The 115,343-nt window shown below is 63.7% G+C and carries 101 protein-coding genes and 2 tRNA genes (1 of these 103 running past the window's edge); 42 read left to right on the top strand and 61 right to left on the bottom strand.

Going from position 1 to position 115,343, the window contains the following annotated elements:
• Window positions 1-1,523 carry the 5' portion of a membrane-bound PQQ-dependent dehydrogenase, glucose/quinate/shikimate family gene (locus VFG17_RS11645; protein ID WP_325029637.1) on the bottom strand. The gene continues 835 nt to the left of window position 1, outside the view, so only the first 1,523 of its 2,358 coding nucleotides appear in the window; the start codon lies at window positions 1,521-1,523; its stop codon lies off the left edge, out of view.
• A 154-nt stretch (window positions 1,524-1,677) separates the two neighbouring features.
• Here VFG17_RS11645 and VFG17_RS11640 point away from each other — a divergent pair, with 154 nt between their 5' ends.
• The 5 genes from VFG17_RS11640 to VFG17_RS11620 all read left to right on the top strand — a co-directional run bounded on the left by VFG17_RS11640 (window position 1,678) and on the right by VFG17_RS11620 (window position 10,724).
• Window positions 1,678-2,373: a TetR/AcrR family transcriptional regulator gene (locus tag VFG17_RS11640; protein WP_325029636.1), complete on the top strand. Its 696-nt coding sequence runs from the start codon at window positions 1,678-1,680 to the stop codon at window positions 2,371-2,373.
• Window positions 2,374-2,629: 256 nt separating this feature from the next.
• Entirely contained in the window at window positions 2,630-4,960 is a 2,331-nt protein-coding gene (locus VFG17_RS11635; RefSeq protein ID WP_325029635.1) for an arylsulfatase, read from the top strand.
• 147 nt (window positions 4,961-5,107) lie between these two features.
• Entirely contained in the window at window positions 5,108-7,372 is a 2,265-nt protein-coding gene (locus VFG17_RS11630; protein WP_325029634.1) for a TonB-dependent receptor, read from the top strand.
• A 56-nt stretch (window positions 7,373-7,428) separates the two neighbouring features.
• A complete protein-coding gene (locus VFG17_RS11625) occupies window positions 7,429-9,720 on the top strand; it encodes an arylsulfatase (RefSeq protein WP_325029884.1) in 2,292 nt (763 codons plus the stop codon).
• A gap of 77 nt (window positions 9,721-9,797) precedes the next feature.
• A complete protein-coding gene (locus tag VFG17_RS11620; RefSeq protein ID WP_325029883.1) occupies window positions 9,798-10,724 on the top strand; it encodes a formylglycine-generating enzyme family protein in 927 nt (308 codons plus the stop codon).
• Window positions 10,725-11,124: 400 nt separating this feature from the next.
• On the opposite strand, the gene VFG17_RS11615 is transcribed toward VFG17_RS11620, so the two are convergent.
• Together VFG17_RS11615 and VFG17_RS11610 are read right to left on the bottom strand one after the other, a co-directional pair.
• Window positions 11,125-13,584 (bottom strand): AAA family ATPase, encoded by a 2,460-nt coding sequence (locus VFG17_RS11615; protein WP_325029633.1) that lies wholly within the window; start codon window positions 13,582-13,584, stop codon window positions 11,125-11,127.
• The gene (locus VFG17_RS11610) at window positions 13,581-13,817 is read right to left on the bottom strand and encodes a hypothetical protein (RefSeq protein WP_325029632.1); all 237 of its coding nucleotides are present in this window, start codon (window positions 13,815-13,817) and stop codon (window positions 13,581-13,583) included. The genes VFG17_RS11615 and VFG17_RS11610 overlap by 4 nt, the downstream gene beginning before the upstream one ends.
• Before the next feature lie 162 nt (window positions 13,818-13,979).
• Here VFG17_RS11610 and VFG17_RS11605 point away from each other — a divergent pair, with 162 nt between their 5' ends.
• The 3 genes from VFG17_RS11605 (at window position 13,980) to VFG17_RS11595 (ending at window position 15,617) form a co-directional block, all read left to right on the top strand.
• Window positions 13,980-14,168 carry a hypothetical protein gene (locus VFG17_RS11605; RefSeq protein WP_325029631.1) on the top strand — a complete coding sequence of 63 codons (189 nt, stop codon included), beginning with the start codon at window positions 13,980-13,982 and terminating at the stop codon, window positions 14,166-14,168.
• 73 nt (window positions 14,169-14,241) lie between these two features.
• A complete protein-coding gene (locus VFG17_RS11600) occupies window positions 14,242-14,844 on the top strand; it encodes a hypothetical protein (RefSeq protein ID WP_325029630.1) in 603 nt (200 codons plus the stop codon).
• 191 nt (window positions 14,845-15,035) lie between these two features.
• A complete protein-coding gene (locus VFG17_RS11595) occupies window positions 15,036-15,617 on the top strand; it encodes a hypothetical protein (RefSeq protein WP_325029629.1) in 582 nt (193 codons plus the stop codon).
• Between the two features lie 23 nt (window positions 15,618-15,640).
• On the opposite strand, the gene qatD is transcribed toward VFG17_RS11595, so the two are convergent.
• The 13 genes from qatD to VFG17_RS11530 form a co-directional block, all read right to left on the bottom strand.
• Window positions 15,641-16,378 carry a Qat anti-phage system TatD family nuclease QatD gene (gene qatD / locus VFG17_RS11590; protein WP_325029628.1) on the bottom strand — a complete coding sequence of 246 codons (738 nt, stop codon included), beginning with the start codon at window positions 16,376-16,378 and terminating at the stop codon, window positions 15,641-15,643.
• Window positions 16,375-17,541, bottom strand: coding sequence for a Qat anti-phage system QueC-like protein QatC (gene qatC, locus VFG17_RS11585; RefSeq protein ID WP_325029627.1), 1,167 nt, complete (start codon window positions 17,539-17,541; stop codon window positions 16,375-16,377). Before qatC ends, qatD begins: the two co-directional genes overlap by 4 nt.
• A 110-nt stretch (window positions 17,542-17,651) precedes the next feature.
• Window positions 17,652-18,218, bottom strand: a complete 567-nt coding sequence (qatB, locus tag VFG17_RS11580) for a Qat anti-phage system associated protein QatB (protein WP_325029626.1) — start codon at window positions 18,216-18,218, stop codon at window positions 17,652-17,654.
• 329 nt (window positions 18,219-18,547) lie between these two features.
• Window positions 18,548-20,467 (bottom strand): KAP family P-loop NTPase fold protein, encoded by a 1,920-nt coding sequence (locus tag VFG17_RS11575; protein WP_325029625.1) that lies wholly within the window; start codon window positions 20,465-20,467, stop codon window positions 18,548-18,550.
• Window positions 20,468-21,369: 902 nt separating this feature from the next.
• On the bottom strand, window positions 21,370-22,035 hold the full coding sequence (locus VFG17_RS11570; RefSeq protein ID WP_325029624.1) for a nitroreductase: 666 nt from the start codon (window positions 22,033-22,035) through the stop codon (window positions 21,370-21,372).
• A 92-nt stretch (window positions 22,036-22,127) separates the two neighbouring features.
• On the bottom strand, window positions 22,128-22,901 hold the full coding sequence (locus VFG17_RS11565; RefSeq protein WP_325029623.1) for an enoyl-CoA hydratase/isomerase family protein: 774 nt from the start codon (window positions 22,899-22,901) through the stop codon (window positions 22,128-22,130).
• A gap of 14 nt (window positions 22,902-22,915) precedes the next feature.
• Complete coding sequence (locus VFG17_RS11560) at window positions 22,916-23,545, bottom strand: 2-hydroxychromene-2-carboxylate isomerase (protein WP_325029622.1); 630 nt, start codon at window positions 23,543-23,545, stop codon at window positions 22,916-22,918.
• The gene (locus VFG17_RS11555) at window positions 23,542-24,240 is read right to left on the bottom strand and encodes a glutathione binding-like protein (protein ID WP_325029621.1); all 699 of its coding nucleotides are present in this window, start codon (window positions 24,238-24,240) and stop codon (window positions 23,542-23,544) included. The genes VFG17_RS11560 and VFG17_RS11555 overlap by 4 nt, the downstream gene beginning before the upstream one ends.
• Entirely contained in the window at window positions 24,237-25,832 is a 1,596-nt protein-coding gene (locus tag VFG17_RS11550) for an AMP-binding protein (protein WP_325029620.1), read from the bottom strand. The genes VFG17_RS11555 and VFG17_RS11550 overlap by 4 nt, the downstream gene beginning before the upstream one ends.
• Before the next feature lie 20 nt (window positions 25,833-25,852).
• On the bottom strand, window positions 25,853-27,391 hold the full coding sequence (locus VFG17_RS11545) for an acyl-CoA synthetase (RefSeq protein WP_325029619.1): 1,539 nt from the start codon (window positions 27,389-27,391) through the stop codon (window positions 25,853-25,855).
• Window positions 27,392-27,442: 51 nt separating this feature from the next.
• On the bottom strand, window positions 27,443-28,864 hold the full coding sequence (locus VFG17_RS11540; RefSeq protein WP_325029618.1) for a coniferyl aldehyde dehydrogenase: 1,422 nt from the start codon (window positions 28,862-28,864) through the stop codon (window positions 27,443-27,445).
• Between the two features lie 17 nt (window positions 28,865-28,881).
• Window positions 28,882-30,132, bottom strand: a complete 1,251-nt coding sequence (locus VFG17_RS11535) for a cytochrome P450 (RefSeq protein WP_325029617.1) — start codon at window positions 30,130-30,132, stop codon at window positions 28,882-28,884.
• 57 nt (window positions 30,133-30,189) lie between these two features.
• Window positions 30,190-31,947 carry an amidohydrolase gene (locus tag VFG17_RS11530; protein ID WP_325029616.1) on the bottom strand — a complete coding sequence of 586 codons (1,758 nt, stop codon included), beginning with the start codon at window positions 31,945-31,947 and terminating at the stop codon, window positions 30,190-30,192.
• Window positions 31,948-32,097: 150 nt separating this feature from the next.
• Here VFG17_RS11530 and VFG17_RS11525 point away from each other — a divergent pair, with 150 nt between their 5' ends.
• Window positions 32,098-32,673, top strand: a complete 576-nt coding sequence (locus tag VFG17_RS11525) for a TetR/AcrR family transcriptional regulator (protein ID WP_325029615.1) — start codon at window positions 32,098-32,100, stop codon at window positions 32,671-32,673.
• A gap of 14 nt (window positions 32,674-32,687) precedes the next feature.
• Here VFG17_RS11525 and VFG17_RS11520 read toward each other — a convergent pair whose 3' ends face one another.
• From VFG17_RS11520 to VFG17_RS11500, 5 genes are all read right to left on the bottom strand, one after another.
• The gene (locus VFG17_RS11520) at window positions 32,688-33,875 is read right to left on the bottom strand and encodes a hypothetical protein (protein WP_325029614.1); all 1,188 of its coding nucleotides are present in this window, start codon (window positions 33,873-33,875) and stop codon (window positions 32,688-32,690) included.
• A 20-nt stretch (window positions 33,876-33,895) separates the two neighbouring features.
• A complete protein-coding gene (locus VFG17_RS11515) occupies window positions 33,896-34,636 on the bottom strand; it encodes an SDR family NAD(P)-dependent oxidoreductase (protein WP_325029613.1) in 741 nt (246 codons plus the stop codon).
• Between the two features lie 132 nt (window positions 34,637-34,768).
• Window positions 34,769-36,961 carry a TonB-dependent receptor gene (locus VFG17_RS11510; protein WP_325029612.1) on the bottom strand — a complete coding sequence of 731 codons (2,193 nt, stop codon included), beginning with the start codon at window positions 36,959-36,961 and terminating at the stop codon, window positions 34,769-34,771.
• A gap of 531 nt (window positions 36,962-37,492) precedes the next feature.
• A complete protein-coding gene (locus tag VFG17_RS11505) occupies window positions 37,493-37,810 on the bottom strand; it encodes a multidrug efflux SMR transporter (protein WP_325029611.1) in 318 nt (105 codons plus the stop codon).
• Window positions 37,807-39,102, bottom strand: coding sequence for an NAD(P)/FAD-dependent oxidoreductase (locus VFG17_RS11500; RefSeq protein ID WP_325029610.1), 1,296 nt, complete (start codon window positions 39,100-39,102; stop codon window positions 37,807-37,809). Before VFG17_RS11500 ends, VFG17_RS11505 begins: the two co-directional genes overlap by 4 nt.
• Window positions 39,103-39,186: 84 nt before the next feature.
• Here VFG17_RS11500 and VFG17_RS11495 point away from each other — a divergent pair, with 84 nt between their 5' ends.
• The gene (locus VFG17_RS11495) at window positions 39,187-39,726 is read left to right on the top strand and encodes a hypothetical protein (protein WP_325029609.1); all 540 of its coding nucleotides are present in this window, start codon (window positions 39,187-39,189) and stop codon (window positions 39,724-39,726) included.
• Between the two features lie 202 nt (window positions 39,727-39,928).
• Here the strand turns inward: VFG17_RS11495 and VFG17_RS11490 are convergent, their stop codons facing one another.
• From VFG17_RS11490 to VFG17_RS11475, 4 genes are all read right to left on the bottom strand, one after another.
• On the bottom strand, window positions 39,929-40,147 hold the full coding sequence (locus tag VFG17_RS11490; protein ID WP_325029608.1) for a hypothetical protein: 219 nt from the start codon (window positions 40,145-40,147) through the stop codon (window positions 39,929-39,931).
• A 65-nt stretch (window positions 40,148-40,212) separates the two neighbouring features.
• On the bottom strand, window positions 40,213-43,323 hold the full coding sequence (locus tag VFG17_RS11485) for an efflux RND transporter permease subunit (protein WP_325029607.1): 3,111 nt from the start codon (window positions 43,321-43,323) through the stop codon (window positions 40,213-40,215).
• The gene (locus tag VFG17_RS11480; protein WP_325029606.1) at window positions 43,320-44,306 is read right to left on the bottom strand and encodes an efflux RND transporter periplasmic adaptor subunit; all 987 of its coding nucleotides are present in this window, start codon (window positions 44,304-44,306) and stop codon (window positions 43,320-43,322) included. Before VFG17_RS11480 ends, VFG17_RS11485 begins: the two co-directional genes overlap by 4 nt.
• A 172-nt stretch (window positions 44,307-44,478) precedes the next feature.
• Entirely contained in the window at window positions 44,479-45,096 is a 618-nt protein-coding gene (locus VFG17_RS11475) for a TetR/AcrR family transcriptional regulator (protein ID WP_325029605.1), read from the bottom strand.
• 104 nt (window positions 45,097-45,200) lie between these two features.
• Here VFG17_RS11475 and VFG17_RS11470 point away from each other — a divergent pair, with 104 nt between their 5' ends.
• Both VFG17_RS11470 and VFG17_RS11465 read left to right on the top strand, forming a co-directional pair.
• Entirely contained in the window at window positions 45,201-46,652 is a 1,452-nt protein-coding gene (locus VFG17_RS11470) for an efflux transporter outer membrane subunit (RefSeq protein ID WP_325029604.1), read from the top strand.
• 159 nt (window positions 46,653-46,811) lie between these two features.
• The gene (locus VFG17_RS11465) at window positions 46,812-47,705 is read left to right on the top strand and encodes an NAD(P)/FAD-dependent oxidoreductase (RefSeq protein WP_325029603.1); all 894 of its coding nucleotides are present in this window, start codon (window positions 46,812-46,814) and stop codon (window positions 47,703-47,705) included.
• A 311-nt stretch (window positions 47,706-48,016) separates the two neighbouring features.
• Here the strand turns inward: VFG17_RS11465 and VFG17_RS11460 are convergent, their stop codons facing one another.
• The 6 genes from VFG17_RS11460 to VFG17_RS11435 form a co-directional block, all read right to left on the bottom strand.
• A complete protein-coding gene (locus VFG17_RS11460; RefSeq protein ID WP_325029602.1) occupies window positions 48,017-48,214 on the bottom strand; it encodes a hypothetical protein in 198 nt (65 codons plus the stop codon).
• A 39-nt stretch (window positions 48,215-48,253) separates the two neighbouring features.
• Window positions 48,254-48,466 (bottom strand): hypothetical protein, encoded by a 213-nt coding sequence (locus VFG17_RS11455; protein WP_325029601.1) that lies wholly within the window; start codon window positions 48,464-48,466, stop codon window positions 48,254-48,256.
• A gap of 183 nt (window positions 48,467-48,649) precedes the next feature.
• On the bottom strand, window positions 48,650-48,904 hold the full coding sequence (infA, locus tag VFG17_RS11450) for a translation initiation factor IF-1 (protein ID WP_325029600.1): 255 nt from the start codon (window positions 48,902-48,904) through the stop codon (window positions 48,650-48,652).
• Between the two features lie 8 nt (window positions 48,905-48,912).
• Window positions 48,913-49,119 (bottom strand): cold-shock protein, encoded by a 207-nt coding sequence (locus VFG17_RS11445; protein WP_079640318.1) that lies wholly within the window; start codon window positions 49,117-49,119, stop codon window positions 48,913-48,915.
• Between the two features lie 287 nt (window positions 49,120-49,406).
• Complete coding sequence (locus VFG17_RS11440; protein ID WP_325029599.1) at window positions 49,407-49,631, bottom strand: hypothetical protein; 225 nt, start codon at window positions 49,629-49,631, stop codon at window positions 49,407-49,409.
• 790 nt (window positions 49,632-50,421) lie between these two features.
• The gene (locus VFG17_RS11435) at window positions 50,422-52,005 is read right to left on the bottom strand and encodes an alpha/beta fold hydrolase (RefSeq protein WP_325029598.1); all 1,584 of its coding nucleotides are present in this window, start codon (window positions 52,003-52,005) and stop codon (window positions 50,422-50,424) included.
• A 268-nt stretch (window positions 52,006-52,273) separates the two neighbouring features.
• On the opposite strand from VFG17_RS11435, the gene VFG17_RS11430 reads away from it, so the two are divergent.
• The 3 genes from VFG17_RS11430 (at window position 52,274) to VFG17_RS11420 (ending at window position 55,193) form a co-directional block, all read left to right on the top strand.
• Window positions 52,274-53,182 carry a hypothetical protein gene (locus VFG17_RS11430; RefSeq protein WP_325029597.1) on the top strand — a complete coding sequence of 303 codons (909 nt, stop codon included), beginning with the start codon at window positions 52,274-52,276 and terminating at the stop codon, window positions 53,180-53,182.
• Window positions 53,183-53,222: 40 nt separating this feature from the next.
• Window positions 53,223-53,786, top strand: coding sequence for an OsmC family protein (locus VFG17_RS11425; RefSeq protein ID WP_325029596.1), 564 nt, complete (start codon window positions 53,223-53,225; stop codon window positions 53,784-53,786).
• Between the two features lie 72 nt (window positions 53,787-53,858).
• Window positions 53,859-55,193, top strand: coding sequence for a tetratricopeptide repeat protein (locus VFG17_RS11420; RefSeq protein WP_325029595.1), 1,335 nt, complete (start codon window positions 53,859-53,861; stop codon window positions 55,191-55,193).
• A gap of 155 nt (window positions 55,194-55,348) precedes the next feature.
• Here the strand turns inward: VFG17_RS11420 and VFG17_RS11415 are convergent, their stop codons facing one another.
• A complete protein-coding gene (locus tag VFG17_RS11415; protein WP_325029594.1) occupies window positions 55,349-56,584 on the bottom strand; it encodes a serine hydrolase domain-containing protein in 1,236 nt (411 codons plus the stop codon).
• Window positions 56,581-57,090, bottom strand: a complete 510-nt coding sequence (locus VFG17_RS11410; RefSeq protein ID WP_325029593.1) for a helix-turn-helix domain-containing protein — start codon at window positions 57,088-57,090, stop codon at window positions 56,581-56,583. The genes VFG17_RS11415 and VFG17_RS11410 overlap by 4 nt, the downstream gene beginning before the upstream one ends.
• Window positions 57,091-57,520: 430 nt before the next feature.
• Between VFG17_RS11410 and VFG17_RS11405 the strand changes: the two genes are divergently transcribed.
• Entirely contained in the window at window positions 57,521-58,390 is an 870-nt protein-coding gene (locus tag VFG17_RS11405; protein ID WP_325029592.1) for an IS110 family transposase, read from the top strand.
• A gap of 518 nt (window positions 58,391-58,908) precedes the next feature.
• Here the strand turns inward: VFG17_RS11405 and VFG17_RS11400 are convergent.
• The 9 genes from VFG17_RS11400 to VFG17_RS11360 all read right to left on the bottom strand — a co-directional run bounded on the left by VFG17_RS11400 (window position 58,909) and on the right by VFG17_RS11360 (window position 69,237).
• Complete coding sequence (locus VFG17_RS11400; protein ID WP_325029591.1) at window positions 58,909-59,805, bottom strand: hypothetical protein; 897 nt, start codon at window positions 59,803-59,805, stop codon at window positions 58,909-58,911.
• A gap of 10 nt (window positions 59,806-59,815) precedes the next feature.
• The gene (locus VFG17_RS11395; RefSeq protein WP_325029590.1) at window positions 59,816-60,817 is read right to left on the bottom strand and encodes an SPFH domain-containing protein; all 1,002 of its coding nucleotides are present in this window, start codon (window positions 60,815-60,817) and stop codon (window positions 59,816-59,818) included.
• Window positions 60,814-61,539, bottom strand: a complete 726-nt coding sequence (locus tag VFG17_RS11390; protein ID WP_325029589.1) for an NUDIX hydrolase — start codon at window positions 61,537-61,539, stop codon at window positions 60,814-60,816. Before VFG17_RS11390 ends, VFG17_RS11395 begins: the two co-directional genes overlap by 4 nt.
• A gap of 596 nt (window positions 61,540-62,135) precedes the next feature.
• Window positions 62,136-63,362, bottom strand: a complete 1,227-nt coding sequence (argJ, locus tag VFG17_RS11385) for a bifunctional glutamate N-acetyltransferase/amino-acid acetyltransferase ArgJ (protein WP_325029588.1) — start codon at window positions 63,360-63,362, stop codon at window positions 62,136-62,138.
• Window positions 63,363-63,557: 195 nt separating this feature from the next.
• The gene (locus tag VFG17_RS11380) at window positions 63,558-64,991 is read right to left on the bottom strand and encodes an aldehyde dehydrogenase family protein (protein WP_325029587.1); all 1,434 of its coding nucleotides are present in this window, start codon (window positions 64,989-64,991) and stop codon (window positions 63,558-63,560) included.
• 95 nt (window positions 64,992-65,086) lie between these two features.
• Complete coding sequence (locus VFG17_RS11375; protein ID WP_325029586.1) at window positions 65,087-66,397, bottom strand: M20/M25/M40 family metallo-hydrolase; 1,311 nt, start codon at window positions 66,395-66,397, stop codon at window positions 65,087-65,089.
• 57 nt (window positions 66,398-66,454) lie between these two features.
• Complete coding sequence (locus tag VFG17_RS11370; RefSeq protein ID WP_325029585.1) at window positions 66,455-67,066, bottom strand: flavodoxin family protein; 612 nt, start codon at window positions 67,064-67,066, stop codon at window positions 66,455-66,457.
• Between the two features lie 52 nt (window positions 67,067-67,118).
• Complete coding sequence (locus VFG17_RS11365; protein WP_414712949.1) at window positions 67,119-68,642, bottom strand: PQQ-dependent sugar dehydrogenase; 1,524 nt, start codon at window positions 68,640-68,642, stop codon at window positions 67,119-67,121.
• A gap of 76 nt (window positions 68,643-68,718) precedes the next feature.
• Window positions 68,719-69,237, bottom strand: coding sequence for a hypothetical protein (locus tag VFG17_RS11360; RefSeq protein WP_325029583.1), 519 nt, complete (start codon window positions 69,235-69,237; stop codon window positions 68,719-68,721).
• 143 nt (window positions 69,238-69,380) lie between these two features.
• Here VFG17_RS11360 and VFG17_RS11355 point away from each other — a divergent pair, with 143 nt between their 5' ends.
• Window positions 69,381-69,593 (top strand): helix-turn-helix transcriptional regulator, encoded by a 213-nt coding sequence (locus VFG17_RS11355; RefSeq protein WP_325029582.1) that lies wholly within the window; start codon window positions 69,381-69,383, stop codon window positions 69,591-69,593.
• Complete coding sequence (locus VFG17_RS11350; protein ID WP_325029581.1) at window positions 69,590-70,249, top strand: hypothetical protein; 660 nt, start codon at window positions 69,590-69,592, stop codon at window positions 70,247-70,249. Before VFG17_RS11355 ends, VFG17_RS11350 begins: the two co-directional genes overlap by 4 nt.
• An 8-nt stretch (window positions 70,250-70,257) precedes the next feature.
• Here VFG17_RS11350 and VFG17_RS11345 read toward each other — a convergent pair whose 3' ends face one another.
• The 8 genes from VFG17_RS11345 to VFG17_RS11310 form a co-directional block, all read right to left on the bottom strand.
• Window positions 70,258-70,728 carry a nuclear transport factor 2 family protein gene (locus VFG17_RS11345; protein ID WP_325029580.1) on the bottom strand — a complete coding sequence of 157 codons (471 nt, stop codon included), beginning with the start codon at window positions 70,726-70,728 and terminating at the stop codon, window positions 70,258-70,260.
• 162 nt (window positions 70,729-70,890) lie between these two features.
• Window positions 70,891-72,303, bottom strand: coding sequence for a type I glutamate--ammonia ligase (gene glnA / locus VFG17_RS11340; protein WP_325029579.1), 1,413 nt, complete (start codon window positions 72,301-72,303; stop codon window positions 70,891-70,893).
• 71 nt (window positions 72,304-72,374) lie between these two features.
• Complete coding sequence (locus VFG17_RS11335; RefSeq protein WP_037518110.1) at window positions 72,375-72,713, bottom strand: P-II family nitrogen regulator; 339 nt, start codon at window positions 72,711-72,713, stop codon at window positions 72,375-72,377.
• Between the two features lie 366 nt (window positions 72,714-73,079).
• On the bottom strand, window positions 73,080-75,263 hold the full coding sequence (locus tag VFG17_RS11330; RefSeq protein WP_325029578.1) for a PQQ-dependent dehydrogenase, methanol/ethanol family: 2,184 nt from the start codon (window positions 75,261-75,263) through the stop codon (window positions 73,080-73,082).
• A 192-nt stretch (window positions 75,264-75,455) separates the two neighbouring features.
• On the bottom strand, window positions 75,456-76,295 hold the full coding sequence (gene map, locus VFG17_RS11325; protein WP_325029577.1) for a type I methionyl aminopeptidase: 840 nt from the start codon (window positions 76,293-76,295) through the stop codon (window positions 75,456-75,458).
• 64 nt (window positions 76,296-76,359) lie between these two features.
• A complete protein-coding gene (clpA, locus tag VFG17_RS11320; protein ID WP_325029882.1) occupies window positions 76,360-78,696 on the bottom strand; it encodes an ATP-dependent Clp protease ATP-binding subunit ClpA in 2,337 nt (778 codons plus the stop codon).
• Window positions 78,697-78,881: 185 nt separating this feature from the next.
• Window positions 78,882-79,097 carry a hypothetical protein gene (locus VFG17_RS11315; RefSeq protein ID WP_167919637.1) on the bottom strand — a complete coding sequence of 72 codons (216 nt, stop codon included), beginning with the start codon at window positions 79,095-79,097 and terminating at the stop codon, window positions 78,882-78,884.
• Between the two features lie 12 nt (window positions 79,098-79,109).
• A complete protein-coding gene (locus tag VFG17_RS11310) occupies window positions 79,110-79,382 on the bottom strand; it encodes a hypothetical protein (RefSeq protein WP_325029576.1) in 273 nt (90 codons plus the stop codon).
• 110 nt (window positions 79,383-79,492) lie between these two features.
• On the opposite strand from VFG17_RS11310, the gene VFG17_RS11305 reads away from it, so the two are divergent.
• A complete protein-coding gene (locus VFG17_RS11305; protein ID WP_325029575.1) occupies window positions 79,493-80,965 on the top strand; it encodes an ATP-binding protein in 1,473 nt (490 codons plus the stop codon).
• A 183-nt stretch (window positions 80,966-81,148) separates the two neighbouring features.
• The gene (locus VFG17_RS11300) at window positions 81,149-82,633 is read left to right on the top strand and encodes a heme peroxidase family protein (protein WP_325029574.1); all 1,485 of its coding nucleotides are present in this window, start codon (window positions 81,149-81,151) and stop codon (window positions 82,631-82,633) included.
• Window positions 82,634-82,679: 46 nt separating this feature from the next.
• Here the strand turns inward: VFG17_RS11300 and VFG17_RS11295 are convergent, their stop codons facing one another.
• The gene (locus VFG17_RS11295) at window positions 82,680-82,877 is read right to left on the bottom strand and encodes a DUF1192 domain-containing protein (RefSeq protein WP_325029573.1); all 198 of its coding nucleotides are present in this window, start codon (window positions 82,875-82,877) and stop codon (window positions 82,680-82,682) included.
• 150 nt (window positions 82,878-83,027) lie between these two features.
• Here VFG17_RS11295 and VFG17_RS11290 point away from each other — a divergent pair, with 150 nt between their 5' ends.
• Together VFG17_RS11290 and VFG17_RS11285 are read left to right on the top strand one after the other, a co-directional pair.
• Window positions 83,028-84,008 (top strand): NAD(P)H-quinone oxidoreductase, encoded by a 981-nt coding sequence (locus tag VFG17_RS11290; protein ID WP_325029881.1) that lies wholly within the window; start codon window positions 83,028-83,030, stop codon window positions 84,006-84,008.
• Window positions 84,009-84,192: 184 nt separating this feature from the next.
• A complete protein-coding gene (locus VFG17_RS11285) occupies window positions 84,193-84,648 on the top strand; it encodes a hypothetical protein (protein ID WP_325029572.1) in 456 nt (151 codons plus the stop codon).
• A 35-nt stretch (window positions 84,649-84,683) separates the two neighbouring features.
• Here the strand turns inward: VFG17_RS11285 and VFG17_RS11280 are convergent, their stop codons facing one another.
• Complete coding sequence (locus tag VFG17_RS11280) at window positions 84,684-85,394, bottom strand: FMN-dependent NADH-azoreductase (RefSeq protein WP_325029571.1); 711 nt, start codon at window positions 85,392-85,394, stop codon at window positions 84,684-84,686.
• Between VFG17_RS11280 and VFG17_RS11275 the strand changes: the two genes are divergently transcribed.
• The 3 genes from VFG17_RS11275 to VFG17_RS11265 all read left to right on the top strand — a co-directional run bounded on the left by VFG17_RS11275 (window position 85,311) and on the right by VFG17_RS11265 (window position 88,286).
• Window positions 85,311-86,420 (top strand): LysR substrate-binding domain-containing protein, encoded by a 1,110-nt coding sequence (locus VFG17_RS11275; RefSeq protein ID WP_325029570.1) that lies wholly within the window; start codon window positions 85,311-85,313, stop codon window positions 86,418-86,420. The two genes, VFG17_RS11280 and VFG17_RS11275, sit on opposite strands and share 84 nt — an antisense overlap.
• 104 nt (window positions 86,421-86,524) lie before the next feature.
• On the top strand, window positions 86,525-87,160 hold the full coding sequence (locus VFG17_RS11270; RefSeq protein ID WP_325029880.1) for a DUF1013 domain-containing protein: 636 nt from the start codon (window positions 86,525-86,527) through the stop codon (window positions 87,158-87,160).
• A gap of 1 nt (window position 87,161) precedes the next feature.
• Window positions 87,162-88,286 (top strand): MBL fold metallo-hydrolase, encoded by a 1,125-nt coding sequence (locus tag VFG17_RS11265; RefSeq protein ID WP_325029569.1) that lies wholly within the window; start codon window positions 87,162-87,164, stop codon window positions 88,284-88,286.
• Between the two features lie 177 nt (window positions 88,287-88,463).
• Here VFG17_RS11265 and VFG17_RS11260 read toward each other — a convergent pair whose 3' ends face one another.
• The gene (locus VFG17_RS11260) at window positions 88,464-88,739 is read right to left on the bottom strand and encodes a hypothetical protein (protein ID WP_325029568.1); all 276 of its coding nucleotides are present in this window, start codon (window positions 88,737-88,739) and stop codon (window positions 88,464-88,466) included.
• 132 nt (window positions 88,740-88,871) lie between these two features.
• Here VFG17_RS11260 and VFG17_RS11255 point away from each other — a divergent pair, with 132 nt between their 5' ends.
• Window positions 88,872-90,068, top strand: coding sequence for a DUF481 domain-containing protein (locus VFG17_RS11255; RefSeq protein WP_325029567.1), 1,197 nt, complete (start codon window positions 88,872-88,874; stop codon window positions 90,066-90,068).
• On the opposite strand, the gene VFG17_RS11250 is transcribed toward VFG17_RS11255, so the two are convergent.
• From VFG17_RS11250 to VFG17_RS11220, 7 genes are all read right to left on the bottom strand, one after another.
• Window positions 90,065-90,520 carry a VOC family protein gene (locus VFG17_RS11250; RefSeq protein ID WP_325029566.1) on the bottom strand — a complete coding sequence of 152 codons (456 nt, stop codon included), beginning with the start codon at window positions 90,518-90,520 and terminating at the stop codon, window positions 90,065-90,067. The two genes, VFG17_RS11255 and VFG17_RS11250, sit on opposite strands and share 4 nt — an antisense overlap.
• Window positions 90,517-92,052 (bottom strand): M20/M25/M40 family metallo-hydrolase, encoded by a 1,536-nt coding sequence (locus VFG17_RS11245; RefSeq protein ID WP_325029565.1) that lies wholly within the window; start codon window positions 92,050-92,052, stop codon window positions 90,517-90,519. The genes VFG17_RS11250 and VFG17_RS11245 overlap by 4 nt, the downstream gene beginning before the upstream one ends.
• A 110-nt stretch (window positions 92,053-92,162) precedes the next feature.
• Window positions 92,163-93,686, bottom strand: a complete 1,524-nt coding sequence (locus tag VFG17_RS11240) for a fumarate hydratase (protein ID WP_325029564.1) — start codon at window positions 93,684-93,686, stop codon at window positions 92,163-92,165.
• A gap of 70 nt (window positions 93,687-93,756) precedes the next feature.
• Complete coding sequence (locus VFG17_RS11235; protein ID WP_325029563.1) at window positions 93,757-94,593, bottom strand: hypothetical protein; 837 nt, start codon at window positions 94,591-94,593, stop codon at window positions 93,757-93,759.
• A 35-nt stretch (window positions 94,594-94,628) separates the two neighbouring features.
• Window positions 94,629-95,093 carry a Fur family transcriptional regulator gene (locus VFG17_RS11230; RefSeq protein ID WP_037557254.1) on the bottom strand — a complete coding sequence of 155 codons (465 nt, stop codon included), beginning with the start codon at window positions 95,091-95,093 and terminating at the stop codon, window positions 94,629-94,631.
• A gap of 103 nt (window positions 95,094-95,196) precedes the next feature.
• Window positions 95,197-95,631: a MerC domain-containing protein gene (locus tag VFG17_RS11225; RefSeq protein WP_325029562.1), complete on the bottom strand. Its 435-nt coding sequence runs from the start codon at window positions 95,629-95,631 to the stop codon at window positions 95,197-95,199.
• Window positions 95,632-95,742: 111 nt separating this feature from the next.
• Window positions 95,743-97,410, bottom strand: coding sequence for a long-chain fatty acid--CoA ligase (locus VFG17_RS11220; protein WP_325029561.1), 1,668 nt, complete (start codon window positions 97,408-97,410; stop codon window positions 95,743-95,745).
• 136 nt (window positions 97,411-97,546) lie between these two features.
• Between VFG17_RS11220 and VFG17_RS11215 the strand changes: the two genes are divergently transcribed.
• From VFG17_RS11215 to VFG17_RS11190, 6 genes are all read left to right on the top strand, one after another.
• Complete coding sequence (locus VFG17_RS11215; protein WP_325029560.1) at window positions 97,547-98,083, top strand: hypothetical protein; 537 nt, start codon at window positions 97,547-97,549, stop codon at window positions 98,081-98,083.
• A 37-nt stretch (window positions 98,084-98,120) separates the two neighbouring features.
• Entirely contained in the window at window positions 98,121-99,986 is a 1,866-nt protein-coding gene (gene pabB, locus VFG17_RS11210; protein WP_325029559.1) for an aminodeoxychorismate synthase component I, read from the top strand.
• Between the two features lie 126 nt (window positions 99,987-100,112).
• Window positions 100,113-101,327: a pyridoxal phosphate-dependent aminotransferase gene (locus tag VFG17_RS11205; RefSeq protein WP_325029558.1), complete on the top strand. Its 1,215-nt coding sequence runs from the start codon at window positions 100,113-100,115 to the stop codon at window positions 101,325-101,327.
• 328 nt (window positions 101,328-101,655) lie between these two features.
• Window positions 101,656-102,345 carry a peptide-methionine (S)-S-oxide reductase MsrA gene (msrA, locus tag VFG17_RS11200; protein ID WP_325029557.1) on the top strand — a complete coding sequence of 230 codons (690 nt, stop codon included), beginning with the start codon at window positions 101,656-101,658 and terminating at the stop codon, window positions 102,343-102,345.
• Between the two features lie 163 nt (window positions 102,346-102,508).
• Window positions 102,509-103,657 (top strand): class A beta-lactamase, encoded by a 1,149-nt coding sequence (gene bla, locus VFG17_RS11195; RefSeq protein WP_325029556.1) that lies wholly within the window; start codon window positions 102,509-102,511, stop codon window positions 103,655-103,657.
• A gap of 6 nt (window positions 103,658-103,663) precedes the next feature.
• Window positions 103,664-103,975, top strand: a complete 312-nt coding sequence (locus tag VFG17_RS11190) for a hypothetical protein (protein ID WP_325029555.1) — start codon at window positions 103,664-103,666, stop codon at window positions 103,973-103,975.
• Window positions 103,976-103,978: 3 nt separating this feature from the next.
• On the opposite strand, the gene VFG17_RS11185 is transcribed toward VFG17_RS11190, so the two are convergent.
• Window positions 103,979-105,103: a M23 family metallopeptidase gene (locus tag VFG17_RS11185; protein WP_325029554.1), complete on the bottom strand. Its 1,125-nt coding sequence runs from the start codon at window positions 105,101-105,103 to the stop codon at window positions 103,979-103,981.
• Between the two features lie 203 nt (window positions 105,104-105,306).
• On the opposite strand from VFG17_RS11185, the gene sucC reads away from it, so the two are divergent.
• The 10 genes from sucC (at window position 105,307) to VFG17_RS11135 (ending at window position 115,069) form a co-directional block, all read left to right on the top strand.
• The gene (sucC, locus tag VFG17_RS11180; RefSeq protein WP_325029553.1) at window positions 105,307-106,512 is read left to right on the top strand and encodes an ADP-forming succinate--CoA ligase subunit beta; all 1,206 of its coding nucleotides are present in this window, start codon (window positions 105,307-105,309) and stop codon (window positions 106,510-106,512) included.
• A gap of 228 nt (window positions 106,513-106,740) precedes the next feature.
• Window positions 106,741-107,490 carry an electron transfer flavoprotein subunit beta/FixA family protein gene (locus VFG17_RS11175; protein WP_325029552.1) on the top strand — a complete coding sequence of 250 codons (750 nt, stop codon included), beginning with the start codon at window positions 106,741-106,743 and terminating at the stop codon, window positions 107,488-107,490.
• Window positions 107,487-108,416, top strand: coding sequence for an electron transfer flavoprotein subunit alpha/FixB family protein (locus VFG17_RS11170; protein ID WP_325029551.1), 930 nt, complete (start codon window positions 107,487-107,489; stop codon window positions 108,414-108,416). The genes VFG17_RS11175 and VFG17_RS11170 overlap by 4 nt, the downstream gene beginning before the upstream one ends.
• A 12-nt stretch (window positions 108,417-108,428) precedes the next feature.
• Window positions 108,429-109,787: a DUF389 domain-containing protein gene (locus VFG17_RS11165; RefSeq protein ID WP_325029550.1), complete on the top strand. Its 1,359-nt coding sequence runs from the start codon at window positions 108,429-108,431 to the stop codon at window positions 109,785-109,787.
• 88 nt (window positions 109,788-109,875) lie between these two features.
• Window positions 109,876-111,156 carry a serine hydrolase domain-containing protein gene (locus VFG17_RS11160; protein ID WP_325029549.1) on the top strand — a complete coding sequence of 427 codons (1,281 nt, stop codon included), beginning with the start codon at window positions 109,876-109,878 and terminating at the stop codon, window positions 111,154-111,156.
• A 55-nt stretch (window positions 111,157-111,211) separates the two neighbouring features.
• On the top strand, window positions 111,212-112,204 hold the full coding sequence (locus VFG17_RS11155) for a cupin-like domain-containing protein (RefSeq protein ID WP_325029548.1): 993 nt from the start codon (window positions 111,212-111,214) through the stop codon (window positions 112,202-112,204).
• Between the two features lie 189 nt (window positions 112,205-112,393).
• Window positions 112,394-112,469 (top strand) — tRNA-Glu (locus VFG17_RS11150).
• Window positions 112,468-112,538, top strand: a tRNA-Leu gene (locus tag VFG17_RS11145). Before VFG17_RS11150 ends, VFG17_RS11145 begins: the two co-directional genes overlap by 2 nt.
• Window positions 112,539-112,930: 392 nt before the next feature.
• The gene (locus VFG17_RS11140) at window positions 112,931-114,064 is read left to right on the top strand and encodes a slipin family protein (RefSeq protein WP_325029547.1); all 1,134 of its coding nucleotides are present in this window, start codon (window positions 112,931-112,933) and stop codon (window positions 114,062-114,064) included.
• 120 nt (window positions 114,065-114,184) lie between these two features.
• Entirely contained in the window at window positions 114,185-115,069 is an 885-nt protein-coding gene (locus VFG17_RS11135; RefSeq protein WP_325029546.1) for a TonB family protein, read from the top strand.
• Window positions 115,070-115,343 lie beyond the last annotated feature (274 nt).

Below are 115,343 nucleotides of genomic sequence, written 5' to 3'. Positions count from 1 at the left end.
CCGTGCTGGGGCACGGGACGCTCTTTGACGGGCGCGATGGGCTTGCCGGTTTCACGATCGAGAAGGAATATCTCGCCCCGCTTCGTCGGCTGGAGCAGCGCCTTGCGCGGTCGGCCGGCGATGTCGATGTCGATCAACGTCGGTTGCGCGGGCGTGTCATAGTCCCACAGGTCGTGATGCACGGTCTGGAACACCCAGCGCGATGCACCGGTCTCGAGGTCGATCGCGACCACCGATGTCCCGTATTTCTCGTCGAACGGACGCCGCTGTCGGCCGTAATAGTCGGGGGTCGGATTGCCGAGCGGCGCATAGACCAGGCCCAAGGTCTCGTCGGCGCTCATCGGGCCCCAGCTGTTGGGAGTCGAGAGCGTATAGGTCTGGCCCTCGGCGGGCTCGCCATGATCGTCCGGCCGGCCCACGTCGAAAGCCCATAGGAAGCGGCCGGTGCGGGCGTCGAAGGCGCGGATGACGCCTGACGGCTCGCCCCAATATTGATTGTCGGTAACCCATCCGCCGACGATGATGCGACCACGCGCGATCGTCGGTGCGGAGGTCGGGTAATAGTAGCCGGGAATGCGGACACCCATGCCCTTGAGCAGCGATACCTCGCCGTTTCGGCCGAAGTCGGCGCAGCGGCGTCCGGAACGGCGATCGACCGCGAGCAGCCGGGCGTCGACCGTATTCGTGATGATCCGTTCGCTGCAGTCGCCGGTCATGCCGGGAACCTTGTAATATGCGACGCCGCGACAACCCGCGCTCTTGACCCCGGTAAGGTCGACATTCGCGTCATGGCGCCACAGCTGTCGCCCCGTCTCCGCGTCGAGCGCGACGATATCATTGACGCCGGTGCACAGATACAGCGCGTCGCCGACCCTGATCGGCGTGGCTTGCAACCCGCCCTTGCCGATCTCGTTCACGGTGCCGACCCGCCAGGTCCACGCGATTTTCAGGTCGGCGACGTTAGCGGGCGTGATCGCGTCGGCGGGACTGAAGCGCGTTCCTGCAAGGCTGCCGCCGAAATGGGCCCAGCCTGCGTCTGCCGCCGTCGCCCGGCCGCCCGCGACCGTGGGGCCGCCGGGGGCTCTCGTCTCGGGCCACAGGACGAGGGCGAGGAGGGTGCAACCGATGGCGATCGCCGCCGCTGCTCCTGATCTTATCGGCCGGCGCGACAAAAGCCTTGAAACGCGTTGGGGAAGGAAAAGCAGGCCGAGGAGGAGAGGGACAGGAAGCCTTGGCAGCAGGCCCCATGGGTTGCCGCGGGTCTCCCACGCCGACCATAGCAGGGTCAGGAACAGGAAGGCGGCATAGATCATCCTGCCGCGCGGATCGCGGCGATGGCGCAGCCAGCCGGCGAAAAGCAACAACACGCCCGCCAGCGCGTAATAGAATGTTCCCCCGAGCCGAAGCAGCGCAATGCCGCCGACCAGCATGGCGAGCCCCAAGGCGACGACGAGCAGCGTCCCCGCTAGGGCGCCGATACGAATGGCGAGCGACCGATCGTCGCGGCTTCCGGCCAGCGTCATCACCAACATCCTTCTCCGCCGTTCTCGTCCCCTGCCTCGCTATTGTTCAGGAGCCGTAAGCCTAATTACGATTAGATTGGAATTGCTATTCGAACTTGTCAATGCCGATGGCGCGGGAGCATGGTGTGTCCGACCAAGCTGCAGCCGAGATACAATGTCCGGCCCCGAACAGGATGAATGGAGCCAGAGCGTGACGAGAAGCGAGCGGACCAAAGCGCGGATATTGATCGCGGCGGAACGACTTTTCGCGCAGCGGGGTATCGAAGGAACGTCGCTGCGTGAAATCTCGGCGGCGGCCGGCCTGGCGAACACTTCGAGCGTGCAATATCATTTCGGCGGTAAGGACGAGCTTCTGCAAGGCCTGTTCACCCATCGCATGCTCCAGATGGAGGCGCGGCGCGGGGCGATGCTGGAACGGGCCGAAGATGGCGGGCTCTTGGACGACATGCGGACCTTGATGGATATCATCTGCTTGCCGCATATCGATTTGGCGGATCGCGACGGCCGCTACTGCTACGCCGAGTTTCTGGCTCAATATCTTTTGCGATACCGGCCGCCTGTCGGTCCGATCGCCGATCCGCCCGAACTGCCGGCGCCGGTCAATTTATATCGGGTGCAGCAACTGATTCGCGCGCGTCTCGATCACTTGCCGGAGGATGTGATCGTCCGGCGCCTGATCGTCGCCGTGCTCGGATTTCTTGCCGTCCTGATAAACCATAAGTCGTTCGAGCAGGGCGCCGGTCCGGGGCTGGACGTGGCCTTATCCGACACGCTCGAACAGATCGCGTCGGCCATGTCAGCGCCGTTCTCCGGCAACGCCGTTCGGAGCATGCCGACCTCGCAGGCCTGAGCAGCCACTAAACTCTCTGCAGTAGCGACGGTGAGGGCCGGACACGCTGCCGACGCGCAAGTTTCATAATGTATCACTTGCGTTAAAACCTAATTTCAATTAGGCAATGTTCAGCGGTCGAAGGCGCCACGAGTCGCGCTGCCCACTGCCCAAGAAAAGCCGGCCAGAAAACGGCTCGGCGACAGGAGAGTGAACAATGCGCTTGCGACTTCGTGACCGACTATCTGCGATGCTGTCTCGCCCTTTGGGTCGGTCGTTGGGTTCGAAGGCGGCACTAAGGCTGCAGGCCGGGGTCGCAGCGCTGATGCCGGCCGCGCTGATGGCCCAGACTGTGCTGCCGGAGCCACAGATTCCGACCTCCGAATTTGCAGGACGGGTCGCCGCCGATACGCAAGCGCGTTGGCCGAAGTCGCCGCAGGCACCGAAGGGCGCGCCGAACGTGATCCTGATCCTGACCGACGACGTCGGATATGGAGCGACGACGGCCTATGGCGGCCCCATTCCGACGCCGAACTTCGACGCGCTCGGCCAGCGGGGCTTGCGCTACACGGGCTACAACAATTCGGCGATCTGTTCGGCAACGCGCGCAGCATTATTGACCGGCCGCAATGAGCATAGGGTCGGAATGGGCACGGTGACGAACGCGCCGACCGGTTATGAGGGCTATACGAGCGTGATGCCCAAATCGGCAGGAACGATCGCCGAAATTCTGAAGCAGAACGGCTATATGACCGCGGCCATCGGCAAGTGGCATCTGGTCCCCGAATGGGAGGAAAGCCAGGTCGGACCGTTCGATCGCTGGCCGACGCAGCAGGGTTTCGACTATTATTACGGCTTCATCGGTGCCGACACCGATCAGTTCGCGCCGTCATTGATGAACGGGACGACGCCGGTCGAACCGCCGCATGACGATCCGACCTACATCCTCGACAAGGATCTGGCCGACCGCGCCGTAACGTGGATCGACCAACGGCGGCAACTGGCGCCCGACAAGCCGTTCTTCATGTATTATGCGACCGGCAGCAATCATGCGCCGCACCAGGCGCCGCCCGAATGGCTGGCGAAGTTTCGCGGCAAGTTCGATCAGGGCTGGGACGCGATGCGCGAGGAAAGTTTCGCGCGGCAGAAAAAGATGGGGATCGTCCCGTCAGACGCCAAGCTGACGCCCAGGCCGCCCTTCATTCCCGCCTGGTCGTCGCTTTCGCCTGATCAGAAGAGAGTCTTTTCGCGGCAGATGGAGGCCTATGCGGCCCAGCTTTCCTATGCCGATGCACAGATCGGACGGGTCTTCGATCACCTCAAGGCCGAGGGGCAGCTCGACAACACGATGATCATCTTCGTGCAGGGCGACAATGGCGCGAGCGGCGAAGGCGCACAGCAGGGTTCGCTCTACGAGCAGGCCTTTATCAACCAATATGCCGAGCCGTTCGAGGATCTGCTGCAAAATATCGACAAGATCGGCGGACCCGAGACCTACAGCAACTATCCGACGGGCTGGGGCTGGGCGATGAACACCCCGTTCCAGTATTACAAGCAGACCGCCTCGCATTTCGGGGGGCTGCGCGACGGGATGATCATATCCTGGCCGCAGAAAATCAAGGATGTGGGCACGCTGCGGCCGCAGTTCCACTATGTGACCGACATCGTTCCCACGATCCTCGAAGCGACGGGCGTCGGGGCGCCGACGGTGCTGAACGGCGCGCAGCAGATGCCGATCGACGGCATTTCGATGGCCTATACCTATACGGCGCCAAAGGTGCCGTCGCGGCGGCGCACGCAGGTGTTCGAGGTGATGCAGAATCTGGGCATCTATCATGACGGCTGGTGGGCGGGCACCACGCCGACCAATGCCCCGTGGGAATTCTTCAAGTCGGTGGGGACCAGCGATCCGAACGATCGCAACTGGGAACTCTATCATATCGCGGAAGACTATTCGCAGTCGAAGGATCTCGCCAAGTCCAACCCCAAGAAGCTGCTCGAGATGCAGCAGATCTTCTGGGCGGAGGCGGCGCGCAACAAGATATTGCCGATCCACAGCGCGACCGAAGGCGCCGCTGGCGTCCCGACCATGCGCGGCAACCGCACCAGCTTCACCTTCAAGCCCGGCCTGACCCGCGTGCCGCCGCGCGCGGCGCCGGAGACGATCGGCCACAGCTACAGCATCACTGCGGACATGACGCTGAAGGATGCGCAGACCGAGGGCGTGATCGTGACGCATGGCGGCAAGTTCGGCGGCTATGCCCTCTATCTCGACGGAGGTGTGCCGGTTTTCCACTATAATGCGATCGGTCAGCGCCAATATCAGGTGCGTGGTGGTCAGGCGATAACCGCGGGCAATCACAAGCTGAAAGCGGTGTTCAAGAGCGACGAGCCCAAGGGCGGATCGGGCGGCACGATGACGCTGTTCGTCGATGGCAAGCAGGTCGGTTCCGGACGGATCGACGCGACGCTCTTCGCGCGCATATCGCTCTATGAGGGCTTCGACGTCGGGCAGGATACGATCTCTCCCGTCAACAAGGATTACACGATCGCGACCAGCAAGTTCCAAGGCGAACTGGCGAGCGTCACCTTTGACATGGAAAAATGAGCATTTGCGCCGAGTAGCTGCGCGGATTTCACGGTGGGCCACCTCTCCCAAGGATGAGGCGCGCGACCACACACATATTCTCGACCCGGAATACCGGGCGAACCGACGCCGCCGCCTTTCGCGACGGAAAGGGTAGAGGAGAGGGTTATGAAAAAGCATTTTGGCAAGCGCCGCGAATGGCTTTCGAGCGCACGCACGGGTACCCTGCTGGCGCCGCTCGCGATCATGGCGGTACCCGCGGCCGCCAGCGCGCAAACGGCCGATCCGGCTCGCGATGCGGCACCGGCGCAGTCGACCGAACCCGTGGAAGAGGCGGCGCAGGCCGACCCGGCCGGGGGCGACATCATTGTCACGGCGCAACGCCGCAACGAAAACCTGATGAACGTGCCCGTCGCGATTTCGGCCTTCAGCGGCGAGACGCTCGCGACCTCGGGCATCACCAATGTTCAGGCCATTCAGGTCGCGACCCCCGCACTGGTCATCAACAACACCGGTCCCAACGTTCAGCCCTTCATCCGCGGCGTGGGCAGCCGCCTGCTTCAGAACGGGTTCGATCCCAGCGTCGCGACCTATATCGACGGACGCTATATCTCGCGTCAGACCGCGATCTCGATGGACCTTTTCGACGTCCAACGGGTCGAGGTGTTGAAGGGACCGCAGGGCGTGCTGTTCGGCCGCAACGCGTCGGCGGGCGCCATCCGCGTCATCACCAATGAGGTGAGCAACGATGCCGAGGGCATGTTCAAGATCGGCTATGGCAACTATAATCAGCTGACGGCGCAAGCGATGGGCAACATGCCGCTGTCCGACAATTTCGGGATTCGCATCGCGGGACTGACAGAACAGCGGGACGGCTTTGCCGCCAACATCGACCCGCGCGGACGGCGCGAATGGGATGACAAGAGCCTCTCGGCGGTGCGCGGCAAGGCGCGTTTCGACAATGGCACCGTCGATGCCAATCTGACGCTGAGCTATTGGCGGCAGAATGACGAAGCGGGCAACGACACGGTCGCGCTCGGCCCCTTGCAATATCACACCGGGATCGTTCGCGGTGGCACCACCGGCATCGGCCTGAAGCAGGTGTCAACGCAGGTCACCAAGCCGATCACCAAGCGCGAGTTTGCCGGTGAGTTCGATCTGGGAATCGACCTTGGCGGCGCGCGCCTGTCGTCGATCACCAGCTACGCCAATCTGAAGAATGTGCTGAACTTCGACGGCGACGGCACTAGCACGGTGCTGGTCGATGCCTTCATCCAGGAAAGGGCGAAGACCTTCGCGCAGGAAGTCCAGATCAGTTCGGACAACGGAGGCCCGATCGAATGGATCGCCGGCGCCTATTTCTTCAAGGACAAGGTCGGCTACGATATCTTTATCGATAATGGTACGCGACTTTTTTCGCAGGGGCATCAACGCGTCGAAACCACCTCCTATGCGGGCTTTGCCCAGCTAGGCTGGAATCTGACCGATTCGCTCAAACTTGTCGTGGGTGGGCGCTATACGACCGACAAGAAATCGGTCAACCTGACGCCCTCGGACTATCTGGGTATTCCGACCGTTTCGCCCTCCAATTCGGACAAGGCGTCCTGGTCGAAGTTCACGCCGACCGCGACGATCGAGTATAGCTTCGCCGATACCCTGCTCTACGCGAAGTTCGCGCGCGGTTTCAAAAGCGGCGGCTATAACTATCCCTATGGCGGCCCGGGCCCGGTCAATCCCGAGGTGCTCGACATGTACGAACTTGGCCTGAAGAGCAGCCTGTTCGACCGCAGGGTGCGGCTCACGCTCTCGGGCTATAATTACGATTATAAGGATCTCCAGGTGTCGCGCGCGGCCACCGAGGGCAGCGCAGTGATCATCACCCAGAACGCCGCGAACGCTCGCCTCTATGGTGTCGACGCCGACTTGAACTGGAGCGTCACGGACGACCTGACCCTGTCCGGCGGCTTTGCCTGGCAGCATTCCGAATATAGCAATTACGACCTTGCCACGGTGAAGGTGTTTCGTGCCCTCCAGCCTGGAGGCAGCGGGCCCGGCATGATCGATATCGCTTATGATGCGCAGGGCGAGCAATTGCTGCGCGCGCCGAAATTCTCGGCCTATGCGTCGCTCAACTATGCCATTCCGGCGGGATCAGGGACGATACCCGTCAACATCGCCTATTCTTACAAGGGTGCCTATAATTTCGATTTCGTCGCCGACCCATCGACCGATGTGCTGCGCCAGAAAGCCTATCACCTCGTCAACGGGCGGATCGGATATGAGCCCGGCAACGGCGGGTGGTCGGTTGGCCTGTGGGTCAACAATCTGTTCAAGGAGCGTTATTTCGACGACGTCGTGGCGGCCGGCACCGGGATCCGCGGTTCCTATGGCGCGCCGCGGACCTATGGCGCCGACGTGACATTCAGGTTCTGACCAGCTTTCGGCGGCCGCGGTGGACCGCGGCTGCCCCCTTCCGGAAAGGGGCATGCGTGACAGGCAAACTCCGCCCCATTTGGGCAGCAAGCCTGACGGCGCTCGCACTGACGCCGCTCGTGCCGACTTTGGCGCAAACGTCGGCGCCAGACATCTCCGTGACCTGGCCGACGGCGGCGGTGCCCGCCAAGGGGACGCCCAATGTGCTGGTGATCCTGACCGATGACGTCGGCTTCGGTGCCAGTTCGACCTTTGGCGGACCGGTTCCGACGCCCGTCTATGATGACTTGGCCAGCCGCGGGCTGCGCTACAACGCCTATCACAACAGCGCGATCTGTTCGGCGACCCGCGCCGCGCTATTAACCGGACGCAATCCGCACAATGTCGGCATGGGGCGCGTCACCAATGCTGCGACTGGCTATCCGGGCTACACCGGATTCATTCCGCCGTCGGCGGGCACGGTTGCCAAAACGCTGCTGCGGGCGGGATTTCGCACCGCCGCCTTCGGGAAATGGCACCTCATTCCGGATTGGGAGGAAGGGCCCGAAGGCCCATTCGACCGCTGGCCGACGGGCATGGGTTTCCAAGATTATTATGGCTTCATCGGTGCCGACACCGATCAATATCATCCCGCCCTTTATAGCGGTACGACACCGGTGGCGCCGCCCGGTTCGCCGGGCTATCTGCTGGACGCCGACCTAGCGGATCACGCATCGCAATGGATCCGGCAGCAACGGCAACTGTCGCCAGAGCGGCCCTTTTTCATCTATTTCGCGACCGGCGCGACCCATTCTCCGCATCATGTGCCCCGGGAATGGATCGCGCGCTTCAAGGGGCGGTTCGACGCTGGCTGGGACGAAATTCGCAAAGAGACGTTTCGGCGGCAAAAGGCCATGGGCATCATCCCGGCGGACGCGAAGCTGACGCCGCGGCCGGACTTCCTGCCGGCCTGGTCGTCGCTCTCGGTGGAGCAGAGGCGATTGTTCGCTCGGATGATGGAAGTCTATGCCGCGCAGCTCGCATTTTCCGACGCCCAGATCGGCAAGCTGATCACGGCGCTGCGCCAGTCGGGCGCGTTGGACAATACGCTCGTCATCTTCAGCCAGGGCGACAACGGCGCCAGCGCGGAGGGGGGCGGCACCGGATCGCTTTTCGAACAGGCCTTCATGAACCGGTTCGACGAATCGGTCGAAGAAATGCTGACTCATATCGACGATCTGGGCGGCGCCGCCTCCTACGGCAATTATCCAGCCGGCTGGGGCTGGGCGATGGGTGCGCCCTTTCAATATTACAAGCAGACCGCTTCGCATCTCGGCGGGGTACGCAACGATCTGGTCATGTCGTGGCCAGCGCGGATCAAGGATGTCGGAACCGTGCGGCCGCAGTTTCATTTCGCATCCGACATCGTTCCCACGATATTGGAAGCGACGGGCATCGCGGCCCCCGAAACTCTTGACGGCGTGCGACAAAAGCCGCTGGATGGGATCAGCATGGTCTATAGTTTCGCGGACGCCGCTGCTCCATCGCGCCGCGGGACGCAAGTGTTCGAGACGATGCAGAATCTGGGCATCTACCATGATGGCTGGTGGGCCGGCACGGTCCCGCTCGAGGCGCCGTGGGACTTCTTCAAGCCGAACCAGAAGTCGGGCGCTGCCGATCGCGAATGGCAGCTTTACGACCTGCGCTCGGATTATGCGCAGGCGGTCGATCTGTCGAAGCGCAATCCCCGGAAGCTGAAGGACATGCAGGCCCTGTTCTGGGCCGAGGCCAAAGCGAACAATATCCTGCCGATTCACGCGCCTTGGGAGGGGGCCAAAGGGCGCCCGTCGGCACTACCCACGGGGAACAACCTGATCTTCAGGGGCGCGATATCGCGCCTGCCGACGACCGCGGCGCCCAATCTGGTCGGCAAGTCCTTTAGCATCGAAGCCGATGTTGAAATCGATCGCGACCGGGCCAATGGTGTGATCGTCACCCACGGCGGCCGCTTTGGAGGCTATGCCCTGTATCTGGAACGGGGCGTGCCGGTCTTTCACTATAATGCGCTGGGGGCGGAGCAGTATAGCATGCGCGCCGAGGGTACCTTGTCCGCCGGTCGTCATCGGGTGCGCCTGACGTTCCGGATCGCCCGTCCGGTCCCGGGATCGGGCGGCGAATTCCGGCTATTCGTGGATGGGCGGGATGCCGCGTCGGTCCACGCCGGGCGCACGATCGCTACGCGCAATTCGCTGCGCGAGGGAATGGACATAGGGCTGGACACGCTTACACCCGTCAACGATGCCTACACGATCGACGGCAGCGTTCTGCAAGGCAAGGTGAACGAGGTCGGCTTTACCGTGGCGGATTGAGGATCGGAACGGAACGAAGCCCCATGGCTGCCAATGACCCACAGCATATGCGCGATCTCGCCGATGCGCGGCCGGGGATGCGGTTCATCTCCGGCGCCTCTTTCGCGATGGGGTCCGACAGCTTCTACCCCGAAGAAAGCCCGGTCAGGAAGGTCCGCGTCGATCCGTTCTGGATCGACGAGACGCCTGTAACCAACCGGGAATTCGCGGCTTTTGTTCAGGCGACCGGCCATGTGACCTTGGCCGAAATCGCACCCGATCCGCGCGACTACCCCGATATGCCGCCTGAGATGGCGCGGCCGGGATCGCTGGTCTTCGACAAGACGTGCGGCCCTCTCCGCATGAACGACTTTACCCAATGGTGGAGCTTCAGCTTTGGCGCCGATTGGCGCCATCCTTGGGGGCCTCACAGCGATCTGGCAGGGCTGGAGGATCATCCCGTCGTCCAGGTCGCCTATCAGGACGCTCTCGCCTTTGCGCGATGGTCGGGCAAGGACTTGCCGACCGAGGCCGAGTGGGAGCTCGCCGCGCGTGGAGGGCTCGACGGACGGGAGTTCGCTTGGGGCGATGAGCTCGCCCCGAACGGCGCCGTGCTGGCGAACTATTGGCACGGGATGTTTCCCTACGAGAATCTGTCGCCCGATGGCTGGGAAAGGACGTCGCCCGTTCGCACCTATCCGGCCAACGATCATGGGCTGTTCGACATGATCGGCAACGTCTGGGAATGGACACTCGACTGGTGGTCACTGCCGTCGATCCCCAAGAAGAAATTCAAGGGCGCCTGCTGCGTGCCGGCCAATCCGCGAGGGGGAAGGGAAGTCGGGAGCCGCGACCCTTGCACTCCCGAGGTCAGGATCGGGCGCAAGGTCCTGAAGGGAGGCTCGCACCTGTGCGCACCCAACTATTGTCAGCGTTACCGACCCGCCGCGAGGCATCCGCAGCCTGTCGATGATGCCACCAGCCATATCGGATTCCGTTGCGTCGTCCGTCAGACAGGCGGCTAAAGGGCAGGAGGATTGTGCGTTGCCCAGAGCGATACGCGCTCAATGCAACGCGCGAGTTGCTTGGCCGTGCTCGAACCGACGGCGTACATGGACCACGGTGTATACTCTCCCAATCCAAAAGGGCCGAGTTGGGGAGAGGTGCGACAGGTGAGAATGGTCACAATTTCAGCTACGCGCCTCATGTCGGCCATTGCGACCAGCGTCGGCTAGCACCCGAAAGCCGACCTTCGACTTGGCGTAGGCTGTGCGGCTGATCTAACCCGTGAGGCCTTGCCTGCCGGGGGCATCATTTTCCCGGGAACCGGCATTCCCGTGTGGGATATTCGGAAGCGTGCGGGGCCGTAATCGCGTCAAATGGCCTGTCCGCCTTGTCTCCGCCAAGATGGCCGCGCCGATCCGATTATTGCTGGCTGAGTGACCGATAATAGCGAAAGCCTTGGCCCGGGGCGGGCTCGAACTTGAAGCATTGGGCATAATTGTCAATCGCCTGCATCACCCCCAACAAGGCGCCGGGTGCAAAAGCCTGCGTCTGTCCACTGCTCCAGTGCGAGAGGAAATTTGCGGTGATCGTCGCAACCGCGATGTTGAGGCCTTGCACTTGGGCCGCGGTCAGAATGAGACTGTTTGCGTTGCCATGCAACCTGACCTGCGCGTCGATAGCGCCGATCAAAAGGCCCGCCATTCTTCGATCGTCGCCGAGCGCGATATCCATTGGTACCGGGATCTTGCACCGTATGATGATGTCTTCGAGCATATACTCGATATATTGACGGATGCGCGGCGCGGCGTCCTGCGCGTTACCGGCGTTGAGCAGGTCGAGCGTGGCGTCGCGAACGCGATTGACCGCATTCGACTGCGGCAGCACCGCAGTCCTCGGCGTCCCTTCGATCCGTTGATGCGACCAGCCCGCCGTCGAGCCGTTGGTATTGAAATATTTCTCGAGCAATGTGTCATGGCTGAGCAGAATGACCTGCGGACCATCGAGCGTGAGGGGGCGGCTGAAGCGGGTCCGGATGACTTCCATCAAATGGAATTGATGGCCCGCGTCGAGGCTCGAGGTCACATCGTCCAAGAGCAGAAATTTCGCGGCGCCCGAATAGAGCGACGCGGCCGCCAGATAGACCGAAATCGCAAAGGCATTTCGGAAGCTCTCGGAAAGCAGCGATTGGGCCGAGACGTTGCTATGGTCGTGGAACATTGCGAGCGAAAGCTGGAGGTCCTCGCCACCCGCGCGCTTCGAAATGGCAGGTACCACCGGATCGAAGATGATGTTCTGGAAAAGATCCTGGCATAGCGGTTCCACCGCCGCGAGCCGCCGTGCGGCGGCCTCGGACTCGGCTTGCGAGAAAGCGCCCGATGCATCAGCAAGGAAGGTCCGCACGCGCTCGATACGGTCGAGCTCGACGTCGAGCGCTGCCAGCGCCGCCAGGAGTTGATCGAGCTTCGTGAAGGCAGTCTGCAGCCGGCGCGCGGCCTCGACCTTTTCGGTCACGGCCACCAGCGATGCGGGGAGCCTTTTTTCGATCTCATCCTTTGCCGCCACGGTTGCCGCGAGCGCGGATGCGGCGCGGGTGCGCAGGATATCGACGCGGGTTTGCAGGTGGATCGCGGTCGGCTCGGTGAATTCCTGTTTTGCAATTCCGGACTTGGCCGCCGGGATCAAGAGCGCTTCACCCTCTTGCTGCAATGACTTTTCCAGTTCCCCGATCTTATCCCAATCTGCGGCCGCCCAGCTTTTGAGGAGCTTGTCGGATGCGGCGGTCACCGCGTCGTAAAGTGCGACCTTGTGCCTCGCGTGGTCGAGGACTGAGGTTTCGCCTGTTCGATCGCACGCCGGACAGATGGACTTGTCGGCCCAGGCGTCGCTCTCGGTGATTTCTTTCGCTGTGCGGTAAAGGCGAAGAAACGTCTCGCCCTGTGTCTGCGCGAGCGCCGTGTCGCGTTCGCGGGCGATATCGACGAGCCCGGTAACCTGGTCGCTTGTCGGCAAGGCGGCGATCGCCTTGTTCCACCAATCTTCGTCGCGCAGCAGCTGGGCGAGACGATCCCGGTCGGGGCCGCCCTCGGCTTCGCGCACCGACACGAGGCACTCGTCCGCCGAAATCTGATCGAAAGTCTTTCCAGCGCACCTCGGCTGAATGAGGGGTATGTTATACAGAATCGCATGCGCCTTGGTCTGTAATTCGGCGTGCGAAAGGTGGCCTGCATCTTCGCCAACGAGGTGAAGATAGGATTCGCGGATGGCAGCGCGCTCCTGACCAATTTGGTCTTCGATCAGTAGCTTGCGGCCATTCTTGCTGTTGAAGTCGAAGTGATTGTTGAACGCGCGCGTGTTAGCGAGTGTTTGCAAGGACTGGCGTAGAGCGGAATATTGGCCAAGCCCGAGAAGCCCGGAGAAGGATCGGCCGCGGTTCAGGGGCGTATCGTCGATGAAGCGCTGGAAGGTCTTGGCATCGAGAAGTACGAACTCGCGGTTGAGTTCCCCGAGCAAGGCTTCGCCGTCGCGGCCATCGCTGACAGTAACGGTTCTGACCCCGGCGCTGCTACGCATCACGCTGACGTCGATCGCAGGACCCGCTTGCCCGGGTTGGAGTGAGAGCGTGATTGTTCCGCTGTTGCCGGGGTGGAAGCGATTGAGATAGTAAGAGCCGCCTTGCTCGGCGGCGGGAAGCGCGTCGAGTTTCGGGATGGCTCCCGTCAATGCAAAGGTAACAGCCTCGAAAATTGAACTCTTTCCGACGCCATTCGGCGCAAAGACTGAATTTACTTTTTCGGTGTGGAAGCTGAGTTCAAGCGGCGAACCGGCATTGTTGATGCCGCGAAAGCCTTCGATCGAAATTTGACGGAGGAGCCAGGTCATTCGGTGCCGTCCGTACCATCGGCTGGCGCCGGAACGGCTGCGGCGCTCGCTTCGAAAAGCAAGTTCCAGATCGCCGCGGAGTCGAGGGTGCGTCCGGATGCAAGCGGCTCCAGGTGGGGCGTCAATGCAGCGGCGAGCGGAGCATCGCCCGCCAGTTCATTGGCGAAAGCCGTGAGATTATCGGCTGTGCCCAACGCATCGTCGATCGCGAATTCATATGTCTTTTTGGCCATGGGATCCCCTCAAGCCGACGCGATAGCGCAAGCCTGAGAGGAGATAAGCATCAATTGGAACCAGTTCGAACGTAATGAGATGAACGAGTCCCGATTTGTGGCGAATATTGACAATGTTCCTGTTTTGTTCTATATGCGTGCAAGGTTTGAAGGAGCGATGCCATGACCAAGGAACATAGCGCAGACCGGATGGGCACCATTGCTGGTCCGTCCGCCGCAGCTTTGGGGCCGTTTGCGAATGCACAGTCGGACCTCCCCGATCGATGGTGTTTCGGGCTTTCTCATCCGTATATTCAACGCCTGATTTTTATCGCTGGCGAGCTGGAACGGGAGGCGGTTTCGGTCCGCTAGTTTTAAGGTCATACCAGTTTTGCTTGGAGGTGGCTCTTAGGACTGGTTCAGTGCTCGGGGCGGAGGAAAAACTGTGGGTGAAGGGACGCGACGGTTGGAAGCGGAACGACGGCGACTGCTCGAACAGGCGGAAAGCTGGATGGCCCCTCCGAGCGCTTGGGAAGCGGCGCTGGTCGAAGAATTGCTGGATGCAGACCTCGAGCTTGTTCCGCGCATGTCGCCCGAAGATATGGCCTGGATGCGCATGCCGGCCAATCGCTGTCATGAAAATTGCTGGTGGTATGAAGCCCATGATCAGACGGGCGGCTCGAAGGCGGTGACGGGGTGGTGGCTGCAGGGACTTGATTTCGTGTTGCACAGTGTGATCGTGTCGGATGGACGCTACTGCTGCATCACGCCGTCGTGCGCCCAGGAACCCGAAATCTATTTCATTCCCGATCCGAAGATCGAGTGGATCAAAGAGACTGATCGTATCGCCGTCATCCGCAATGGTCAGGAGATCGATTTGGGTGTCCGGCGCTTTCCTGCCTTCACCATCGCCTGGAATCGTCGACTGCGCGAACGGCTGTTATCCGGGATGCATCCTTACAAAGCGATTTCGTTTTCGCGAGATGAGATTCTCGAACTCAGGCAACAGAATATGACTGCCGAGGAAATTGCTTCGTTGGAGCCATGAGCGGACTTACCTACTTCGGCGCACGTCGTGGACAGATTGCCTTCCCGCCATTTGCGATGAGAACGAGCCTGAGTGAACGGGCAGACGCTTGGGCTTATATTTGGCGCCGGGTTTTCCGTCCTTCTTATTATGCTATTCGCACCCCAAAGCCGCGCTGAGGCAGGCGCCATAAATTGGGGGAAGGGGCAGGCATGCTCAAAAGTGTTTTCATTGCGGAGTCGCTGCATTCCAAAGATTTTTACGAGCGACGCTTGGACGGGCATGCGGCCAACGAGATTTTGAAGATTCTCGACATTAAAACGGAATATCGGATTGCCTTCACGCCAACGCTCGTCGAGCGGGCAATAAAGGAAGCTGCCGAGGGCGATTTCGAGGTTCTGCATTTTTCGTCACACGGCGACTCCAAAGGCATTCAAATGACAAACGGGACCCCGCTAAGCTGGGCGAAGTTTGCCGAATTGGTGCGGCCCGCGTCGGGTCCGAAGAAGGCGCTGGTGATGGCAACCTGCGGCGGCGGTGACGGCGAATTGGCGAAGGCACTGACCAAGGCGGGGGTCGTTTTCGGTTACCTGTTCGGATCGACCGCCGACGTTGTGACGTTTTCGGATTCCTGTCTCGCGTGGTCGATATTGTACAACCGGCTGGTCGATCATGGCTTCAAGCGCAAGGCCTTGAAGACCACCTTGACGTCCATCAATGCCGCCATCGATGGGGACTTCGTATACCGGCGCTGGGACGGCAAGACGTACCGTTATTACCCTACCGCCGAGTGATGCTGCAGGGGGACACGTACAACCTAAGCCGTTGCGTATTGTGCAAGCCGTTTCAGATTTTTTTTCATCTGCAGGGCGAGCGTCTTCTGATCTACTCCATGAAGCATTTCCAACACGAGTAGAGAATCATATGCCTGCCACGGCATCAACGGGTGCTCTCCGTCTCGTGCGAAAGGTGCATCCGTTTCCGTCAGCATCCGATCGATCGGCATTGCGCTGGCCAATTCGCGGCCTTTTCGAGATTTCAGCATTGCGGGGCCTACGGAGAACCAGCATCCGATTTGAACCGCCCGGGTCAATTCCTTCGTACTGCCGCTGAACCAATGAAGGATAGGAACGCCGGCGTTCGGTCGACGTTCTAACGCATCCAAAACTGCTGAGGCCGCACCGCGGGAATGGATCGTCATCACGCGTCCGCCGAGTGCAGCGCATTCAGTGAGGATGCGATCGAAGACCGCTTTCTGCAAGTCGAGCGAATCTCTATGTGGCGGGCTACCATCAATTCCAATTTCGCCCACATATCGAGCTTCGGGAAGGAGGCCGCATAGCAGGGGCAATTCTTGATGCCGGTGTGCAACAAGTTCAGGATGCAGACCTAGTGCCACCCGAACTCGCTTGCGATCGCCAACCAGCTTCTTTGTCCCGCGCCAAGCCTTGGGCGTGGTCGTGACCGCCAATACATACGTCCCTCTCGCATCGATTCCCTCAAGGACGGTCTGAGGATCAGGAAACAGATCAAGATGGCAATGGAAGTCAATCAAGGGACACCTAGGTGGGCGTGGAGAGCGGAGAGTTCCGCGATGCCACGCCGGACGACCTCTCGATAGAGGGTAATGTCACCGAGTAAACGGGCATTCATCGCACCGCCGATCAACTCTTCGATGCCATGTCGGCTCACCGTTTCAACAGCGATGGCGACGGATCTGACGTCATCAAACCGGGCGTGGCGGACGTCATCTTGGTCTAACTGTTCGTATTTGTAACGACCAACGGTGTCATCGTCCTGCCCCCAAGCCAGATAGGCGCCGCGTCGCACTTGGCAGGGGACGCAGCGACCACAATGCTGGAAGCCCGTGCGGGAATAGCGCCCACAACTGGTTGAATCGCCAACCAGTTGCTTTAGAAGAGACTGGTTCGTGCAACCCAAAAGCATTTCGCCTTTCGTGCTATGCTCATAGGGGTTGTTCACGCGAACCCGTAAGCCAGCCGCATCGAGCGTATCTTGGATAAGGCGCAGGAAATATGGATGTGTCGTGCGAGTACTGAGGCTCCCAGTGCGCAGTGGAGTCAGTGGGACGTTCTGGCTGATGAAACCATTCTCCGGAATGCGTAATTCGACCTCATCGCCATCGTGATGTCGCCGCAGGCATGTCGCCGCCAGCACGCCGAAGCCCAAGAAGGCAATGGAGCGGGCGCGCTGGGATCGTTCGGATGGCCCAGGCGGTCGGGCATGATGGTTGAGCAGAAGGTGCAGGCTATGAGGTGAGATAGTCTGCGCGAACATCTTTTGGTTCGCGGTGTCTCCCTTCGCCATCTGACTTACGAAAAGCGGGTTGCGTCCTTCCTCAACGACGTCGATTGCGCCGATCAGGCTGTCCATGCCGCCCGACAACAAACAGATCATGTCCTCGTTGCGCAGTCGCATCGGATCACTGGTCGTCGGAGCAGCGCCGTCCCCGATAAAATTCAATTCCCAGATGTCTCCTGAGAGGAAGCGGAGCGCCTGGGTCAGCCGACCGCGCTGCGAGTTCCAGAAATCCGGAGAGGAGACGGCAACCGTCAGCCCGATCTCACGCGTCCATCCATCTGGACTACGCTCGCGAGATACCGCCTCGTCGGCAGCGACCACTGCAATCGCAAATGAGGTGAAGTCCCAAGCATCGACCGATGGCCGCAGGCCAAGCCGACGAACACGGCCCGGCACGAGGCTTCCGACCCGCCCGCGTCCTGCGAGACGTGATTGGGAATATATATCGAACCGCAGATCGCACCCTGCTTCATCCGGGAGATCTTCGGGAAGGCATGAGACTCTGATCACAGCTCGCCATCCTCCTCAAACACTTCGAATGCCTGCTGAATCGCATTGCGCGAAATCCGCTCAATTGCTGCACGGCCAACAGAACCAACGCTGGTGCGTTCCGCTGCGTACTCGGCAGCCACAACTTCGCGCACATAATCCTTCATCTCTTGGAGCCGCTCTAGCCCCTCACTTTTCGTGGAGGCCTTGGCGATAATCGCCTTCCCGACATCGAGCTCAATGCGCAGAGCAACGTCGTATCCGAGAGTCGAGGCCGTGACTTGATCGATCTGTTGCGGTGTAAGGCTGGTAATATCGGCATTCTGATCCAGAATGTCTGAGAGTGCTCGCGCGACTGAATCTCGCGTGGCTTCTGCGTCCTGTGTCCCATCGATTGGGCGGATGGCATCGACGAGCGCGTCAGCAATCTCTGAAGGTGACAGCCCGGCGAGGGCGAGTGGATCAATCCCAAGCTCCTGTGGGAGCGGCTCACCGTTCGCCAGCGAGGTGAGAGCGTTGTGCAGGATGCCGGCTGTTCTGGCCGAGCCGCCCATCCGGCGCGCAGCATTGCGGCTGCCCCCCATACCGCTTCTCGAGTAGTGACCGAGACCACGATGTAGATGTCTTCCGCGATCGTCACCGCCACCCCCGAACTTGCCGAGCGATGTCCTTACCCCCCGCCACCGGCCAGGCGCTGCGGTTTCGGGCTCGGGTTGGAGCAGTGGTTGAGGCTGCTGAGGACTTGGTGTTGGGGGCACCTGTGGAGAAGGTGACGTAGCCGGTTGTGCTGGCGCAGGTACTAGCTGCGGCGGCTGAGGCGCAGGCGGTGCGGGCGGCGGATTATCTACCCAGGGCGGCACGATTGGAATGTCGGGCCCAGACCCTGGGCCGCGGCTGGAAGCGGACGTTCCCATTATTTATGCCCTTTCAACGATTTCGTGACCGCATTCTTGGCCGGACCGGCCAAGTCACCTCGCTTGTGGAAAGCCGTGAGCACCTCCTGTCCCCAAGCTATCGCTGCGAGACGCGGCACGATGGATGCCTTGATCTGACTCGACGGTACCTCGCTGAAGAAGGCGACGACTACACGGGCGGAAGGCGACGAAACGGCGGCGAGCGCCTGCAACGCATTGAGAATCGGAGGCGTACCCCAAGCAGTCTCATTCCTCGCCCGCACGATGATCTTGTCTGTGATCCGGCCGATTTCCGGATTCGACAGTTTTGCTATCTCATCGACGACAATTGGGCTCGCCGAATTCAGTTTCAGGAGCATGTCGAGTACCTCCATCGCCTCCGACGACAATTCGTCAGCGCGGGAGATGATCGGGTGGCTTTCTCGTCCGACATAAAGGGCGCCGCGTAGATCTTTATCCGCGAGCGGAGGATCTAGCCTGAGCCAGTTCATGTGGAAGGCTTCGTTCCATGGCTTCTCCAGTTCAGGCGCGGTGTTGTCGCCGCGGGCCCGACGCTCCATGTCTCCCAGGAACGCCGCGTAACCGTCCTCGGACTCGTTCACTGCGCGAAGCAGCTCGGCATAGGCATCCTTGTCGCCGCAGCGTTCGAACAGAAGCAGCTTGACCAGCACTTCCTCGTCCACGGTCACCGACTGGATTCGCGCCATAGAACTGCGCATCGACAAGGTATTCAGGAAACGCTTGATGAGGCGTGGGTTACCGCGAATTTTGGGCGAGGTCGTCAAGATCGGAGCGATGCGCTCGGCAAGCGCGAGGCGGTTCAGCAGGCCGGGCGGGCATTCGGCTTTCGGTGGGCAATTCTTGATCTCTTCAGATACGAAAGCCTTGTCGACCCTGGCTCCTGTCCAGGATTGAGCGAGGCGTTTGCATACCGCTTCACGGATGGTGTCCTTCACTGAGCCGTCGAGATCCGGGTCGGCGTCGACGAACAACATCATCAGATATGCCCGAACCTCTTGCGTGCCGAGCGCGGGTACGCGGATGGGGAGTTGAATCAGCTTGTCGAAATAGTTGGTTACCAGATCGTCATCGAGTGTTGCGTTCTCGAAATGCGATCGCACGGCCTGCCGGATCATGCCCTCGTCAGCGGCGATGACGAACGCGGTATGCTTCAGAAAGAGGAACAGACGCATCGATTCGAGCGTCGCGATCGCGGTCTTGGGCAGGCAGCGATCGAGATCATCGATTAATACCACTAGAGTAACGCCTAGCTCAGCAAGCGTTGCTTCCAGATCATCGCGAAAGGCTTGAATCGCCTTGCGGGGCGTGTCAGCTTCTTCCGGTTCAGACACCTTTTCCGGCGCCTTGTCGCCGACCAGCTTTTTCCCACCTTGGTAGGTATCGGTCGCGAGCTTCCGGGCTTTCTCCATGTCGTCGCCCGTGACGTCACCGTCGAGCAATCCACCTACGGTCCCCACGCCAGCCGCGAGGAACGGCGTAAAATGACCGCCGGAATAGATGTCAATCGCGGTAGAGCCGATAAGACCCAACAGCCTGAGCTTCTTTACGCGACCGAGCAGGCTGCGGGCGTGCTTTAGAGCGGTCTCCGAAAGCGAGTCCTTCTTCGCGACTGCCTGCTCGACGACAGCAGCAGCAATCGCCTCCATCAGAGCGGCACGAGCATCGTCGTAGTTCTGATAGAGCCACGCGTTGAACTCGACGAAACGGAACTCGACATCCTCGTGCTTGCTGAGCGAAGTGCGCAGCAGCTTCATCATCGACGACTTGCCCACACCCCAGTCGCCAGAGATGCCAACCGACAGGGGCTCGCCCTTCGCGCCGACTATTCTTTCTGCTGCAATATCTGCGACATGTGAAAAGTTGACCAAGTCACGAATAGTCTCGTTATCTGACCACATCTATACCCGCACCCCCATGTTCGCATCATGTTCCGATTTAATCTACAAACGTCAAGCCGATACTGCGTTAAATCCAGGAGGATTTTCAGTGCAGACAGGAGGGCCGCTCATGAGCTTACGACTAAATATGCCGGGGGCATTCGCGCAATTTCCCGAGGAAGGAGCAATAGTCGGTCGTTTGATCGTCGGGTATGGCCAACTAGAGTGGGACCTGTGCTTACTGGTCGGCGCCGCGTTGAACGATTGGGAGACCGCCGTCAAAGCGATGTTTAGGTCACGCGGCGAGTCTCAGCGCCTCAGTTTGGCTGACGCCCTTGCCCGACAGCGCGTTCCGGCTGGAAAAGTGCGGTCCGTTTATGAGCCACCATTTCCGACCTCCGATTGTGTCTCAAATTGCGCAATCAATATGCCCACACGCAATGGAGCGTGGTGGCTGGGCGGGTTCTCGCTTTTATAAACATCGAAGACGTCGCCGGCACAAATGAGTCGGTTAACGTCGGGCATGCACCTCTAAATCTAGTTAACTTAGGGATGCTACAGGATCAGGAGCGGTTTTTTGCCGAAGTTAGTCACAATCTTGAAGCGTTAAATTGGGCTTCGCAGGCCTCCCATGACCAACGCCTCTCTGATCTTCCCGAGTTCATCGTGCCCGTCAGGCGTCCCGAGCAAGCGCAGGTGTCCCGTTCGCGGATCTGATCGTCAGCGCTAATTCAGCGTCGCCACGCATGTCCACACTTCTGATTTCGACTCTGAGAAGACGACAGTCTACTCCGGGCCAGTTTGTCAAAGGGTGTAAAGAATCTCGTTTACACCCTGAGGGTCGGCGATCGAAAGTCCGCAATTCCAAGAACGCGCCCGAAAGCCGTCTGACCGTTATCGGCCATTGCGTTCCCCCATTGGTTTCAGTCGTCGAAACCGAGAAACTTCACCTGCTCGTCAAGTGGAATGCGCTCGCGGTCGAAACCGTTGACCGGAGCGTCGGCTTGGCGCCACCCGATCGACAGCCCGCAGAACAACAGGGTGTCATCGCCCAGGCCCAGCTCGGCTTTGATCGTACGCCCATAGACGCCCATATATTCCTGCGGACAACTGTCGAGGCCTTCGCCTCGGAGGAGCAGCATGATGGTCTGGAGCCACATCCCGACATCCGACCATTGCGCCTCCTTCATGAATTTCGGAAAATGGCATAGCAGCAGGACCGGTGCGCCGAAGCTGGTGAGATTGTCGCGCACGAATTCGGCACGGCGGTCCTTTTCGTCGCGCGCGACGCCGACCGCGGCATACATCGCGGCACCCAGCGAACGCAGCCGCGACTGATATTCCTCATATGCTCCAGGCGCCGAAAAATCATATTCTAGCGGATCGTCGGGCTGGCTTGAAAGCAAGCGGTTCTGCAGTGCGCGCAACGGCTCGCCGGTCAGGACGATTGCCTCCCATGGCTGGAAGTTGCAGCCGGAAGGGGCGAGGCGGGCCTGGTCCAGCACCCGGGTTATTGTGTCATATGGCACCGGCCGGTCTTCGAAAGCCCGGATCGAGCGGCGGCTGGCTATGGCTTCCGCGACATTCATAATACGATACCTCAGCTGGTTGTCTCCCCATCGCTATCGCGTGCCGCGCGGCGCGCAACGCAGAAGGGCGGACCTGCGAAAAAAACCTGGCTCTAGTCGAGCAATTCAAGCTTCGGCCCCCGCGCCGCGATTTCGGCGAGCGCTGTAGCTGTGGCCGGCTGCCCTATGCTGCGCGCAAAGCCCCGGATATTGTCTTCGATCTCGGCAGCGTCCGGGGCCTGCATCTGGCGCATGATTTCCGAGACGGTAGCGGATGGGCGAGCCGACAGCGCTTCTGCTCTCGCAAGCGCCTCTGCCACCGCATCCTGTGCCAGATACTCGATCAGGCCGAGCTTGTAGGCGCATCGCGCATCGAGAACCACGCCTTCGAGCGTGAACAGGCGCGCGCGGTGCCTGCCGATAAGGCGGGCAAGTCGCTGCGGCCCGCCGCTGCCGGGCGGAATGCCGATACGGATTTCGGGAAGACCGATCGCGCGCGCATCTTCGGCCGCGACCCGCATCGTGCAGGCGAGGGCGATTTCAAAGCCGCCCCCCATGCAGTCGCCATTGATCGCCGCGATGACTGGCTTGGTCGCGGCGTCGAGCATCGCACCGAGCCGGGGGAAAGGCGAAGCTGCGAAGTCGTCCTCGTCAGCGCCGCCGCTAGCGACCGCATCGGCGGCACGCGCGATCTGCGACAGGTTGGCGTGGCGGATGAAGATGCCCTTGTGAGCCCCGGTGATGACGATGGCACGCACCGTTTCGTCGGTGAGTTCCCGCTGAAGCATATGGACGAGTGCCGCGGCGCCCTTATTCGATATGGTGCCATCGCTCGCCGGGTGGAACGAAATCAGCGAGACCGCGCCCCGACGCGAGAGCTCGGCCATTTCTCCGCTCTTGCTCATGACCGCTCACCGAGCGAAAGCGTCTCGATCCGGCGCTGGACGAGCGGCAGCTGGTCGTTGCCGAAATACATATATTTGCGATCGACAAAGATCGTCGGCGACCCGAACGATCCCCGGTCGATCGCATCTTGCGTATTAGCGCGCAGCCTGTCCTTGACCGCTGGCGTTTGTGTGGCCGCGAGAAGTTCGGCGCCGTCGAGCCCGCAGCTCTCTGCGATGTCGGCGACGATCGCGGGATCGTCGAGATTCAGCTGGTCGGCGAAATAGGCCTCGAACGCCGCCTCGGCGAATCTCACGAGTTTTTCCTGATCATCCTCGAGAGCGCAGCAGGCGCGCATCGCAAGGACGGACTGGATCGGATGGTGCGACGAAGGAAAGTTCATCGACACCTCGGCGAGTTTTGCCCATTCCTTGAGCCAGACATAGGTCAGGCGGAATTTTGGATCGTCGGGGCGCGCCCGCCCGGCATAAACGCTGTCGTTCACGGCGTTGAAGACGCCGCCCACCAGAAACGGGCGCCAAAGGATGTCGATGTCACGACCGGCTGCCCAGGACCGGAAATTATGAAAGGCTATCCGGGTCCAGGGCGAGGAGAGGTCGAAGAAAAACTCGGTGCGGGCGCTCATGCGGGCTTGTCCTCGATGCCGAACAGCAGCTTGCGCGTCTCCGCGCTGTCCTGGGGGCGGCGATTGATCTGCTTGCGGCCAAGCTCCATGCCGCGGCGCAGCGCCGCGCGGCTTTTGAGCCGTTTGTACCAGCGGTCGACGTTCGGAAATTCGGCGAGATCGATCTCCTGCGCCCTATATGTCTGGACCCATGGAAAACAGGCCATGTCGGCGATCGTATAGGTGTCGCCCGCAACATAGGGATGCTTTTCGAGCTGCCGGTCGAGCACGCCGTAGAGACGCAGCGTTTCCTTGTGATAGCGCTCGGTCGGATAGGGAATCCGCTCGGGGGCGTAGAGCTTGAAATGGCCATGCTGGCCGAGCATCGGGCCGAGCCCGCCGACTTGCCAGAACAGCCATTCGTGCACGGCCTTGCGCCCGCGCGGATCGGTCGGCAGAAACCGGCCGCTCTTTTCGGCGAGATAGAGAAGGATGGCGCCCGTTTCGAAGATCGCGATCGGCTCGCCGCCGCCGGCGGGATCATTGTCGACGATGGCGGGTATGCGGTTGTTCGGGCTGATCGCGAGGAATTCCGGCTTGAACTGGTCGCCCTTGCCGATGTTTACCCATCTCACGTCGAAGGGAAGCGCGCATTCCTCGAGCATGATCGAGATTTTCCACCCGTTGGGCGTGGGGGCGGTGAATAATTCGATCATGCCGGCACCCCTTGGCTGGCCTTCTCGACGAGTCCGGCATCGCGAAGAAGGGCGATGCATTCGCGCTCGACGGGCTTTTCCGAGACGGTCTTCGGAATGGCGGGCAGGACCTGCCAGATTTCCGGAATCTCGTTTCGCTGGAGTCTCTCGCGGGCCCAGTTTTTCACCGCGTCCAGAGCGCCTTCGCCCTCGACGATCAGCGCGGCGACGAGCGTCCGCTCGCCCGCGACGTTGGCGCTCGTTTCCACGCCATAGACATAGACATCCTCGACGTGCGGCGACTGGGCGAGCACCGTCTCCACCAGCGTCGCGTTGATGAAATCGCCGTTTCGGCGGATGCCGCCGCCCGCGCGGTGCATGAAATAGAACCAGCCCTCGGCATCGGCATAGGCGATGTCGCCCGAGCGGAACCAGCCGCCGGCCATCTTCTCCGCGCTTGCCTTTTCATTGCGAAAATAGGTTACATTCTCGTTGGCGCCCGCCTCTTTCCGGAAGCAGAGATGGCCGGGCACCATTGGCGGGCAGGGCCGGTCATCCTCGTCGAGAACCGCCGCCACCATGCCCGGCGGCGGCTTGCCCATCGACCCGCGCGGACCTTCGCCCATCTTGTTGATGAGCGTGCCGCCATTTTCGGTGCTGCCATAGACTTCGGTGATCGTGACGCCGAAGCGCTGTTCATAGGCTTCCCATAATTTGCCGGGCATGCCCGAGGCGATGACGAGGCGGACAGGATTGTCGCGGTCGTTGGGGCGGGGAGGCACTGCAAAGACCTCGGGGATCATACCGCCGAGCAGGGTGAACATGGTGCAGCCATAGGCGCGGCAGATGTCCCAGAGCCGACTCTTCGTGAACTGCCGGCTGAAAACTATAGGGAGGTCGAGTGCGAGCCCCGCGGCCAGCGTCGAATGGGCATTGGTGTGGCAGAGCGGCAGACCGGTGTAGAGCGTGTCGCCTTCACCGACGCCGAGCGCGCGCAGACCCTTCATGCCGCGCATATAGTTTGCGTGCGTGCGCACCACGGCCTTCGGATTGCCAGTCGTGCCCGAGGTGAACATAAGATACATCGGCGACGAGGGATCGGGGATCACCGGCGAAAGCGCGTCTGCATTTCCGAGCTCGCCTTCATAACTCGCACTGCGAAAATTTGCTGGTCGCACGGCGGTGTCGACGATGAGGATGGGTGGACGGTGGGCCAGCTCGTCCGCCACCGCGTCAAGCGCCGCGAGTGCGCCTTCTTCGGCGACGATGGCCTTGGCCGCCACATGGTTCACCATATAGGCGAGCTTCTCGCCCATGCTGCGAATGTCGAGCGGAACGAACGTCGCGCCCGTCAGTGCCGCGGCGACCATGGCTTCGACGAACTCGGGCCGGTTCCGCAGCATCAGAATGAACGCATCTCCGGGTTCGACCCCTTCGCGCTGCAGCCAGGCGGCCAGCGCGCGGCCATTCTGCCACAGCTCGGCGTGCGTGCGGCGCTCGTCGGTCAGCCTGCCATCGGCCTCGACGTTGACGAAGGTGAGCGCGTTGAAGCCCGGAAGCGCTTTCGCCTTATGCTCGACCAGGCGGGCTATGTCGTTGAAACGCTCACTCATCGGTCATCCTGTCTTTTCCCTCAGGCGGCGTCCGCCGCGCGCTGCCGATATTCCTCGACCAGCTTCTTCTTGAACAATTTACCGGTGGGCTCGCGGGGGAGCGCATCGGTGAAGTCGATCTGTTTCGGGGTTTTCAGGCTCCCTAGCCGGTCGCGCGCAAAGCGCCCGATGTCTTCGGCAAGCGTTCCCGAGGGTTCCACGCCGGGCTTGGGCTCGATGACCGCCACGACCCGCTCGCCAAGATCGGCGTCGGGAGCGCCGAAGACCGCGACGTCGCCGACCGCGGGATGCTCGCCAAGAGCATTTTCGATCTCCTGCGGATAGATGTTCACGCCGCCCGAGATGATCGTGAAATTCTTGCGATCGGTGAGGAACAGATAGCCGTCGGCATCGAGATGTCCGACATCGCCGAGCGTCGACCAGCCGCGGTCGTTATAGGCGCTGCGCGTCTTCGCTGCGTCATTATGATATTCGAAGCGCGGGCCGTCGGCGAAGTAAACGTCCCCGGTCTCGCCGGGCGGAAGCTCCGCGCCCTTCTCGTCGCAAATCTTCACCGTTCCGACGAATGCCTTGCCGACCGAACCGGGCCGTGCCGCCCATTCTTCGGGCCCGATCAGGGTCAGGCCGTTGTTCTCGGTACCGCCATAATATTCGTGGATTTTCGGTCCCCACCACGCAAGCATCCGCTCCTTGACCGGTACGGGGCAGGGGGCGGCGGCATGCAGCGCCACCCGCAAGCTCGCGAGGCTGTACGCACCGCGAACGGCATCGGGAAGCTGCAACATGCGCGAGAAATGCGTCGGCACCCACTGCGCCGCGGTCACGCCGTGCCGGTCGATGAGCGCGAGCGCGCCCTCGGCATCGAACTTTTCCATGACCACGACCGTGCCGCCGAGACGCTGGACGAGCATCGACCAGCGAAGCGGCCCGGCATGATAAAGCGGCGCGGGGGACAGATAGACGGTGTCGCGGCCCATACCGAAACGCGACTGTGCAAGCTTAAGCAGCGGAGTCGGCCGATCGATCGGGAGATCAACAACGAACGGCTGCCGCACGCCTTTCGGCCGCCCCGTCGTCCCCGACGAATAGAGCATGTCGGTACCGGCCATCTCGTCTGCGATGGGCGTGGCCGGAAAGCCGGCCGTCAGTTCGGCGAGCGCCGGTGTCGTCCCCCAATGGTCGTCCACCAGGACGAGCGGACCCTCGTAGCCGGCGGCCACCGCCCCGGCCAGAACGTCGATCGTCGTTCGCGACCCGATCGCCAGCTTCGCGCCGCTGTCCTTCAGGATGTAGCCGAGATCGTCCCCGGACAGCCGGTAGGAGAGGCAGGCATAATAGAGGCCGGAGCGCTGCGCAGCCCATGCGGCGATGAAGAGCCACGGCTGGTTGTCGAGAATGATCGCGATCGTATCTCCCGGGGCGATGCCCAGCGATCGCAAATAATGTGCGAGCCGGTTCGATCGCGCTTCAAGATCGCCGTAACTCAGCGCTTCGCCCGATGCCGCCATGATGCAGGCGGGCTTGTCGGGGTCGAGCTGGGCATGGACCGAGGGATGCATGGGTACGATTCCTGTTTCGACAGCGGACTATCGGGTTGTTCGGGCTATGAATCAGGCACCGATCGTGGATTTGATCAGCTTGCGGACGGCATCTCCATAAGGCGGTCGGAGGGTCCGGAGCGGCCCGAGGTCGCGCCTGATCTGGTGATAGACCGCCTTCTTGTGGCTGAATTCCAGAAAGCCGTCGCGGCCGTGATACGCACCCATTCCTGAAGGGCCGATGCCGCCGAAAGGGAGGTTTTCCTGGGCGCAGTGCATGATGACGTCGTTCACGCAGATACCGCCCGACGTCGTCTTCTGCTCGAGCTCGGCCAGCTCGGCCCCATCGCTCCCGAAATAATAGAGCGCGAGCGGCCGATCCATGGTATTGACGCGTGACGTGACGTCATCGAGCTCGCGGTAGCTTATGACCGGGAGGATCGGCCCGAATATTTCCTCCTGCATGACCGCCATGTCGGGCGTCGCGCCGAGGACAAGCGTCGGCGGCATCTTGCGATGCTCCTGCTGGTCGAACTTTTCGTTCGCCGGGTTGATCTCGATGATCCGGGCGCCCTTGGCCTCGGCATCGGCGAGATAGGATTTGAGCCTGTCGAGATGCCGGTCGGAGATGATGGCGGTATAGTCGGGATTGTCGCGCACCGTCGGCAGCATCCGCTCGGTCGCCGAGCGCGCCGAGGCGACGAAGGCATCGCGGGCATCCTCCCGGACATAGACATGGTCGGGCGCGAGGCAGATTTGCCCGGCATTCAGGACTTTTCCCGCCATCACCCGTGCGGCTGCCGTCCTCATGTCGGCGCCCTTGCCGATGACGACGGGGCTTTTTCCGCCAAGTTCGAGCGTCACGGGCACGAGATTGTCGGCGGCGGCGCGCAGCACATGCGATGCAATCGAACCGGCGCCGGTAAAAATGAGATGGTCGAAGGGGAGGGCGGCAAAGGCGGCGCCGATCTCCGGCCCGCCGGTGACCACGGCGAGTTCGTCGTCCGCGAAGCGCGCTTCGATCAGCGACTGCATGAGCTCGGCGGTGCGCGGCGTATATTCGGACGGTTTGACGACCGCCCGATTGCCGGCTGCGAAAACCGAGGCGAGCGGCGAAAAGACGAGGCCGACAGGGAAATTCCACGGGCTGACAATCCCCACGACCCCCTTGGGCTGGAACCGGATGTGCGCCTTGGCGCCGAGCAGCCCCAGAAACCAGGGGTCGACGGGCCGTTTCTCGGAGCGCATCCACTTGCGCACATGCTTGCGGGCATGTTGCAAGGCTCCGACCGGGGTCATGATATCTGTGAGGGCCGAAGCGTGCGCCGAGCGATTGCCGAAATCCGCGTTCAGCGCCGCTTCGAACGCCGGGCCATTTTCCTTGAGGAGCGCGATACAGCGATCGAGACGATCGATCCGCGCTTCTGCGTCCGGCGCCCCGTGGGTGAGGTGCGCCGCGCGCTGCCGAGCGACTATTTCGAGCAGGTCAGTCATGGGAAATCCTCGTTCACTCAGGCCGGGACGGTCTCGCGGAGGCTGTACCGGATGGGCAGGCTCTTCAGGCCGCCGACGAAGTTCGTCTGGATCCACCGGGGTTCGCCGTCGAGCACGACGGTGTCGATGCGCGAGAGCAGTTCCTCGTAGAATATCCGCATCTCTAGCTTTGCCAGATGCTGGCCGAGGCAAAGATGCGGCCCATAGCCGAATGCGAGGTGGCGATGCTGGGGGCGACCGATGTCGAAGCGAAAAGGATCCTCGAAGACCTCCTCGTCCCGGTTGGCCGACGGATAACACATCATCATGGCCTGACCCGCGGCGACGGACGCGCCGCGGAGCTCGACATCTTCGGTTGGCGTGCGGAAGAAATGGGTGACCGGCGAAACCCAGCGCACCATCTCGTCGACTGCGGTGGGAAGAAGCGTCGGGTCGGAGCGCAGCCGCTCGAACTCCGACGGGCTCTGGATCAGTGCGAGAAGGCCGCCTGCGATCGAGGCGCTGGTTGTGTCGTGCCCGGCGGTCGCGGCGAGAATGAAATAGGAGAGCGCCTCCTGCTCGCCGATGTCGGCGTCGGCGAGCAGAGTCGCGAGGTCGTCCGCGGGTTCGGCCTTCCGCTTGGCCAGAAGTTCGCGAAAATAGGCGAAGAAACCCTGAACGGTCGAAATGACGTCGAACTTCTCGGTCTTGATCTCGGGATCGTCGGGCCCGAACATCTGCTGCGTCATTTTCAGCATCATCGGCTCGTCCTCTGCCGGCACACCGATGATCCGCATGATGACGCGGAGCGGATACCAGCTTGCCACGGCGCGCATGAAGTCGATCGAGCCGTCCTGCTGAAGCGTGCGATCGAAAAGGTCGCGCGCGTAACCGCGCAGCTCCTCTTCGAGAACCTTGATCCGCGCAGGAGCGAACCACGCCTGGGTGAGCTTCCGGTGGTAGCGATGCTCGCTCCCATCCATGTTCGGAAGCTGGTTCAGAAGGAATGGCCGGCCTCCGGTCACCTTCCGGATCTGATCGTCCACGACCGTCTTGCGGAGCATCACGCGCGGCCCGTTGACGAACAGGTCCATCGACTTTTCGACATGCATGATGTCGGCATGCTTCGTGACGAGCCAGAAGGGCGCATATTCGTCGGGCTCGACCCAGAATACCGGCGCTTCACTGCGTAGCTGACGGAAGAGCGCGTGATAGGCGCCGGGTTCGGCGTGAAAGCGGGGATCGACGATCTTGTTCCCGATCGTCCTGGCGTCGAGCCGTTCGGTCATGAGAGTTCCTGCAATTGAAGAGGCCATGCCGGCACCCGCCGGCGAGGCCGGGAGCGCTTACTCGGCCGCAACCGGCAGCAGGTCGTCGCCATGGTCGTTCGCCGCAACAAACTGTCCGGGGTTCGCTCCGCTGGCCTTGCCTTGCTCGAACGTCGTGACGCCGTTCACGAGGATATGATGATAGCCGCCCGCATCGACGAGACGCCGCCAGTCGCCACCCGGCATGTCGTGAACGATCCGATGCCTCGTGCGGTCGAAATAGAGTTCGTCGAGATCGTAGATGATGATGTCGGCCCAATAGCCGGGAATGATCGCCCCACGGTCGGAGAGGTTGAGGCCGCGCGCGATCTTGAAGCTCAGCTGGTGGTGCATCGCCTCGATCGTCAGGGCCTTTTGCTCGCGGACCATCCGGATCAGCATTTCGGTGGCATAGCTGCCGCTCGAAAAGGCCTTGGTATGCGCCCCACCGTCCGACACTCCCGAGGTCACCGCCGGATGCGCGAGCAACTTTGCGCCAAGCGTGCCGTCGACCGCCGAATAGGGAAGCGACTTGATCTCCAGCGCGAGGTCGGACCGGAGCGCGAGGTCGCAGAGTACCTCGATCACGGTCTGGCCGCTGTCCGCGGCGATGTCGCCCAGCGAACGGCCGACATGGGGTCCAAGCTCGGGATCATCGCCGACATTGATGACGATTTGTCCCTCGAACCCCCCGGCACCGTTGGTCGGGCCGTCGCGGCCATACTCGTCCGAGAAATCCTTGACGAACTGCGGATCGCCCAGCAGCGCCCGAATGGCATCGTCGTCCTCGCAGGCGATAAGCGCGCGCACGCCCGCCATGTGACCTGCCGCCGTGTCGAGATCCCTGATCCCGGCTTCAACCCAGCCTGCGTGGAGGATCGTCGCGCCGATGATGTCGAGCCCTTCGGCGCGCAGGTCGTCGAGCCATGCAAGATCGGCGTCGATGAGCTCGGGCATGCCCTCGATCGCCATGAAGATATTATGGATCACACGGACGCCGCTGCCCTTCGCCATGCGCGCGAGCTTGGCGGATACATCCTTGTTCCCGTTCGGGCCGATTTGCGCGAGCAGCTGGACGATGCCCTCACCGCGTTTCGCCATGCCGCGTGCGATATCGACGATGTCGTCGTCGTGCATGACGTCGGTCGGCATCGGCGACCCGTCGAAGTCGACATGGCTGTTGCCCTCGATCCCCATCACCGACAGCGCGATGCCGATGGCGCCGAGATCCATCGCCTCGTCGATCAGCCGGTGCATTTCCGCCATTTCGTCTGGCGTGGGGCGGCGGGTCTTCGCCGCATCGACGCCCATGACATAGACGAGCAACGGATTAACCGGCACATAGGTCAGGATGTTCACGCTTTTCGGCAGCGCGCGCAGGCAATCCATGAATTCGGGAAAGCTCTCCCACGACCAGGGGAGTGCGAGCTTTTGCTGCTCGACCGGAATCTGCTCGGTCGTCGATAGCATCAGCATCAGCCGTTCGCGATCCGCCGGCCTTGCCGGTGCGATGCTGAACCCGCAGTTGGCATTCAGGATCGTGGTGACGCCATGCTCGCCCGAATCAAGACACGACGGACTCCAGAAGATGGCCGCGTCATAATGGGCGTGCTGGGTGATATGACCGGGGGCAACGATGCGGCCGCCCGCGTCGATTTCGGTCGCCGCAGAATGTTTCGAGAGATTGCCCGTCGCGACGACGCGTCCGTGCGCGATGCCAACATCCGCACAGCGGCCCGGGCCGCCGGTTCCATCCACGAGCCAGCCGCCCCGGATGATAGTTTCAAACTGTGTCACCATTTGCTCCTCGTCCCGACTGCGACTCTATGGTCTTCTTGTGTCTAGTCATATGACATTAAATGTCGTATGTCAAATGAACTGGGGGTTGAGCGGACCCCGGTTATGCTGTCAAAAGCGGCACTCGGTCAGTCAGGGCGGGGAAATCGATTGGGTAGTAACAAGAATCCGTTGACGCGGGAGCAGGTCGTCGAGGCTGCGATCAACTGCATCGAGCGGTTTGGCGTGGCGAAAACCTCGGTCATCGACGTCGCGCGCGTGCTCGGCGTGACGCGCCAGACCGTGCATCGGCTCTTCGAAACCCGTGCCTCGCTGCTTGAGGCGGTGGCCGAGGTCCGGATCGAAGCCGCGGCGGAGAATCTCCAGCGCCTCTTCACCCGCTTCGATGATATCGAAACCGCGCTCGTCGAGGGATCGATCGTTTCGCTCGCAGTGGGCCGGAGCGACGCGGTCCTCGACGAGATCCAGCAGCAAGCCGACCACAGCGTCGATCAATATATGTTCCGCGGTTCTCCCAAGGTCCAGCAGCTGATGCTCGGCATCTGGGGCCCTGTGCTCGACCATGCGCGGGCACAGGGAAGGCTCCGCGACAACATCGGCAACGAGAGGGCGGTCGAATGGATCCGCAACGTCCATGCGATGCTCACGATGCGGGTCGACTATAGCGAGGCGGAGAAGGCGGGGCTGCTTCGCGATTTTCTGGTCCCGTCGCTTGTCCGTCCGTAATGGACGGAGAATGACTAGCCGGTCAGCCCTGAAAGATTGCGCTGGATCGAACCATGATCGCTCATCGCGGCTGCGGTCCGTTCGACGAGCCTCCGCGCCGTAATTGGCGGCTGCACTTCGCGGACCTGGCTACTGTAGCCGATCGTAAACGCCCATGCGACGAATGCGTAGGGAATGTGCGCGCGATAGGCATCCCAGACCTCCTGCCATTCGAGCATCGGTCCCCCGGCAGCGGCCAGGGTTTCGGCATAGCCGCGAAGAAGCTTTTCTTCCCATGACCGGCGGTCTTCGACATTCAGTCCGGTGGTCAGGATATAGCTCACATCCCAGGCCCAGGGCCCGCGCAACATGACCTGCCAGTCGCAATAGCCCATCTTCCCGTCGCCGGTCCGGTAGGTCTGCGCGATATGCGCATCGCCATGAAGCAGCGTAAAGCTGCCGGCTTCCCGCTCGCGCCGGTTGCAAAGTACGATTCCCGTCCAGATCTCGTCGATCCGGTCCCGGACATCGACGGGCAGAAGCTCCGGTGCCATCGTCATCCCGACGCCGGCCCAGTGGCTCATCCGCAGGAAGCGGTGATTGTCATCGAGATAGGAAGGCGTGTCCCGCAGCCAGGACTTTGCAGTGAGATTCCGATCCTGCCAGAACCGGCCATGCAACCGCGCGAGTGACGTGAGGAGTCCGGCCATCTCGTCATAGGCGACGGCGGCACCGTCCATGTTGAAAACAGCGTGGCGCGTCGCGACGACGTCTTCCATGACGATCATCGATCTCAGCGAGCGGTTCGCGACGCAGGCCCAATAGCCTTGCGGAGCCTCCATCTCGATCCGGGGACGAAAGTCGCGGTAAAAGCCGACTTCGGCGAAGAGGCAATTGCCGAGCAGAAGCCGCTGTTTGAGCATCGGCGTCGACTTGGTGAAGACGCGCGCCGGGACACGGGCAGCGCGCGCGCTGTCGTTGAGCAAGAGGTCGAAAGCCTGCCGCGTCGACGTGCCGATCGAGCCTTCCGCTGGAACGATCCCGGTAATCTCCGCTCCGGCCACGTCACGGCATAGCGTCGCCGTCATCCATTCCGCCGTGATCGCTTGCCAATGCCACGGGATGTCGGTGGCCGCGCGCGCAATCGGGTTTCGCAACGCATCGAGCCGCGCATGAAGGCCGATTTCGGCCTTGCGGAGGGTCAATCCAAGTCCGCCCGTCATGTCATGCCTCGCATCCGGCGTCAGAGAATCGAGTAAGCTCCGTCGACGGTAAGCTCGGTTCCGGTCATGAAGCGCGAGGCATCAGAGGCGAGGAACAGGATCACGCCCGCGACGTCGGCGGTCTCTACCCAGCGCCCCATCGGAAACTGTGCCGCGACAAAGGCCTTGGCTTCCGCCTCGCTGGCGAAGCGCCCCGCGGCGATGCCAGGCGCAAGCCCGCTGCGCCCGAGATCGGTGTCGACCGGGCCTGGGTGCACCGAATTGACGCGGATTCCATAGCCGGCACGCGCAAATTCCACCGCAACGGCCTTGGTCAGCATCCGGACCGCACCTTTGCTGGCGGAATAGGCCGCCTGCATCGGCCCGGCAATCTGCCCGTAGATGGACGAAAGGTTGATGATCGAACTTTCGCCGCTTCTGGCCATCAGCGCCGCGGCCGTCTGCATTCCGAGCCAGACGCTTTCGACGTTGACCGTCTGCACACGCCTGAACTCCTCGAGCGTCGTCGACAGGACCGGTTTGTTCAATATCATGCCGGCATTGTTCACCAGAATGTCGAGACGGCCTTCGGTTGCCTCGACCGATGCAATCACCGCCTTCCACTGTTCGCCATCGGTGACATCGTGGGCGATGAAGCGCCCGCGATCGGGGGCGGCGCCTCCGTGGTCGATATCGCTGGCGACGACGGTGGCGCCAGCCTCGGCAAGGAGCCGCGCCGTATGGGCTCCGATGCCCTTTGCCGCTCCGGTGACCAGCGCCACCTTGCCATCAAGGTCGAACATGAATTTGCTCCCTTTGGATATGGAGCGAGCGACTTTTCTCGCTCGCCGTAGCGATGAATAGAGCTGCGCGGCATTGCTGCCGCGCAGCTTCCCCCTTGTTTCGCGAGCGCGTCAGAAATCGAATGAGAGCTGCGTGCCCCAGGTGCGCGGGCGGCCGTAATTGCCATAATAAGCGCCGGTCACGAGATAGGTCGCATTCTGGCGATAGATTTGATCGGTGACATTGTTCACGAAGAAGCGAAGGCGAACCTTGTCGTCGAGCGCGCCGATCGTTGCCGAGAGATCGACAAGCTCATAGCCCTTCTGGACGTCCTGCGGCTGACCGAAGTAGCGCAAGACATTCTTGCTTCGATATGACGCGTCCGCACGCAGGGTAAGCGACGACAGGAAACCTCCCGACAGCTCGGCGCGATATTGCGCGCCGATCGAGCCGGAGAAATTCGGCGCGTGCGGAAGCGCCATTCCGTCGAGGTTGATCTGCCCGAGTGCCGGGCGGGCGTCGTCGATCGATAGAAAGTCCCGGAAGCGCGCGTGGAGCCAGTTCGCGGACGCATCGAGCGTGAAGCCATCGGCGACTTCGAAGCGCAGCTCGCCCTCGACGCCGTAAATGGTTGCGGGGGCGTTCTGGACAAGCGTTACCGCGGGCGGCCGCGTGATGGTGACCTGCAGGCCCTGATAATCATAATAGAAGGCCGCGAAATTCGCGGTCAGTCGCCGGTCGGATGTCTGCGTCTTGAGGCCGACCTCGAAGGCGTCGAGCACCTCGGGCCGGTAAATGGCTGCAGCGCCGAGCAGCTCGCCGGCACCTCCGGGGAGGTTGGCTCCGCCCGATTTGAAGCCCCGCGAATATTGCGCATAGGCCTTCACATCGTCGGAGAAGTCATATTGCAGATTGACCTTCGGCAGGAACTTGTTCGCCTTAGTCGTCGACTGCACGTCCGAGGCGAGCGGGACGACGGTGCCGTCGGGAAGGTTCAGGAACAGATCCTGCGAGAAATCTTTCTTCTCATGGTTGAACCGCAGCCCGAGATTGATGCGGAATCGCTCCGAAACCGAATAGGTCGCGTCGGCAAATATGGCGATCGAGTCCGTATCGGTGTCGACGCTCTGCACCAGCTGCGTATCGGGAAGGACCCCGAAACCGCCGGCCGCGGCTGCGCCGATGCCAAGGGGCAGGGCGTTGCCGGCCTTCTCGGTGAAATAATAGCCGCCGAGGATCCACTCAAGACTGCCGCTCTCGCCGATCAGCGACAATTCCTGCCCGAACGACTCCGACGGGCGCTTGAAGTTCGTTGCATAGAAGAAGGGGACGTCGGTCGCATCGGCGTCGAACGCGACATTATTCTTGTGGTCGACGTAGCCTGAAACCGAGCGGAGCGACACGCTGTCGGACAGCTTCAGATCGATCTTGCCCGATGCAATGAACGTCTTCGAATTGAGAACATAAGGCGAGTCGCCATAAATCTGGTTGGGCTCGGTCGTCTGCCCCGTCGTCGGCAGAAAGGTCGGGGTGAAAAGCTGCTGATAGGCTCCCCCACCGTTTGACGTTTCGTAGCGTGCCCAAAGATCGACCGTGAGATTGTCGCTGGGTTCGAAGCGAAGGGCGCCGCGGACATAGTCGTTATTGATATTGCCGATGCGGCCCTTGTCGGGCAGCCAGCGGACGAAGCCGTCGTCCTGCTCGTGACCGCCGCTGAGCCGGATCGAGATTGTATCGCTCAGCGGACCCGAGAGATAGCCGCTGATGCCGAGCGCGTCGAAGCTGCCGGTCGACAGATTGACGCCTGCGGTGACGTCGCGCGTCGGCTCTTTCGCGATAAAGTTGATGGCACCGCCTGTGGCGTTGCGGCCGTAAAGCGTGCCCTGAGGTCCGCGAAGTACCTCAATCCGGTCAAGATCGACGGCGCGCAGATAGCCCATCGTCGCGCGCGGCATGAATACGCCGTCGATGTAAGTCGCGACGGTCGGTTCGGTCACGCCGGAATCGACGATCGAGCCGACGCCGCGAATGGAGATCAGCGTCGTACCGGCATGCTCGCCGAAATCGAGATTGGGCACCGCCGCGGTGAGGCTCTCGATATTGTCGATCCCGCGCGTCGCGAGATCCTCGCTCGAAACAGCGGAAATCGCCGCCGGAATGTCCTGAAGGTTCTGGGCTCGCTTGAGCGCGGTCACGACGATCTCACCATCGGCCGGTGCGCTGGCCTCATCGACGGGAGCGCTTTCGGTCTGCGCAAATGCCGTTCCCGACAAATTGGACATGAGTATCGCGGTCCCGGCGCAAAGCAGCATCTTCTTGGTCATCAGTCACCCTCCCAGGTTGTTATCTTCTCGGATTGTATTGGAGTCTAACGCTTGGCGGGCTGCGCCCGCATGCGACTATCAAGGTCGCTTTTCACATGAGCCCAAGGCTCGTGCGTTGTTTGTCGACGACGCTTTGGCGCTGGCGCCAAAGGGGCTGTGCAGCAACAGCGTCCCATCTCACTCTCCCGCGACCGAATCGCTTGTCTCTAGCGGTTTTCTACCGCTCTGTTGATTTGGTCATATGACACTAAACGTTATGTGTCAATTGGTGGGCTGGCGCTCTGGACGGGCGAGGCGGTCGCTGATGATTTGATTTGGTAAACCGCGCGCAAGCGTCGGGTGCCCATACTGTAGGCGGCTACGTACGCATCCCATCGAGTGGGTATCCGGGAGATACAAGATGTCCGCACTCAGCTCAGTGCATCGGCTGAGTCAAAGGTCTGAGCGGAACCGACCAGTGTCCGCCATTGGCGGACTTGGTTCCAAAAGATGACTGTCGCTGGCGGTCAGACTTATCCGAGCCCGCTGCCTTTAATGTGCAAGCTTCAAAGTGATCACGCCCGAGATGATCAGACCGACACCGGCAAACCGCGCAAACGAAGTCGGATCGTTGTAAATGAGCACACCAACAAGGAAGGTCCCTGCTGCACCGATCCCCGTCCAGATAGCATAGGCCGTCCCGATCGGAATGGTGCGTTGCGCGAGCCATAACAGCACGCCGCTGATACCCATGAAAACGATAGCGATAGCGATGCCGCTTAGACGTGTGCTTGGCGTCTGGGCCATTTTCAGGCCCACGGGCCAGCCGATTTCGAACAGTCCGGCCAATACGAGATAAATCCAGCTCATGACGATGCTTCTCCTGCATGCAGAGGTTGAAAGTTTGGCCCATTTTTTCGTGTCAGAAGGCGGGCGATCCGCCCGCGCGTGAACCAGGCATAGGACCAGGAGAGATATACCGAACTGCGGCTTCGGAAGTCGATCAGCAGGAACAGATGCACCATCGACCATAGCAGCCATGCCGCAAAGCCATTGATCTTCATCCACCCGAAGTCCGCCACGGCTCGCGATCGGCCGATGACGGCCATCATCCCCCAGTTGTGATAGCGGAATGAACCGGGATTCGGACCTCCTTCCAGCGAGGCTCGAATGAGGCGGGCGACATATCTTCCCTGCTGTTTTGCGACCGGCGCGAGACCGGGGAGGGAACGGCCGCTCGCATCACGATAGCTCGCGCCATCTCCGATTGCGAAGATTGTCGGGTGACCCGGTACGGAACAATCCGGCTCTACAAAGATGGCGTTATTCTTAGCGGTGCTGGCGCCGATCCATGCAGCGGCGTCGCGCGCTCTTGTCCCGGCGCACCAGATGATATTCGCCGTGGAAATGGCTCGGCCGTTGACGAGGGCGCCGTGAGAATCGATCTGTTCGACCGACGCGTTCAAGCGAACGTTGACTCCGAGCTGCGACAGGGCTGCGAGAGCACAATCTGACTGACCAGGATCGAATGCGGCGAGCAGCCGATCTCCTGCCTCGACGAGGATGATATGGATATCGTCGAGCTGTACGCGGCGATATTCCGCCGCGAGCGTTACGCGCCCAAGTTCCGCAATGGCGCCGGCCATTTCGACGCCCGTTGGGCCGCCTCCAACGACGACAAAGGTCAGGAGTCGCCGGCGCGCCGCTCGATCATTCTCAAGTTCAGCCTGCTCGAACGCGGCCAACAGGCGTTCGCGGATACCCAGTGCATCGTCCATTGTTTTAAGCACGAACGCATGCTTGGCCCAAGCGTCGTTGCCGAAAAAGCTGTAGTCGGCTCCGGTCGCGAGAATGAGATAGTCATAGCCAATCTTGCCGCTGTGCAACGTCACGACTTGATTGGCCGTTGTATCGACGTCCTTCACCTCGTCCATAAGGACGCGCACATTGTCCGCTTGTCTGAATAGGCTTCGTGTGGCGGAGGCAATATCCGATGGATTCAGCGCAGCCGTTGCCACCTGATAGAGGAGGGGCTGAAAGAGGTGATGGTTTGACCGATCAATCAGAGTCACATCGACGTCGGCACCGACAAACCCTTTCGCCGCAGCCAGGCCTCCGAAACCCGCACCGACAATCACTATCTGTTTACGGTCATCGAACATTTGCACGTCTCGCAATCTAAAGCCTTTACATCGCTGTTCGCCAGTTTAGATACGAGCATATGATAACTATTTCAAGAGGCATTTATGGGTAGGCCACGAGTCATTGATCGTGAACGACTGATCGATCTCGCAGAGGAGATCGTTTCGTCATCTGGTGCTAGCGCACTTTCGTTCGGAACCCTTGCGGCCACAGCAAAGCTGCCTAAAGCCAGTGTCCAATCCGTATTCGGCACGCGCGAAGCTCTCATCGACGCGATGCTGGCGCGATGGTTGCAGGCTGAGACGGCGCGATATCAAGCGATAGCCGGAGACACGCCAACGCCCCAGCGGAGAACGCAGGCACATATTGAAACCCTGGGAACTGAGAGCGAAGAGTCCGTGAGACGCGTCGCTTCACTCATGACGGCGCTGGCCGGATCTGACGCACAGAGCGATACTGTAACTAAGTGGTATGGATCCCGTAGTAACGAGCTTGAGGCGTTCGACGACGAAGAGCGCCGCCTTCGCATCGCATTTCTGGCTGCGGAAGGGGCCTTCTTCATACGCCATATAGTGAGATATGAGATGAGTAATGCGCTTTGGGATCAAATCTTCGATGACCTCCGCTCCTTCGTGAAATCGTAGCGAGAGCATTTTGTGATTATGCTTCTCGCGACGAGACGGCTACGCCATGTCAGCTATCCAACATCTGGAACTTGAAGCGAACAGTCCGCCACCAGCCAGTTCTGCTCAGATAATCGAAGTCGGTCGCGGGCGAGGGCGCAATCAGGATGATATCCGCACTTATCGAGCCACTCACGATAGCGACTTGAAAGCTTGCCCCGGGTCAGCCGGCGCTGCTCACTTGCTCGTCAGGACCGCGAACCTCGACCGCCAGTGCTTCGACCCGGTTGGCGATCGCGGTTAGTTCGGCCCGATCTTTCCTCCGCGCCGCGACCAGGCGATCGATCCCCTCCGCCATTTCGGACTGGGGGTCATGGTCAAGCGCCTCGCCGAACAGGACGATATTTTGCCAGAGGCGGGCCAATATTCGGCGGAAGGCCATGATTTGTCTCCTTCGGTAAAAGCGACGCCCGCAGAGCTGGAGCCGGGTTGGCTGCCCTGTGTTGGCTACGCCGGCGCCGGTGTCGATCGCGGAGCTTCGCGGTCTCCGTCGGGACGGATGCGGTACCAGAGCGAGTAGAGCGCCGGCAGGAAGGCGAGGGTGAGGATCGTTCCGCCCAGCGTGCCACCGATCAGGGTGAACGCCATCGACCCCCAGAACACCGATGTCGTGAGCGGGACGAAGGCAAGCACCGCGGCGAGCGCGGTGAGGATCACCGGGCGGGCACGTTGTACCGTCGCCTCGACGACCGCGTCATAAGGCGTGCGCCCCTCGCGCAGATTGTCCTCGATCTGCCCGATAAGGATCAGCGTGTTGCGCATCAAGATGCCCGCGAGCGCGATCAGGCCAAGAATGGCGTTGAAGCCGAAGGGCTGGCCGGTCAGCAGCAGCATCGGAACCACGCCGATGAGGCCAAGCGGCGCGGTCAGCAGCACGATCGCCATCGCCGAGAACTGGCGGACCTGGAGCATGATGACGATCATCATGAGGAGGATCATGATGGGGAAGATCGGTGCCAGCGCGGCGTTCGCCTTGCCGGCCTCCTCGATCGAGCCGCCCATCGTGATCTTATAGTCTGCGGGCAGCGTATCGATGACGGGCTTAAGCTTCTCGAACATCGCTGTCGAAACGTCGGGAGGCTGCAGTCCGTTGGCGATATCGCCGCGGACCGTGATGGTCGGCACCCGGTCGCGGCGCTGCAGGATCGGATCCTCCATGCGAAGCTCGAGTTTGCCGATCTGACTGACCGGAACGCGCCGTCCGTCCGCTGTTGTCAGCGTGAAGTCGCCGACCCTTGCCGGATCAAGCCGTTGTCCGCCGCCCGAGCGGGCGACCACATCGACCATCCTGATATCTTCGCGCGACTGCGATACCGTGGCGCCCGAGAGCAGGAACTGCAGCTGCTCGGCGACGTCGGATGAGGTCAGCCCGAAGGCGCGGAGGCGGTCCTGGTCGAGGACGAAGCGGAGCGTGGGTACCCTCTCGCCCCAATCGGTGTTCACCGTGCGCATCATCGGGTCGGCTACCATGATCGCGCTGACCTTGTCGGCGATGTCGCGCAGCTTGCCGACATCGGGGCCGCTCACCCGGAAGGCGACAGGGTAGGGCGAGGGCGGGCCGAAAAGGAGCTGCGTCACTCGCACCCGGGCCGCCGGCGCCAGGCCTTCGGCCGCCGCTTTTCGTAGCCGGTCCCGGAGCGCGTCGCGGGTCTCCTCGGACGATGTGAGGACGATGATCTTGGCGAAGGAGGGGTCGGGAAGTTCGGGCGCCAGCGACATGAAGAAGCGCGGTGCGCCTTGCCCCACATAGGCGGTAACCACCTTCGCTTCGGGCTGGCGCCGGATCCAGGTCTCGACCTCTTTGGTAGCCGCGCTCGTCCGTTCGATCGACGTGCCTTTCGGCATCTGGATTTCAACGAGGACCTCGGGACGGTCCGACGTCGGGAAAAACTGCTTCTTCACCAGCGCCATGCTCATGCCCGAGACGACGAGCGCGGCGAGCGTGGCGAGGGCAACCTTTTTATTATGTTCGACCGCCCAACGGATCCAGCCGCGCAGTCTCTGGTAGCGGGGCGTCTCATAGATCGCGGCGTGGCCGCCTTCGACGGGCTTGATCGCGGGGAGAAGCTTGACCCCCATATAGGGCGTGAAGATTACCGCGACGAACCAGGAGGCGATGAGGGCGAAGCCGACGACCCAGAAGATGTTGCCGGCATATTCGCCCGCCGTCGAGCGCGCGAAGCCGACAGGCATGAGGCCGATCACCGTCACCAGCGTTCCCGCTAGCATGGGCGCCGCAGTATGGCTCCACGCATAGGCCGACGCCTTAATGCGGTCGTAGCCTTCTTCCATTTTGACGACCATCATCTCGATCGCGATGATCGCATCGTCGACGAGCAGGCCGAGCGCGAGGATTAGCGAGCCGAGCGTGATGCGATCGAGCACCCGGTCGGTTGCCCACATGATGACGAGCGTGATCGCAAGCGTCAGCGGCACCGCGCCCGCGACAACGAGGCCGACGCGCCAGCCGAGCGCGATGAAGCTCACGATCATCACGATCGCAAGGGCTTCGAGAAAGGTGTGCATGAACTGGTCGACAGCGGCCGATATGTTCACCGCTTGGTCGGTGACCCGGGTCAGCGACATGCCGAGCGGCATCTCTGACGCGATGGCGGCAATCTCGGCCTTCAGCGACCTGCCGAGATCGAGGCCGTTCCAGCCCTCGCGCATGATGACGCCGAGGAGAAGCGCGGGCTCGCCTTCGCTGCGGATGAGGAAGGTTGCCGGGTCTTCATAGCCGCGCCGGACCTCGGCGACATCGGCGAGCCTGAGCGTCTTGCCGTTCGCGACCACCGGCAGGTCGCGGATTTTCTCGAGATCGTCGAACGCGCCGTCGATCCGCACCTGGACCTGCGGCCCCTTGGCTTCGATCGCGCCCGCCGGGCTCACGAGATTTTGCTGCGCGAGCGCCGCGAAGATCGCGCGCGGCGAGACGCCGAGCGTCGCCAGCCGGTCCTCGGCGAACTCGACATAGATGCGTTCAGGCTGCTCGCCGACGATATTGACCTTCTTGACGCCGGGCACGTGCAGCAAGCGCTGGCGCAGCGTCTCGGCCTCGCGTGCGAGAGCGCGCTGCGGCTCGCCTTTTGCCTTCAGCGCATAGAGCGCGAAGGTGACGTCGCCATATTCGTCGTTGACGAACGGACCGAGGACGCCCCGCGGCAGCTTCGGGGCTTCATCCTCGATCTTCTTGCGCGCCTGGTAGAATTCCGACTGGACCTCGGACGGCGGCGCCTGGTCGCGGAGGACGAGGGTGGTGAAAGCGAGGCCAGGCCGGGTGAATGTCTCGCTGCGATCATACCATCGCAGCTCCTGCAGCCGCTTTTCGAGCGGCTCGGCCACCAGGTCCTGCATTTCCTGTGCAGTGGCGCCCGGCCAGGCGGTCACGACCGTCATCTGCTTGATCGTGAAGCTCGGATCCTCGGCCCGCCCGAGATTCAGGAAGGCGACGATCCCGGCCAGGCTGATCGCGATGATGAAGAAGAGCGTGACCGCCCGTTCGCGAACCGCGATTGCCGAAAGATTAAACCGGCCGGGCTTGTCGGTCGCCTCGCTCAACGGACCGCTCCCGCCGCGATGCGAACCTTCTGATTGGGATGGAGCAAGTGCGCGCCGAGCGCCACGAAGCGCTCGCCGGGTTTGAGGCCGGACGATATCGTCGCGCTTTCCTCGCCGATCGAGACGAGCTTGACCGGCCGAAAGCGGACCTTCGGACCTCCCTTGGTGTCGACGACCCAGACGCCCGGAGTGCGTCCGCGGTCGTCGACTGCACCAAGGGGGATAGTGAGGAGATCCTTGGTGCCGGGGGAGAGAAGCCTGATGGTAACGGTAGAGCCGAGCGGGGCCGCGGCAGGTGCGCCTCCCAGGATGAAGCGTGCCTCGAATGTCCGGGTTGCCGGATCGGCGGCATCGCCAAGCTGCCGGAGGGTAGCTTGTCCTGTAAGGCCGCTGTAGGTCGACGCCTCGGCGACGGTGCCGATGGCGGGGCGGAGGTCCTCGGGAAACGATATGATCGCCTCGCGCGGCCCCGAGCGCGCCAGCCGCACCACGATCTGGCCGGCAGCGACCACCTGTCCAGGCTCGGCGAGCGTTTCGGCGACGACGCCGTCCGCGTCGGCTACCAGCAGCGTATAGTCGGTATCGTTCCGGCTGGCGTTCGCCTGCGCCTCGGCCGCCGAGAGCTGCGCGCGCGCCGCGAGAGCGTCCGCTCTGGCCTTGTCATAGGCCGATGCCGAAACCGCGCCCGCCGATACAAGATCGCGATAGCGTGCCTCTTCGGCGCTCGTCTGCGCGGCGCGTGCGCGCGCGGCCGCGACCGTGCCCGCGGCCGCCTGCGCTGCAAGCGCATAGTCGGTGGGGTCGATCCGCATCAGCGGCTGGCCGCGGCGGACGGTCTGGCCTGCGTCGACGAGCCGCGCCACCACTTTGCCGCCGACCCGAAAGCCGAGGTCGCTCTGCACGCGTGCGCCGACGATGCCGGTGAATTCGCGGGAGTTGCCCTTGGTCGCGCCGGCCGTGGCTGTGCGGACTAGCGGCGGCATGGTGCGGGGGTCGGTCTCCGTTTTACCGCACCCGGCGAGCACGACGGCTGCCACACCAAGGATTCCGATCGCTCGGGCAAAAGGCAATGACGACACGCAGCTTCCTCCTGTTCAGGAAGATGCAGATGTCACCATGTGACCAATATGTCAACTAGTCACTTGCCAGACTTGCTCAGGGCGCAAGGCTCCGCAGCACCAGGCCTGTTACCTCGGTCTGCGCATCAGGCAGGAGGTCGAGGCTGCGTTCGAGGAAAACCGGATCGATAAAGGGCTTGAGGGCATAGAAGATCGACCGGCGGGTTTCGTCGAGCGGGGTCTTGCGCTCGAACTCGCCGTTCTCGCGGCCTTCCTTCAATATCTCTTCGAGCAGGTCCTGCAGGCGTTCCGAATAGACCCGGACGACCTCCCAGTTTTCAGACGATGCATGGGCCGCGATCTCGTAGAGCTTGCGATCGGTGAAGAGCAATTCGACGGTGGCAGTTGTCACGGTCCTCGAAAATCGGCGCATTTTGTCGGTAGCGTCCTCGCCTCGGTCGACGGCTTCGCGGACCTGCCGATACAGGTCGTCCACACATTCGCCGCAGATCGCCGCGCCGATCGCCTGCTTCGATTCGAAGAAGCGATAGATATAAGCCTTGGAGAAACCGATCTCGCGCGCGAGATCGGACACGGTCGTCTTGTCATAGCCATAATGGGCGAAGCATTCGCGCGCGGCCTTGGCGATCTGGTCCCGCACCGAATGCTCTGCAGGCCCGCGAGCGGCGACCTTGATTGTGCTCTGTGTCTTCATGCAGCCGCCATAGCGCCAAAAGTCCCGATTGACAAATTGTGACCGATAACGTTACTGGTCACATATCACGAGTTGGTTCTTGAAAATTGCGGACGGACAAGAGCATGCGACCTTTATCCTGGACCCTGAGCGCTGTCACGATGGCGGCGCTGCTCGGAGGATGTGCCGTCGGGCCGTCTTATGTTGCGCCCGAGATGGCCGTGCCGGCCGCCTTCATGGGCAGCCCCGCGGTGGAGGCCGCCACATCCGACGCGGCGAAAGTCGATCTAGTGAACTGGTGGCGCTCGTTCAACGATCCGCTGCTCGCGAGGCTGGTCGAACGCGCGCTGGCCCAGAATCTCGACCTGCAGCAGGCAAGCGCGCGCGTCATCCAGGCGCGTGCCGCGCTGCGCCACGCGAAGGCCGATCTGCTCCCGTCCGGGCAGATCTCCGGCCAGGCGAGCGAAAATTACCAGTCGCTCGATACCCCGCAGGGGCGCATTGCCAGTGCCTTTCCCGGCTTCGAGCGGGAGGCGCAGAGTTATGAGATCAATCTCGGCGCGAGCTGGGAGGTCGATATCTTTGGAGGCAAGGACGCGGCGCGCGACGCCGCACGCGCCGAGTGGCAGGCATCAGCGGCGGGGGCAGCCGCAGCGCGGCTCTCGGTCGCAGCGCAGACCGCCGACACTTATGTTGCGATCCGCAGCCTGCAGGCGCGGCTCGACGTCGCGCGCGATCAGTCGCAGATCCAGCAGCAGTTGGTCGACCTGATCGCGCTCCAGTATCGCAAGGGCGTAGCGGCCGAGTTGCAGCTGCGTCAGGCCGAAGGCGCGCTGGCTGCAGTCAAAGCCGGGATTCCCGAGCTCGAGCAGAATCTCGACGCCGCGATGAACGCGCTGGACGTGCTGCTCGGCCTTCAGCCGGGCTCCACGCGACCCGAGCTTGCGGCGGCCGCGCCAATTCCCGATGTCCCGGCGGTGTCGGGTGCCGGCGGTCCCGCCGCGCTTCTTCGCCGGCGACCGGACATCATCGCGGCGGAAAGCACGCTGGCCGCGTCGAATGCGCGGATCGGCGTCGCGATCGCCGAATATTATCCGAAATTCTCGCTAAGTGGGCTGCTCGGTACGGCCACCATGGGCGTCGGCGGACTGTTCGGGGGCGACGCCACACAGGCAAGCGGCATTCTCGGACTGCGCTGGCGCCTGTTCGATTTCGGCCGCATCGACGCCGAGATTGCGGCCGCGCGGGGCCGCAACGCAGAGGCGCTAGCGGCCTATCGCCTGACCGTGCTCAGGGCCTCCGAGGATGTGGAGAACGCCTTCTCGGCGCTCGTCAAGCAACAGGCTCGCGCGCAAATCCTCGGCCAAGGGGTCGCTTCACTCGCCAGGGCGCGCGCATCGTCTCTCGCGGCATACAAGGGCGGCGTTTCAAGCCTGCTCGATGTTCTCGACGCCGATCAGCGGTTTCTCGCCAGCCGCGATGCCGAGATCCAGTCGAAGGCGGCTGCCGCTCGCGCCGCCATCGCTTCCTTCCGGGCGCTCGGCGGCGGATGGGATGCAGCCAATTCGCCGGGCTGAACCAAGTGGGCGCGTGCGGCTTTCAGCCTCGCGGCTGCGTGGGCGGCATCTCGGCGATGCCAAGGCTCTGCCTTCCGCTCTTCCCCGCGCCCGCCACTCGACGCTGATGCGATCCAGCAAGCCCGATCTTTCGAATTTATAAACACGGAGCTCATCACCATGGATGACGTTATCATCATCGGCGGCAGTTTTGCCGGCCTCGCCGCCGCGCTGCAGCTTGGCCGTGCCCGCCGCAAGGTCACCGTTCTCGATACCGGCCTGCCACGTAACCGCTTCGCCGACCACTCGCACGGCATGCTCGGTCACGATCACAAGCCGCCGCTCCACATCCTCGCGGAGGCGCGGCGACAACTGGCGCGCTATCCCGCGATCAAGCTAGTCAACGCGCGGGCCGACGGCATTTCCGGCGAGATCGACGATTTTTCCGTTCGCACCGCCGATGGCGAAAGCCTCGTCGCGCGCCGCTTGATCCTGAGCTATGGCGTCGCCGACCAGATGCCCGAAGTGCCGGGCTTTGCCGAAGGCTGGGGCAAGTCGATCGTGCCTTGTCCTTATTGCGATGGGTTTGAAGTCGCCGGCCAGCATTGGGGCCTCGTCTGGTCCGGCCCGCAGTCGCACAATCAGGCGCGGCTGTTCCTTGACTGGACCGACAGGCTGACGGTCCTGACCGACGGTCACGAAATCGCTCCCGAAATCCGAGCCGATCTGGCGCGCCGCGGCGTAGCCGTCGTCGATGGCCGGATCGCCGAAATCGTTCGTCATGGGGATCATGGCGCCGTCGTGAAAGTCGATACCGGCTCCAGGATTTCGGTCGATATCCTGTTCGCGCATCCGCGGAACAAGCCGTCCGCAAACCTGCACGAAGCTCTTGGCCTCGCAACGGTCGCGACGCCCCTCGGCATCGTCCTCAAGGTCGACGAGCGCCGAGAAACCAGTGTGCCCGGAATCTACGCCGCAGGTGATCTTACCAATCCGCAACTTCCTTCGGTCACCACGGCATCATGGCAAGGTGCGATGGCGGGAATCTTTGCTCAGCAGTCGATGCTGGCTTGAGAACATAGATCCTTCGGTCGGAGCTCGCTTGTAATGTCTGCTTTCCAGAAGCGGCAGCCAAGACCGGACAGACCGCAACCGGCCAGCAGTAGCTATCGATCGATAGCCTGCAGATGTCGGACTATTGTAACGTGGGTTTGGGAGAGTGACCGTTTATATGATTGGTCTTCTCGGGAATCTGCCGCGCGGGATCGGGATGAGGCGGCACGTGTTCTGAAGGCTGCACAGGGGCTTTTCTGCCTCGATCCTCCTTCTCTCCGGCGGCTATCGTCTCTCGCATATCGTGCTCCCTTGAGGTTCACTGGCAGCGATCAGGCTGCAACCGATCCTTCCGCAACACTGTAGCCAAGGAAGTTCGGCGCGAGACCGCGACCTTCGCGGAAGCGGTTGATGCGCTTCGCATAATGGCGCGCGAGATCGAAATTTGCAGTGGCGTGGCCAGACTGGCGTGCGCGACCGGCAGCCATCAACGCAATCTGATGGTGATAGAAAAGCTGGTTCATATCCATGGCTTCGTCCTTAATCGGTCCGGGAATGCGTGGCCCTGCTCAGGCAAGGCACTCGGCTTGCACTGCTTCGGCAAGCCGATTCTTTTCGGCGCGTGCTGCCTCGGACTTCTGTTGCCTGCTCGCCATGGCATGCCAGGCGGCGGCCGAGCGCAGGTTGCGGTCTCGCACCTCCATAAGATCGGACGCGGCGGCGTCGGCTTCGCAGCGCTCGGCCTGCTCACGATAATGTTCACTCGTTGCTGTTGCGGCCATGCTGCTATCCTTTCGATCAATCGATCATGTGGGCGATGAGGCGTCTGAGTTCGCGCCGCGAGAGCGTCGAGGAGGGCCGCGCTCGTTGGCTGGGCTGCATCGGCTTTCCTGCTAGCGGAAGGGCAGAGAGGCTCGGGAAAATACTGATAGTCTGAAACATGTCGGTCTTCTTGAAATCTGGTGTCAGCGCCGCTTGTTCGGGGCGCCCGGACTGCCCGGACCGCGATCGCGATAGACGATGCGGCCCTTGGTCAGATCATAGGGTGTCATTTCGACGCGCACGGCGTCGCCGACAACCGACCGGATGCGGAAACGCCGCATCCGGCCGGCTGTGTAGGCAATGAGACGGTGGCCATTTTCGAGTATGACGCGAAAGCGCCCGTCGGGCAGAATCTCGTCGATCATGCCCTCAAAGGTGAGGACCTCTTCCTTGGCCATCTAAAGCGTCAGGCCGCTTCGAGATTGACGGCCGAAACCTTGCCATCGCGGCCGGTCTCGAGCTCATAGCTGACACGCTGGTCCTTGTTGAGGGTCGCCATGCCGGCGCGCTCGACCGCGGAGATGTGAACGAAGCTGTCGCCCGAACCATCCGCGTTCGCGATGAAGCCATAGCCCTTGTCGGAGTTGAAGAATTTTACGTTGCCGATCGGCATGATTGTTTCCTTTCACGAAAACAGAGTATCCGCCGGCAAAAGCACCGACAGAGCTGGAAGCGTGAGAAGGGAAGAAATAGACCCGGTAAGGGGCATCAAAATTCCGTCGCAGGCGACGTTAGCAAAATCCGTATGCGCCGGGACTATATAAATGTCAAGGAATTCCTTGATTTCTTACATTAGTGCCAAGGGTCTGCGCCGCGGGACGGACGCATTTATTACGCTGGATCATGGAAGATTTTAGAAAGGTCCACATATGATCAGAGCAGGATTTACTCGCTCTTTTCTTAGCGAATATGGTCGTTCGGAACGGGCGGGCGATAGAAGCGATGGCGCGTCACTTCGCCGTCGATCACATGTCCGCGAAGCCTGAGGCGCATTTCCTCGGCGCCGACGCCTGTCGTACAAATGAGCCGCTTGCCGCCGGATCGCAGCGGTTCGATCGCGCTGATGCTGACACCCTGTTCTTGACAGAGCCGCTTCACCTCCGCCTCGGGCAGCGCGAGGTTCATCGCGCGGCTCATTCGAAACCCGGATCGCGTGACGATGAACGGATCGCTGCGGCGACGCGCTCATATCCTTCTGCGCTCGCGGTCGCGATCGCAAGCGGCCGACCGCCGAGTTCCGCATTGTCGCCATTGAGAAATGCAATGGCGGGATCGCGGCCACCCATGGTCAGGAAAGCGAGCTGGCTGATATCCCCTTGGCGGCCGGCATCGCCAGCTGGCAGCGGCGTGCGACTCTTGCGAAAGAAGCCACCTGATCGGCCTTTGGCGGGCGTTGAAATCGGCGATGCTGGCGACTTGTTTTGATCTGTTTGCGAAGTCATGGCGCGGGTCCCCTGCGTGTAAGCGGGAGCACCATGTCTCTCAGTCGCGGCGGCCTACGTGCACGAGTGACGCGATGAGTATGATATGGGGTCTTGCGACGGGATTGTAAGACGTCGGTGAGGCATCGATATGGCTTGGCATCTTGCCGCGTGTTCTGTCGACGTAATCAGCCCTCGCCTGTGAGCCTCCGACGCGGTGTCGGCGGATTGTTCGATTTGCGCTCAAAAAAAGACGCCCGCACGATTGGAACCGGGCGGACGTCAGATGAAGATCTCTGATTTCCTGAAAGGAAGAGCTCTCCTGGGTCGCCCGGCGCTGTTAGGCGGGCGCGCAGGAAGTTAATTGTACGGCAGCGCCAAAAGACGCATCGCGCAGCATATCTCGCCGCGAGGGTCAAGCCGGAGAAAGGCAGGGGCGGATGTCAGCTTCCCAATATCTGAACCCAAAAGCCGCCAATCCGCTAACGGCCAGTCTAAGCCAGAAAATCTCGAATTCGCTCGATTGCGCGCTCCCACGCAGGCTCATTTTCGAGCAGGAGATGATTATGGCTCTCGAGCGCCACGAATTCGGCTTTCGGGATGCGCGCCGCGAGCTCGCGACCAGCGGCGAATGGTATGACCGCGTCGTCGCGCGCGTGCAGAACCAGTGTCGGCACCGACACCTGTTCCAGCAGCGGGCGAACGTCGATGAGGGCAAATGCTTCCTGCAGTCGTGCGGCATTATCGGGCGAGGTCGACATTCGCTGCAATTCGTTGAACCATTGGTGATCGGCGGCGCTCGCATCGGGAAAGAATAGGCTGGTGAACATCTGCCGGAAGGCGGGATTATTCTGGCCCCAGCCTTGCCGCGTCAACGTCAGCATCGCCTCGCGCCGCGCGATCTCCTCGGTCGATCCGCGCAGACGCCAGCCGGCGGCATAGCCGCCGAAAAGGATCAATCTGCGAACCCGCTCGGGATACCGCACGGCGTAGGCAATCGACACGCTGCACCCTTGTGAAATCCCGAGGAGGTCGAAGCGATCGAGCCCGGCGGCATCGACCACGCTCACAAGATCATCGACAAAGGCGTCGAACGAGATGTCGGCGGTGTTCCAGTCGGAGAGTCCGTTGGCGCGCTCATCATAACGCACGAGCCTGCGTTCGCGAATGATGGCGCGCAGCCAGTGCCGCCACATCGGACTTTCCCAGTCATAGTCGAGATGGTTGAGCCAGTTCGCGGTTTTCACGAGCGCAGGGCCTTCGCCGACTACCGAATAGGCGAGTCCCGTTCCGTCAGAGGCGGTGCAGAAGCGGACATGATGGAGGGGCAGCCGGGCGTCGGAATCGTCATCCGTTTCAGCGATATTGGCTCCTCCAGCTGCGGCCGGGGCGCGCATCGCGGTCGGAACGGCGATCGCGGCTTCGTCGAGCTTGCGGACGCCCAGCGCACGCTGCGCGTCTGCCTCGCTTCGCCGGCCGGTGCGATCGAGCAGGTCGATCAACGCAACGCGGGCGAGCGCATCATAAGGATCGATTTCCACCCATAGGCGCGCAACTTCAAGCGCGCGTTCGGGGTCGATCGGACGGCGGGTCAGTTCGCGCAGGATCGCCGCCTGCCAGCGCCGGACATCCTCGCGCATCGCCGCCAGCCACGCTTGGTAACCGTCGCATCGCGGCAACTCGAGATCGGCCAGCAGCTCGCCCTGAAGCGCCGCGGCGCGGTTCAGGGCGACGGTGTCGATCTTGCGGATATCGTCGGTGCCGACCGTGGCCAGCCGCCGCCAGTCGATGTCGATGTCCGCGCATTCGAGCCGAACCGTCTCACGGTCTGCGACGAGCCGCGTCCGTTCGTCGTCCACGACACCGCGCAGTTTGGACAGGCTCCACCGCAGCGCGCCGCGCGGATCGTCGGGAATATCCCACAGCATGCTGCACAGATGGTCGCGCCGCACCGCGCGGCCGGTGACCGCGAGATAGGCGAGCAGCGCGCGCGTCTTGCGCGAGGAAGGGAGCGCTACGGGGTAGCCGTCGCGCTCCAGCTCCATCGCGCGCAACAGGTTGAGCGATAGCGAGGTCATCTTGCCCCCGAATTGACCGTGGAAAGTAGCAAATCCGCGCGCTCACGGCAATTCACACGCTTTTTACAACGGCAATTCCCATGACCGGGGCTGAAGAGAGGCCATCGGCGGCCACGACCGCCTTGGCAGATGAGGAGTATCGACATGAGGAACAACGACTTCCCGTTCGCCCCGATGTTGGGGGCGTTTTTGGTCGCTGTGCTGAGCAGCCTGCTGGTCGTCGGCAGCGCCACGCCAGTTGCCTGACCACGCGGCAAGGAGACCAGCCATGTATTTGGATGCCGCGTTCAAGAGCGCCGCCGAATCGCAGCGGGTGCCGTGGCAGATCGAGGACGTCATCGGCGACGACGACGTCCTCGATTTCTCGCGGCCCTTTCTGCCCGAAGCCCTGGCGCGCGCGTCGTCGCTCACGGCGCTCGATGCCGATGAGCGGTTGCTGGTCAATCATATCCGTGCGCACGAATATCTGGGCATCTTCGGGCTGGTGGAAGAATTCATTCTGCCGTTCGTCCTCGATCATGCCCGGCCGCAGCTTGGCGACGACGATGACCGGACCCGCGCGCTGCTTCAGTTCGCGAGCGAGGAAGCCAAGCATATCCAACTGTTCAAGCGCTTTCACACCGCTTTCGAGGCGGGGTTCGGCCACGCTTGCCCGCTGATCGGTCCGCCCGCCGAAGTCGCGCGCGTGGTGCTCGGTCACGATCCCCTGTCGGTGGCGCTGACGGTGCTGCAGATCGAATGGATGACGCAGGCCCATTATGTCGAAAGCGTCCGCGGCGACCCCGATCTCGATCCGCTGTTCAAGAGTCTTCTTCGCCATCACTGGATCGAGGAGGCGATGCACGCGCGGCTCGATACGCTGATGGTCGAGGCGCTTGCGCAGGGCCGCGATGCCGACGCGATCGAAAGCGCGTTCGCGGGATATCTCGAAATCGTCGCCTATCTCGACGCGGGGCTCGACGCCCAGACCGAAATCAACCTCGGCATATTCGAGCGGGCCGCGGGCCGGACACTCGACAGCGCCGGCCATGGCGAATTTCTCTCGGGACAGCGGCAGGCGGCGCGCTGGACCTTCCTCGGTTCGGGCATGTCCCATCCCCGGTTCCGCGCCACCCTCGGCCAGATAGCGCCTGCCGCATTGGCCAGGCTGGATGCCGTGGCGCCAGCATATTTCTGATCAACCGAATTTTTAAAGAGAAACAAAAAGGAGTTAAAAGATGGTCGCAACCACCACCTACGCCGACATCAATGGCCTCGATCTGGGCGCGCTTGGCGCGATGGTCGACAGCATCCGCGAGGATGCGGCCCAAGGGATCGTGCGGTTCCGCGTCAAGACGCGCTGGACCGGCCAGACGCGCAGCGAGACGACGATCGAAGGCTATGAGTTTGCCGGCGAACATGTCGGACGCCGCTTCAAGATCGTCGCCGACGAGCCAAGCGAGCTCATGGGTCAGAATACGGCGCCGAATCCGCAGGAACTGCTGATGACCGCGCTCAATGCCTGCATGATGGTCGGCTATGTCGCCAACGCTGCGCTGCAGGGAATCGAGCTCGAAGCGGTCGAGATCGAGACCCATGGCCAGCTCGACCTTCGCGGCTTTCTAGGCCTCGACGACAATGTCTCGCCCGGATACCGCGAGCTCGATTATACCGTGCGCATCGGCGGGACAGGCACGGCCGAGCAGTTCGACGCCATCCACCAGGCGGTGATGAAGACGTCGCCCAATTTCTTCAACCTCAACCAGCCGATCCGCATGAACGGCCGGCTGGAAATTCTCTGATCGGTTTCGCTGATCGGCTCGTCACCCGGGCGAGCTTTTTGCAAGCCGGGCAACCACTGGAAAGTCACGAAAATGTTGAACGATCGTTACGGTAACCGCATCTCTACGACATCGACGTCTGCGCTCGCCCATTATGACGAAGCGCTGTTGCTCAACCGCCTTTACCGGGGCGACCCGATCGCCGCACTCGATGCGGCGCTCGCCGAGGATCCCGATTTTACCATGGCCTGGGCGGCGCGGGCTCAGATCCTCGTCCAGCAGGGCGACCGCGCCTATCTCGAGGAAACCGAGCGTTCGCTCGAAGCGGGTGTCGCTAGCGGCGGCACCGACGACGAACGCGCGCACCTGACGGCGGCGGCCCACTGGGCGCGCGGACGAATCGAACGCGGCGTGAGCGAATTCATGGCGATTGCGCGCGACAATCCGCGCGACATGATGGCGCTCCAGACCGCGCATCTGGGTCATTTCTATCTCGGTCGTGCATCCGACCTGCGCGATGGACCGCTTCAGGCCCTGCGTGCGTTCGGGCGCGGCGATGACGGCTATCACGCGGTGCTCGGCATGGCGGCCTTCGGGATCGAGGAGTGCGGTGATTATGGCCGCGCCGAAGCTTTCGGTACCGAGGCGGTGGCGATCGATCCGCGCGATGCCTGGGCGCTGCATGCGGTGGCGCATGTCCACGAGATGCGCGGCAATACCGAAAGCGGGATAGCGTGGCTCAACAGCAACGACGAAGCGATGGCGGCCGAATGCGGCTTTTCCTATCACAATTGGTGGCATCTCGCGCTGCTTCATCTCGATCGCAACGAGCATGACGCTGCCCTGGCGCTTTATGACAGCCATATCCGGCCCGATCCGGACGGCGATGCGCTGCTCCAGTGGATCGATGCTTCCGCCCTGCTGTGGCGGCTGCACCTCGACAATGTCGACACCGGCGACCGGTTTGCGCGACTTGCCGATCGCTGGCAGCGCGCGCGCGACGACCGGTGGTACGCGTTCAACGATTGCCATGCGATCATGGCCTTCATCGGGGCCGGGCGCCTCGACGATGCGCGATCCTGCCTCGCTTCGTTGACGCGGGCCGCCGATCAGGACGACGACAATGCGCTCGTTGCACGATCGGTCGGCCTTGCGGTGGCCGCCGCCCTGGTCGCCTTTGCGGAAGGACGCTATGCCGAGGCTGCGGAAGCGTTGATCGCGATCCGCGGATCGGCGGCGCGTTTTGGCGGGTCCCATGCACAGCGCGACATTTTGTCGCTCACCGCGCTCCACGCGGCAAAACGCGGCAAAATGACGTCCGCCGCCGCCGCTCTGGTTGCCGAACGGCGATTTCACAAGCCTGCGAGTCCGTGGGTCGCGCGCCTTGCCGACGATACGATGGACGGGAGGATACTAGCGATGTCCTAGGTCGGTCCACGGCTGCTTTCCGGCTTCGTTTCCCGGAAAGCAGCTCGTCCGCTAGCGGCCAGACTTCCCCATTGCTGGCGGCTCAGGTAGGTCCGGACGACAGCAGGCAATTACATGTGCATTGTGCGAATAGTGCGGCACAGGCCCGACCTGAACTATCGGCGCAACAGGTCCGTTTTGATGCGTACAAACAAGCGGGCCATGGTATTTTCGGTCTCCAGGTCCGGGGTTCGGTTCATCAGTACGATAATGGCGTCACCCTGCTCCCGGTCAAAGTAGAAGCTGGTGTAAACCCCTTCGTCCGATCCGGCATGACCGGTCATACCGTCGCGATCGCGCCAGAAAAACCGCTGCCGGTCGTCGATATTTGGCGGTAGCTGCAGCTTCAGCATCTCCCCGAAGGAAGCAGGCGAAAGCAATCGGCCGCCGTTTGTCTTGCCACCCGCCAACAGGCTTTGCGCCAGCAGCGTCAAATCGCGGGCCGACGCATTCACCCCGCCATCGGGATAATTGGGATTGCCGAATTGCGGATAGGGTTTGATGCGGCGATCCGTGCGCGCTGGACGGAATATCTTGCCGATCAGGTAGTTGCGCTTGGGCTCCCCCGTGCTCGCGCAAAGGCTGGTGTAAGGGAGGCATTGATACACCTCGTATCGGGTCGCGAGCTTGCCGGCTGGATAGTCCGCGAGCAGCCACGAACTGTTCGCCATTCCGAGCGGTACAAATATATTATCTTTCGCCAACGCGGCGAGCGGCGCACCGCCCGCGCGCTCGGCGACCGCCCCCGCAACCCCGGCGCCCAGGTTGCTATACTCGCGCACCGTCCCGGGCTTCGCATCAAGATAATGAGCACCTCCGTCGTATCGTGCGCCTTCGGGCGACAGGAGGCTTCGCAAATACATGGTCAGCGGCGTCGGCGAATCCATGCCGGGCTCATAATCTGCGGTGTCATAATAGTCAGCGATGCCCGACGTGTGCGTCGCCAGTTGGCGGATGGTGATCGGGCGACCCCCGGCGTGAGGATTCTCGACACGAAACGGCAGCAGGCCGTTGACGTCCGCATCCAGATCAAGCCGTCCCTTGTCGCGCAATTGCAAGAGGACGATCCCCAGGATCGGTTTGCTGATGGAGGCGATGTTCATCGGCGTGTCCGGCGTCATCGCCGTGTGCGACCGAAGGTCGGCGAACCCATAGCCCCGCATGTGGACAATTTTTCGGTCCTTCACGACTGCAATCGCGAGGCCGGGGATCGCCTGCTCCTCGATCAGCGCGGTCGCGAAACCGTCGAAGTTTTTCGCCGCGTCCGAAACCACCGACTGCCGTGGCGCAAGAAACCAATAACCAATGGCGATGACCGCGAGGACGAGAAGAAGGTAGAGCGTCTTTTTCATGATTTCGCAGATCCCAGTTCGAACAAATCCCAAAAGCGATCGACCATGGTTCGGTGTTTGAGGGCGGCGATTCCAACGTCCAGCACATCGCCAAGGTCGGTTCCGATATCGCGGTTCAGTCGCTCGAAAACCTCGGCCGCTTCTATATTATAGGCGTCGAGAAGCTCGGCCTGCGTCATGCCGACATTGGTCAGGACATATTCGATACGGCGCCGGTCGGTTTCGTCGGCACGCTTGTCAATGATGTTAAGCTTTCCGAGCGTCGCGATATGCTGCGCGACCGTTTGATGTGGATGCTGCAATGCACGCGCTATCTCAGTCACCGATGCCGGCCCGCGCTTGCTTAGGAAAAGCAGGGTGGAGGAGCAGCTGACTGGAAAGATCATGCCTTTGTGGGCGTAAACTTCGGTCACCTGCCCTTGGATCAGAAACGCAAGGTCGAGCAGCTTCTTTGCCGTGTAAGCCTTCTGGACAACGGGATTATCGTAAAATTCGCGCTGGCTCATGGATACCCGATAGAGTTACGCAGGTTATTGCGCAATAGGCTGCGTAAATTTATTCTCGCGGCCGTTTCTGAACCGGATTCGCTATCGATCGGCGCGCCGCTACGGCAAGGCCGGCAGTCTCATTCAATCGAGCGTCATTGGACGTGTTGACGCAGTGTTCGACCGCTTTTGACGATTTGCCGCTATGAGCGGACCGTCTCGAATCGTTGAGAGTTTCGGACGCCGCGAGGCGTCGGAAAGTCTTCGGTGCCCGAACCGCGGTGGTCATGGGCTGAGCTATGGGGAAAGCTGCTTTGCGCTTATGCTGGGATAGCCAGTTGCTGTCCAAAAGCGGACGTGCGCGATAGCGGACCGTCTGGATTTGATGACGTGGACGGCTCTCCAACTCCTCGCGGTATGATCCGCGGGATGAGCTGGAAGGAGAGCAACAATGGAGAAGATTGCGACGATTGGGCTGGACATCGCGAAGTCGGTGTTTCAGGTCCACGGTGTTGATGCCGCAGGCGAAGTCGTGGTGCGCAAGCGCCTGAGCCGGGCCCGGGTGATTCCGTTCTTCGCAAAGCTGCCGCGATGTCTGGTCGGCATCGAGGCCTGTAGCAACTCTCATCACTGGGCCCGCGAGTTGATCGCGCTGGGGCATGATGTTCGGCTGATGCTCAACCGCCAGCGCACTCAGCTGTCCAACGCGACGCGGGCGCATATGTCGGAGTTCGGGATCGTGGCGCCGGTGGGCCGCATTGGGCTCGAGCGCCTGCTGGCGATAGTCGCCGACAAAGATGACGAGAGCATCCCACCCGATGCCCGGCTTTGCCTGGAGATGCTCGGGGCGCAGCTCGCGATCGTAAAGGAACAGATCCTCGAGAACGACCGGCGCATCCGTGCGAGCGCGCGCGATACAGAAGTCGGGCGGCGGCTGATGGAGATACCGGGTGTCGGACCGCTGCTTGCCAGCGCCTTCGTCGCCAGCGTCGCTGACCCCGGTATTTTCAAGACGGGCCGCGACCTTGCCGCATGGATCGGCTTGGTCCCGCGGCAGAACTCCAGCGGTGGGAAGGAGCGGCTCGGCGGTATATCGCGCGCGGGCAACCAATATCTGCGCCAGATGCTCGTCGTCGGTTCGATGGCCGTCATCCGCCATGCTGAGCGATACGACACCAAACGGCCGTGGCTCATCGAACTGATGAAGCGTCGCGCGAAGAAAGTCGCAGCTGTGGCGCTAGCGAACAAAACCGCCCGCATGGTCTGGGCGCTGATGACGAGCGGAGAGCACTATCGAGAACCGCAGGTCGCGCACGCATAGGAGATCAGGCGCCGAACATAGCGTCGCCGAGGTTGGGAAGGGCAGACAGGAGCTGATGCACAAAGCCGGTTGAAACCGCCGGATCACGAAAACCCATTTTGGCCGGTGCACCTTGAGTGCGTCCAATTGGCCGGGACCCGATCCGCGCGAAAGGCATCATGGCCAGCGGCGCATGACAAGGCCGTATCACAGGCCGGACACATCGCTGCACCAACCAGCAGGTCGCATCATATCCAGAAACCGCTTGCCAACGGAGGGCCGTCTACACACGGCCACGAGGGGTACCGAGAAGCGGGTTAACCTTCGACCGTCTTTTCATTTTCCTTGGCATACGGGGTTGGCGTGATAAAATCATGCCATGAGAACAAGAGAAGACGTTCCCGGCGGCTGATCCGATTGGCTGCAACGGATTGAAATTTGGGTCCGAAATTGGAGCCCCTTTGAGCGGGCTCGCATGCTCAACCCTCTTCCTGCATGGGTGATTCTCGCTCCGTGGCCGAGGTTGCCGTGCGGCCGCCTCATGCTGTAATCAGCCGAAGCACGCGCTCGGAAGGAGCGAGGGAAGCTCGCCTGCCCCAGTCGAACGAGAGAAAATCCTGCTCGATCCCGTCGGCGAAAATCACACCGCCATCGTTCATGCGCGAAGTGACCTGAAGCGTCGTCGTCCTGTCGAGCTTGCCAGCGCGAAGCTGCGTGCCGGTCGCGATACTCGGGAACGGTTCGCGGACAAAATAACCAACGGCGCTTTCCTGCGGCGCAAGCGCTAGCTGCTGTCCGGTCGCTTCCATGATTGAGCGGGCCCAGCCGGTGGCGCCAGTGCCGGTCGCGACGATGAGGCCGCTCGAAGAATGATCTTCGGCGATATCGCCAATCGCGAGCCGGTATCTAGCCGACTGGTGACTTCGATGGCCCACGAACAGCTCGTTGAGCGCGACGAGCTTTTCACCCGTGTCCAGTACGGCTTCGACCATCGTCCGATGTTCTACCTCGACATTGTTGTGGAGACTGGCCGGTAAAGCTGCACCGAGCCGGTCTAGCCGTACCCGGACCAGAACTCCGTCGTAAAGGTCGGGCGCCGGATTGACCCCAAGCACGGGTTGGCCGTTCAGATATTTGGCAACGTTGGCGACCAGTCCATCCTGTCCGACCGCCACGATCACGTCTTCAGGCGCGAAAAGGAAGCGATCAAGGTCGGCGCGGCGAACGAGTGTTTGTCGCCAATCGACAGGGACGGCTGCCCGGGCCTGGCGTAGCACCGACTGAAACCGCTCGTGCCTCGTCTCAAGCTCGGCCAGCTTTTGCCCGCGGGTGTCGAGATAGAAGCGCGCCTGTTCGCGCGTCGCGTGACGCGCGAGAAGCAGTTCATAGTCGGTCTCGCGTGTCACGAACACGGCGCGGGGGGCGGTGGTAGTCATGGCGCCGTCCTTACTGCCCGGTGACGGCCCCGGCGGCGGCCGGCCTGAATTCACGCATGACCGCCGCGAGCAAATCGGGCGTGACGTTCAGATGCTCGATCGTGTCGAGATTGCCGGCAAGCTCGCGAGCCGCCAACCCTAGGAGCACTGCGGGCGGCAGATCCCGATATACGGCGATATGAGCCTGCTCCGCTTCGGCCTTGGCGCTTTCCACGATCCGGATGCGACCAGCTTCGGCCTCCGCCTCAACCTTCTGCGCCTCGGCGAGACCGGTGGCACGATTTCGGGCGTTCTCGGCTTCCTCTGCGATCAACTGCTTCTCGCGGCGAGCAAGCTCGGTTTTGTTGCCGAGTTCATTTTCTGCAATTGCGCGCTCCTTGTCGACAGCAAGCGCGCGGCGTTCGAACATCGCCTCGTCCGCCTTTTGCTGGAGCGCCTCGAAAGTCGGCGTTTGCAGCGCGCGTTCCAACTCGCTGCTCGGCGCCAAATTGTTCAATCGCACTGCGACGATCGCGAGGCCCATTTCGGTGAGAGCCGGATCGTTCGCGAGTGCCGCTTCCAACCGCTGGCGGAGAGGCTCTACGCCAGCGTCAAGCAGCGCACGCACCGGCGCCTCGGCCAAATACTGAAGCGTCGCTTGATTCACGAGCCCGGCAAGCCGGGTCTCGATCCGCTCGATCGGTTCGCGAATATATTGACCGTTGGCGAGACCGATCGTGAAATCGATGCGCTCGGCAACCCGGTCCGGCTCTGCTACCCTCCAGCCGAGAATGCCTTGGACACTCACCTGCTGAAAGTCGGCACTGCGTCCCTTCACGAAAAGCGTCATCTCGCGGTCGTCCATCGGCACCTCGGCGACGCTCGCCGTATCGGGACGGAACCAGAAGACGAGGCCTCGCCCGCTCTGGCGAATGCGCCCGTTGCGATAACGGATGACGTGATGGCTGGCGTCACTGCGCAACCGCGCGATGAAAGCGAAATTTGTAATCTGTGCCATATTGGCCTCCGTCAATCTTGTTGTTTGAAACGGTAGAGCTCTGCCGGTCTGAAGGACGCGCCGGTTTCGCGCTCGCCCGTGCCTTCAATCCAGCCTTTGTCCAGCATGCGACGTCGGAAGGCGGGTTTGTTCAGTCGAACACCGAGGATCGCTTCATGGACGTCTTGCAGCTGGCGCAACGTGAAAAGCTCGGGCAGCAGAGAGAAGGCGATCGGCGAGTAATCGAGCTTGCCACGCAGGCGCTTGACCGCAAGGCCAAGTATCTCGGCATGATCAAAGGCGAGTGGCAAATCTTCGCCATCCTCGCTGCACACTGTCACTGTGCCGCCGGTTTCTCCTGCCCAAGGAACGATCAGTTCGGCCAGCGTCAGGTCGGCGCTTGCCTTGAGCGTCGCGGCGAAGCGATCGGACGGCAGAAGCGCAAAATAGGCGACCGTTATGGCCCGTGTCCGGGGATCGCGGTCTGGGGCACCGAAAGTGTAGAGCTGCTCAATATAGGCATCGGCCAGTCCCGCTTCGGTCTCCAGCAGCCTCCCGGCCGCGGCATCGAGACTTTCGTCTATCCCGACGAAACCGCCAGGCAATGCCCATTGACCTTGGAAAGGATGTTCTTCGCGACGACGTAACAATGCCGCGGGAGTGCCATCGACGATACTCATCAGGACCAGATCGACGGTCATGGAGGGTCGCGCAAACGCGTCCGGGTCATAACCTTGGAGGAATTCGTCTTCGGTCATCGGTTGCAACTTATATCCAAGATACGCATTAGTTAAATCTATGTTGGATATATGTCAACAGATAATAAGGGTTGGGTTCTTCGATGCAGCACGAATTGGTATTTGGGTGCGCTCGTTAACTTAAGGGTAGCCGTTCTCTCGGATGCGCCTAGAGGGTATCGGTGACGAGCTGTCGTTGCCGGCCACTGGCTTCGAATATCCATTTCTCCTGGCTTCCGACCTAGAAGCCGCCAGTCTCTTACGGCCAATCGGGGATGCTGCGGGGCGGTTTCAACGTGCCGACCACAGTCGTCGGCGCCCTATTTTCCCGCGCGGACTTCGTTGATGGTCTTTCCTGTCCGTCGTCTGACGGCACGCCGCAGTTTCGCGTTGTCGCTGAAGCCGACTTTCCAGGCGACATCGTCCGCGCTCATTCGGGTGGTTTGCGGTTGGAGGGAGAATGGGGAGGTCCCAATCAAGGCAATCGCAACGGCGCCGCCATCCATCACCGCAATCTGCGTGATATCAGTCGGCTTCCTGGGCCTAGAGACAAACTTTAGTGCAGCACTCCAGAGACAAACATTCGACTGAGGTACAAACTTTATTGGAAGCGGACATCAGCTCCGGTAATCGGCGTTGATGCTGATGTAGCCGTGGGTGAGGTCACAGGTCCAGACGGTCGCGCGCCCTTCGCCAAGGCCGAGGTCGGCGCCGACGCGGATGTCCTGGCCTTTGAGGTGCGCCGCGACGGGCGCTTCGTCATAGCCGTCGACGGGCAGGCCGTCCTTCGCGACCCAATGATCGCCGAAGCGGATCGCGAGGCGGTCGCGGTCGGCGGGTTCGCCCGCCTTGCCCACCGCCATCACGACGCGGCCCCAATTGGCATCTTCGCCCGCGATGGCGGTTTTTACCAGCGGCGAATTGGCGATGGCGAGCGCTACGCGCTTGGCGCTGTCGTCGCTCACCGCGCCGGTGATCTGGACCTCGATGAATTTCGACGCGCCCTCGCCGTCGCGGACGACCTGATGCGCGAGGTCGAGCGCGACTTCGCGGATGGCCGCGTAGAGCGCATCGGCGCCCGGATCGTCGCGGGTGGTGAGGACTGCGTTGCCTGCCTGCCCGGTCGCGAAGAGCAGCACCGTGTCGCTGGTCGAGGTGTCGCTGTCGACGGTGATGCTGTTGAAGCTGCCGCCGGTCGCTTCGCTCAGCATAGCCTGCAGCAACGCCGGCGCGACCGCGGCGTCGGTGAAGATATAGCCGAGCATCGTCGCCATGTCGGGCGCGATCATGCCCGATCCCTTGACGATCCCCGCGACATGGACGGTCTTGTCGCCGATGATGGCGCTGGCGGCAGACCCCTTCGGAAAGGTGTCGGTGGTGCCGATCGTTTCGGCGGCGGCTTCCCACGAGCAAAGCTCGGCGGTGAGCGCGGCCTCGACGCCGGCGCGCGCCTTGTCCTTGGGGAGCGGCACGCCGATCACGCCGGTCGAGCTGACGAACACTTCACCCGCGTCGCAGCCGAGATGGTCCGCGACCTGTGCCATGATCTGCTCGACCGCTTCGCGCCCGCGATAGCCGGTGAAGGCGTTGCTATTGCCCGCGTTGACGATCAGCGCGCGGCCCTTGCCGCCCTTCACCTGCTCGCGGCCGAGTTCGACTTCGGACGAACAGCAGACATTGCGCGTGAAGACGCCCGCGACGGTGGTGCCGGGCGCGAGCTCGACAAAGGTGAGGTCGCAGCGGTCCCAATCCTTGTACCGCGCGCGCGCGACGCGGCGCGTGACCCCGGCGATGTCGGGGAGGGCGGGGAAGGCGGCGGGCGCGAGCGGTGAGCGGGTGGTCATGCGAGGCGTGTAGCTTTCCGGTGCGCAAAGAAAAACCCCTCCCTGCAAGGGAGGGGCCTTTGATCCTCCCTGCGGCGAAGCCGTGGGGAGGTGGCAGTCGCGTAGCGGCTGACGGAGGGGCTTGGGCGCGGCCCCTCCACCACCGCTTCGCGGCGGTCCCCCTCCCCACGGCTTCGCCGCAGGGAGGATATCGGCTTACGCCGGAATGCCGCTGATCGACTTCACTTCCATGAAGTCCTTCAGCCCGAACACACCGCCTTCGCGGCCGTTGCCCGACGCCTTGTAGCCGCCGAACGCCGCGCCCGGGCCGGGCCCCCACGCGTTGACCGCGACCATGCCGGCGCGCAGCTTGGGCGCGATTTCGGCGGCCTTGGCGGGGTCGCCCGAGACGACGGCCGACAGGCCATATTCGGTGTCGTTGGCAATATCGACCGCCTGGTCGAGATCGTCATAGGCCATGATCGTCGCGACCGGGCCGAACACCTCTTCCTTCGCGATCCGCATGTCGGGGGTGACGCCCGAGAAGACCGTCGGCTTGATATAATAGCCGCGGTTGACGTTGCTCGGCAGGCCGGTGCCGCCCGTTTCGAGTGTCGCGCCTTCGTCGATCGCCGACTGGATCAGGCCCTGGATCTTGTCGAACTGCGCCTTGTTGACGACGGGGCCGATATGGCCGCCCTCGGCCTGCGGATCGCCGACCGACGTGCCGTCGAACATCGCCTTGATCACGCCGACCGCCTCGGCCTCGCGCTCCTTCTGGACGAGGATGCGCGTCGGGGCGATGCAGCTCTGGCCGGTGTTGACCAGCACGCCCTGCACCGTCGGCGGCAGCACCGCGGCGAAATCGGCGTCGGGAAGCACGATGTTCGGCGACTTGCCGCCGAGCTCCTGATGGACGCGCTTGACCGTGTCGGCCGCCGCCTTGGCGACGAGGATGCCGGCGCGGGTCGAGCCGGTGAAGCTGACCATTTCGATGCCCGGGTGCGCGCTGATCGCGTTGCCGACGGTCGGGCCGTCGCCCTGCACGAGGTTGAAGACGCCCGGCGGCACGCCCGCGGCGTCGAGGATCTCGGCGAAGATCACCGCGTTGCCGGGGCATTCTTCCGACGGCTTCAGCACCATCGTATTGCCCGCGGCGAGCGCCGGCGCGACCTTGAGCGCGATCTGGTTCAGCGGCCAGTTCCACGGCGTGATCATGCCGACGACGCCGATCGGCTCGTAAGCGATCATGCCCGCGGCATATTTTTCGGTGAAGCTGAAATCCTTGAGCGCGGCGATCGTGCCGAGGAAGCCGCCGATGCCGGCGCCGACCTGCGCGGTGCCCGCGAAGCTGACCGGGGCGCCCATTTCGGAGGCCATCGACTTCGCAAGGTCGGGGGCGCGCTTCTTGTATTCCTCGACGATGCGGTTCAGCAGCTCGAGCCGTTCCTCGCGCGTCGTCTGCGAGAAGCTCTTGAAGGCGGTCTTCGCCGCGGCGACCGCGTCGTCGACATCGGCCGCGCTGCCGAGCACGACGGTCGACGCCGCTTCCTCGGTCGCGGGGTTGATCACATCGTGGAGCTTGCCGCCCTTCGAGTCGACCCAGCGGCCGCCGATATAATGTTGTTTGAGATGCGTTTCGGTGCTCATGTCCTGTCTCCCATCGGCGGTCGATTCCGTCTCGGATTGCTACCTAATCACTGTGCCCGATGAATCAAGCACGGCCAACCGCGAAAACTGACGGCTTAGCGTTTTTCAGCCGCGAGCCGTGACATCAATATGGCGGCGCGTGTCGCCTGACGCGCGATGCTCGGGATGTCGACCGTCTCCTCGGGGCCGTGATCGCCCGTCGAATAGGCGCCGAGGCCCGCGAGGCTGTCGACGTGCGGCGCGACGAAGCTGATGTCGGCGGCGCCGCGCTTCAAGGGATCGAGCGCGGCCATTTCGGCGAGTCCGAGGTCGCGGTTGACGGCGTTGAGCCGGGTCAGCAGCGCGCGGTTGCCATCGGTCGGCGCCATCGCCGGATAGCCGCCGGGGTCGAAGGCGAGCGTCGCGCCGGCGCCGGGGGCATGATCGGCGACGATCGCCGCCATCTTGCCCTTCACGCGCGCCGCCTGCTCGGCCGAAAGCGTGCGCAGGTCGCCGCGCGCGATCGCGGTCGCGGCGATGATATTGGTCTTTCCGTTCGCGCTCGCGCGAATCTTGCCCTCGTCGAGCGACACCTGCTCGCCGCCCGCCACCAGCCCGACGTTGAAGGTCAGGTTCGGTTCGGGCAGTTCGGTGCGAAAGCGGTGGATAATGCGCGCGAGTTCATAGATCGCGCCATCGCCGGCATCGGCGCTGAAAATGCCCGAGCTGTGCCCCGTCTTGCCGGTCGCGGTGACCTGCCAGCTTTCCGAGGACCGCCGCGCGATCGAGCTCATGTCCGCGCCGCCATCGCGGACCAGGCCTTCGAACCCCAGCGCGACGTCGACGCGCTTGCCCGCGGCGATCAGGTCGGCGCGCGCGACCGTTTGCGGATGCCCCGTATCTTCCTCGTCGCCGGTCATGTGAAATTCGATGTTGGCGCCCTTTAGCGTCCCCGCCTTGTGCATTGCGCGCAGCGCCGCGACGACGACGACCATTCCGCCCTTGTCGTCGCCGACCCCCGGCCCCTTCGCCTTGTCGCCCATGCGCTCGAATTTCTGAAAGGGCGAGTCGGGTTCGAACACGGTGTCGAGGTGCGCGATGAGGAGCAGGCGTTTGGTATCGGGCTTGCCGGCGTGCGTCGCGATCAGGTGGCCGGCGCGGCCGGTCTCGCGCATCGGCTTCCATTCGACCTTGAAGCCCAAAGGTTCGAGTTCGGCGCGCATCATCGCGCCGACCTTCTCGACCCCGTCGAGGTTGAGCGAGCCGCTGTTCTGGTTGACCAGTTTTTCGAGCAGCGCGAGGCTGCGACCCTGTTCGGCCTCGACCGTCTGGGCCATCGTGGTTTCGGCTTTGCTGAGCTTCGCCGCGGCGGCGGGCGCGAGAGCGAACTGGAGGGCGATGAGCGCGGCAAAGGGCAATGATTTCATGGAGGACTCCTCTGGACGCCTCCCTTCTGCCGTCTCGGGCGCGGCTCGGCAACCTCGTCAGCCCGGATAGGGTGCCTTCTTGAGCAGCCGCGCGAGATGCGCCGCGTTGGCCGCGACCATCTTCGCGGTTTCGGTGACCTTGCGCGGACGGTGATCGAGATCCTTGAAATCGACCGACCCCATCGCCTCGCCGACCCAATAGCAGGCGGCGACCGCGGGGATTGTCCAGCCGACATCGTTCAGCGCCTGGAAGATCTGCGACGAGACATTGTGCGCGCCATCCTCATTGCCGACGATCGCGGCGACCGCGACTTTGGAATAGCTTGGCATCCGGCCCTTGTCGTCGGTCTCGGAGAGGAAGGCATCCATCCGCTCCATCACGAGTTTGGCGACGCTCGAAGCCTGGCCCATCCAGATCGGGGTGCCAAAGATCAAGATGTCGGCGGCGAGGATGCGCTCGCGGATCTGCGGCCATTCGTCGCCTTCGCCCTCGTCCGATTTGACACCCCATTTGATGTTGTGCGCGGCGAGGCGGATCGGATCGGCGACCGTCACGCCTTGCTCCTTGAAATGATCGGCGAGCACCGCGAGCATCGCGTCGGTCGAGCTTTTGCGCCCGCGGCTCGAGAGCGAGCAGTTGATGGCGGTGGCGGTGAGGGGGGCGGCCATGAGGGCTCCTTTGCGGGTTTGTCCCCCGCTTGAGAAAGCCGCGCCGCCGGGCTCAGGTTCCTTGGCGCACCATGAAAATCTCGCCAGTTCGCGCGGCAGCAAAGAGCAGATTGCCCGAACTGTCCTCGCCGAAACCGGCGATCGCGTTGGTCGAACCAATATCCGGTCTGAAATCCTCGTCGCGCGACGATATGCGGTCAATCCGCTGACCGGGAACCAAGCCGGAAGCCGGCGTCGACCATATGCGATTTTTCGGGGATTCGGCCAGGATATATAGGCCCTGCAGCGAGGCGACGGGGCCGCGATAGACATAACCCACAGTGATCCCAACACCGGTACGATGAAAATACGAGAAGGCAGGATCGATCAGGTTGGCGGGCAGCTGGGGATCGTTCCGATCCACAAGAAGATCCGATCCTTCTTTGAACGGCCAACCAAAATTGGCGCCGGGCTGTGTTGTAGTCAGTAGATTGAGTTCCTCGAAAAACTGTAGGCCCCTGTCGCCGATTGTCAGCGTCGATCCATAGAAGGTAGCACTGGCCGGGTTGCGGAGGCCAAGCGCGTAGACATAAGGGTCTCCGCCGCCGCCGATATAGGGGTTGCCCGGTGCAGGCTTGAAGAAATCGCCCGTCGATGGAGCCGAGGCACCGGCATAGGGATCGGCAACCACCTTGATCCGCAATATCTTGCCGAGCTGAGAGTTCGGATTCTGGGCCTGGTTTCGGGGATCGTCGAGGGTGCGACCGTCGCCCGTCCCGACGTAGAGGAGACCGTCGGGACCGAACGCGATCGCGCCGCCAAGGCGGTTGGAGGGCTGAGGGTGCGGAATCGCAAACGCAGCCATCAGCGTGGGGGCGGCACCGGGTGCGGCAAAGACATATTGGCGCAGCTCGACATCGCCGCCGGCGCCGTAGCAATAGACCATGAAGCGATTCGAATTGGGGTTGGGCAGCAGCGCCATGCCGAGCAATCCGCGCGCCCCGTCGGTCGACAGGTCGGGGATGGTGAAGAGCAGGGATTTCGCCCCGGTCGAGGGGGTCAGCCGATAGACCGCGCCGGCCCTTTCGAGCACATACATGTCCTGGCTGCCCGGAATGCCGAGCAGGAAGGTTGGCTCATTGAAGCCTGTGCCGACGCGCTCGACCGATATGCCTTCGGTGCTGTTGGTGACGGTGATGATAACCGTCTGCGTGACGCTTTCGCTGCCGTTGCTGACCTGCAGCCGCACAATATATTCATTGTTGTACGTTTCGTCGCTGGGCAGGTCATAATCGGGTGCGACTTTGAAGCGCAGCGTCCCCGCAGGAGTGATCGAAAAGCGATCGGCATCAAATCCGCCGTCGATTGTGAAGGTCAGCGGCTTGCCGTCCGGGTCGCTCGCGGTCGCCTGATAGGCGGCCGTCTGGTTCTCGACGACGCTCGCGGTTTGCGCCGAGGTGAAGTGGAGCGGCAAATCGCTCGTCGGGGGATTGCTCCCACCGTTATCGCGCCCGCCGTCGCCTCCACCATCGCTTCCGCCACCCCCGCACGAGGCGAGGAGCAAGGGGGCGATAAGAAGAGCGAGACGCTTCGGCATCGGAATGCCATCTTTCGCGAAAAACGCTTCGACAGCAAGTCCTTAATGATTGCAGACGCGTAGCGCGACACCGGCGTCAGGCGGCGTCCTGCACCTCGTCAAAATCGTCCAGTTTTTTGAGAGCGTCCTGTGCGATGCCGCGGAGCGCGCCAGTGTTGACGGCGAGCCCTTCCTTGTCGTGGCCCGTCAGTTCGTCGATGGTGAACGCCACCCGGGTGCGGTCGGGCGCGAGTTCCTCGAAGGTGAATTTCAGCCCGGTCGTGAGCGCGCCATCGTCGACGCTGTAGATCAGATGCGCCTCGCGCGGGATTTCCATCGCGACCGCGATCTTGACCTTATAAGCTTCGGGCCGCTTGTCGGGGATCAGCTTCTCGAACCCGGGCTCGCCCTTTTCGGCGACGAGTTCGTAGAGCCGCGTCGATCCGCCGTTGGTGACAAGCGGCAGGCCCGCAAAGGCGCCGTCGTCGCCGAACATCCTGACGAACACGTCTTCGCGAGGCGCGGCGACGGTGCGCGTCTGGTTCGCGAGTTCGGCCATCTTGCCGCAACCGGTCGCAAGCAAGGTCGCGGCGGCCAGGATCACGATACGCATCATCGAACATTCCCCCCGATCGCACCGGCTTTTAGCCGCGACCGCTTACCAAAGCGTAATCGCGGTGCGGTGATCGATGTGTAAAGAGTGTTTGACACTCTGGCATGGAGCCTGTAAAGAATGTTTGACAGGCTAAGGAATATGCGTTGGAAAATCGGGTGCGCGAATATCGCGAAGGCGTGGGATGGAGCCAGGGCGAACTGGCCCGCCGGCTCGGCGTCTCGCGTCAGACGATCAACGCGGTCGAAACCGACAAATATGACCCCAGCCTACCGCTCGCGCTACGCATGGCCCGCCTTTTCGGGCTCGAGGTGCGCGCGCTGTTTATCGATCACTGGATTCCGGAGGATGAAGAATGAGCCATTCGACGATCGACGACCGGACGCGGCGGTGGAAAAAGACGGCATTCAGCGCGCTCGCCGGCATGGCGTTCGGCGCGGGCAGCTTTTCGCTGCTGATGTGGCTCGCGGGCGAGGGATTGCTCGTCGCGATGCAGACCTCGCGCGTGGCGTTGGCGGGTGTGGGGCTGGTGTATCTGCTGACCACCGTGATGATCGGCTTCGGCCTCGCCGCGCCGCGCGCCGGGGCGCGGCTGCTCAACGTCGGCGATGCCGAGGAACTGGTCGACGACCGGCCCAAGCTGCTGCGCTCGGCGCTCTATATGGGATGGGCGGGCGTCACGCTCATGCTGGTCGCGCTCGCACGGTCACCCGGTTTCGCGGCCGGCCCCGTGGCGCCCGGCGTCGCGCTCGCGGCGCTGGCGGTCCTGCTGGTGGTGAGCGTGGCGTCGTTTCGCTGGCTCCGCGTCTATGACGAGTTCGACCGGCAGCTCGGGCTGGAGGGCGGCTCCTGGGCCTTTTTGATCGCCTGCGCGATCCTTCTGCCCTGGGCGGCGCTCGACGCGCTCGGCTGGAATGCGTCGCTTTCGCCGATCGACGTCATCGCGGTGCTGGCGGCTTCGCTGATCGGCGGCAGCTTCGTCGCGGTCGGCAAGCGCGGCATGATGGTGCGCTAGATCACGCTCTAGCTGCCATCCGGATCGGCGGTTTCGGGCAGCGGCGTTATCTGGGCGTAAACCAGCCGCCAGCCGCCGTCGCGCCAGAGCCAGTGGTCGGCAAAGCGATGGCGATCGACGAAAGGCTCGCCATCGGCCGCGCCGCGCAACTCGTTGGTCGCGGCCAGCAGCGCGCTATTGCCCGAAATAATCCAGCGCGCTTCGCTCGCGCGAAAAGGTTCGATGCGAATTGCGGGCGCCGTCAGCGCGCCGATGAACGCCGCTTTGTCGCCTTTCGCGCCGCTGCCGCGGACCCAGAGAAAATCCTCCGCGATCAACCGTTCAAGCGCGGCTCCATCCTTTGCCGCGATCGCTGCGTCGAGCGCCGAAGCGGCCTCGCGATAGCCCGCCGGGGTGGTCGCGGGTTCCGCCCGATCGCTCGCGGGCGCGCACGCTGCCGTCAGAAAGAGCATCGCCGCCGCCGCATGGAGCCGGTTCACCAACTGCCTCTCCTCCTTGCGCCTCTGCAAAGGCTTGCCCGGGCTGGCGGCCGCGCGCAACTACGTGAGGGGTAAGCGGGCAAGGCGCGGCGAGCAAGCGCATAAGCAAAGGGGCGCCCGGTTCCCCCGAACCGGACGCCCCGCTACAAAGCCCCCTGTTGGTCAGGCGCTGTAGTACATGTCGAACTCGACCGGGCTCGGCGTCTGTTCGAAGCGGTAAACCTCGTCCCACTTCAGCTCGACATAGGCCTCGATCTGGTCCTTGCTGAACACGTCGCCCTTGAGCAGGAAGTCGTGGTCGGCCATCAGGCTGTCGAGCGCTTCGCGAAGCGAACCGCATACGGTCGGGACTTCCGAGAGTTCCTCGGGCGGCAGATCGTACAGATTCTTGTCCATCGCATCGCCGGGGTGGATCTTGTTCTGGATGCCGTCGAGGCCCGCCATCAGCAGCGCCGAATAGCAGAGATAGGGGTTCGCCATCGCGTCGGGGAAGCGGAATTCGACGCGCTTCGACTTGGCGCCCGCGCCGTAAGGGATGCGGCACGACGCCGAACGGTTGCGCGACGAATAAGCGAGCAGCACTGGCGCTTCGAAGCCCGGGACGAGGCGCTTGTAGCTGTTCGTTGTCGGGTTGGTGAAGGCGTTCAATGCCTTGGCGTGCTTGACGACGCCGCCGATGAAATAGAGGCACATGTCCGACAGGCCGGCATAGCCGTTGCCCGCGAAGAGCGGCTTGCCCTTTTCCCAGATCGAGATGTGGGTGTGCATGCCGCTGCCGTTGTCGTCCTTGATCGGCTTCGGCATGAAGGTCGCGGTCTTGCCATAGGCGTGCGCGACCTGGTGCACGACATATTTGTAGATCTGCATGCGGTCGGCGGTTTCGGTGAGCGTGCCGAAGGTCAGGCCGAGTTCGTGCTGCGCGGCGGCGACTTCATGGTGATGCTTGTCGCAGGGCAGGCCCATTTCGAGCATCGTCGAGACCATTTCGGCGCGGATGTCGACGGCGCTGTCGACCGGGGCGACGGGGAAATAGCCGCCCTTGGCACGCGGACGGTGCGCAAGGTTGCCGCCCTCATAGCTGCGGCCGGTGTTCGTCGGCAGCTCGATATCGTCGATCTCGAAACCCGACTTGTTATAGCCGGTTTCGAAACGGACGTCGTCGAACATGAAGAACTCGGCTTCGGGGCCGACATAGACGGTGTCGCCGATGCCGGTCGAGGCGACATAGGCCTCTGCTCTTTTGGCAGTGGTGCGCGGGTCGCGGGCATAGCCTTCGCCGGTCGACGGCTCGACGATGTCGCAGAAGATGACGAGCATCGGGGTCGCCGAGAAGGGATCGTCATAGACGGCGTCGAGATCGGGCTTGAGGATCATGTCGCTCTCGTTGATCGCCTTCCAGCCTTCGATCGACGAGCCGTCGAACATCAGCCCGTCTTCGAGCTCGTCCTCGCCGAGGATCGAGGCGACCATGGTCAAATGCTGCCACTTGCCCTTGGGGTCGGTGAAGCGCAGGTCGACCCACTCGATGTCGTTTTCCTTGATCCGCGCGATGATATCCTTGGGCTTCGTAGCCATCGTCTATGCTTCCTTCTTGCGAAATGGTCCGGCGTGCCGGGGGGTGTCGGGTTTTGGAAAAATGCGAGCGATTAAAGCGCGTCCTCGTTGCGTTCGCCGGTGCGAATGCGCAGCGCGGTTTCGACCGGGATGACGAAGATCTTGCCGTCGCCGATCCGGCCGGTCTGCGCGGCGGCGGCGATCGCCTCCACCACGCGTTCCGCCATCGAATCCTCGACGATGACCTCCAGCTTCACCTTGGGCAGAAAGTCGACGACATATTCGGCGCCGCGATAAAGTTCGGTATGACCCTTTTGCCGGCCGAAGCCCTTGGCCTCGGTGACGGTGATCCCGCTGACACCCACTTCGTGCAGCGCTTCCTTCACTTCGTCGAGCTTGAACGGCTTGATGATCGCCTCAATCTTCTTCACGCTTCTCGTCCCCCTTTGGGCTGGCCGCCGCCCTTCGCGCCTCAGGCCGGATCAGGCGGGCCTGGTCCGGTTTGCCGTCGAGTCGGTGCGGTGTCCCGCCATCTTGCACCAATCAAAAGCCGTGCCAATTGGCGAATCGCGGGGTTTCGGTAAGAAATTTGAAACGAAAGGACGTCGCTGCCCAAGGGGTGGGCAAACGGTGAATTGGACTGCCTAAAAAAGCGGCATATTGCTCCTCCCTGTCGCGTAGCGATGGGGAGGTGGCAGCGCGACGCGCTGACGGAGGGGCCATGACGCGGCCCCTCCACCACTCGCTTTGCGAGCGGTCCCCCTCCCCATGACCTTCGGTCACAGGGAGAAGATCAGTCAGCGCCCCATCGGCGCCGACGCTTCGGGCAGGTTCGCCTTGGTCCAGTTCGAGCGGTCGATGACATAGGCGCGCAGCGCCTCGGCGTCGGCGGGGGTAAGCACCTGCGCGAAGCTCACCATGCCGCGGTCCTTGAGCGCGCCGTCGATGATGACCGATTTCCACGCATCGGCATTGGCCAGCGTCGCCGAAACGCGGAGATCGGGGGTGAAGCCGTTGCCGATCGCGCTGTCGCCGTGACAGACGATGCAATAGCGCCCGAAATGCGCCTTGCCCGCGGCAATCTGGGCCGGCGTGCCGAACTGCGGCGGCGGGTTCCACGCGAGCGCGGCGGTGGCGGGCGGCGCGGGGAGCTGGACGGTGCCGCCGAGCTTGAGCACGACGAGGCGCGGGATGTTGGGCACCTTGCGCGTTACGCCGCCCGCGACCCCGGCGACGAGCGGAAAGGCCCCGCCCTTGCTTGTCTGGAACGCGACATACTGCACCCCGCCGACGCGGAAGGTCGAAGGCGCGCTGACGATCCCCGACTGCATGTCGAGGTCGAGCAATTGCTTGCCGGTGTCGGCGGCATAGGCGCGGAAACGCCCGGTGCTCGTGCCCTGGAAGACGAGGTTGCCGGCGGTCGTCATCGTGCCGCCGTTCCACGCGGCGGGATAGTCGACGCCCCACACGACCTTACCCGTGCGCGGATCGAAGGCGACGAGGCGCCCGGTTGTGGCGGCGACCGCGGCGCGGAATGCCGCCTTGTCGTCGGGCAGCAGCGTCCCGGTGAGCGACGTGCCGACGTTGAAGCCGACGACCTTGCGCCGGTCGAGCTCGTTCATGTCGGCGAGATAGCCCTGCGGGATCTGCTGCGCCGGGATGTAGACGAGGCCGGTCGCGGGGTTGTAGCTCATCGGATGCCAGTTGTGTGCGCCGAGCGCGCCGGGGATCGCGATGAAAGGCTTGCCGGTCTTGTAGAAGCGCGCCTCGGGATTTTCGATCGGGCGGCCGGTCGCGAGGTCATAGCCGGTCGCCCAGTTGATCCCGTCGACGAAGGGCTTGGCATCGATCAGCTTGCCGCTAGCGCGGTCGATGGTGAAGAAGAAACCGTTCTTCGGCGCATGGTACAGCACCTTTACGGGTTTGCCGTCGATCTGCTGCTCGGCGAGGATGATCGGCTGGGTCGCGGTATAGTCCCACGTCTCGGCCGGCGTCTCCTGATAGTGCCATTTATAGGCGCCGGTCGCGGCATCGAGCGCGACGACCGAGGAGAGGAACCAGTTGTCACCCTCGCCGTTCGAGCGCGTGCCATGGTTCCACGGATTGCCGTTGCCGACGCCGAGATAGATCTGGTCGAGATCCTTGTCGTAGACGATCGCATCCCACACGGTGCCGCCGCCGCCCGAGGTCTGCCACTCGCCCTTGTCGGACCAGGTCGCGTTGGCCTTCGACGCGAAGATGTCGTCGGAGGCGGCGCCGTCCTTTTCCTTCTTCGGGTTCGGGGCGGTGTAGAAGCGCCAGCGTTCCTTGCCGGTGTCGGCGTCATAGGCGGTGACATAGCCGCGCACCCCGAACTCGGCACCGCCATTGCCGATCAGCACCATGTCCTTCACGACGCGCGGCGCGCCGGTGATCGTGTAGGGCTTCGAGGCGTCGAAGGTCTGCGTCGACCAGATCTCCTTACCGGTCTTGCGGTCGAGCGCGATCAGCCGCCCGTCGAGCGCCCCGACGAAAAGCTTGTCGCCCCAGACGGCAACGCCGCGGTTGACGACGTCGCAGCAGGCCGAAACCGCGCGCTCGCCGGGGACCTCGGGGTCGAATTTCCATAAGGGTTTGCCGGACGCGGCGTCCCAGGCGCTGACCTTCGACCAGGCGTGGGTCACATACATCACGCTGTCGACGACGACGGGCGTCGCTTCCTGCCCGCGCGCATCGTCGAGATCGGCGAACCAGGCGATGCCGAGCGAGCCGACATTCTGGTCGTTGATGTCGGTCAGCGGGCTGAAACGCTGCTCGTCATAGCTGAAGCCGATCGCGCCCCAGTCGTCGCCGTTGCCGCCGGTCTTGAGCAGGGTCTCGCTGGCTTTTTCGGCCGCATCGAGCGCGCCGCCCGAGATGCTCTCATTCTTCGATGCGTTGCATGAAGCCAATGCCAGTGCCGCGCAGCCCAGCAGCGCGGCCGTCCAGACCCGTTTCGCCATTCCATGCTCTCCCGTTCGACGCCTATTGTTGACGTTAACGTCAAGTCTGCGCGTGATGGGGCGGAGGTGCAAGCGGGAAAATGGGGGGCATCTCCCTCGTCACCCCGGACTTGATCCGGGGTCCACGAAGGCCGACGCTGCTTTGGAAACCATGGATCCCGGATCAAGTCCGGGATGACGAGTCTCCGAGAATCAGGCCCAAGGCGGCGCGTTCAGGCCTTTGGGGCTCGCGGTGAAAATCTCGCAGCCCGTCTCGGTGATCCCGATGCTATGCTCGAACTGCGCCGACAGGCTGCGGTCGCGGGTGACCGCGGTCCAGCCGTCATTGAGCATCTTCACCGCATATTTGCCGGTGTTGATCATCGGCTCGATCGTGAAGAACATGCCGGGCTTGAGCTCGGGGCCGGTACCGGGGCGGCCGGCGTGGACCACTTCGGGCGCGTCGTGGAACATCTGGCCGAGGCCATGGCCGCAGAAATCGCGGACGACCGAATAGCGGTGGCGCTCGGCATGTTGCTGGATCGCGTGCGCGACGTCGCCCATGCGGTTGCCGGGTTTCGCCTGTTCGATGCCGAGCATCAGGCATTCGTAGGTGACTTCGACGAGGCGCTTTGCCTTTACGCCCACGTCGCCGACCAGATACATGCGGCTCGTGTCGCCGTGCCAGCCGTCGACGATGCTGGTGACGTCGATGTTGATGATATCGCCCTCGCGCACCGGCTTGTCGTCGGGAATCCCATGACACACGACATGGTTGATGCTGGTGCAGCAGCTATGCGTGAAGCCGCGGTAGCCGAGTGTCGCGGGAATGCCGCCGCCATCGAGCATCATCGTGCGGACGAGGTCGTCGATCTCCGCCGTGGTCACACCGGGTTGAACGAAAGGGACGAGCGCGTCGAGGATTTCGGCCGACAACCGGCCCGCCTTGCGCATGCCGGCAAAGCCCGCCTCGTCGTGGAGCTTGATCGTACCGTCGCGAACGCGGGCGGGGGCCGCGGCGTCGGCGGCGGTTACGGAGACATAGTCGTACATGAGGGTGATATAGTCGCTGGGGCCTCAAAAAGCGAGGGGCGGCACCATGGCCGCCCCGTCACCTCTATTCCGCCGCCTTCTCGGGCTTGGCCTTCGCCTTGCCCTTGCCGGCCTTGGGTGCGGCGGGGATGATTTCGAAGGCCAAGGGATTGCCGACATGGGCGTCCTCGCCGGTCTTCATCTTCACCTTGACCTCGCCGCCATGGACGAGCTTGCCGAAGAGCAGCTCCTCGGCGAGCGGCTGCTTGATCTTTTCCTGGATCAGGCGGCCCATCGGACGCGCGCCATAGAGCTTGTCATAGCCCTTGCCCGTCAGCCATTCGCGCGCCGCATCGTCGAGCTGGATATGGACGTTGCGGTCGGCGAGCTGCAGTTCGAGTTCGAGGATGAATTTGTCGACGACGCGCGCGACAACCTCGGGCGGCAGATAGCCGAAGGGCACGATCGCATCGAGGCGGTTGCGGAATTCGGGGGTGAACATGCGCTTCACCGCCTCTTCCTGCACATCCTCGCGCGTCGCCTGGCCAAAGCCGATCGACTCGCGCGCCATGTCGCTGGCGCCCGCATTGGTCGTCATGATCAGGATGACGTTGCGGAAATCGACGGTCTTGCCGTGGTGGTCGGTCAGGCGGCCGTTGTCCATCACCTGCAGCAGGATGTTGAACAGGTCGGGATGCGCCTTCTCGATTTCGTCGAGCAGCAGCACGCAATGCGGATTCTGGTCGATCGCATCGGTGAGCAGCCCGCCCTGATCGTAACCGACATAGCCCGGGGGCGCGCCGATCAGGCGGCTGACCGAATGGCGCTCCATATATTCGCTCATGTCGAAACGCTGGAGCGGGATGCCCATGATCGACGCGAGCTGCTTCGCGACCTCGGTCTTGCCGACCCCGGTGGGGCCCGAGAAGAGATAGTTGCCGATCGGCTTCTCGGGATCGCGGAGGCCCGCGCGGCTGAGCTTGATCGCCGACGAGAGGACCTCGATCGCGGTGTTCTGGCCGAAGACGACGCGCTTGAGGTCGGTTTCGAGGCTGGCGAGCGTCGCCTTGTCGTCGGTCGAAACCGACTTGGGCGGGATGCGCGCCATCGTCGCGATCACGGCCTCGATCTCTTTCGCGGTGATCGTCTTCTTGCGCTTCGACGGGGCGACGAGCATCTGCATCGCGCCGACCTCGTCGATCACGTCGATCGCCTTGTCGGGCAATTTGCGATCGTTGATGTAGCGCGCCGACAGGTCGACCGCGGCGTTGATCGCGTCCTGCGTGTAGCGCACCTGATGGTGCGCCTCGAACGCGCTGCGCAGGCCGGCGAGGATTTTCTTGGTGTCCTCGAGCGTCGGTTCGACCACGTCGATCTTCTGGAACCGGCGGAGCAAAGCGCGGTCCTTTTCGAAATGGTTGCGGAACTCCTTGTAGGTCGTCGAACCGATGCAGCGGATCACGCCGCCCGACAATGCGGGCTTGAGCAGGTTCGACGCGTCCATCGCGCCACCCGAAGTGGCACCCGCGCCGATCACCGTGTGGATTTCGTCGATGAACAGGATCGCGTGCGGCAGGCCTTCGAGCTCGGTCACGACCTGCTTCAGCCGCTCCTCGAAATCGCCGCGATAGCGCGTTCCCGCGAGCAGCGCGCCCATGTCGAGCGAATAGATCACCGCGGGCAGCAGCACCTCGGGCACGTCGCCCTCGATGATCTTGCGCGCGAGGCCTTCGGCGATCGCGGTCTTGCCGACGCCGGGATCGCCGACATAGAGCGGGTTGTTCTTGCTGCGGCGGCAGAGAATCTGGATCGTGCGGTCGACCTCGGCGCTGCGGCCGATCAGCGGGTCGACCTTGCCGCCCTTTGCTTTCTCGTTAAGGTTGACGGTGAACTGGTCGAGCGCGGTTTCCTTCTTCGACTTGCCTTCGCTCTTGTCCTTCGCCTCCTCCTTTTCCTCGGGCTCGGCCTGCGGCGAGGGCTTGCCACCCTTGCCGACGCCATGGCTGAGATAGGAAACCGCGTCGAGGCGCGTCAGGTCCTGCTGCTGCAGGAAATAGACCGCATAGCTTTCGCGTTCGGAGAAGAGCGCGACGAGGACGTTGGCGCCCGTCACCTCGTCCTTGCCCGACGACTGGACGTGCAGGATCGCACGCTGGACGACGCGCTGGAAGCCCGACGTCGGCGACGGGTCGCTGTGCCCTTCGACCTTCAGGCTGTCGAGTTCGGTGTCGAGATAATGGACGACCGCCGATTGCAGGTCGTCGAGCGCGACGCCGCAGGCGCGCATCACTTCGGCGGCATGGTCGTCGTCGATCAGCGCATAGAGCAGATGCTCGAGCGTCGCATATTCGTGGTGGCGCTCCGAAGCGGCCTTCAGAGCGTTATGGAGGGTCTTTTCGAGGCTTTCCGAAAAGGACGGCATGGTCATTCATCTCCTTGCGGGGACCAGGCCGGGGAGATGGCGGCCCCCTTAGAAATGCAACGTGGCGATGCCGCCGCCCCACCGCAAGGGAAAAGCGGTCGGCTTTGTGAAATTACGATGACGGGGTTGTAGTATGGTTAACGAGGCGTTGGAGATTTGCTCTCTGCGCATGCGAATTGCCCTCGCTATTTCGGTCCGCGCAGAAGGACCAGCGGAATGGCCACCACCGGGCATAGGATGAAAACCCAGCCGATCACGGCGAACGCAATCGAAACGGGCTCTCCTGATGGAAGCGAGAAGACATGTTCCAATCCGCCCGCGAAACCTACGCCAAGTGTAAAAATCATAGCCGAAACTATGGCCCATGCGGCCAGCATCAAGAGAAGTTCGCGGCGGCTCAAGGCAGGCTCTCCCTATGCTGGCGGTTCGGCACTGACCTGCCGATCCACCATATCCATAAAGTCGCGCGCGACATTGCGCTCGTTCTCATCCTTGAACGCGACATCGAGGTCCGGCGCGACGCCGAGCATGTACATCAGCGCCCACAGCGCGAAGCGGCGGCCGGGGTTGGTTTCGAGGCCGAAGTCGACGCGCATGCGTTCGGTGCCCGCGGCGTGCGCTTCGGGGTGGATCGCGCCCAAGTCGGCGGTGCCGAAATAACGGCGGAGCTGGTCGTCGAAATCCATGCCGCGCTTTCGGCCCGTTCGCGCCGCTTGGCAAGGTCGCGCGGCAAAATCGGCTGATCGGAAAGCCCGCCCGGTTGTCTTTGGCCAAGCGCCCCGATAGGGCGGCCACCGTGAAGACCAGCATCGACATCGGGACCGACAGCACCGGGCAGGGCGTGCGCATCGACGTGCAGGAACTGCTCGCGACGCGCCTGCTCGTTCAGGGCAATTCGGGGTCGGGCAAGTCGCACCTGCTGCGCCGTATCCTCGAGGAAAGCGCCGCGCTGGTGCAGCAGATCGTGATCGATCCCGAGGGCGATTTCGTCACGCTCGCCGATGCCTACAGCCATGTCGTGATCAACGGCGGCGACTATAACGAGCGCGAGATCGCGGCGATGGGTGCGCGCATCCGCGAGCATCGCGCGTCGATCATCCTCAGCCTCGAATCGCTCGATATCGAGGCGCAGATGACGTGCGCCGCGGCGTTCCTCAATGCGCTGTTCGATGCGCCGCGAGAGCATTGGTTTCCCGCGCTCGTCGTGGTCGACGAGGCGCAGATGTTCGCGCCGAGCGTTGCGGGCGACGTCGCCGACAATGTCCGCCGCGCGAGCCTCGGCGCGATGACCAATTTGATGTGTCGCGGGCGCAAGCGCGGCCTTGCGGGGGCGATCGCGACGCAGCGGCTCGCCAAGCTCGCGAAGAATGTCGCGGCCGAGGCGAGTAATTTCCTGATGGGGCGCACCTTCCTCGACATCGACATGGCGCGCGCCGCCGACCTGCTCGGGATGGAGCGGCGGCAGGCCGAGACGATCCGCGACCTCGAGCGCGGGCATTTCCTCGGGCTCGGCCCCGCGATCTCGCGGCGACCGATCGCGGTGCGGATCGGGTCGACGCAGACCTCGACGCGCCTCGGCACGCACGGGCTGATGCCGCTGCCGTCGGCGGGGGGCGAGGATATGCGCTCGATGCTGTTCACCGAGATGGAGGCGCCCGCGGCGCCGCGCGTCTTCGCGCCCGAACCAGAGCCGGTCGCGGCGAGCGAGGTCATGGAACGGATCGCGGCGAGCGAAGCGCTGCACGAGGATGCCGATGCGCCGCCGGTGCTCGATATCCTCGAAGCGGTCGAGGAGGCGGAGCAGAGCGACGCGGTGGTGATCGCGACGCTCGAGGAGATGCTCGTCGATCCCGACTGCGCCTTTCAGGGCGAATCCTTTCTCTATCAGGATTTTTCGGTGCGCTGCCGGATGCAGAAATTGAAGAAGGTGCCGCTCGACCTTGTCGCCTTTCGCCGCCGCTTCGCGCTGGCGAAGGGCGGGGTGTTCGACCCCGCCGAGCCGCGCTGGCGCGAGATGCTTGCCGTCGCCGACCGGCTGCCGCACGACATGTTCGCGCCCTTCCTTCAGATCGCGCGCGCGGCGATGGACGGCGAGCCGTGCCCCGACGACGACATCCTCGGCCGCGCCTATGGCAGCCGCTCGCCGGGGCGCATCCGCCGCCTCGTAGACTATATGGAAAAGCAGGGCGTGATCGTCGTGCGCGCCGATTTCGGCGGGCGGCGCTCGATCGGCATCCCCGAACTCGGGCTCAGCACCGAGGCCGAATAGCCTCATCCCGTCGCGATTTCGCCGCGATCCGGCATGTTAATCCAGAATTAGTCACCTAAAATCTTGGGACGACGCCCCGATCGGCGCAATCCTTGCCGCAGGTTCGCGCCTAAAACAGCGGATGCCAGCTCTCTTGGTGGGTGGATCGTCCCGACAATCCCGAAAACCACAGGAGAGACTGCTATGCCTCGTCACGGCGTATATCCGCGCGACATCGTTCCGCCGCGCTCCAAATATTCCGACGCCGGCCGCTTCGGCCGCATGTTCGGCGAATTGCCGCCCTTTGCCGCCGACACCCCCGATGTCCGCGCCGCGCTGATCGAGATCGGCAAGGCCGGGGGCATCATGGATGCCAAGGACAAGCTGAACCAGACGCCGGCCGAACTGATCACCGACCCGGCGCTGTCGGCGAAGAACAGCGACAATCCGACGCTGACCGCGGGCTTCACCTTTCTCGGCCAGTTCCTCGATCACGACATGACCTTCGACCCGACCTCGAGCCTCGAGCGGCAGGTCGATCCCGAACAGATCGCCAATTTCCGTACCCCGAGCTTCGGGCTCGACAATGTCTATGGCGCGGGGCCCGGCGGCAGCCCGCATCTGTATGACACGCAGGGCGGCAAGGGCGGCAAGTTCCTGCTCGAGCCGACGGGGACCGCGGACAGGTTCGACCTGCCGCGCAACAGCCAGAATGTCGCGCTGATCGCCGATCCGCGCGACGACGAGAATCTGATCATCGGCCAGCTTCAGGTCGCTTTCCTGAAATTCCACAATCGGGTCGTCGATTATGTGAAGACCAAGATCAAGCTGACCGTATCGGACGAGATTTTCGCCGAGGCGCAGCGGATCGTGCGCTGGCACTATCAATGGATGATCGTCCATGAATTCCTGCGCAAGACGTGCGGTGATGCGGTGGTCGATGACGTGCTGACGAACGGCCGCAAATTTTACCGCTGGAACAACGAGCCCTATATTCCGGTCGAATTTTCGGTCGCGGCTTACCGGTTCGGGCACAGCCAGGTGCGGCCGTCGTATCGCGCGAATTTCACCGGCGAGGGCGGGAATCCCTTCTTCGCGATGATCTTTACCCCGACGCCGTCGGACTCGGCCGATCCCGACGATCTGTCGGGCGGCTGCCGCGCGCCGCGGCGCTTCATCGACTGGCCGACCTTTTTCGATTTCAGCGACGGCAATGTGAAGCCGAACAAGAAGATCGACACGACGCTGTCGACCGCGCTGTTCCGCCTGCCGGGATCGGTGGTGCCGAACCCCGATCCCAAGACGAACCCCGCGTCGCTCGCGCAGCGCAACCTGCTCCGCCACCTGACCTTCTCGCTGCCCTCTGGTCAGCGCGTCGCGCGCGCGATGAAGCTGCCCGAATTGTCGAAGGGCGACCTCGCCGACCTCAAACCGCACGGCTTCGACGACCGGACGCCGCTCTGGTTCTATATCTTGCGCGAGGCGCAGGTGACGCAGAATGGCGCGCGGCTGGGGCCGGTCGGCGCGCGGATCGTGACCGAGGTGTTCATCGGCCTGCTGCAGGGCGACAAGGGGTCGTATCTGTCGCAGGACCCCGAATGGCAGCCCTTCCTGCCGACCGTCGACGCCTCGAAAAAGGGCGACGATTTCACGATGATCGACCTGCTTCGCTACGCCGAGGTCGCGTAGGGGGCGATGTCGCCGGCGTTCCTTGCGGGCGCCGGCGATTTCCCGCTCAGCTTTTCCGGAACAACGCCTCGGCGGCGGCCTTCTGGCTCGTCGCCGCGGCGCGGTGCGCCTTGATCCGGGCGATCTCGCCTTCGAGCGCGGCGATGCGGTCGTCGAGTTCGTCGACCGACAGCGGATCGAGCGGCTGTCGGGTCAGCGCCGTCAGAACATCGTCACGGCGGCGGGGAAGGTCGTCATCGTCCATGGCGCATCCTCCTGGTCCCTGGGTTCAAGCCCTAAGGGGCTAATAAGGCGCGCGACTGTTGACCCGTGTCGCCGCACTGTCAATAAGGCGGGGCAGGGGTGATGGAACCGGGACCAGTGGGGGAATGAAGTGACCAGCGTGCCAGCAGAAATGACCGCCATCGCGATTCGCGCGCCGGGCGGGCCCGAAGTCTTGCAGCCGGAGACGCGGCCGGTGCCGCAGCCGGGGCCGGGCGAGGTGCTGATCCGCGTCGCCGCGGCGGGCGTGAACCGCCCCGACGTGCTGCAACGCATGGGCTTTTATCCGCCGCCGCCGGGCGCGTCGGACCTGCCGGGGCTCGAGATCGCGGGGACGATCGTGGCGGTCGGTCCGGGCGGCGATCCTGAACTTCTGGGACAGGCGGTGTGCGCGCTGGTCGCGGGCGGCGGTTACGCCGAATATTGCGTCGCGCCGGTCGGCAGCTGCCTGCCGGTGCCCAAGGGCTTTTCGATGGCCGAGGCCGCGGCGCTGCCCGAGACGATCTTCACCGTATGGCACAATCTGTTCGAGCGCGCCTGGGTGCGCGAGGGCGAGACGGTGCTGGTCCATGGCGGCACCAGCGGCATCGGCACGACCGCGATCGGCCTGTGCAAATTGTTCGACATCAAGGTCATCGTGACCTGCGGCAGCGCCGACAAATGCGCCGCCGCGACCGCGCTCGGCGCCGACCTGGCGGTCGATTATTCGAGCGAGGATTATGTCGAGGCGGTGAAGGCTTTCACGGGCGGGCGCGGGGTCGAGGTCGTGCTCGACATGGTCGGCGGCGATTATGTGCCGCGCAACCTCGAATGCCTTGCCGACGACGGCCGCCATGTGACGATCGCCTTCCAGCGCGGCGCGAAGGTCGAGATCGACATATCGCAGGTCATGCGCCGCCGGCTGACGCTGACCGGGTCGACGCTCCGCGCGCGCAGCAGCGAGTTCAAGGCGCTGCTCGCCGACGAGATTCACGGCACGCTCTGGCCGCGGCTTGCTGAGGGCGCGTGGAAGCCCGCGATGGATCAGAGCTTCGCGCTCGCCGAAGCGGCGGCCGCGCATGAGCGGATGCAGGCGGGCGCGCATGTGGGAAAGATCGTGCTCATCGTGGGATGAGCCGAGGGAACGACCCGCACTTTTCGGCGGTTCAGGAACGGGGGCCAATCAAGAGGATGATCTTTTTCCGATGAATATGCGTAACCTGTTGCTTCCCGCCACCGCTCTCTCACTTGCTCTTGCCGCCTGTTCTGGCCCCGCTGAACCCGAAAAAACACCAACCGCCTCCTATGACGGAGAGGTCGTGCCGGAGGGGAAGGCGGCCGAAGCGCCGCCCCCGATCAAGCCCACCGACGTCCCGACGCGCGGCGGCGACGGATCGCCGATCGAACTCGCCGCGCTGACCGAGGCTGACGTCAGCGGCGCCAAGCTGAAGGGCGAGCTCGCGTGCAGCTTCGTCGACGCCGACGAGGAGGGCGCGCAGCCGATCCTGCTCGCGCAGGGTGATGTCGCATCGGCGGAGCCGTCGCGCGGCATCGTCAAGGTCGGCGACTCGATCGAGACGGTCTCCGCGAACGGCGGTTTCGATGCGATGGCAAAGGGTACGAAATTCTATGCGAAGGGATTGGAGCTTCGCGTCGCGCTGACTGGTCCGGCACAGGGCGAGGGCGAGTCGCCGCCGCGCCCCGCGACGCTGACCGCCGACCGCGCCGACGGTGCGCGGCGTGTCTTCGCCGGGCTGTGGCAGTGCGGCCCGTAGGAGCGCCGCGGGCCGAGGCGCCGACGCGATAGCGGTCAGGCGGCCACGCTTTCGTTCATTCCCACGATCATCCGATCCACCAGCGCGTCGACGGCGCTTTCGGCGGCGGCGATCGACCGCGCGAGGCGCGCGTCGGCGAACTCGTCATATTCGATGGCGATCGAGTCGGCGTCGCGCAGCCCGATATAGGCGAGGGGCGCTTTCAGTCCGGCCTCGACGAAATTCACGTCGGCTTGGCGCCCGCCCGGATCATAGCCGTAATCGCCGCGGGCGCCGAGGACGACCAGCCGTTTTCCGGCGGGCAGCATCGGCCAATAGGGCTCGCCCTCGCGTTTCCGGTCGAAACCGAAGGTGACGCCGACGCGCACGATATTGTCCAGCCAGGCCTTCAGCGGCGCCGGCATGCCGAAATTATACATGGGTGCCCCGATGACGACGAGATCGGCCGCCATCAGCTCGGCGATCAGCCGGTCGCTTTCGGCCAGCCGGGCGCGCTGCTCGTCGCTGCGTTTTTCGGGCGGGGAGAAGGCGGCGGCGATCCATTCGGCGTCGACATGCGCCGGCGGGGCAAGGCCGACATCGCGGTAGGCGACCCGGTCCTGCGGCCGCGCCCGCGACCATCGCTGCACGAACCGCGCGCTCAAACGCCGGCTGTGCGAGCCGTGCCGGTCCCGACCGGAAAGGCCCGGCCGGGCGCTGGAATCGATGTGGAGTATGCGAAATGCTGGCGCTTCAGGGAAGGTCATGAGATAATCCAGTTCATTTGTTTTGGTGACTGGATAAGAATATCTCTTTATAAAGCGTCCCGTCGAACGCGAATATCTCAGCCGATGGATCAATTTGCCTCATCCATGATGCGAAACCGGAAACTTCCGCCGCTTGGCACCTTGCGCGCATTCGAGGCGGCGGCGCGCCATCTCAGTTTTCGAAAGGCCGCGGACGAGCTTGGGGTGACGCCGACGGCGATCAGCCACCAGATCCGCCTGCTGGAGGATGTGCTGGGCCTCGCGCTGTTCATTCGTCAGGTGCGGCAGGTCGTGCTGACCGACGCGGGCGAGCGGCTCTATCCGACGTTGCGCGACGGCTTCGATATATTCGACCGGGCGCTTGCCGATCTTGCGCCGGCCCCGCGCCGCACGGCGGTGACATTGACCGCGACGATACAATTTACCGCGCGCAAGCTGCTGCCCGCACTCGGCTCGTTTCGTGAACGCTTTCCCGAATTCGATCTGCGGCTGCATTCCTCCGATGAGCCTGTCGATCTGACGGCGGGGCAGGCCGATGTGGCCGTTCGTTATGGCCGGGGTCCTTTCGACGGGCTGGTCGGCCAACCGCTTTTTTCGGAACGCTTCGGATTGCTTTGCAGCCCGAAGCTCGGCCTGTCCGCGCCGCAAGACCTCCTGCGCGCCACCTTGCTGCATGTCGAATGGCGCCGGCCCGCGAACGCACCCGATTGGCGGCGATGGGCGGGGCTTGCCGGGATGGAAGGGCTGGCCGTCGACGAAGGGCCGCGCTTCAATTCGGACGATCGTGCCCTGCAGGCCGCGGTCGCCGGGCATGGCGTTGCGATCGGCAGCCTGATCCTTGCCCGGCCCGAGATCGACGCGGGGTTGCTGATGCACCCCTTCGGCCCCGTCATCGAAGGGGACAGCTATCATATGCTCGCGACGCCGGCGAATATGGCCTGCGCCGACGTGCGGGCGGTCTGTGCCTGGCTCGTCGAATCCGTCGCGGGCCTCTCCTCTACCGCCCACCCCTTGCCCGCAACCTAAAACAGGTCTACATCGACCGCCGAATGGCCGCCCCGCGAGGGGCGGCCCTTATTATTTCCGCTTGGAGACTTTTCGTCATGGCCAATGCCAATCCGACCCCGCTGATGCCGCACGCGACCGCCGCCTGGCTGGTCGACAACACCGGGCTCACCTTCGGCCAGATCGCCGAATATTGCGGGATTCACATCCTTGAAGTGCAGGCGATCGCCGACGAGACCGCCGCGACCAAATATACCGGCCGCGACCCCGTCCGCGCGCACGAGCTGTCGATGGAAGAGATCGAAAAGGGCCAGAAGGACCCGAATTACAAGCTCAAGATGAGCGTGCAGGCGCAGGACACGATTCGCCGCACCCGCGGTCCGCGCTACACGCCCGTAAGCAAGCGCCAGGACAAGCCCGACGGCATCGCCTGGATCCTCAAGAACCATCCCGAAGTTTCGGACGGTGCGATCGGTAAGCTGATCGGTACCACGCGCAACACGATCGGCGCGATCCGCGACCGCAGCCACTGGAACAGCGCGAACATCGTCCCCAAGGATCCGGTGACGCTCGGCCTCTGCTCGCAGCGCGAACTCGATGCGCTCGTCGCCAAGGCGGCGAAAAAGGCGGGGATCAAGGCGCCCGAGGACAGCCGTTTCGAAGGCGACCGCGAAGCTTTGCTCGAGGAACTGCGCGCCGAACGCACCGCGGCCGCCGAAGCGCGCGCCGCCGAGGAAGCCGAAACCGACGGCGAAGCCTGAGGTGTCGGGGACGGACGAGGACAATATCCCGGCGGCCAGTGGCTCGCCGGACGCCTCGCTGACCCAGGACGACAGCTTTACCGCGACGAGCCACGCCGGCCTCACCTATCCGTGGGGCGAGGCGGCGCCCGGGCCCGGCGAGACGATCCGCATCGCGGACGGCATCAGCTGGGCGCGCATCCCGATGCCGGGCTCGCTCGGCCATATCAACAGCTGGCTGCTCGATGATGGCGACGGGGTTGCCGTCGTCGACACCGGCATCTGCCTGACGATGTGCTCCGACGCGTGGAAGGCGCTCTACGTGGGCGCGCTCAAGGACCGGCGGATCACGCGGGTCATCGGTACGCACCTGCACCCCGACCATATCGGTCTCGCGGGCTGGATCGCGAAGAAGCAGGGCGTCAAACTGTGGATGACGCGCGGCGAAATGCTGACCGCGCGCGCGATCGTCGCCGATTCATCCGACACCGCGCCCGACGAGGTGCTGACGCAGTCGCGCGCCGCGGGCTGGGACGCGGATGCGATCGAGGCGCAGCGGTCGCGCGGCTGGAACATGTTTCAGCGCATGATCTTCACGCTGCCGCGCTCCTATGTGCGGATCGCGGATGGTGAGACGCTCGACATGGGCGCGCACCGGTGGCGCGTCGTCACCGGTTCGGGGCACAGCCCCGAACATGCGTGCCTGTGGAACGAGCGCGAAGGCGTGCTGGTGTCGGGCGACCAGGTGCTGCCGCGGATCAGCTCGAACGTCTCGGTCAACATCACCGAACCCGACGCCGATCCCTTGGGCGAATGGCTCGCGTCGATCGACAAATTGCTCGCCACTGTGCCCGCCGACGTCGTCACCTGCCCCGCGCACGGCGAGCCTTTCAAGGGGCTGCACGTCCGCCTGATGGCGCTGCGCGACGAGCATCGCATGCGGCTTTACAATCTCGCCGAAGCCGCGGCGAAGGCGCCGATGCGTGCGGTCGACAGTTTCCCCCTGCTCTTCAATCGCCCGATCGGCGAGCATAATCAGGGGCTCGCGACCGGCGAGGCGCTCGCGCATCTCAAGCGGCTCGAGGTCGAAGGGCGCGTGAAGCGCGAGGAGCGCGACGGGGTGTGGTGGTATCACGGGGTGGCGTGAGGCTGCTTGCCTGACGTCGGCTTTGGGGGTGGGGAGCGGACGTTGCTACCCCAACCTTCGTCATCCCGGACTTGATCCGGGATCCATTGCGTCGCCGAAGTCATGGACCCCGGATCAAGTCCGGGGTGACGATGCAATAAAGGTCGGCCTTCGGCCGAAACCCGCCGCGCGCTCGGTTTATCGCGGCCTTTGCATGATCCAGCTGAACGCCATCGCGTTGAAGATCGTATAGAGGCCATAGAGCATCAGCGCGGCGAACCAGTTCCGCGTCGCGATCGCCATCGCGCCGACGAGCAGCAGGAATTCGAAGACGTAGGTGATGTTCGGCCCGACCTTGTCCGCAAGCGGCTTCACCATCTGCTGGATCAGCGGATCGTCGCTTTCCATGAAGGCGCGGTGCATCGCGAAATTGCCGATGCCGGCACAGAAAATGGCGATGAGCGCGATATACATAGGTTTGCAGATGGGGCAGCCGGGGTGGAAATACCAGAAACTTTCGGGTTATAGGGGCGCGTCGTCCGCGCGCCGGCCCCGCGCGAACGATCGAACGAACCCGGCTTCCGCCCCCGCAAGAAGGACGTCTTCGTGACAGCTCTCCCCCGCCTGGCCGCGCTTTGTCTGCCTCTCGCGTTCGCCGTACCGCTGGCGCATGCTTCGCAGGAACCGGTCGACCCGACGCAGCCCGACCCGCTGCTCGTCAATCCTCTGCTCGTCGACCCGGTGGTGGCGAGCCCGCTCCCGGTCGTGCTCGTGCCGCCCGATCCGCCGCTGCCCGATGCGCTGCGCGCGATGATCAACGCCGCCTTTGCGAGCGGCAACAATGACGATGTCGAAGCGGTGGCAAAGTTCGCCCGGCAGACGCATCCGGCCAATATCGGCGAAATCGACGCGCTGCTCGCTTATTATCGCAGCGGGCACCCGCCGGAGGTTCCGTTCGATCCGGTGCGCAATATGCTCGCCGCGGCGATGGCGAGCGGCAAGGACGCCGATGTCGAGGCGGTGGCGAAGCTCGCCAAGGCCACCACACCGGAGGACGCCGCCGAAATCGAGGAACAGGTGGTCGCCTATCGCGCCGAACGGCAGCGATTGAAGGACGAGGCGGCGGCGGCGGCGCGCGCGAAACTGGCAGCGGCGAAATTCTGGGAGAATTGGAAAGGCGAGGGGCAGATCGGCGCCTCGCACAGCAGCGGCAACACCAGTTCGGCCGGCCTCAGCGCGGGCCTCGCGCTCGCGCGCAAGGGGATCGACTGGACCCATAAGCTGCGCGCGCAGGCCGATTACCAACGCACCAACGGCAAGACGTCGGTCGAACGCTATCTGGCCGAGCTGGAGCCGCAATACCGGATCGACGAGCGCACCTTCGCCTTTGGCCTGACCCGCTGGGAACATGACCGGATTTTGGGTTATGACACGCGCTGGAACCTATCGGGCGGGCTCGGCTACAAGGTGGTCGACACCAAGAAGATGACGCTGAGCCTGAAGGGCGGACCGGCGTTCCGTCAGACCGACTTCATCGACGGCAGCAACGACACCGAGTTGACCGCGCTCGCGGGGCTCGATTTCGGCTGGCAATTGTCGCCGACGTTGCGGCTGACGCAGGTTGCATCGACGATCGTCGGCGAATCCAACGGCTCGACCAGCTCGCAAACCGCGCTCAATGCCAAGCTGACCGGTGCGCTGTCGGCGCGCATCGCCTATTCGGCGCAGATCGACACGAACCCGCCGCCGGGGATCGAAAAGGTCGACACGCAGACGCGCTTCACGCTGGTCTACGGCTTCTAGTCGAACGCATCGGAACCGCCGATCCGCTCGCCCTCGGCGAGCAGGCCGACGCCGGGGACATGGTTGAACTCTACGCGGATGCCGTCCGGGTCTTCGAACAGGATCGAATAATAGCCGGGCGCCCACGGCTCCTCCCGCGGCGCGTGGACGATGCGGATGTCGTCGCGGTGCGCGAGGAAGGCATGAACCCGGTCGACCGCGGCGCAGTCGCGCATCCGGAAGCAGGCATGATGCAGCCCCGGCGCGCCCTGGTCGAAGCGCTTGCCGGCATTTTCGGGGCTGCCGGTGCGGATACCGATCGCGGTGCGCCCGCCGACGCCATAGAGCATATGTTCGCTGTCGAGCACGAGCTTGAGCTCGAGATATTCGATCATCGCGCGCCAGAAGGCGGTCGATCGTGCGAAATCGCCCGCGGTCAGGATGACATGCGCGACGCCGTTGAGGTCGCTCATTTTATCGCGGCGAGGACATAGAGAAATTCGGCGAAACCCATCGTCGCGTCGACGAGACCGGCGACCTTGGGGTTGGTCGAATCGATCAGATAATATTCGTCGGGGGCGTGCGCGCCCGACCCGTGGCCGATGCCGAAATGCGCGGCGGGGATCGACACCGGCGGCGCGGTGAAGGTCGCGCCCGGCCAGCTTCCCGCCATCCGCGGGTTGAGGCTCGTCGCGACGCCGAGCTTCTTGTAAGTCGCGAGTTCGGAGCGGACGAGGCGGCTGTCTTCGGCGACTTCGGTCGGGTCGTAACCGCCCGAGACATTGACCTCGACATCCTTGAAGCCATGCTTGTCGAGATGCGCGCGCAGCTTCTTTTCGGCCTCGGCGCGCGTCTGGTTGGGAACGAGGCGGAGGTCGAGCTTGGCGACCGCGCGGCCGGGCAGGATCGTCTTGCCGCCGGGGCCGGTATAGCCCGCGACGAGCCCCTCGATATTGACCGTCGGCTCCTGCGCGAGGCGGATCAGCGCGTCGTCGTAGGAGAGATTGTCGATCCAGTGGGTGATGCCGAGCGCCTGTTTCTGCTGCGCTTCGTCGCCCGCTTTGGCGGCTTCGCGGATCAGCGTCTTTTCGCGTTCGGTGAGCGGGCGGACATTTTCGAACCAGCCCTCGATCGCGGGCTTGTTGCCATCGGGGGTGACGAGCGTCTGGAGCGCCTGCACCAGCCGCCATGCGGGCGAGTCGACCATCGCCTTGAGGCTCGAATGGACGTCGCCCTTGGGCCCGCGGCCCCATTTCTCGCCGCTCGCGACCAGTTCGAGTTCGATGATGCCTTTCGACCCGAGGTTGACCGTGACGTTGCCGGTCTTCCCTTGTGAGGCGAAGGGGATGAAGATGCCCTCGCACTTCTTCAATGCGGCGAGGATGTTGGGCTTGGTCGCGATCTGGCGGAAGTGCGGCGATCCGATCTCCTCCTCGCCTTCGCAGACGAGCACGATGTTCACCGGCAGCTTGCGCCCCGCGGCGCGGATCGCGTGGAGCGCGGCGAGGAAGCTCGCCTCGGGCCCCTTCTGGTTGACGGCGCCGCGGCCCATGATCGCCTGCCCGAAACCCGGGCGCTCGACCATCTTGCCTTCGAGCGGCGGCGATGACCATTCGGCGGCGTCGAACTGCTTGACGTCGTACATGAAATAGATGCCGAGCGTGCGCGGGGCGCCGACGTCGATCGTGCCGAAGACGCCGGGATGGCCGTCGGTGGGGACGATCTCGACATTGGTGAAGCCCGCATCCTTGGCGAGCTCGGCCATATAGGCCGCGCCCTCGGTCATGTTGCGGTCCTCGGCGGCGATCGAGGGCAGGGCGATCCAGTCGCGGATGCGCTTGATCGAAGCGTCCTTGCCGGCTTCGGCGGCCTTGCGGATGTCGGCAATGCTTCCCGACTGTGCCCAGAGCGGGATGGGCTGCATCAACGCCGCGCCCGCCCCCAGCATCGCGGTGCCGCGGATGATGTCGCGGCGGTTCAGTCGGTCAAGCTCCCGGAAATCCATCACAAGTCCCCTGCTGCTTTGAATGCGAAGCAATGTGCCGCATCGCCAGCGAAACGCAAGGCCGTGCCGGGAACTTACCGTTACAGGGTCAGGATCGGATGTGCCGGAGGCTATGCTTTCTCCAGAAGTCCCTCGTCGGCAATCCGCTTCTGCCATAGCTTCGGCGCGTTGACGTGGACGTTCTGGCCGTCGCTGTCGACCGCGACGGTGACGGGGAAGTCGTTGACCTCGAACTCGTAGATCGCCTCCATGCCGAGGTCGGCGAAGCCGACGACCTTGCTGCCCTTGATCGCGCGCGCCACCAGATACGCCGCGCCGCCGACCGCCATCAGGTATGCGCTCTTGTGCTTGGCGATCGCCTGCGTCGCGGCGGGGCCGCGTTCGGCCTTGCCGACGCAGGCGAGCAGGCCTTGATCGAGCATCATGTCCATGAACTTGTCCATACGCGTCGCGGTCGTCGGGCCGGCGGGGCCGACAATTTCTTCGCCGACCGGATCGACCGGGCCGACATAATAGATGACGCGGCCCTTGAACTCGACGGGCAGCTCTTCGCCCTTGGCGAGCATGTCGGCGATGCGCTTGTGCGCGGCGTCGCGGCCGGTGAGCATCTTGCCATTGAGCAATAGCCGGTCGCCCTGCTTCCAGCTCGCGACGACTTCGGGGGTGAGATTGTCGAGGTCGACGCGGATCGCGGCCTTGTCGGGCGCCCAGTCGATCTTCGGATAGTCGGCGAGTACGGGCGGTTCGAGGAAGGCGGGGCCGCTGCCGTCGAGCGTCACATGCGCGTGACGCGTCGCGGCGCAATTGGGGATCATCGCGACCGGCTTCGACGCGGCGTGCGTCGGCCAGTCATTGATCTTGACGTCGAGCACGGTCGCGAGGCCGCCGAGCCCCTGCGCGCCGATGCCGAGCGCATTGACCTTTTCATAAAGTTCGATGCGCAGTTCCTCGGTCGGGTTCGCGGGGCCCCGCGCGAGCAGCTCGGTCATGTCGATCGGGTCCATCAGCGACTGTTTGGCGAGCAGCATCGCCTTTTCGGCGGTGCCGCCGATGCCGATGCCGAGCATCCCCGGCGGGCACCAGCCGGCACCCATCTGCGGGACCATTTCGAGCACCCAGTCGACGATCGAGTCCGACGGGTTCATCATCTTGAACTTCGACTTGTTCTCGCTGCCGCCGCCCTTTGCGGCGACATCGATCACGACCTTGTTCCCCGGCACCATCTCGACATTGAGCACCGACGGCGTGTTGTCCTTGGTGTTCACACGGCTGAACGCGGGGTCGGCGAGGATCGAGGCACGGAGCTTGTTTTCGGGGTGGAGATAGGCCTTGCGCACGCCCTCGTCGACGACCTGCTGCAGGCTGCGCGGGCTGTCGAGGCGGCAGTCCATGCCCCATTTGATGAAGATGGTGACGATGCCGGTGTCCTGGCAGATCGGGCGATGCCCCTCGGCGCACATGCGGCTGTTCGACAGGATCTGCGCCATCGCGTCCTTCGCGGCGGGCGACACTTCGCGTTCATAGGCCGCGCCCAATGCGCGGATATAGTCCATCGGATGGAAATAGCTGATGTACTGGAGCGCGTCGGCGATCGTTTCGATGAGGTCGTCTTCGCGGATGATCACGGTGTTCATGTGCAGCCTTTCGCCCTTTTTCGGGATTCGCCGCCTCCCTAGACCCACATCGCGGGAGTGGAAAGGGGGGTCAGGTGCGGCGGCGGCCGAAGACGCGGCGGACGGGCGCGATGGCTTCGGATGCGGCCGGTTCGGGCGCCGTGTCGCTCCAACCGGCCAGCGGACGGTTACGGGCGAGAGCCTGCCAACTGCCCGCCGCGGCCAGCGCGAGAAGCAGCAGCCAGCCGCCCGCGGCCGAAGGAATCAGCGCCCAGGCGAAGGCGGCGGGGGTGATGAGCGCCATCACGGTCGGGATCGCGGCGAGGATTGCGAGCGTCCCGAACAGCGCCCACCAACGGCCGAGCCGCGTCGCCGCCGCGCCGATCATGACGTTGGTCGCCGCGAGCAGCAGGAATTTGGCGGCGACGGGGTAGGGGAGGCTCGCCATCGCGGGCGAATAGTCGCCAAGCGTGAAGGCGGCCTGGATGTCGAAGAGCAGCCAGTTTTCCCATGCATCGCACAGCGCCGCGGCGACCGGCAGCACGGCGGCGGCGAGCAGCGCGCGATGCCGAAGCTCGCGCCACAAGGCGATGCAGCCGCTGACGAGAAAGCCCGCATAGAGCATCATATAGAGATAGTCGCGCTCGTTGCCGGCGCGCATCGCGGCGAGGCGCGCCACCTGCTGCGGGTCGGTGAAGAAGCCGAAGATCGCTTCGAGGTCGGCCTGGCTGCCCGCGAATTCGAACGCGAGCACCGGGGCGCCATAGCCGGGCGCGATATCATGGCCGGTCTGCGGAAAGACCTGACCCAGATAGAGGCCGAAGAGCAGCGTCGCGATTCCGAACGCGAGCGTCCAGATCCACGCGCGCGTCGGCGCGGGCGGGCGCGCGTGCTGCGTCTCGATCCAATGCTGAAGCCCCCCGAACACGCCCTTAGCCGTCCGGTGGAGCGCGGCGGCTCACCTTATTGGCACTCGGCGCATTTGCCGCGCACCTCAATCACCGGGCGCTCGGCGGCGAAGCCGGTGGCGTTCGCGGCGGCGCGGACCCCGGTCGACAGCTTGTCGTCGTCGACATGCACCGCGGTGCCGCAGCTGTCGCAGATCAGGAAGATGCAGTCGTGGAGGCAGCCCGGATGGCTGTTCGCGACGAAGGCGTTGGCGCTCTCGACCCGGCGGACGAGGTTGTTCGCGACGAACAGGTCGAGGATGCGATAGACGCTGTTCGGCGCGACGCGCTTGCCGCGCTTCTGCGAGACGATGTCGGCGATTTCATAGGCGCTCGCGGGTTTGCCGATTTCGGCGACCGCGTCGAAAATCTCGGCGCGCATGTCGGTCCAGGCTTCGCCCGCGCCCTCGAGCGCCGTCTGCGCCGCCTTGGCGAGCGAGGCGCCGCTGGCCTCGACGTGCGGATGATCATGCTTGCCCATGGCGTTTCCTCACGCGCGGATAATTCCGCGCTAACTACGCTTCCAATGTAGGCTCTTTAGGGGGCGCCCGCAAGCCGCGGACCGGTCCGTTTCGGCGGACGCGTCAGTGCCGCGCGCGGCGGTTGAGGTCGTGGCCCAATGCGACCACGGCGACGCCGATCATCGTCGCGATCACTTCGCTGCCGTCGTGCGGCCGCGACAGCGCGCCCGCCATCATGCCGAGCCCGAAGCTGCCGACCGCGAAGGGCATCATATAGCCATGGCTGAGCACGCCCGAGACGAGCGTGATCAGCGCGAAGCCGATCGCGATGATCAGTCCGATCTCGTGGAACAGGTGATTGTCGAGGAAGACGCCGCCGACCGAGGCGATCGAGGCGAAGAAGATCGTCGTCGCGAGGCAGTGGACGAGGCAGAGCCCCGACAGCCCCATCGCGAGCTGGTCGCCCGACAGCGAGGTCAGCGGCCGTGAATCGCGCGCAGCCCGGACCAGCGCGCTGAAGCGCGTCAGAACAGGGGCATGGCTGGCGACATGGGTCACCCGATTCTCCGTTAAAGCAATTGCGAACGGAGATATGGCATAATATGACAAAGGTTACAATGTCTCATTGCCATTGGCGCGAACAAAATATCGGACGAGCCGAAGAGCGCTCTACGCCCCCTCTTCCGCGCGCAGCGCCTTCCGGTCGAGCTTGCCGATCATCGTTTTGGGCAGGTTCAGCCGCACGTCCACCGCGTTCACCCGCTCATGCTTGCCGAGCTGGGGGTTGAGCCAGGCGGCGAGCGCCTCGCCGCTGACGTTGAAACCCTCCTCGAGCGTCACGAAGGCTTTCGGCGCCTCGCCGCGATAGGCGTCGGGAACGCCGAGCACGATCGCTTCCTTGACCGCGGGATGTTCATAGAGATGCGCCTCGATCACGCTCGGATAGACCTTGAACCCGCCCACCGCGATCATGTCCTTCAGCCGGTCGACGATGCGGATATAACCGCCCTCCTCGACCACCGCGACGTCGCCGGTGCGCAGCCAGCCGTCGTCGGTGAAGCTGTCCTTGTCGGCGTCGGGGCGGTTCCAGTAACCCTGCATGATCTGCGGCCCCTTCACCGCAAGCTCGCCGGGTTCACCGTCGGGCGCGTCCTTGGTCGGGTCCTCCTTGTCGAGCAGGCGGATATGCGTCGCGGGGATCGGCTGGCCGATCGTGCCCGCCCGGACCGGCCCTTCATAAGGGTTGGTCGCAACGACCCCCGAGCTTTCGGTAAGACCATAGCCTTCGACGAGCGAGGCGCGGGTGGCGGCGACGAATTTCTCGCGCAGCTCGGCGGGCATCGGCGCGCCGCCCGAGATGCAGACGCGCAGGCTCGAGAAGTCGGTGGCGGCGAGTTCGGGATGATCGAGCAACGCCTGATACATCGTCGGCACGCCGGGCAGCGCCGTCGTCTTCGTCCGCGTGATCGCCTCGAGCGCCTGCTTCGCGTCGAAGCGCGGCAGCATCGTGATCGTGCCGCCGTTGAGTATCGTGCGGTTGAGCACGCAGGTGTTGGCGAAGACGTGGAAGAAAGGCAGCACGCCGAGGATGCGGTCCTCGGCATCATGGTCGGGGTCGATCGCGTTCACCTGCCGCGCGTTGGCGGTGAGGTTCTGGTGCGTCAGCTTGGCGCCCTTCGGCGTTCCCGTGGTGCCGCCGGTATATTGGATGAGCGCGATGTCGGTTTGCGCGTCGATCGCGACAGGCTCGGGCTTGCCGTCATTGTCGGTGAGGGCGGAAAAGCGGATGACGCGCGGGTCGTCGGGCAGCGCCGCGACCTCGCTGCGCTTGAACAGGCGATAGAGCACCGATTTCGCCGCCGGCAACCCGCCCGCGACCGAGCCGACGACGAGGCGTTTGAGACTCGATCCGTCGAGCACCTGCAAGGCGGTGGGCAGGAGCGCGGCGGCGCTCAGCGTGAAGAGCGTGTCGGTGCCCGAATCCTCGACCTGCGCCTCGAGCTCGGCCACGGTATAGAGCGGCGAGAAATTGACCACCGTCGCGCCCGCCATGAGCGCCCCATAATAGGCCGCGACATAATGCGGCACGTTGGGGAGGAATAGGCCGATGCGGCCGCCCTTGCCGAGCCCCAGCTGCTGGAGCCCGCGCGCGACGCGCGCCGCGCCGCGCGCCACCTCGGCATAGCCGAACTGGCGTCCCATGAAGTCGAGCATCGGCGCATCGCCGCGCCGGGCCACGCTGGCGGCGAGCATGTCGGGCAGCGAGAGCGGCGGATAATCCTGATTCCAGGCCGTCGGGTGGTGATAATCGGTCGACCAGGAAAAGCGGCTGTCCATCGCGGGCGGGATCCTCTCGAATATTGTTCGGCTTCCTGACACTAGGGTCAGTAAGCCGCGACCGCAACCGGGCTCGCTTGCGGCGCGGCGCCGCTGCGGCTAGGCAGCGCATATCGTTCTCGCCAGGGGTTTTACCATGCCGCAGCTGTCATCGCGTGTCGCCGCGCCGCTCGTCCTCCTCGCCGGCGCGCTCGCCGTTCCGGCGGCCGCGAAGGACAAGCTGCCCTCCGAGCGCCCGGCGCAGATCCAGGAACTCTACGCGTGCCGCGACATCGCCGACGCGGCGGCGCGGCTCGCCTGTTTCGATCGCGAAGTCGGCGAATTGTCGAGCGCCGACCATGCGCGCGAGATCACCTTCACCGACCGCGAGACCGCCAAAAAGGCGCGGCGCGGGCTGTTCGGCTTTTCCTTTCCCAAGCTCGGCGGAATTTTCGGCGGCGACGAGGATGAGGTCAAGGAAATCGAAACGACGATCCGTTCGGTCAGCATGGACCGGTCGGGCAAATATACGCTGGCAATGGAAGACGATGCGGTGTGGACGCAGATCGACACGACGCGGCTGCCGCGCCAGCCCAAGGCGGGGCAGAAGGTCAAGATCAAGGTCGCGACGATGGGCAGCTATTTCGCCTCGATCGAAGGCGGCCGCACGATCCGCATGAAGCGCGACCGCTGATAGCCGCCGGGCACGCGATCGATTTCGTGAGATAGCGATGGCGGGCGGCGACGCGATCCCCGTGCCGGGGCCGGGCTGCCCGCCCTTCGTGCTGCTCGACGACGCGCGCGCCGAGGGGGCCGCGGCGGCGCGGCTGTTCGTCGATCCGGTCAAGGTGCTAACCGCCTATTCGGCTGCGGACGTGCCCTACCTGCTTTCGGCGCTCGAAAGCGCGCAGGCGCGCGGGCTCCATGCCGCGGGTTATCTGGCGTATGAGGCGGGGAAGGGGCTTGGTCCCGCATGGCGCGGGGCGGTGGACGCCGACGTCGTCGCGGCTCCGGTCGGCTGGTTTGGCCTGTTCGAACGCGCTCGCCGGATCGAAGCGGACAAGGTGGCGGACCTGCTCCCCGATCCGTCGTCTGCGTGGGTCGGCAAGGTCGCGCCGCGCATTGCACGCACCGACTATCTCGCGGCGGTCGACGCCGTGCTGGCGCTGATCCGCGCGGGCGACATCTATCAGGCGAATCTGACCTTCCGCGCCCACGTGCCGGTGTTCGGCAACCCGCTCGCCGTCCATGCGCGGCTGCGGCGGACGGCGCGCGCGGGCTATGGCGGGGTGATCTGGACGGGTGAACGGGCGATCGTGTCGCATTCCCCCGAGCTTTTCTTTGCGCTGAAGGGTGGCCAGTTGATGGCGCGGCCGATGAAGGGGACGGCGGCGCGACTTGCCGATCCCGAAGCCGACGCGGCCGCCGCCCGCGACCTTGCCGAAGATCCCAAGCAGCGCGCCGAAAATCTGATGATCGTCGACCTGATCCGCAACGACCTGTCGCGCGTCGCGATGCCGGGGTCGGTCGCGGTGCCCGATCTGTTCCGCGTCGAAAGCTTTCCGACGATCCATCAGCTCGTCTCGGACGTCAGTGCGAGGTTGCCCGAAGGTTCTGGCGCGGTCGATGTGCTGCGCGCCGCCTTTCCGTGCGGGTCGATCACCGGCGCGCCCAAGGTGCGCGCGATGGAAATCATCGACGAACTCGAAACCGACGCGCGCGGACTTTACACGGGGTCGATCGGTTTTATCGAACCGGGGGGCGATGCCGCGTTCAATGTCGCGATCCGCACGCTCGTCTTCCCGCAAGGCGGGTTGCACGATGGGCCGGCTTGCGCCACGCGCGACTTGCAGGAAGGCGCCGCTTGCGCCACGCTGGGGCTCGGTTCTGGAATCGTCGCCGATAGCCAACCGGCTGAAGAATGGCGCGAATGTCTGGCCAAGGGGGAATTTGTGGTTGCAGCGGGCGAAAGCTTCGACCTGATCGAGACGATGCTCTTCGATCCCGTCGAGGGCATCCAGCGGCTCGAGGGGCATCTCGCGCGGATGAAGGCGAGCGCCGAGACGCTGGGCTTTACCTTCGACCGGCACGGTGCGCGCAACAGCCTGCAATCGGCGACCTTCCGCCTGCGCAGCGCCGCGCGCGTGCGGATGCGCCTCGCACCGTCGGGCGCGCTCGCGATCGAGGTGTCGCCGCTGCCCCGCCTCGCCGAATTGCCGGTGCCGGTCGCGGTGCGCTCCGCCCCGATGGCGGCGGGCGACTTTCGTCTCGCGCACAAGACCAGCCTGCGCGCCGTCTATGATAGCGCGCGGCACGAGAGCGGCGCGGCCGAGGTCGTTTTCGTCGACGAGCCGGGCTTCGTCACCGAAGGTAGCTGGAGCAATATCTTCGTCGAGCGCGAGGGCCAGTTGCTCACGCCGCCGCTGGCGCTGGGGCTGCTTCCCGGCGTGCTGCGCGCCGAGCTGATCGACAAGGGGCGCGCGGTCGAATCGCACCTTCGCCTCGCCGATCTCGAAAGCGGCTTCTTCATCGGCAACAGCTTGCGCGGATTGGTCCCGGCGCGGCTCGCGGACGCTGCGGCATCCGCGATAGGCTGACCTGCCCGCCGCATAGGTAAATTATCAAGCTGCGCGCTTGCGAATGTCGGTCGGACGTTATAGGCGCGGCCGCGCGCAATTTTCTGCCAGTTCACGCCGTTCGCCCTCTCGCAAGGACGCTTTTCGATGTCGACTTTCAAGCCCCATGTCTCCGCCGCCCTCAACCGTATCCAGCCGTCGGCGACGCTCGCGATGACCGCGCGCGTGTCGGCGCTGAAAGCGTCGGGCGTCGATGTCATCGGCCTCAGCGCGGGTGAGCCCGATTTCGACACCCCCGATTTCGTCAAGGAAGCGGCGATCGAGGCGATCCGGAACGGGCAGACCAAATATACGCTGGTCGACGGCACGGTGGCGCTGAAGGACGCGATCCGCGGCAAGTTCCGCCGCGACAACGGCCTCGATTTCGGGCTCGACCAGATTTCGGTCAACGTCGGCGGCAAGCATACTTTGTTCAACGCGCTCGTCGCGACCGTCGATCCGGGCGACGAGGTGATCATCCCCGCGCCCTATTGGGTCAGCTATCCCGACATCGTCGCCTTCGCGGGCGGCACGCCGGTGATCGTCGAGGGCACCGCGGCGCAGAATTACAAGATCACCCCCGCGCAGCTCGAGGCGGCGATCACCAAAAAGACGCGCTGGGTGATGTTCAACTCGCCGTCGAACCCGTCGGGCGCCGCCTATTCGGGCGAGGAACTCGACGCGCTCGGCGAGGTCATCCGCCGCCATCCGCACGTCATGGTGATGACCGACGATATGTACGAGCATGTCTGGTACGCCGACTTCGCCTTTACCACCTTTGCGCAGCGCTGCCCCGACCTGATCGACCGCATCCTGACGGTCAATGGTTGTTCGAAGGCCTATGCGATGACCGGTTGGCGCATCGGCTATGCGGGCGGGCCCGCGTGGATCATCAAGGCGATGGGCAAGCTGCAGTCGCAGTCGACCTCGAACCCCTGCTCGATCGCGCAGGCCGCCGCCGCCGCCGCGCTGGGCGGGCCGCAGCAGTTCCTCGACGACCGCAACGCGGCGTTCAGGAAGCGCCGCGACATGGTCGTCGCGATGCTCAACGATGCGCCGGGCCTCGATTGCCCGGTCCCCGACGGCGCTTTCTATGTCTATCCCGACGCGTCGGGCTGTATCGGCAAGAAGACGCCTGAAGGCAAGCTGATCGACAGCGACGAGGCCTTGATCGACTATTTCCTCGATTCGGCGCGCGTCGCGGCGGTGCATGGCGGCGCCTTCGGCCTGTCGCCGGCGTTCCGCGTCTCTTACGCGACCTCCGAAGCGGTGCTGAAGGAAGCGTGCGTGCGTATTCAGCAGGCATGTGCGGCGCTGAGCTGAGCGTCGGTTTACTGCCGCATAGGAATTTTATACCGATCGGTCTTGTAATGTCGGCGGGCCGGCCTATCTGAACCTGAACGCTGGTTAAGCGCCCGGTTCACCGGATGGTAAGTCATCTCGTCTAGAGTGACCGCCATCACCGACGGATGGCACGGGGCGCGTCATATTGCCGGTGTAACCAGGGCGGCTCCGGCCGCGAACAACAAGAATGATAAGAGGCCCCTATGCTCTCCATGCTCCGCTCCGATTGGTTTTTGACCATGCTCGCCGGCTTCGCGATTGGCGCGACTTACATCGTCCTCAATCAGCCGGCGTTGCCGATTCCGGCATGACGCCGCTGCGGCGGACGCTGTCGCTTCGCGCCGTCGCGGCGCTGGCGGCGGGCGCGATCGTCGCTCAGTGCGCGCCCGCGCAAGCCGAAAGCGTCGTCAAGCTCCCCGCCGCCACCGTCGATCCCGCCGTCAAGGCCAAGCGCGCGACCGCGGTGCTCGCCGGCGGCTGTTTCTGGGGCGTCGAAGGCGTCTTTTCGAACGTGAAGGGCGTGATCTCGGTCGAATCGGGATATCATGGCGGCAGCGCCGCCACCGCCAAATATGAGCGGACGCACGACGGCAAGTCGGGCCATGCCGAGGCGGTTCGCATCGTCTATGACCCGAGCCAGGTCAGCTATGGCACGCTGCTCCGCATCCTTTTCTCGGTGGTCGCCGATCCAACCCTGAAAAACCGGCAGGGCCCCGATGTCGGCTCGCAATATCGCGCCGCGATCGTGCCTATGGACGCGAATCAGCGGCGGGTTGCCACCGCCTATCTGGCGCAGATCGGCCGCGGCAAATATTTCGCGAAGCCGATCGTCGTGCCCGTCGAGGCGTACAAGCGCTTCTATCGCGCCGAGGCGAGCCATCAGGATTTCATGCGCCGCAACCCGCGCAACGGTTATATCCTGCGCTGGGACGCGCCCAAGCTCGCGGCGCTGAAGCGCCTCTATCCCGACAAGGTGCGCGCGGCGCCCGCGCCCTGACGCCGGGTAGGCGCCGGGGAAAAACCCCACAGGTTCCGCGACTGGTCGCGGCAGAAGAATCGTTCACCGCAAAACGCTGGCCCGTCCCGTGCGCCTGCGTGACGTGGGGACATGTCCGAGAGGGGTCGGGACAAGATATAAAAGTCGCAGGTGCGGGGTTTGAATGAAGCTTAGATTTTCGGGCAGGCCGCTCCTCGCTGTGACGATGAGCGCCGCAGTGCTCGCGGGCTGCGTCGGCAGCGCCGTGATCGTGCCGCAGCCGCGCGCGCAGCAGCAGCCGGCGCCGGTGCGCGGTCCGGCCGGTTCGGTCACGGTTCCGATCGGCGAGCCGGTCCGCTCGGCGATGCCGCGGCCCGCGGGGCCGATCGACCCCGGTTTCCGCCGCGCCCCCGCCGGGCTCGACGATCGCATTTTCGAATTGTGGCGCGCCTTCCCCGGCAAGACCGGCATCGCGGTGCAGCGCATCGACGGCGAATGGTCGCTTTCGCAGCGCGGCGACGAGCTGTTTCCCCAGCAAAGCGTATCGAAGTTCTGGGTCGCGCTGACGGTGCTCGACGCGGTCGATCAGGGACGCATGACGCTCGATCAGCGCGTCCGTATCGGCCCCGAGGATCTAACCCTGTTCCACCAGCCGCTCGCCGCGCGGGTGCGGTCCGAAGGTTCGGTGACGATGAGCGTCCGCGACCTCATCGAAACCGCGATCACCCACAGCGACAATACCGCGAACGACAGCCTGCTGCGGACCGTCGGCGGCCCCGATGCGGTGCGCGCCTTCATCGACAAGAAGGATCTGGGCGCGATCCGCTTCGGCCCCGGCGAACGTCTGCTGCAGGCGGGAACCGCGGGGCTCAAATGGCAACAGGCCTATTCGGTCGGGCGCGCCTTCTATCAGGCGCGCGCCGCGCTCCCCGATGCGACGCGCCTCGCGGCGCGCAACGCCTATCTCGCCAATCCGCCCGACGGCGCGAGCCCCGAAGCGATCGCGAGCGCGCTCACCCGGCTGGCGCGCGGGACGTTGCTGTCGCCCGATTCGACCGAATATCTGCTCGACGTGATGAGCCGGACCCGAAGCGGCCCGCGCCGGTTGAAAGCGGGCCTGCCCGCGGGCTGGAAATTCCTGCACAAGACCGGGACGGGACAGGATTATAAGGGCGCGACCGCCGGTTATAACGACATCGGTATCGCGACCGCGCCCGACGGCACGCGCTATGCGATCGTCGTGCTGCTCGGCGACACCAGTGCCTCGATCCCCGCGCGCATGGCTCTGATGCAGGCGGTGTCGGGCGCCGTCGCCGACTATCACGGAAGGTAAGGACCGATGAAGCGCGTTCTTCTGCCGGTGCTCGCGCTGGTGCTGCTGCTCGCCGGCTGCGCGACGCCCGAAACGCGGCTGCGCACGGGGCTTCAGAACGCCGGCCTGTCGCAGGCGATGTCGGCGTGCATGGCCGAACGCATGGTCGACCGCCTCTCGCTGCTGCAGCTTCGGCGCCTCTCGGCGCTCGGCAGCCTCAAGGACAAGCATGTCACCGACCTGACGCTCGACCAGTTCTTCCGCAAGGTGCGCGCGCTCAAGGATCCCGAAATATTGACCGTCTCGACGAGTTCGGCGGCGGTTTGCGCGCTGCGCTGACGGTCATTCGCCGGGGAAGCGGACGACGAGGTTCGGTGGCGGAAAGCTGTCGCGCACGGTTTCGGTTGCCTTCGCGGGCCATTTTTCGCCGCGCCCGAAGGCCTCGATCGAGGGATATTGCCCCAGGCTGACGAGCGAGGTCAGGACATAGGGCTGGCCCTCGGCGCCGAGGATCGACGCGCGGTCGGCGAGGTGGAAATGCAGGTGCGGCGCGCTCGCCTGTCCGGTGAAGCCGAGGAAGCCGACGACCTGCCCCGCCTTGACGCGATCCCCGACGGCGACCGGCGCGCCCAGTTTCAGATGCTCGTAGGTCGCGATGCGCCCGTCGCCGATGTCGAGCATGACATAGTTGCCGCTGGCGTCGGCGATCGATGGATTCGTCCTGCCCGAACGCGTCGCGGGATCGGGCATATCGTCGCGCAGCGCGACGATTGTTCCGTCCGCGACCGCGAGCACCTCGGCGCCGAAGCCATGATAGTTCGCTGGAATATCGGCGTCGCCCGACGAGAGCTTTCCGTTCGCGTCGACCTTCATCCAGTCGATCGCAAAGCGACCCGGCAAGGTCGCCGATCCTTCGGTGGCGTAGAAGACGCGGCGGTGGCCGCGCTCCATGCCGGGCTCGTACACCGCGACCCACGGCCCGCCGCGCAGCGGCGGCGACAGGCGAGGGAGGGCGATGGTTTCCGGGGTCGCCGCGCCGCCCGAAAGGGTGAAGCTGGCACCGTCGCCGCCGATCTTGCCGAGTGTCAGGCTGTGCGAGATCGATCGGGGCGTGGAGGCGGCCGCGATCGGCGCGTTGATATAGAGCACCGCGCGGCGACCCGGCGGAATGATTCGCGCGTCGGCCCCGGCCGGCCCGACGAGCCCGGTCGCCTTGGCGAGCTCGTCGCCGGCGTAGCTTTTGAGCGGGGCGTCCTTGTCGCCCGCGATCGACAGCCGGTCCAGCCGAAGCGGCAGGCTGGAAAAATTGGTCAGGTGCAGCTCGTAAATAAGCTGATCCGCCGCGCCGACGCGGACGATATTGGGGGCCTCGGGAATTGCGATATCGAGCGACTGGTTCACCTGCGCCGCCGCCGGACCCGCGCCGGCGAGCGCCAACAAGGCCAAAACAAGAAGCTTTATCCGCATCTTCGGCTCCCTCATCCCGATTCCTGGCCACGCCCGATTATCAGCCCGGGCTCCGGACGTCATCCGGAAGACGGACCGGCTGGCCGCAAGCCTTTGCCGCACACAAGAATATCTGCGGTTTCCGGGGGTGGCGTTGCGGGCGAACTTGTGCTTAGGCGGCGCCGATCCTCTCCCTTACAGAGTCGAAAGGCCCGGTAGACCTCATGAACATCCACGAATATCAGGCGAAAGAATTGCTCGCGAAATTTGGCGTCGCCGTGCCCAAGGGCATCGCCGCGATGAGCGTCGAGGAAGCGGTTGCCGCCGCTAAGCAGCTTCCCGGGCCGCTCTATGTCGTGAAGTCGCAGATCCACGCCGGCGGCCGCGGCAAGGGCAAGTTCAAGGAACTCGGTCCCGACGCGAAGGGCGGCGTCCGCCTCGCCAAGAGCATCGAGGAAGTCGAAGCGCACGCCAAGGACATGCTCGGCAACACGCTGGTGACGATCCAGACCGGCGAAGCCGGCAAGCAGGTCAACCGCCTCTACATCACCGACGGCGCCGACATTAAGCAGGAATTCTACCTCGCCTTGCTCGTCGACCGCGCCACCAGCCGCATCGCGGTCGTCGCCTCGACCGAGGGCGGTATGGACATCGAAACCGTCGCGCACGACACGCCCGAGAAGATCCACACGATCACCATCGATCCCGCGACGGGCATCCAGCCGCACCACGGCCGCAGTGTCGCCGCGGCGCTCGGCCTGTCGGGCGATCTTGCCAAGCAAGCCGCCAAGGTCCTCGGCGGGCTTTATGCCGCCTTCCTCGGCACCGATGCCGAGCAGATCGAAATCAACCCGCTCGCCGTGTGCGAAGGCAAGGATGGCGACGAACTGCTCGTGCTCGATGCCAAGGTGGCGTTCGACGGCAACGCGATGTTCCGCCACAAGGACCTCGCCGAACTGCGCGACCTGACCGAGGAAGACCCGGCCGAGGTCGAGGCGTCGGAATATGACCTCGCCTACATCAAGCTCGACGGCAATATCGGCTGCATGGTCAATGGCGCCGGACTCGCGATGTCGACGATGGACATCATCAAATTGAACGGCGAATTCCCCGCCAACTTCCTCGACGTTGGCGGCGGCGCTTCGAAGGAAAAGGTCACCGCGGCGTTCAAGATCATCCTCAAGGACCCCGCCGTGAAGGGCATCCTCGTCAATATCTTCGGCGGCATCATGAAGTGCGACATCATCGCCGACGGGATCGTCGCGGCGGCGAAGGAAGTGAACCTCTCGGTCCCGCTCGTCGTTCGCCTCGAAGGCACCAACGTCCAGCAGGGCAAGGACATCCTCGCCAATTCGGGCCTGCCGATCGTGGCGGCAAACGATCTGGGCGATGCGGCAAAGAAGATTGTTGCCGAGGTTCGCGCGGCGTAAGCTAAGCCCTCTCCCCTTTGGGAGAGGATAGGAAGACTTGGTCCGTCAGGACCTAGTCGGCTTGGTGAGGGCCTGCGAGATTTCCTACCCTCACCCAGCTACGACTAGCCAGCAAGCTGGCAAGTCTCCGCACCCCCCGAGGGGAGAGGGTGTGGGACTGCTGGTTGACGTTTACGTAAACGCCAATTATGGCGCAGTGCACAATTTGCTGAGAGGAGCTTTGAGCCCATGAAAATCCTCGTCCCCGTCAAACGGGTGCTCGATTACAACGTGAAGCCGCGGGTGAAGGCCGACGGCACCGGCGTCGACCTCGCCAATGTGAAGATGTCGATGAACCCGTTCGACGAGATTTCGGTCGAAGAAGCGATTCGCCTGAAGGAAAAGGGCGTCGCGACCGAGATCATCGCGGTCAGCGTCGGCCCTGCGAAGGCGCAGGAAACGCTGCGCACCGCGCTCGCGATGGGCGCCGACCGCGCCATTCTCGTCCAGACCGACGATGCCGTCGAGCCGCTGGCGCTCGCGAAGATCTTCAAGGCGATTGCCGACGCCGAACAGCCCGGCCTTGTCATCCTCGGCAAGCAGGCGATCGACGACGACAACAACCAGACCGGCCAGATGCTCGCCGCGCTGACCGGCTGGGCGCAGGGCACCTTCGCCAGCGCGGTGAACGTCGAGGGCGACAGCGTGAACGTCACCCGCGAAGTCGACGGCGGCCTCGAAACGGTGAAGCTCAAGCTTCCCGCGATCGTCACCACCGACCTCCGCCTGAACGAGCCGCGCTATGCCTCGCTGCCGAACATCATGAAGGCGAAGTCGAAGCCGCTCGATACCAAGGCGCCCGCCGATTACGGCGTCGACACCGCACCGCGCGTCAAGACGGTCAAGGTTTCGGAACCGCCCGTCCGCTCGGCCGGCGTCAAGGTCGCCGATGTCGATGAACTGGTTGCCAAGCTCAAAGCGCTGGGAGTGCATTCATGAAAACTCTGGTTTGGGTCGAACATGACGGCAGCGCCGTCAAGGACGCCACGCTCGCCGCGGTGACCGCCGCGTCGAAGCTCGGCGAAGTCCATCTGCTCGTCGCCGGTGAAGGCGTCGATGGCGTCGCCAAGGCGGCGTCGGAAATCGCCGGCGTCGGCAAGGTCCATGTCGCCGACAACGCCGCTTTCGGTCATAATCTGCCCGAAAATGTCGCGCCGCTCGTCGCCGAGCTGATGGCGAGCCACGACGCCTTCGTCGCGCCCGCGACGACGACCGGCAAGAATATCGCGCCGCGCGTCGCCGCGCTGCTCGACGTGATGCAGATCAGCGAGATCCTGTCGGTCGAGGGTCCCAAGACCTTCACCCGCCCGATCTATGCCGGCAATGCGATCGCGACCGTCGAGAGCAGCGACGCGAAGCTCGTCCTCACCGTTCGCGGCACCGCCTTTGAAAAGGCCGCCACCTCGGGCGGTTCGGGCGCGGTCGAGGCCGTCTCGGCGGGCAGCGACGCCGGCATTTCGAGCTTCGTCGGCGCCGAAATCGCCAAGCAGGATCGCCCCGAGCTCACCTCGGCGAAGATCATCGTTTCGGGCGGCCGTGCGCTGGGTTCGAGCGAAAAGTACGAAGAAGTCATCGTGCCCCTAGCCGACAAGCTCGGCGCCGCGCTTGGCGCCAGCCGTGCCGCGGTCGATGCGGGCTATGTCCCCAACGACTATCAGGTCGGCCAGACCGGCAAGATCGTCGCGCCGGAGGTTTATTTCGCGATCGGCATCTCGGGCGCGATCCAGCATCTCGCCGGCATGAAGGATTCGAAGACGATCGTCGCGATCAACAAGGACGAAGACGCCCCGATCTTCCAGGTCGCCGACTTCGGCCTCGTCGCCGATCTCTTCAATGCCGTGCCTGAACTGACCGGCAAGATCTAACCGTCAGTCGCCATGACCGGCAACCATCCCGGAGTGCCCGGATTGGGCGATGCGCCGTTCGATGCCGGCGGTCGCCACGCGGCACGCGGCGTACCGGACCAGAATGACGACGCAGCGGCCGTGGCGGACAGCCACGGCCGCTCGTTGATTCTGGCGAGCGTCGCGCGCGATGCGCGGCTCGACAGGAAATTCCTGCTGCTCATCACGTTGTCGGCGGCGATCGCGACGCTTGGCCTCTTGCAGAATTCGGCGGCGGTGGTGATCGGCGCAATGCTCGTGTCGCCGCTGCTCGGCCCGATCATGGGGATCGGCTTCGGTCTCGCGACGATCGAAAGCAATCTGATCAAACGCTCGCTGGTGACGATGGCGGCGGGGATGGCGGTCGCGGTCCTCGTCGCGATGCTGCTCGTCTGGCTTTCGCCGATCGCCGACGTCACCTCCGAACTTCGCGCCCGGACACAGCCGACCCTGCTCGACCTCGGCGTCGCGGTCGTCGGCGGCATCGCGGGCGTTTACGCGATCATGCGCAAGCTGTCGGGGGTGATGGTCGGCGTCGCCATCGCGACCGCGCTGGTGCCGCCGCTCTCGACGATCGGCTTCGGCCTCGCGACGGGGCGGGCGGACTTCGCGCTCGGCGCCGCGCTGCTCTTCCTTACCAACACGCTCGCCATCGCGTTCGCCGCGACGATCGTCGCGCGGCTCAATCGCTTCGGGCCGTCGATGACGCCGCAGCACACGGTGATGCAGGTCGTCGGCATTATCGTCACGCTCGGCATTCTCTCGATCCCGCTCGCGCTTTCGCTCAACGACATCGCGCGCGAACTGCGCGCGCGCACCGCGGTGCAGGCCGAACTCGGCCGGTTGCTCGGCAAGGATGACCGGATCGACAGCCTGAACGTCCGGCTCGAGGATGATGATGTCGCGGTCGACGGGGTCGTGCTGGTCGACCAATATGCCTCGCGGCTCAACGCGACGCTCGCCGGCAAGGTCGCGGGCCAGCTCGACCGCGACGTGCGCGTCAGCATCGTCCAGCTGCGGCAGCAGACCAATGCCGCTGCCGAATATGAGGAACAGCTGGGCCGCCGCCTCGCCGCGCTCGAACAGCGCGAGGACGATAGCCGCGCGATCCTTGCCGGGCTGACCGTCGGCGAACTCGTCGCGCGCGACCGCGTGCTGATCGACGCGCAGGCGCGCCGTGCGATCGTGCAGCGCGATCGCGAAGCCGAGGGCGAACAGGTCGCGGCGGCGATCGACCGCATCATGGCGTCGGTGCAGGCGGACCATCCGCAATGGCTGATCCAAAATGGCGCGCTGACGGCGGCTGAGGAACCCGAAGACGCCGCACCGGCGGAAGCGCCCGCGGCCGAATAGCCGTCCGCAGACCTATTCGGGTTGACCTGCCGCCCCCGATCGCATGGGATGCGCGGCGATCCGCGGCACGGCGGGACAGGGAGGCGATATGCGCGGCAAGCGACTGGCACTGGCGATGATGATGGCGTGTGCGGGATCGGCAGCGATCCCCCTTCCGCTGCAGGCGCAGGCCGCCGCCCCCGAAAGGCTCCGGATCGACACGAAGCGCATCGATGCCGCGCTCGCAGCGATGGTCGCCGACGGCCGTGCCGCGGGCACCTCGGCGCTGATCTGGCAGAACGGGCGCGAGGTCTATTTCGGAACCGCCGGGATGGCCGACCGCGCGGCGAAGCGCCCGATGCGCCGCGACACGATCGCGCAAATCTATTCGATGACCAAGCCGGTGACGGGCGTCGCGCTGATGCAATTGTGGGAGGCTGGCCGGTTCCGCCTCGACGATCCGCTGTCGAAATATCTCCCCGAATATGCCGATATGCGCGTTTACGAAGGCACCGATCGGGCCGGGCGGCCGTTTTACAAACCTGCCGAACGGCCGATCACCGTGCGCGACATCCTGCGTCACACGGCGGGCTTCGCCTATGGTGCAGGGCCGACGGAGGCGCATCGAGCCTATGTTGCCGCCGATCCGCTGGCCCTCACCAACACGCTTGGCGAAGCGAGCAAGCGTCTCGCCAGCGTGCCGCTGCTTTATCATCCCGGGACGCAGTGGGAATATAGCATCGCGGTCGATGTGCAGGCGGCGCTCGTCGAGAAGCTGTCGGGCCAGCGCTTCGCCGATTATGTGCGCGCGCATATCTTCGAACCGCTGAAAATGACCGAGACCGCGTGGCGCCAGCCCGATACGCGGTTGCCGCGTTTTGCCGCGATGAATGTGAAGGCCGGCAGCAAGCTCGTCCAGCAGGATGCAGTCGAAGCGCAGAAGCTCAATTTTCGCGACAATGCACTGACCCCCGGCGGCTTCGGGCTCGCTTCGACGCTCGACGATTATCAGCGCTTCGCGCGCATGCTGCTGGATGGAGGCGAACTCGACGGCGCGCGCATCCTCAAACCCTCGACGGTCGAGCTGATGGCGACCGACCAGCTCGATCCCGCGATCACCGAGCGGGCATGGTTGCCGGGCAAGGGCGCGGTCGGCTTCGGTTTCGATTTCGCGGTGCGCAAGTCGCCGCCGCAAACCCCGCAAGAGAATCGCGGCGCGACGGGCGAGTTTTTCTGGGACGGCATGGCCTCGACGCTCTTTTGGGTCGATCCCGCCAACAAGCTGACCGCGGTCTTCTTTGTCCAGACGATCCCCTATGACGGCACGCTCCACCGCGATTTCCGCGCCGCGGTTTATGGACCGGCCTATAAGGGGCCTGCGGGCGACTAGGGCTGTCATCCTTTTGTCATCGTCTTGCCGTTGAGCGGGGCCGAGGAGTTTCGAGATGGCCCAGTCCGACAAACGCGCGCTGCTCGCCCAAGGCCTCGCAGCCGGCGAGGACGACGCCGCGCTCCATGCGCGCCTCGTCGGCGCGGGCGTGTCGGCGGCGGCGGCGAAATATGAGGTCGACCGGCTCGCCAAGGATCCGATGGCGGCGATGCTGCGGCGGCAGGCGGCGCGGATGGCGAAGCAGGATTGGCTGCTCGCCAATCAGGAGCGGCTCGCGCGCGAGGCCGAGGGCGGTTTCGCGCTCGACACGCTGGCCGATCCCGAGCCCGCTTCCTTCTATCGCCATCATTATGAGGCGAACCGGCCCGCCAAGCTCAGCGGGATCGTCGATCATTGGCCGGCGCTCGCGCGCTGGTCGCTCGACCATTTCGCGCGCGCCGCGGGCGATGCCGTCGTCGAGGCGCAGGTGGAGCGCGAGCGCGACCCCGACTATGAACTCGCGAAGGACGGCCATCGCCGCCTGATCCGCTTCGGGGAACTGATCGACTGGCTGCGCAAGGACGAGGCGAGCAACGACATCTATCTCACCGCCTATAACGGCGGCACCAATGCCGCGGCGCTGGCGCCGCTATGGGACGATATGGCGCCGATCGCGATCCTCGACGACACCCGGCCGCGCGACGGCTTTTTCTGGTTGGGGCCCAAGGGCACGCTCACCCCCTGGCACCACGACCTCACCAACAATCTGCTCGTGCAGGTGCTGGGCCGCAAGCGCGTGCGCATGGCGCCGCCCTGGGCGTTCGCGCGAATGCGCAACAGCCGCCATTGCTTCTCCGACTGGGGCAATGAAGCCCTGCCTGCCGGCGATGGCGATGCCGCAACGCCGCCCGTGCTCGAAACAATCATCGGGCCCGGCGAAGCCGTCTTCCTGCCCGTCGGCTGGTGGCATCAGGTCGAGGCGCTCGACCTGTCGGCGAGCATGAGTTTCACCAGCTTTCGCCGGCCCAATAGCCATGTCGAAGACTATCAGTCATGGGGTGCGTTTTAGTCGAACCCGATATAAATTCTTCTTTATATGTGATTTTTCTTCTTGCGCTCTATTTGGGCCACGTCTAACGGCCCCGTCCCCGACCAGTCGGCGGGGCGGATGTCAACGGATCGGGGTTTCGCGAAGCCCGCCCGCAACGACCGGCGCTGCCGGTTCGCTGTACGGATACCGCCGCGTTTGGTCAGGTTCGCGGACGTAGCTCAATGGGAGAGCGCCGGTCTTTCGGGACCGGAGGTTGCGGGTTCGAATCCTGTCGTCTGTGCCATTGGTTAGCTCAGTGGGAGAGCACAAGGTTTAGGTCCTTGGTGTCGCGGGTTCGAATCCTGCACCAAAACCGGTCCTTTGCACGACCAACAGCCTCTTAAGCTGTAACAGCCTGAAACGCTGTCTTTGCAATTAATGGTTCGGGGGCTGGCTTGCCGAAGATTGGCGCCGATCTCGCTCCTTGCCCTCGGGCACCGGGTGGGGCCGGCTTCCGTTCCGAAGCCATGCCGGAAGGTTTGGCAGGCGACGATGGCTGCGCCGCGCCGATGCCGGGCTCGGGGGTTTTCGAACCCCCATCGCCCCGCACCGGACGCCGCGACGCCCGCTCGCGCGCTGCCCGCCCGCCGTCATGCCGCCAGCCCCCGTGCCTATGGCTCGGGGAAATCGATGAACCGCAAACAAGAAAGGAAATCGGCGTGACGTGACGCAGATTTGAGAATGGTGAATAAGATGATGAAGCAAATGATCGATAGCCTGATGGGCCGCAAGCGCGTGCTCATCGACGAAACCGAACGCGCGGTCTGGCTCTACAAGGGCGAGGTCCGCGGCATCCTGGGTGCCGGCGAACATGTGCTGACGAACCGCGATGGTTCGCTGCGCGTCGAGCGCCAGCCGCTCGCCCGGATGCTGTTCGTATCGGCCTATGAGCAAGCGGTGCTGGAAAAGCTGCCGGCGGATGTGGCGACGCATCTGACCGTGGTTCGCACCGCCGAGAACGAGATTGCTGTCATCGAACGCGATGGAATCATCAACACCGTTCTCGGTCCGGACGCCAAGCTGATCCTGTGGACCGACGCGGGTCCGTGGAAGGCGGCGACCGTCGACATCGCGGATAGCCCGCGGGTCGAGGCGAAGCTGCTCAAGCGGCTGCAGAAGGCGGGCAAGGCGCAGTTCGTGACGATGGTCGAGGTCGACGAGGGCAAGACCGCGCTCGTCAGCATCGACGGCCGGATGGCCGAACGGCTCGAACCGGGCGTCACCGGCTACTGGAACCCGGGTCGGAAGATCGCGGCGAAGCTGGTCGACCTGACCCGCCAGTCGCTCGACGTCACGGGGCAGGAAGTGCTGACCCGCGACCGGGTGACGCTGCGGATCAACATCAGCGCGGACTACCGCGTCGTCGATCCGCTGCTCGCGGTCACGAGCGTGAAGGACTTCGCCGATGCGCTCTACCGGGCGCTGCAGCTGGCCTTTCGCAAGACGCTCGGCGCGCTGACGCTCGACCAGATCCTCGAAAAGAAGGTGACGGTCGATGCCGAGGCGGCGGACAAGGTCCGTGCCGACATGGCGGCGATCGGGGTCGAGGTCTCGGACATCGCGCTCAAGGACGTGGTCCTGCCGGGCGAGATGCGCGAGATCCTGAACCGGGTCGTCGCGGCGCAGAAGGAGGCGGAGGCGAATGTCATCCGCCGGCGTGAGGAAACGAACGCCACCCGCTCGCTGCTCAACACGGCGAAGGTCATGGCCGAAAACCCGGTCATGCTCCGCCTGAAGGAGCTCGAGGCGCTCGAAAGCATCGCGGGCAAGGTCGAGCGGCTGACGGTGACGAACGGCACCGAAGGTCTGCTCAACGACCTTGTGCGCCTGCGCGACTGAGCCATGCGCCAAAAAGGAAAGGGGCCGGTGAAAGCCGGCCCCTTTCTTCATCGTGACTTGCGTTTCGCGCTTCGGTCGGCAAGGCTGCGTCCGATGGGGAGAGCGGGGCGCGATCTTTTGATGTTCGTTTTGCTGGCGGTGCTTGCGCTGCCTGGCGGTGCTGCGGCCAAGGAGCCGCTGCGACTGAAGCCAAGCTCCAAATGGAACGTCCATTATGCCGACGACAGCTGCCGCTTGGGGCGCAGCTTTGGCACGGGCGACCAGAAGGTCGTGCTGGTCGCCGACCGCTATCAGCCGGGCGGCGATCTGCGGCTGAGTTTCGTCGGTAAGCCAGCATATTCCCGTCTGAACGAAGGTGAGGTACGGATCAGGTTCGGACCGGCCGAAGTCGAGCAGGAGGTTCAATTCTATCCCGGCGTGCTCGCCGACAAGACGCCGACGCTGATCATTCAGCGTGGCATCCGCATCGCGCCTTATCCGCCCGAGGTCGTCAAGGCCTATGAAGCGGCGATCGAGGCGGAGAAATATGATTTCGAGTGGCCAAAGATTGCGCCTGAACGCGAAGCTGCGGTCACCTATATCGAAGTGAAACGATCGGTTCGTCAGCCGTTCATCCTCGAAACCGGATCGCTGGGCGCGCCGCTCGCGGCGCTCGAAAAATGCACCGACGAACTGCTCGATCATTGGGGGATCGACGTCGCCAGACACGCATCCTTGTCGCGGCCGGTCACGGTGAAGAGTAACCCCGGCAATTGGATGAAATCGCGCGATTATCCAGCCGATATGCTGCAGGCGGGAAAGCGCGCCATCGTCCACTTCCGGCTGAACGTCGATGCCGCGGGCCAGCCGACGGCGTGCCATATCCAGCAGTCGACTCGTCCCAAGGCGTTCGACGACGCGGTGTGCAAGGCGATCATGCGCAACGCCCAATTCGACCCCGCGCTCGATGCGGAGGGAAACCCGATCGCTTCCTATTGGCTGAACTCGGTCGTGTTCCATATCTGAGCCGTCGTTCGGGCAGCCGCCCGGACCTTCGCGTTCCTGAGGCGCCGGCGCCCTGACGCAATTGGTGGCTTGCCGTTTACGTAAGCTGCAAGCAGTATCGGCGCATGGCCGACCTTTGCGATGCTTTGTCTGGTTTCATGACCCGCCTTGCCGGCCCCGGCGCGCTGTCTGGCCTGTCGCGTCTTTCTGGCGGTGCGAACATGGAGAGCTGGTCGTTCGACTGGGGGGCAGGCGGGCGGAGTGCGGGTTATGTTCTGCGCCGGGCGCCGTCGGC

The organism is Sphingopyxis sp. (genome assembly GCF_035686825.1).
Lineage (GTDB): Bacteria > Pseudomonadota > Alphaproteobacteria > Sphingomonadales > Sphingomonadaceae > Sphingopyxis.
Note: the sequence above shows the minus strand (reverse complement) of the source record. Positions and strands in the feature narration are given on the sequence as shown.

What these genes read in the sequence shown, in the direction of transcription:
- VFG17_RS11640 (WP_325029636.1), top strand. Translation starts at nt 1,678, where the DNA reads ATGTCCGGCCCCGAACAGGATGAATGGAGCCAGAGCGTGACGAGAAGC.
- VFG17_RS11630 (WP_325029634.1), top strand. Translation starts at nt 5,108, where the DNA reads ATGAAAAAGCATTTTGGCAAGCGCCGCGAATGGCTTTCGAGCGCACGC.
- VFG17_RS11620 (WP_325029883.1), top strand. Translation starts at nt 9,798, where the DNA reads ATGCGGTTCATCTCCGGCGCCTCTTTCGCGATGGGGTCCGACAGCTTC.
- VFG17_RS11615 (WP_325029633.1), bottom strand. Translation starts at nt 13,584, where the DNA reads ATGACCTGGCTCCTCCGTCAAATTTCGATCGAAGGCTTTCGCGGCATC.
- VFG17_RS11610 (WP_325029632.1), bottom strand. Translation starts at nt 13,817, where the DNA reads ATGGCCAAAAAGACATATGAATTCGCGATCGACGATGCGTTGGGCACA.
- VFG17_RS11605 (WP_325029631.1), top strand. Translation starts at nt 13,980, where the DNA reads ATGACCAAGGAACATAGCGCAGACCGGATGGGCACCATTGCTGGTCCG.
- VFG17_RS11595 (WP_325029629.1), top strand. Translation starts at nt 15,036, where the DNA reads ATGCTCAAAAGTGTTTTCATTGCGGAGTCGCTGCATTCCAAAGATTTT.
- qatB (WP_325029626.1), bottom strand. Translation starts at nt 18,218, where the DNA reads ATGGGGGGCAGCCGCAATGCTGCGCGCCGGATGGGCGGCTCGGCCAGA.
- VFG17_RS11575 (WP_325029625.1), bottom strand. Translation starts at nt 20,467, where the DNA reads ATGTGGTCAGATAACGAGACTATTCGTGACTTGGTCAACTTTTCACAT.
- VFG17_RS11570 (WP_325029624.1), bottom strand. Translation starts at nt 22,035, where the DNA reads ATGAATGTCGCGGAAGCCATAGCCAGCCGCCGCTCGATCCGGGCTTTC.
- VFG17_RS11565 (WP_325029623.1), bottom strand. Translation starts at nt 22,901, where the DNA reads ATGGCCGAGCTCTCGCGTCGGGGCGCGGTCTCGCTGATTTCGTTCCAC.
- VFG17_RS11560 (WP_325029622.1), bottom strand. Translation starts at nt 23,545, where the DNA reads ATGAGCGCCCGCACCGAGTTTTTCTTCGACCTCTCCTCGCCCTGGACC.
- VFG17_RS11555 (WP_325029621.1), bottom strand. Translation starts at nt 24,240, where the DNA reads ATGATCGAATTATTCACCGCCCCCACGCCCAACGGGTGGAAAATCTCG.
- VFG17_RS11550 (WP_325029620.1), bottom strand. Translation starts at nt 25,832, where the DNA reads ATGAGTGAGCGTTTCAACGACATAGCCCGCCTGGTCGAGCATAAGGCG.
- VFG17_RS11545 (WP_325029619.1), bottom strand. Translation starts at nt 27,391, where the DNA reads ATGCATCCCTCGGTCCATGCCCAGCTCGACCCCGACAAGCCCGCCTGC.
- VFG17_RS11540 (WP_325029618.1), bottom strand. Translation starts at nt 28,864, where the DNA reads ATGACTGACCTGCTCGAAATAGTCGCTCGGCAGCGCGCGGCGCACCTC.
- VFG17_RS11535 (WP_325029617.1), bottom strand. Translation starts at nt 30,132, where the DNA reads ATGACCGAACGGCTCGACGCCAGGACGATCGGGAACAAGATCGTCGAT.
- VFG17_RS11520 (WP_325029614.1), bottom strand. Translation starts at nt 33,875, where the DNA reads ATGACGGGCGGACTTGGATTGACCCTCCGCAAGGCCGAAATCGGCCTT.
- VFG17_RS11510 (WP_325029612.1), bottom strand. Translation starts at nt 36,961, where the DNA reads ATGACCAAGAAGATGCTGCTTTGCGCCGGGACCGCGATACTCATGTCC.
- VFG17_RS11505 (WP_325029611.1), bottom strand. Translation starts at nt 37,810, where the DNA reads ATGAGCTGGATTTATCTCGTATTGGCCGGACTGTTCGAAATCGGCTGG.
- VFG17_RS11500 (WP_325029610.1), bottom strand. Translation starts at nt 39,102, where the DNA reads ATGTTCGATGACCGTAAACAGATAGTGATTGTCGGTGCGGGTTTCGGA.
- VFG17_RS11495 (WP_325029609.1), top strand. Translation starts at nt 39,187, where the DNA reads ATGGGTAGGCCACGAGTCATTGATCGTGAACGACTGATCGATCTCGCA.
- VFG17_RS11490 (WP_325029608.1), bottom strand. Translation starts at nt 40,147, where the DNA reads ATGGCCTTCCGCCGAATATTGGCCCGCCTCTGGCAAAATATCGTCCTG.
- VFG17_RS11480 (WP_325029606.1), bottom strand. Translation starts at nt 44,306, where the DNA reads ATGCCGCCGCTAGTCCGCACAGCCACGGCCGGCGCGACCAAGGGCAAC.
- VFG17_RS11475 (WP_325029605.1), bottom strand. Translation starts at nt 45,096, where the DNA reads ATGAAGACACAGAGCACAATCAAGGTCGCCGCTCGCGGGCCTGCAGAG.
- VFG17_RS11470 (WP_325029604.1), top strand. Translation starts at nt 45,201, where the DNA reads ATGCGACCTTTATCCTGGACCCTGAGCGCTGTCACGATGGCGGCGCTG.
- VFG17_RS11465 (WP_325029603.1), top strand. Translation starts at nt 46,812, where the DNA reads ATGGATGACGTTATCATCATCGGCGGCAGTTTTGCCGGCCTCGCCGCC.
- VFG17_RS11460 (WP_325029602.1), bottom strand. Translation starts at nt 48,214, where the DNA reads ATGGATATGAACCAGCTTTTCTATCACCATCAGATTGCGTTGATGGCT.
- VFG17_RS11455 (WP_325029601.1), bottom strand. Translation starts at nt 48,466, where the DNA reads ATGGCCGCAACAGCAACGAGTGAACATTATCGTGAGCAGGCCGAGCGC.
- infA (WP_325029600.1), bottom strand. Translation starts at nt 48,904, where the DNA reads ATGGCCAAGGAAGAGGTCCTCACCTTTGAGGGCATGATCGACGAGATT.
- VFG17_RS11445 (WP_079640318.1), bottom strand. Translation starts at nt 49,119, where the DNA reads ATGCCGATCGGCAACGTAAAATTCTTCAACTCCGACAAGGGCTATGGC.
- VFG17_RS11440 (WP_325029599.1), bottom strand. Translation starts at nt 49,631, where the DNA reads ATGAACCTCGCGCTGCCCGAGGCGGAGGTGAAGCGGCTCTGTCAAGAA.
- VFG17_RS11435 (WP_325029598.1), bottom strand. Translation starts at nt 52,005, where the DNA reads ATGACCTCGCTATCGCTCAACCTGTTGCGCGCGATGGAGCTGGAGCGC.
- VFG17_RS11430 (WP_325029597.1), top strand. Translation starts at nt 52,274, where the DNA reads ATGTATTTGGATGCCGCGTTCAAGAGCGCCGCCGAATCGCAGCGGGTG.
- VFG17_RS11425 (WP_325029596.1), top strand. Translation starts at nt 53,223, where the DNA reads ATGGTCGCAACCACCACCTACGCCGACATCAATGGCCTCGATCTGGGC.
- VFG17_RS11420 (WP_325029595.1), top strand. Translation starts at nt 53,859, where the DNA reads ATGTTGAACGATCGTTACGGTAACCGCATCTCTACGACATCGACGTCT.
- VFG17_RS11415 (WP_325029594.1), bottom strand. Translation starts at nt 56,584, where the DNA reads ATGAAAAAGACGCTCTACCTTCTTCTCGTCCTCGCGGTCATCGCCATT.
- VFG17_RS11410 (WP_325029593.1), bottom strand. Translation starts at nt 57,090, where the DNA reads ATGAGCCAGCGCGAATTTTACGATAATCCCGTTGTCCAGAAGGCTTAC.
- VFG17_RS11405 (WP_325029592.1), top strand. Translation starts at nt 57,521, where the DNA reads ATGGAGAAGATTGCGACGATTGGGCTGGACATCGCGAAGTCGGTGTTT.
- VFG17_RS11400 (WP_325029591.1), bottom strand. Translation starts at nt 59,805, where the DNA reads ATGACTACCACCGCCCCCCGCGCCGTGTTCGTGACACGCGAGACCGAC.
- VFG17_RS11390 (WP_325029589.1), bottom strand. Translation starts at nt 61,539, where the DNA reads ATGACCGAAGACGAATTCCTCCAAGGTTATGACCCGGACGCGTTTGCG.
- argJ (WP_325029588.1), bottom strand. Translation starts at nt 63,362, where the DNA reads ATGACCACCCGCTCACCGCTCGCGCCCGCCGCCTTCCCCGCCCTCCCC.
- VFG17_RS11380 (WP_325029587.1), bottom strand. Translation starts at nt 64,991, where the DNA reads ATGAGCACCGAAACGCATCTCAAACAACATTATATCGGCGGCCGCTGG.
- VFG17_RS11375 (WP_325029586.1), bottom strand. Translation starts at nt 66,397, where the DNA reads ATGAAATCATTGCCCTTTGCCGCGCTCATCGCCCTCCAGTTCGCTCTC.
- VFG17_RS11370 (WP_325029585.1), bottom strand. Translation starts at nt 67,066, where the DNA reads ATGGCCGCCCCCCTCACCGCCACCGCCATCAACTGCTCGCTCTCGAGC.
- VFG17_RS11365 (WP_414712949.1), bottom strand. Translation starts at nt 68,642, where the DNA reads ATGCCGAAGCGTCTCGCTCTTCTTATCGCCCCCTTGCTCCTCGCCTCG.
- VFG17_RS11360 (WP_325029583.1), bottom strand. Translation starts at nt 69,237, where the DNA reads ATGATGCGTATCGTGATCCTGGCCGCCGCGACCTTGCTTGCGACCGGT.
- VFG17_RS11350 (WP_325029581.1), top strand. Translation starts at nt 69,590, where the DNA reads ATGAGCCATTCGACGATCGACGACCGGACGCGGCGGTGGAAAAAGACG.
- glnA (WP_325029579.1), bottom strand. Translation starts at nt 72,303, where the DNA reads ATGGCTACGAAGCCCAAGGATATCATCGCGCGGATCAAGGAAAACGAC.
- VFG17_RS11330 (WP_325029578.1), bottom strand. Translation starts at nt 75,263, where the DNA reads ATGGCGAAACGGGTCTGGACGGCCGCGCTGCTGGGCTGCGCGGCACTG.
- map (WP_325029577.1), bottom strand. Translation starts at nt 76,295, where the DNA reads ATGTACGACTATGTCTCCGTAACCGCCGCCGACGCCGCGGCCCCCGCC.
- clpA (WP_325029882.1), bottom strand. Translation starts at nt 78,696, where the DNA reads ATGCCGTCCTTTTCGGAAAGCCTCGAAAAGACCCTCCATAACGCTCTG.
- VFG17_RS11310 (WP_325029576.1), bottom strand. Translation starts at nt 79,382, where the DNA reads ATGGATTTCGACGACCAGCTCCGCCGTTATTTCGGCACCGCCGACTTG.
- VFG17_RS11300 (WP_325029574.1), top strand. Translation starts at nt 81,149, where the DNA reads ATGCCTCGTCACGGCGTATATCCGCGCGACATCGTTCCGCCGCGCTCC.
- VFG17_RS11295 (WP_325029573.1), bottom strand. Translation starts at nt 82,877, where the DNA reads ATGGACGATGACGACCTTCCCCGCCGCCGTGACGATGTTCTGACGGCG.
- VFG17_RS11290 (WP_325029881.1), top strand. Translation starts at nt 83,028, where the DNA reads ATGACCGCCATCGCGATTCGCGCGCCGGGCGGGCCCGAAGTCTTGCAG.
- VFG17_RS11280 (WP_325029571.1), bottom strand. Translation starts at nt 85,394, where the DNA reads ATGACCTTCCCTGAAGCGCCAGCATTTCGCATACTCCACATCGATTCC.
- VFG17_RS11270 (WP_325029880.1), top strand. Translation starts at nt 86,525, where the DNA reads ATGCCGCACGCGACCGCCGCCTGGCTGGTCGACAACACCGGGCTCACC.
- VFG17_RS11260 (WP_325029568.1), bottom strand. Translation starts at nt 88,739, where the DNA reads ATGTATATCGCGCTCATCGCCATTTTCTGTGCCGGCATCGGCAATTTC.
- VFG17_RS11250 (WP_325029566.1), bottom strand. Translation starts at nt 90,520, where the DNA reads ATGAGCGACCTCAACGGCGTCGCGCATGTCATCCTGACCGCGGGCGAT.
- VFG17_RS11245 (WP_325029565.1), bottom strand. Translation starts at nt 92,052, where the DNA reads ATGGATTTCCGGGAGCTTGACCGACTGAACCGCCGCGACATCATCCGC.
- VFG17_RS11240 (WP_325029564.1), bottom strand. Translation starts at nt 93,686, where the DNA reads ATGAACACCGTGATCATCCGCGAAGACGACCTCATCGAAACGATCGCC.
- VFG17_RS11230 (WP_037557254.1), bottom strand. Translation starts at nt 95,093, where the DNA reads ATGGGCAAGCATGATCATCCGCACGTCGAGGCCAGCGGCGCCTCGCTC.
- VFG17_RS11220 (WP_325029561.1), bottom strand. Translation starts at nt 97,410, where the DNA reads ATGGACAGCCGCTTTTCCTGGTCGACCGATTATCACCACCCGACGGCC.
- VFG17_RS11215 (WP_325029560.1), top strand. Translation starts at nt 97,547, where the DNA reads ATGCCGCAGCTGTCATCGCGTGTCGCCGCGCCGCTCGTCCTCCTCGCC.
- pabB (WP_325029559.1), top strand. Translation starts at nt 98,121, where the DNA reads ATGGCGGGCGGCGACGCGATCCCCGTGCCGGGGCCGGGCTGCCCGCCC.
- VFG17_RS11205 (WP_325029558.1), top strand. Translation starts at nt 100,113, where the DNA reads ATGTCGACTTTCAAGCCCCATGTCTCCGCCGCCCTCAACCGTATCCAG.
- msrA (WP_325029557.1), top strand. Translation starts at nt 101,656, where the DNA reads ATGACGCCGCTGCGGCGGACGCTGTCGCTTCGCGCCGTCGCGGCGCTG.
- bla (WP_325029556.1), top strand. Translation starts at nt 102,509, where the DNA reads ATGAAGCTTAGATTTTCGGGCAGGCCGCTCCTCGCTGTGACGATGAGC.
- VFG17_RS11190 (WP_325029555.1), top strand. Translation starts at nt 103,664, where the DNA reads ATGAAGCGCGTTCTTCTGCCGGTGCTCGCGCTGGTGCTGCTGCTCGCC.
- VFG17_RS11185 (WP_325029554.1), bottom strand. Translation starts at nt 105,103, where the DNA reads ATGCGGATAAAGCTTCTTGTTTTGGCCTTGTTGGCGCTCGCCGGCGCG.
- sucC (WP_325029553.1), top strand. Translation starts at nt 105,307, where the DNA reads ATGAACATCCACGAATATCAGGCGAAAGAATTGCTCGCGAAATTTGGC.
- VFG17_RS11175 (WP_325029552.1), top strand. Translation starts at nt 106,741, where the DNA reads ATGAAAATCCTCGTCCCCGTCAAACGGGTGCTCGATTACAACGTGAAG.
- VFG17_RS11170 (WP_325029551.1), top strand. Translation starts at nt 107,487, where the DNA reads ATGAAAACTCTGGTTTGGGTCGAACATGACGGCAGCGCCGTCAAGGAC.
- VFG17_RS11165 (WP_325029550.1), top strand. Translation starts at nt 108,429, where the DNA reads ATGACCGGCAACCATCCCGGAGTGCCCGGATTGGGCGATGCGCCGTTC.
- VFG17_RS11160 (WP_325029549.1), top strand. Translation starts at nt 109,876, where the DNA reads ATGCGCGGCAAGCGACTGGCACTGGCGATGATGATGGCGTGTGCGGGA.
- VFG17_RS11155 (WP_325029548.1), top strand. Translation starts at nt 111,212, where the DNA reads ATGGCCCAGTCCGACAAACGCGCGCTGCTCGCCCAAGGCCTCGCAGCC.
- VFG17_RS11140 (WP_325029547.1), top strand. Translation starts at nt 112,931, where the DNA reads ATGATCGATAGCCTGATGGGCCGCAAGCGCGTGCTCATCGACGAAACC.
- VFG17_RS11135 (WP_325029546.1), top strand. Translation starts at nt 114,185, where the DNA reads ATGTTCGTTTTGCTGGCGGTGCTTGCGCTGCCTGGCGGTGCTGCGGCC.